The organism is Bradyrhizobium sp. Ken01 (genome assembly GCF_055807355.1).
The window spans coordinates 1-111148 of record NZ_JBVVPC010000026.1 but is presented as its reverse complement, the minus strand read 5'-3'; the positions used below and the strand labels follow the sequence as shown (position 1 = coordinate 111148).

The 111148-nt window shown below is 63.9% G+C and carries 108 protein-coding genes and 1 tRNA gene (1 of these 109 cut by a window edge); 50 read left to right on the top strand and 59 right to left on the bottom strand.

The genetic code is table 11. From position 1 onward, the window contains the following. Both sdhD and sdhC read right to left on the bottom strand, forming a co-directional pair. On the bottom strand, positions 1–218 hold the 5' portion of the coding sequence (sdhD, locus tag AC0L3S_RS23790) for a succinate dehydrogenase, hydrophobic membrane anchor protein (protein ID WP_473281638.1). It extends 199 nt beyond the left edge of the window; 218 of the gene's 417 nt are visible here — the first part of the coding sequence; its start codon is at positions 216–218; its stop codon lies off the left edge, out of view. Next, positions 215–613: a succinate dehydrogenase, cytochrome b556 subunit gene (gene sdhC, locus AC0L3S_RS23785; protein ID WP_473281636.1), complete on the bottom strand. Its 399-nt coding sequence runs from the start codon at positions 611–613 to the stop codon at positions 215–217. The genes sdhD and sdhC overlap by 4 nt, the downstream gene beginning before the upstream one ends. A gap of 519 nt (positions 614–1132) precedes the next feature. Between sdhC and AC0L3S_RS23780 the strand changes: the two genes are divergently transcribed. After that, positions 1133–1993, top strand: coding sequence for a sulfite exporter TauE/SafE family protein (locus tag AC0L3S_RS23780; RefSeq protein ID WP_473281634.1), 861 nt, complete (start codon positions 1133–1135; stop codon positions 1991–1993). A 206-nt stretch (positions 1994–2199) separates the two neighbouring features. Here the strand turns inward: AC0L3S_RS23780 and AC0L3S_RS23775 are convergent, their stop codons facing one another. Then, positions 2200–3729 (bottom strand): malonate--CoA ligase, encoded by a 1530-nt coding sequence (locus tag AC0L3S_RS23775; protein WP_473281632.1) that lies wholly within the window; start codon positions 3727–3729, stop codon positions 2200–2202. A gap of 99 nt (positions 3730–3828) precedes the next feature. Between AC0L3S_RS23775 and AC0L3S_RS23770 the strand changes: the two genes are divergently transcribed. The 4 genes from AC0L3S_RS23770 (at position 3829) to AC0L3S_RS23755 (ending at position 7116) form a co-directional block, all read left to right on the top strand. Then, entirely contained in the window at positions 3829–4590 is a 762-nt protein-coding gene (locus AC0L3S_RS23770; protein WP_473264725.1) for an SDR family oxidoreductase, read from the top strand. A 360-nt stretch (positions 4591–4950) separates the two neighbouring features. Further along, positions 4951–5505 (top strand): fasciclin domain-containing protein, encoded by a 555-nt coding sequence (locus AC0L3S_RS23765; RefSeq protein WP_354064749.1) that lies wholly within the window; start codon positions 4951–4953, stop codon positions 5503–5505. 183 nt (positions 5506–5688) lie between these two features. After that, entirely contained in the window at positions 5689–6318 is a 630-nt protein-coding gene (locus AC0L3S_RS23760) for a cytochrome b/b6 domain-containing protein (RefSeq protein ID WP_473281630.1), read from the top strand. A 15-nt stretch (positions 6319–6333) separates the two neighbouring features. Then, the gene (locus AC0L3S_RS23755; protein WP_473281628.1) at positions 6334–7116 is read left to right on the top strand and encodes a molybdopterin-dependent oxidoreductase; all 783 of its coding nucleotides are present in this window, start codon (positions 6334–6336) and stop codon (positions 7114–7116) included. Between the two features lie 157 nt (positions 7117–7273). On the opposite strand, the gene AC0L3S_RS23750 is transcribed toward AC0L3S_RS23755, so the two are convergent. Further along, positions 7274–8458 carry a YbfB/YjiJ family MFS transporter gene (locus AC0L3S_RS23750; RefSeq protein ID WP_473281626.1) on the bottom strand — a complete coding sequence of 395 codons (1185 nt, stop codon included), beginning with the start codon at positions 8456–8458 and terminating at the stop codon, positions 7274–7276. Positions 8459–8685: 227 nt separating this feature from the next. Here AC0L3S_RS23750 and leuB point away from each other — a divergent pair, with 227 nt between their 5' ends. Then, positions 8686–9798, top strand: coding sequence for a 3-isopropylmalate dehydrogenase (gene leuB, locus AC0L3S_RS23745; protein WP_473264730.1), 1113 nt, complete (start codon positions 8686–8688; stop codon positions 9796–9798). A 128-nt stretch (positions 9799–9926) separates the two neighbouring features. Here the strand turns inward: leuB and AC0L3S_RS23740 are convergent, their stop codons facing one another. Beyond that, positions 9927–10313: a hypothetical protein gene (locus AC0L3S_RS23740; RefSeq protein ID WP_027514960.1), complete on the bottom strand. Its 387-nt coding sequence runs from the start codon at positions 10311–10313 to the stop codon at positions 9927–9929. Between the two features lie 156 nt (positions 10314–10469). Next, positions 10470–11258, bottom strand: a complete 789-nt coding sequence (locus AC0L3S_RS23735; protein WP_473281624.1) for a hypothetical protein — start codon at positions 11256–11258, stop codon at positions 10470–10472. Positions 11259–11374: 116 nt separating this feature from the next. Between AC0L3S_RS23735 and AC0L3S_RS23730 the strand changes: the two genes are divergently transcribed. After that, positions 11375–12409, top strand: coding sequence for an aspartate-semialdehyde dehydrogenase (locus AC0L3S_RS23730; protein ID WP_007598796.1), 1035 nt, complete (start codon positions 11375–11377; stop codon positions 12407–12409). 9 nt (positions 12410–12418) lie between these two features. On the opposite strand, the gene AC0L3S_RS23725 is transcribed toward AC0L3S_RS23730, so the two are convergent. Next, positions 12419–13594: a zinc ribbon domain-containing protein gene (locus tag AC0L3S_RS23725; RefSeq protein WP_473264732.1), complete on the bottom strand. Its 1176-nt coding sequence runs from the start codon at positions 13592–13594 to the stop codon at positions 12419–12421. Positions 13595–13894: 300 nt separating this feature from the next. Between AC0L3S_RS23725 and AC0L3S_RS23720 the strand changes: the two genes are divergently transcribed. Further along, entirely contained in the window at positions 13895–16036 is a 2142-nt protein-coding gene (locus AC0L3S_RS23720; protein ID WP_473281622.1) for a C1 family peptidase, read from the top strand. A 112-nt stretch (positions 16037–16148) separates the two neighbouring features. Here the strand turns inward: AC0L3S_RS23720 and AC0L3S_RS23715 are convergent, their stop codons facing one another. Next, the gene (locus AC0L3S_RS23715; protein ID WP_473264734.1) at positions 16149–16790 is read right to left on the bottom strand and encodes a carbonic anhydrase; all 642 of its coding nucleotides are present in this window, start codon (positions 16788–16790) and stop codon (positions 16149–16151) included. Between the two features lie 111 nt (positions 16791–16901). Here AC0L3S_RS23715 and AC0L3S_RS23710 point away from each other — a divergent pair, with 111 nt between their 5' ends. Continuing rightward, the gene (locus AC0L3S_RS23710) at positions 16902–17783 is read left to right on the top strand and encodes an HpcH/HpaI aldolase/citrate lyase family protein (protein ID WP_473281620.1); all 882 of its coding nucleotides are present in this window, start codon (positions 16902–16904) and stop codon (positions 17781–17783) included. Positions 17784–17892: 109 nt separating this feature from the next. Next, complete coding sequence (locus AC0L3S_RS23705) at positions 17893–19593, top strand: caspase family protein (RefSeq protein WP_473281618.1); 1701 nt, start codon at positions 17893–17895, stop codon at positions 19591–19593. 51 nt (positions 19594–19644) lie between these two features. On the opposite strand, the gene AC0L3S_RS23700 is transcribed toward AC0L3S_RS23705, so the two are convergent. From AC0L3S_RS23700 to AC0L3S_RS23685, 4 genes are all read right to left on the bottom strand, one after another. Further along, positions 19645–20064 carry a hypothetical protein gene (locus AC0L3S_RS23700; protein WP_473264737.1) on the bottom strand — a complete coding sequence of 140 codons (420 nt, stop codon included), beginning with the start codon at positions 20062–20064 and terminating at the stop codon, positions 19645–19647. A gap of 271 nt (positions 20065–20335) precedes the next feature. Continuing rightward, entirely contained in the window at positions 20336–21121 is a 786-nt protein-coding gene (locus AC0L3S_RS23695; protein ID WP_473281616.1) for a glycosyltransferase family 32 protein, read from the bottom strand. An 81-nt stretch (positions 21122–21202) separates the two neighbouring features. After that, positions 21203–21808 (bottom strand): 3-isopropylmalate dehydratase small subunit, encoded by a 606-nt coding sequence (gene leuD, locus AC0L3S_RS23690; RefSeq protein WP_018459795.1) that lies wholly within the window; start codon positions 21806–21808, stop codon positions 21203–21205. 89 nt (positions 21809–21897) lie between these two features. Then, complete coding sequence (locus tag AC0L3S_RS23685; RefSeq protein WP_473281614.1) at positions 21898–22299, bottom strand: metallopeptidase family protein; 402 nt, start codon at positions 22297–22299, stop codon at positions 21898–21900. A gap of 154 nt (positions 22300–22453) precedes the next feature. Between AC0L3S_RS23685 and AC0L3S_RS23680 the strand changes: the two genes are divergently transcribed. From AC0L3S_RS23680 to AC0L3S_RS23670, 3 genes are all read left to right on the top strand, one after another. Beyond that, entirely contained in the window at positions 22454–22735 is a 282-nt protein-coding gene (locus AC0L3S_RS23680) for a hypothetical protein (protein WP_035973483.1), read from the top strand. Between the two features lie 41 nt (positions 22736–22776). After that, positions 22777–23034 (top strand): hypothetical protein, encoded by a 258-nt coding sequence (locus tag AC0L3S_RS23675; protein WP_456766811.1) that lies wholly within the window; start codon positions 22777–22779, stop codon positions 23032–23034. Between the two features lie 155 nt (positions 23035–23189). Next, the gene (locus AC0L3S_RS23670) at positions 23190–23750 is read left to right on the top strand and encodes a hypothetical protein (protein WP_473281612.1); all 561 of its coding nucleotides are present in this window, start codon (positions 23190–23192) and stop codon (positions 23748–23750) included. A 110-nt stretch (positions 23751–23860) separates the two neighbouring features. Here the strand turns inward: AC0L3S_RS23670 and AC0L3S_RS23665 are convergent, their stop codons facing one another. The 7 genes from AC0L3S_RS23665 to ffh all read right to left on the bottom strand — a co-directional run bounded on the left by AC0L3S_RS23665 (position 23861) and on the right by ffh (position 29822). Continuing rightward, positions 23861–24070, bottom strand: a complete 210-nt coding sequence (locus AC0L3S_RS23665) for a hypothetical protein (RefSeq protein WP_473281610.1) — start codon at positions 24068–24070, stop codon at positions 23861–23863. A gap of 95 nt (positions 24071–24165) precedes the next feature. Continuing rightward, positions 24166–25572: a 3-isopropylmalate dehydratase large subunit gene (gene leuC / locus AC0L3S_RS23660; RefSeq protein ID WP_473264743.1), complete on the bottom strand. Its 1407-nt coding sequence runs from the start codon at positions 25570–25572 to the stop codon at positions 24166–24168. 325 nt (positions 25573–25897) lie between these two features. After that, complete coding sequence (rplS, locus tag AC0L3S_RS23655; RefSeq protein WP_007604265.1) at positions 25898–26284, bottom strand: 50S ribosomal protein L19; 387 nt, start codon at positions 26282–26284, stop codon at positions 25898–25900. A gap of 110 nt (positions 26285–26394) precedes the next feature. Then, positions 26395–27150 carry a tRNA (guanosine(37)-N1)-methyltransferase TrmD gene (gene trmD, locus AC0L3S_RS23650; RefSeq protein ID WP_473281608.1) on the bottom strand — a complete coding sequence of 252 codons (756 nt, stop codon included), beginning with the start codon at positions 27148–27150 and terminating at the stop codon, positions 26395–26397. A 117-nt stretch (positions 27151–27267) separates the two neighbouring features. Further along, positions 27268–27846: a ribosome maturation factor RimM gene (gene rimM, locus AC0L3S_RS23645; RefSeq protein WP_473281606.1), complete on the bottom strand. Its 579-nt coding sequence runs from the start codon at positions 27844–27846 to the stop codon at positions 27268–27270. A 9-nt stretch (positions 27847–27855) separates the two neighbouring features. Continuing rightward, complete coding sequence (gene rpsP / locus AC0L3S_RS23640; protein WP_007598827.1) at positions 27856–28188, bottom strand: 30S ribosomal protein S16; 333 nt, start codon at positions 28186–28188, stop codon at positions 27856–27858. Positions 28189–28274: 86 nt separating this feature from the next. Further along, positions 28275–29822: a signal recognition particle protein gene (ffh, locus tag AC0L3S_RS23635; RefSeq protein ID WP_473281604.1), complete on the bottom strand. Its 1548-nt coding sequence runs from the start codon at positions 29820–29822 to the stop codon at positions 28275–28277. Between the two features lie 330 nt (positions 29823–30152). Between ffh and AC0L3S_RS23630 the strand changes: the two genes are divergently transcribed. Continuing rightward, positions 30153–31217: an MBL fold metallo-hydrolase gene (locus tag AC0L3S_RS23630; protein ID WP_473281602.1), complete on the top strand. Its 1065-nt coding sequence runs from the start codon at positions 30153–30155 to the stop codon at positions 31215–31217. A 193-nt stretch (positions 31218–31410) separates the two neighbouring features. Here AC0L3S_RS23630 and AC0L3S_RS23625 read toward each other — a convergent pair whose 3' ends face one another. Together AC0L3S_RS23625 and AC0L3S_RS23620 are read right to left on the bottom strand one after the other, a co-directional pair. Continuing rightward, positions 31411–32124 (bottom strand): SIMPL domain-containing protein, encoded by a 714-nt coding sequence (locus AC0L3S_RS23625; protein WP_473281600.1) that lies wholly within the window; start codon positions 32122–32124, stop codon positions 31411–31413. A 5-nt stretch (positions 32125–32129) separates the two neighbouring features. Next, on the bottom strand, positions 32130–32891 hold the full coding sequence (locus AC0L3S_RS23620; RefSeq protein ID WP_473281598.1) for a GyrI-like domain-containing protein: 762 nt from the start codon (positions 32889–32891) through the stop codon (positions 32130–32132). Between the two features lie 219 nt (positions 32892–33110). Here AC0L3S_RS23620 and dapF point away from each other — a divergent pair, with 219 nt between their 5' ends. Together dapF and mtaB are read left to right on the top strand one after the other, a co-directional pair. Then, positions 33111–33986, top strand: coding sequence for a diaminopimelate epimerase (dapF, locus tag AC0L3S_RS23615; protein WP_473281596.1), 876 nt, complete (start codon positions 33111–33113; stop codon positions 33984–33986). Then, entirely contained in the window at positions 33986–35239 is a 1254-nt protein-coding gene (gene mtaB, locus AC0L3S_RS23610) for a tRNA (N(6)-L-threonylcarbamoyladenosine(37)-C(2))-methylthiotransferase MtaB (protein WP_473281594.1), read from the top strand. Before dapF ends, mtaB begins: the two co-directional genes overlap by 1 nt. Positions 35240–35426: 187 nt before the next feature. Here mtaB and AC0L3S_RS23605 read toward each other — a convergent pair whose 3' ends face one another. Next, positions 35427–36536, bottom strand: a complete 1110-nt coding sequence (locus AC0L3S_RS23605) for a DUF2336 domain-containing protein (protein ID WP_473281592.1) — start codon at positions 36534–36536, stop codon at positions 35427–35429. Between the two features lie 283 nt (positions 36537–36819). Beyond that, positions 36820–37521, bottom strand: coding sequence for an RluA family pseudouridine synthase (locus tag AC0L3S_RS23600; protein ID WP_473264752.1), 702 nt, complete (start codon positions 37519–37521; stop codon positions 36820–36822). Positions 37522–37581: 60 nt separating this feature from the next. Here AC0L3S_RS23600 and ftsY point away from each other — a divergent pair, with 60 nt between their 5' ends. Together ftsY and AC0L3S_RS23590 are read left to right on the top strand one after the other, a co-directional pair. Beyond that, on the top strand, positions 37582–38529 hold the full coding sequence (ftsY, locus tag AC0L3S_RS23595; RefSeq protein ID WP_473281590.1) for a signal recognition particle-docking protein FtsY: 948 nt from the start codon (positions 37582–37584) through the stop codon (positions 38527–38529). Positions 38530–38532: 3 nt separating this feature from the next. Further along, a complete protein-coding gene (locus AC0L3S_RS23590; protein WP_007598838.1) occupies positions 38533–39135 on the top strand; it encodes a septation protein A in 603 nt (200 codons plus the stop codon). Between the two features lie 179 nt (positions 39136–39314). On the opposite strand, the gene AC0L3S_RS23585 is transcribed toward AC0L3S_RS23590, so the two are convergent. The 5 genes from AC0L3S_RS23585 to ccmA form a co-directional block, all read right to left on the bottom strand. Further along, on the bottom strand, positions 39315–39908 hold the full coding sequence (locus AC0L3S_RS23585) for a DsbE family thiol:disulfide interchange protein (protein ID WP_473281588.1): 594 nt from the start codon (positions 39906–39908) through the stop codon (positions 39315–39317). A gap of 10 nt (positions 39909–39918) precedes the next feature. Then, positions 39919–40104, bottom strand: coding sequence for a heme exporter protein CcmD (ccmD, locus tag AC0L3S_RS23580; RefSeq protein WP_106945552.1), 186 nt, complete (start codon positions 40102–40104; stop codon positions 39919–39921). After that, a complete protein-coding gene (locus AC0L3S_RS23575; protein WP_473281586.1) occupies positions 40101–40889 on the bottom strand; it encodes a heme ABC transporter permease in 789 nt (262 codons plus the stop codon). Before AC0L3S_RS23575 ends, ccmD begins: the two co-directional genes overlap by 4 nt. 91 nt (positions 40890–40980) lie before the next feature. Then, a complete protein-coding gene (gene ccmB / locus AC0L3S_RS23570) occupies positions 40981–41649 on the bottom strand; it encodes a heme exporter protein CcmB (RefSeq protein ID WP_007598845.1) in 669 nt (222 codons plus the stop codon). Positions 41650–41929: 280 nt separating this feature from the next. Beyond that, positions 41930–42532, bottom strand: a complete 603-nt coding sequence (ccmA, locus tag AC0L3S_RS23565; RefSeq protein ID WP_473281584.1) for a heme ABC exporter ATP-binding protein CcmA — start codon at positions 42530–42532, stop codon at positions 41930–41932. A 242-nt stretch (positions 42533–42774) separates the two neighbouring features. Between ccmA and acnA the strand changes: the two genes are divergently transcribed. From acnA to AC0L3S_RS23550, 3 genes are all read left to right on the top strand, one after another. After that, entirely contained in the window at positions 42775–45495 is a 2721-nt protein-coding gene (acnA, locus tag AC0L3S_RS23560) for an aconitate hydratase AcnA (protein WP_473281582.1), read from the top strand. Positions 45496–45728: 233 nt separating this feature from the next. Continuing rightward, positions 45729–46505 (top strand): DUF1223 domain-containing protein, encoded by a 777-nt coding sequence (locus tag AC0L3S_RS23555; protein WP_473264758.1) that lies wholly within the window; start codon positions 45729–45731, stop codon positions 46503–46505. Between the two features lie 543 nt (positions 46506–47048). Then, positions 47049–47417, top strand: a complete 369-nt coding sequence (locus tag AC0L3S_RS23550; protein WP_007598853.1) for a DUF2794 domain-containing protein — start codon at positions 47049–47051, stop codon at positions 47415–47417. Positions 47418–47424: 7 nt separating this feature from the next. Here AC0L3S_RS23550 and AC0L3S_RS23545 read toward each other — a convergent pair whose 3' ends face one another. The 4 genes from AC0L3S_RS23545 to AC0L3S_RS23530 form a co-directional block, all read right to left on the bottom strand. Further along, on the bottom strand, positions 47425–47955 hold the full coding sequence (locus AC0L3S_RS23545; protein ID WP_247461358.1) for a GNAT family N-acetyltransferase: 531 nt from the start codon (positions 47953–47955) through the stop codon (positions 47425–47427). Positions 47956–48180: 225 nt separating this feature from the next. Further along, positions 48181–48972: a Bax inhibitor-1/YccA family protein gene (locus AC0L3S_RS23540; RefSeq protein WP_007598855.1), complete on the bottom strand. Its 792-nt coding sequence runs from the start codon at positions 48970–48972 to the stop codon at positions 48181–48183. 270 nt (positions 48973–49242) lie between these two features. Beyond that, positions 49243–51813, bottom strand: a complete 2571-nt coding sequence (locus tag AC0L3S_RS23535; protein ID WP_473281580.1) for an ABC transporter permease — start codon at positions 51811–51813, stop codon at positions 49243–49245. Further along, entirely contained in the window at positions 51810–52532 is a 723-nt protein-coding gene (locus AC0L3S_RS23530) for an ABC transporter ATP-binding protein (RefSeq protein WP_473264761.1), read from the bottom strand. Before AC0L3S_RS23530 ends, AC0L3S_RS23535 begins: the two co-directional genes overlap by 4 nt. Positions 52533–52587: 55 nt before the next feature. On the opposite strand from AC0L3S_RS23530, the gene AC0L3S_RS23525 reads away from it, so the two are divergent. Both AC0L3S_RS23525 and thpR read left to right on the top strand, forming a co-directional pair. After that, the gene (locus AC0L3S_RS23525; protein ID WP_473264804.1) at positions 52588–53235 is read left to right on the top strand and encodes an arylesterase; all 648 of its coding nucleotides are present in this window, start codon (positions 52588–52590) and stop codon (positions 53233–53235) included. Positions 53236–53410: 175 nt separating this feature from the next. Further along, positions 53411–53947, top strand: a complete 537-nt coding sequence (gene thpR, locus AC0L3S_RS23520) for an RNA 2',3'-cyclic phosphodiesterase (RefSeq protein ID WP_007598862.1) — start codon at positions 53411–53413, stop codon at positions 53945–53947. Positions 53948–53964: 17 nt separating this feature from the next. Here thpR and AC0L3S_RS23515 read toward each other — a convergent pair whose 3' ends face one another. Together AC0L3S_RS23515 and AC0L3S_RS23510 are read right to left on the bottom strand one after the other, a co-directional pair. After that, positions 53965–54369, bottom strand: coding sequence for a type II toxin-antitoxin system VapC family toxin (locus AC0L3S_RS23515; protein ID WP_473264763.1), 405 nt, complete (start codon positions 54367–54369; stop codon positions 53965–53967). Next, positions 54369–54623 (bottom strand): type II toxin-antitoxin system VapB family antitoxin, encoded by a 255-nt coding sequence (locus AC0L3S_RS23510; RefSeq protein WP_473281578.1) that lies wholly within the window; start codon positions 54621–54623, stop codon positions 54369–54371. The genes AC0L3S_RS23515 and AC0L3S_RS23510 overlap by 1 nt, the downstream gene beginning before the upstream one ends. Before the next feature lie 192 nt (positions 54624–54815). Here AC0L3S_RS23510 and zapE point away from each other — a divergent pair, with 192 nt between their 5' ends. From zapE to AC0L3S_RS23460, 10 genes are all read left to right on the top strand, one after another. After that, the gene (gene zapE, locus AC0L3S_RS23505; RefSeq protein WP_473264764.1) at positions 54816–56000 is read left to right on the top strand and encodes a cell division protein ZapE; all 1185 of its coding nucleotides are present in this window, start codon (positions 54816–54818) and stop codon (positions 55998–56000) included. Positions 56001–56202: 202 nt separating this feature from the next. After that, on the top strand, positions 56203–57171 hold the full coding sequence (mdh, locus tag AC0L3S_RS23500; RefSeq protein WP_007598869.1) for a malate dehydrogenase: 969 nt from the start codon (positions 56203–56205) through the stop codon (positions 57169–57171). Positions 57172–57387: 216 nt separating this feature from the next. Then, positions 57388–58584, top strand: coding sequence for an ADP-forming succinate--CoA ligase subunit beta (gene sucC / locus AC0L3S_RS23495; protein WP_473281576.1), 1197 nt, complete (start codon positions 57388–57390; stop codon positions 58582–58584). Between the two features lie 4 nt (positions 58585–58588). After that, positions 58589–59068: a DUF1579 family protein gene (locus AC0L3S_RS23490; RefSeq protein WP_473281574.1), complete on the top strand. Its 480-nt coding sequence runs from the start codon at positions 58589–58591 to the stop codon at positions 59066–59068. Between the two features lie 34 nt (positions 59069–59102). Beyond that, complete coding sequence (gene sucD, locus AC0L3S_RS23485) at positions 59103–59987, top strand: succinate--CoA ligase subunit alpha (protein WP_007598874.1); 885 nt, start codon at positions 59103–59105, stop codon at positions 59985–59987. 137 nt (positions 59988–60124) lie between these two features. Further along, positions 60125–63094: a 2-oxoglutarate dehydrogenase E1 component gene (locus tag AC0L3S_RS23480; RefSeq protein ID WP_473281572.1), complete on the top strand. Its 2970-nt coding sequence runs from the start codon at positions 60125–60127 to the stop codon at positions 63092–63094. A 183-nt stretch (positions 63095–63277) separates the two neighbouring features. Next, positions 63278–64522 (top strand): 2-oxoglutarate dehydrogenase complex dihydrolipoyllysine-residue succinyltransferase, encoded by a 1245-nt coding sequence (gene odhB, locus AC0L3S_RS23475; RefSeq protein WP_473264766.1) that lies wholly within the window; start codon positions 63278–63280, stop codon positions 64520–64522. A 52-nt stretch (positions 64523–64574) separates the two neighbouring features. Then, entirely contained in the window at positions 64575–65336 is a 762-nt protein-coding gene (locus AC0L3S_RS23470) for an SDR family oxidoreductase (protein WP_473281570.1), read from the top strand. Positions 65337–65392: 56 nt separating this feature from the next. After that, a complete protein-coding gene (lpdA, locus tag AC0L3S_RS23465; RefSeq protein WP_473281568.1) occupies positions 65393–66790 on the top strand; it encodes a dihydrolipoyl dehydrogenase in 1398 nt (465 codons plus the stop codon). 33 nt (positions 66791–66823) lie between these two features. After that, a complete protein-coding gene (locus AC0L3S_RS23460; protein ID WP_247461343.1) occupies positions 66824–67354 on the top strand; it encodes a hypothetical protein in 531 nt (176 codons plus the stop codon). A gap of 159 nt (positions 67355–67513) precedes the next feature. On the opposite strand, the gene AC0L3S_RS23455 is transcribed toward AC0L3S_RS23460, so the two are convergent. Further along, entirely contained in the window at positions 67514–68104 is a 591-nt protein-coding gene (locus tag AC0L3S_RS23455; protein WP_473264770.1) for a DUF4337 domain-containing protein, read from the bottom strand. Positions 68105–68204: 100 nt separating this feature from the next. Next, positions 68205–69170: a tyrosine recombinase XerC gene (locus tag AC0L3S_RS23450; protein ID WP_473264771.1), complete on the bottom strand. Its 966-nt coding sequence runs from the start codon at positions 69168–69170 to the stop codon at positions 68205–68207. A 111-nt stretch (positions 69171–69281) separates the two neighbouring features. Between AC0L3S_RS23450 and AC0L3S_RS23445 the strand changes: the two genes are divergently transcribed. Beyond that, complete coding sequence (locus AC0L3S_RS23445) at positions 69282–71492, top strand: primosomal protein N' (protein ID WP_473281566.1); 2211 nt, start codon at positions 69282–69284, stop codon at positions 71490–71492. Positions 71493–71661: 169 nt separating this feature from the next. Here AC0L3S_RS23445 and AC0L3S_RS23440 read toward each other — a convergent pair whose 3' ends face one another. Continuing rightward, entirely contained in the window at positions 71662–72171 is a 510-nt protein-coding gene (locus AC0L3S_RS23440; protein ID WP_027566411.1) for a septal ring lytic transglycosylase RlpA family protein, read from the bottom strand. A gap of 646 nt (positions 72172–72817) precedes the next feature. Here AC0L3S_RS23440 and AC0L3S_RS23435 point away from each other — a divergent pair. From AC0L3S_RS23435 to AC0L3S_RS23410, 6 genes are all read left to right on the top strand, one after another. After that, positions 72818–73378 carry a F0F1 ATP synthase subunit delta gene (locus AC0L3S_RS23435; protein ID WP_027566412.1) on the top strand — a complete coding sequence of 187 codons (561 nt, stop codon included), beginning with the start codon at positions 72818–72820 and terminating at the stop codon, positions 73376–73378. After that, a complete protein-coding gene (gene atpA, locus AC0L3S_RS23430; RefSeq protein ID WP_007604342.1) occupies positions 73378–74907 on the top strand; it encodes a F0F1 ATP synthase subunit alpha in 1530 nt (509 codons plus the stop codon). The genes AC0L3S_RS23435 and atpA overlap by 1 nt, the downstream gene beginning before the upstream one ends. A gap of 154 nt (positions 74908–75061) precedes the next feature. After that, the gene (locus AC0L3S_RS23425) at positions 75062–75937 is read left to right on the top strand and encodes a F0F1 ATP synthase subunit gamma (protein WP_473264773.1); all 876 of its coding nucleotides are present in this window, start codon (positions 75062–75064) and stop codon (positions 75935–75937) included. A gap of 52 nt (positions 75938–75989) precedes the next feature. Further along, a complete protein-coding gene (gene atpD, locus AC0L3S_RS23420; RefSeq protein ID WP_473264774.1) occupies positions 75990–77432 on the top strand; it encodes a F0F1 ATP synthase subunit beta in 1443 nt (480 codons plus the stop codon). 87 nt (positions 77433–77519) lie between these two features. Next, positions 77520–77927, top strand: a complete 408-nt coding sequence (locus AC0L3S_RS23415) for a F0F1 ATP synthase subunit epsilon (protein ID WP_473281564.1) — start codon at positions 77520–77522, stop codon at positions 77925–77927. 151 nt (positions 77928–78078) lie between these two features. Continuing rightward, a complete protein-coding gene (locus AC0L3S_RS23410) occupies positions 78079–79707 on the top strand; it encodes an adenylate/guanylate cyclase domain-containing protein (protein WP_473281562.1) in 1629 nt (542 codons plus the stop codon). A gap of 34 nt (positions 79708–79741) precedes the next feature. On the opposite strand, the gene AC0L3S_RS23405 is transcribed toward AC0L3S_RS23410, so the two are convergent. From AC0L3S_RS23405 to proB, 10 genes are all read right to left on the bottom strand, one after another. Further along, the gene (locus AC0L3S_RS23405; RefSeq protein ID WP_473264777.1) at positions 79742–80242 is read right to left on the bottom strand and encodes an RNA pyrophosphohydrolase; all 501 of its coding nucleotides are present in this window, start codon (positions 80240–80242) and stop codon (positions 79742–79744) included. 165 nt (positions 80243–80407) lie between these two features. After that, positions 80408–80911: an RNA pyrophosphohydrolase gene (locus AC0L3S_RS23400; protein ID WP_007604352.1), complete on the bottom strand. Its 504-nt coding sequence runs from the start codon at positions 80909–80911 to the stop codon at positions 80408–80410. A gap of 75 nt (positions 80912–80986) precedes the next feature. Next, the gene (locus AC0L3S_RS23395; RefSeq protein WP_473264778.1) at positions 80987–82219 is read right to left on the bottom strand and encodes a divergent polysaccharide deacetylase family protein; all 1233 of its coding nucleotides are present in this window, start codon (positions 82217–82219) and stop codon (positions 80987–80989) included. A 143-nt stretch (positions 82220–82362) separates the two neighbouring features. Next, positions 82363–83718: a S41 family peptidase gene (locus AC0L3S_RS23390; protein ID WP_007598902.1), complete on the bottom strand. Its 1356-nt coding sequence runs from the start codon at positions 83716–83718 to the stop codon at positions 82363–82365. Beyond that, a complete protein-coding gene (locus AC0L3S_RS23385; protein WP_473281560.1) occupies positions 83715–85061 on the bottom strand; it encodes a murein hydrolase activator EnvC family protein in 1347 nt (448 codons plus the stop codon). The genes AC0L3S_RS23390 and AC0L3S_RS23385 overlap by 4 nt, the downstream gene beginning before the upstream one ends. A 33-nt stretch (positions 85062–85094) precedes the next feature. After that, on the bottom strand, positions 85095–85577 hold the full coding sequence (gene rlmH, locus AC0L3S_RS23380) for a 23S rRNA (pseudouridine(1915)-N(3))-methyltransferase RlmH (protein WP_473264780.1): 483 nt from the start codon (positions 85575–85577) through the stop codon (positions 85095–85097). 95 nt (positions 85578–85672) lie between these two features. Then, positions 85673–86029: a ribosome silencing factor gene (gene rsfS, locus AC0L3S_RS23375; RefSeq protein WP_007604366.1), complete on the bottom strand. Its 357-nt coding sequence runs from the start codon at positions 86027–86029 to the stop codon at positions 85673–85675. A 238-nt stretch (positions 86030–86267) separates the two neighbouring features. Beyond that, the gene (locus AC0L3S_RS23370) at positions 86268–86912 is read right to left on the bottom strand and encodes a nicotinate-nucleotide adenylyltransferase (RefSeq protein WP_473281558.1); all 645 of its coding nucleotides are present in this window, start codon (positions 86910–86912) and stop codon (positions 86268–86270) included. 20 nt (positions 86913–86932) lie between these two features. Then, positions 86933–88228: a glutamate-5-semialdehyde dehydrogenase gene (locus tag AC0L3S_RS23365; RefSeq protein WP_473281556.1), complete on the bottom strand. Its 1296-nt coding sequence runs from the start codon at positions 88226–88228 to the stop codon at positions 86933–86935. Between the two features lie 266 nt (positions 88229–88494). After that, entirely contained in the window at positions 88495–89616 is a 1122-nt protein-coding gene (gene proB, locus AC0L3S_RS23360) for a glutamate 5-kinase (protein ID WP_279668884.1), read from the bottom strand. 166 nt (positions 89617–89782) lie between these two features. Here proB and AC0L3S_RS23355 point away from each other — a divergent pair, with 166 nt between their 5' ends. Then, positions 89783–90748 carry a Bug family tripartite tricarboxylate transporter substrate binding protein gene (locus tag AC0L3S_RS23355; protein ID WP_473281554.1) on the top strand — a complete coding sequence of 322 codons (966 nt, stop codon included), beginning with the start codon at positions 89783–89785 and terminating at the stop codon, positions 90746–90748. A 132-nt stretch (positions 90749–90880) separates the two neighbouring features. Here the strand turns inward: AC0L3S_RS23355 and AC0L3S_RS23350 are convergent, their stop codons facing one another. The 3 genes from AC0L3S_RS23350 to AC0L3S_RS23340 all read right to left on the bottom strand — a co-directional run bounded on the left by AC0L3S_RS23350 (position 90881) and on the right by AC0L3S_RS23340 (position 94366). After that, positions 90881–92515 carry an alkaline phosphatase family protein gene (locus tag AC0L3S_RS23350; protein WP_473281552.1) on the bottom strand — a complete coding sequence of 545 codons (1635 nt, stop codon included), beginning with the start codon at positions 92513–92515 and terminating at the stop codon, positions 90881–90883. A 229-nt stretch (positions 92516–92744) separates the two neighbouring features. After that, entirely contained in the window at positions 92745–93785 is a 1041-nt protein-coding gene (gene obgE, locus AC0L3S_RS23345; protein WP_473281550.1) for a GTPase ObgE, read from the bottom strand. A gap of 101 nt (positions 93786–93886) precedes the next feature. Further along, positions 93887–94366: a MaoC family dehydratase gene (locus AC0L3S_RS23340; protein WP_473264786.1), complete on the bottom strand. Its 480-nt coding sequence runs from the start codon at positions 94364–94366 to the stop codon at positions 93887–93889. A 127-nt stretch (positions 94367–94493) separates the two neighbouring features. Between AC0L3S_RS23340 and AC0L3S_RS23335 the strand changes: the two genes are divergently transcribed. Further along, positions 94494–95408, top strand: coding sequence for a DMT family transporter (locus AC0L3S_RS23335; RefSeq protein WP_473281547.1), 915 nt, complete (start codon positions 94494–94496; stop codon positions 95406–95408). 178 nt (positions 95409–95586) lie between these two features. Here the strand turns inward: AC0L3S_RS23335 and AC0L3S_RS23330 are convergent, their stop codons facing one another. The 3 genes from AC0L3S_RS23330 to rplU form a co-directional block, all read right to left on the bottom strand. Next, positions 95587–96180: a GNAT family N-acetyltransferase gene (locus AC0L3S_RS23330; RefSeq protein WP_473281545.1), complete on the bottom strand. Its 594-nt coding sequence runs from the start codon at positions 96178–96180 to the stop codon at positions 95587–95589. Positions 96181–96334: 154 nt separating this feature from the next. Then, positions 96335–96604 (bottom strand): 50S ribosomal protein L27, encoded by a 270-nt coding sequence (gene rpmA, locus AC0L3S_RS23325; protein ID WP_007598923.1) that lies wholly within the window; start codon positions 96602–96604, stop codon positions 96335–96337. A gap of 97 nt (positions 96605–96701) precedes the next feature. Then, on the bottom strand, positions 96702–97094 hold the full coding sequence (gene rplU, locus AC0L3S_RS23320; protein ID WP_007604396.1) for a 50S ribosomal protein L21: 393 nt from the start codon (positions 97092–97094) through the stop codon (positions 96702–96704). Positions 97095–97427: 333 nt separating this feature from the next. On the opposite strand from rplU, the gene AC0L3S_RS23315 reads away from it, so the two are divergent. Both AC0L3S_RS23315 and AC0L3S_RS23310 read left to right on the top strand, forming a co-directional pair. After that, on the top strand, positions 97428–98573 hold the full coding sequence (locus AC0L3S_RS23315) for an ROK family protein (RefSeq protein ID WP_473264791.1): 1146 nt from the start codon (positions 97428–97430) through the stop codon (positions 98571–98573). Positions 98574–99025: 452 nt separating this feature from the next. Continuing rightward, positions 99026–99115: transfer RNA gene (locus AC0L3S_RS23310), tRNA-Ser, on the top strand. A 152-nt stretch (positions 99116–99267) separates the two neighbouring features. On the opposite strand, the gene AC0L3S_RS23305 is transcribed toward AC0L3S_RS23310, so the two are convergent. After that, positions 99268–99447: a hypothetical protein gene (locus AC0L3S_RS23305; RefSeq protein ID WP_473281543.1), complete on the bottom strand. Its 180-nt coding sequence runs from the start codon at positions 99445–99447 to the stop codon at positions 99268–99270. A 75-nt stretch (positions 99448–99522) separates the two neighbouring features. Between AC0L3S_RS23305 and AC0L3S_RS23300 the strand changes: the two genes are divergently transcribed. The 4 genes from AC0L3S_RS23300 (at position 99523) to AC0L3S_RS23285 (ending at position 103874) form a co-directional block, all read left to right on the top strand. Continuing rightward, a complete protein-coding gene (locus tag AC0L3S_RS23300; protein WP_473281541.1) occupies positions 99523–101136 on the top strand; it encodes an anti-phage dCTP deaminase in 1614 nt (537 codons plus the stop codon). A 345-nt stretch (positions 101137–101481) separates the two neighbouring features. Continuing rightward, positions 101482–101832: a hypothetical protein gene (locus AC0L3S_RS23295; protein WP_473281539.1), complete on the top strand. Its 351-nt coding sequence runs from the start codon at positions 101482–101484 to the stop codon at positions 101830–101832. Between the two features lie 45 nt (positions 101833–101877). Continuing rightward, the gene (locus tag AC0L3S_RS23290; protein ID WP_473281537.1) at positions 101878–102360 is read left to right on the top strand and encodes a hypothetical protein; all 483 of its coding nucleotides are present in this window, start codon (positions 101878–101880) and stop codon (positions 102358–102360) included. Between the two features lie 653 nt (positions 102361–103013). Beyond that, entirely contained in the window at positions 103014–103874 is an 861-nt protein-coding gene (locus AC0L3S_RS23285; protein ID WP_473281535.1) for a DMT family transporter, read from the top strand. A 13-nt stretch (positions 103875–103887) separates the two neighbouring features. On the opposite strand, the gene AC0L3S_RS23280 is transcribed toward AC0L3S_RS23285, so the two are convergent. Together AC0L3S_RS23280 and AC0L3S_RS23275 are read right to left on the bottom strand one after the other, a co-directional pair. Further along, a complete protein-coding gene (locus tag AC0L3S_RS23280) occupies positions 103888–105096 on the bottom strand; it encodes an EAL domain-containing protein (RefSeq protein ID WP_473281533.1) in 1209 nt (402 codons plus the stop codon). 545 nt (positions 105097–105641) lie between these two features. Continuing rightward, positions 105642–106805: a hypothetical protein gene (locus AC0L3S_RS23275; protein ID WP_473281531.1), complete on the bottom strand. Its 1164-nt coding sequence runs from the start codon at positions 106803–106805 to the stop codon at positions 105642–105644. A 338-nt stretch (positions 106806–107143) separates the two neighbouring features. Here AC0L3S_RS23275 and AC0L3S_RS23270 point away from each other — a divergent pair, with 338 nt between their 5' ends. Beyond that, positions 107144–107767, top strand: a complete 624-nt coding sequence (locus AC0L3S_RS23270) for a helix-turn-helix transcriptional regulator (protein WP_473281529.1) — start codon at positions 107144–107146, stop codon at positions 107765–107767. A gap of 75 nt (positions 107768–107842) precedes the next feature. On the opposite strand, the gene AC0L3S_RS23265 is transcribed toward AC0L3S_RS23270, so the two are convergent. The 3 genes from AC0L3S_RS23265 to AC0L3S_RS23255 all read right to left on the bottom strand — a co-directional run bounded on the left by AC0L3S_RS23265 (position 107843) and on the right by AC0L3S_RS23255 (position 109486). Next, positions 107843–108091 carry a hypothetical protein gene (locus AC0L3S_RS23265; RefSeq protein ID WP_007604412.1) on the bottom strand — a complete coding sequence of 83 codons (249 nt, stop codon included), beginning with the start codon at positions 108089–108091 and terminating at the stop codon, positions 107843–107845. A gap of 161 nt (positions 108092–108252) precedes the next feature. Beyond that, the gene (locus AC0L3S_RS23260; RefSeq protein ID WP_473281527.1) at positions 108253–108630 is read right to left on the bottom strand and encodes an Hpt domain-containing protein; all 378 of its coding nucleotides are present in this window, start codon (positions 108628–108630) and stop codon (positions 108253–108255) included. Positions 108631–108787: 157 nt separating this feature from the next. Continuing rightward, positions 108788–109486, bottom strand: coding sequence for a Crp/Fnr family transcriptional regulator (locus tag AC0L3S_RS23255; protein WP_473264801.1), 699 nt, complete (start codon positions 109484–109486; stop codon positions 108788–108790). A 697-nt stretch (positions 109487–110183) separates the two neighbouring features. On the opposite strand from AC0L3S_RS23255, the gene AC0L3S_RS23250 reads away from it, so the two are divergent. After that, complete coding sequence (locus tag AC0L3S_RS23250; protein WP_473281644.1) at positions 110184–110648, top strand: response regulator; 465 nt, start codon at positions 110184–110186, stop codon at positions 110646–110648. Positions 110649–111148: the final 500 nt, after the last annotated feature.

Sequence of the window (111148 nt, the reverse complement as noted above, 5' to 3'; positions counted from 1 at the left end):
GAGCCGAGAATCTGTGCGGCACCGGCCTGGTTGCGGCCGAGCAGCATCATCACGATCACGATCACGGGAATCATCAGCAGCGTCATGGCGACGCCGGTGATGCGCTGGCGCCAGAAATCGGAGGTGCCCGAATGCGCCGCGCCGAGATTGCGCACGCGGCCGAGCGGGGTGCGCATGGAGGAGCCCTTCGGAGAGCCGTGGGATTCGTCGAAACTCATCGTCCCCCTCCGATCGCGTAGGCGATGATCCAGACCAGGACCGTGAGCACGATGCCACCGATCAACGCGCCCCAGGTCAACGCTTCGCGCTCATTGGCCTTGAAGCCGTAGCCGAGGTCCCAGACGAAATGCCGGATACCGCTGAGCATGTGGTGCATCAGCGCCCAGGTGAAGCCGAACACGATCAGCCGGCCGATCATGCTGCCGGTGAAGGCCTGGACGTGGCTATAGGCGGCGGGGCCCGAGGCCGCCGCAATCAGCCACCAGGCCAGCAGCAGCGTTCCGGCGTAGAGGGCAATTCCGGTGGCGCGATGGACGATGGAGAGCGCCATCGTCAGGGTCCAGCGGTAGGTCTGTATGTGCGGTGAAAGCGGTCGTTCGATCCGTGCGGTCATGGGCTTCAATTGCTTTATTGCGGCCCAGCATGGGGCGCGCGGGGATCGCGAAAGGTCGGCTCTATTTACGGAGTCGATTTCACCTGCGCAATCACCAAATCGCCATAAATCGAACTTGGGTTCAGCTCTAGGCCCTTGATGTAACAAGGCCAATCGGGCGCTTGGTATACCAGAGCAATGGTGCACCGAGGAAAGACAGAACATCAATTCATCGCTTGCCGGGAGAGCTGGGGCGCATTGAAATTACTATTGGAACGGCTCTAAGCCGGGGCAGACCAGCGAGGGTTCGAACCAGTCAGTTCATGACGTTCGAACCGCCAGGATGATCGGGGAGCAATTATCAATTTCCGCCAAGCGTGCCGATTTTTCGCGAGACGGGCGGATATGCGCAGCCCGCACCCCACCCCAGACCGGCGATGCGGCGGTCGACCCGCCAAATCAGATCGCCTAGAGCATTGCGGGCAGCTGTCCGAGTGATGCATCGGAGAAGTTGCGAGCCATCGCCGGGGCAGGTCAGGGGTGATTGCAGGACTTGATATCAAGGAGATCGCCGAGCTCGCGCTGCTGCTGATCGCAACGGGCGCGCTCTCCGGATTCCTGGCCGGCGTGTTCGGCATCGGCGGCGGCGCGATTCTGGTGCCGGTATTCTACGAGTGCTTCCGCATCGCGGGTGTGCCGCTGGAGGTGCGGATGCCGCTCTGCATCGGTACCTCGCTTGCTGTCATTATTCCGACCTCGATCCGTTCGTTCCAGGCGCACTACAGGCGCGGCGCCGTCGATCTTGCGATCCTTCGGGTCTGGTGGCTGCCGATCCTGATCGGCGTCATCGTCGGCAGCGTGGTCGCGCGCTACGCACCGGAGCGGCTGTTCAAGATCGTGTTCGTCGCCGTCGCCTGGTCGGCCGCGGTACGGCTGATCTTCGCGCGCGAGAGCTGGAAGCTCGGCGATGATCTGCCGAAGGGGCCGCTGATGCGAATCTACGGCTTCTGCGTCGGCATTTTGTCGACCTTGATGGGCATCGGTGGTGGATTGTTTTCGAATCTGCTGATGACGTTCTACGGCCGTCCGATCCATCAGGCCGTGGCGACATCGTCGGCCCTCGCGGTGCTGATCTCGATCCCCGGCGCGCTCGGCTACATCTATGCCGGCTGGCCTGCGGCCGCGCACTATCCCGGCGTTGCAGCCCTGCAAGTCCCGTTCGCGCTCGGCTACGTCTCGCTGATCGGCGCCGTGCTGGTGATGCCGATGAGCCTTGTGACGGCGCCGCTTGGCGTCAGAGCCGCGCATGCGATGTCCAAGCGGAGGCTGGAAGTCGCGTTCGGGTGTTATCTGTTTATCGTCGGCAGCCGGTTTGTGCTGAGTTTGCTGGGCGGGCTCTGACGGAGCTTATCGCGCACTGTCTCTTCATAGTCGTCCTGGACAAGCTCGCGGAGCGAGCGCCGATCCAGGACCCATTGCCCCAGCCAGAAGTGTGACTCGAGACTGACAACCACGAGTCTTCGCCAAACCACCCCTCGGGGTAAGGGGTCCTGGCTTTCGCCAGGACGACAGCGAAATTGGCGCTGTCATACTGTTACAGCACGCCCCTATTTCTTCGCGTAAAGATCCTTGTACGTATCGCGCAGCACGTTCTTCTGCACCTTGCCCATGGTGTTGCGCGGCAGCTCGTCGACGACGAACACCCGCTTGGGCATCTTGAACTTTGCCAAGCGCCCGTCGAGTGCCTTCAACACCGCGGCCTCGGTCACATCGGCGCCCTTGTTGCAGACCAGCACCGCCGTAACGCCCTCGCCGAAATCGGCGTGGGGCACGCCGATCACGGCGGATTCGATCACGCCTGGCATGGCGTCGATCTCGCTCTCGATTTCTTTTGGGTAGACGTTGAAGCCGCCGGATATGACGAGATCCTTGCCGCGGCCGAGAATGTGGACGTAACCCTTGGCGTCGATCTTGCCGAGGTCGCCGGTGATGAAGAAACCGTCGTCGCGGAATTCCGCCTTCGTCTTCTCCGGCATGCGCCAATAGCCCTTGAACACGTTCGGGCCCTTGACCTCGATCATGCCGATCTCGTCGCGCGGCAGCTCCTTGCCGGTCTCGGGATCGGTGACGCGAATGGAGACGCCGGGGAGCGGAAAGCCGACTGCGCCGGGCACGCGCTCCCCGTCATAGGGATTCGAGGTGTTCATGTTGGTCTCGGTCATGCCGTAGCGCTCGAGCACCGCATGCCCCGTGCGGGCCGACCATTCGCGGTGGGTCTCCGCCAGCAGCGGCGCCGAGCCCGAGATGAACAGCCGCATTTGCTTTGTGGTTTCGCGCGACAGTGCAGCGTTCTGGAGCAGACGGGTATAGAACGTCGGCACCCCCATCAGCACCGTGGCACGCGCCATCAGCTTGATGATCAGATCCGGATCGAGCTTCGGCAGGAAGATCATCGACGCCCGCGCGAACAGCGTCACGTTGGTCGCCACGAACAGGCCGTGGGTGTGGTAGATCGGCAGCGCGTGGATCAGCACGTCCTTGTCGGTGAAGCGCCAGAAGCCGACCAGCGAGAGCGAGTTCGACGCCAGATTGTCGTGGGTCAACATCGCGCCCTTGGAGCGGCCGGTGGTGCCCGACGTGTAGAGGATCGCGGCGAGATCGTCGCTTGCGCGCGGGACCGTAGTGAATTCGCTGCTCGCCTTGTCAGCGGCGTCCGTCAGCGAGCCCTTGCCGTCAGCCCCGAGCGTCTCGACTTTCGCTTTCACCTTGGCGGCGATGAGGGCAAGCCCTTCCGCCTTGGCGGGATCGCAGACCACCAGCGAGGGCTCCGCGTCGCCGATGAAGTAATCGAGCTCGTTCAGCGTATAGGCGGTGTTGAGCGGCAGGTAGACCGCGCCGGCCCGCACGGTGGCCAAATACAGCACGATGTTGGCCACGGATTTCTCGACCTGAACCGCAACGCGGTCGCCGGGCTTCACGCCGCGCGCGACCAGTACATTGGCCATCTGTCCGGCCCGGGCGATCAGATCACCATAGCTGATGCGCCCGCCGTCATGCGTCTCGATCGCGAGGCGCTTCGGATCGTCGATGCCGTCGAACAGGCGGGAAAACAAATTGGCGTTGGCAGCTTGGTTCATGCAAGATTTCCTCGACCGCAAGGCTTGACCACAATGCCGGTCAAAACCGAGGGCTGGATTAGCAAAAACCGCCCCGATGAAGCAACGGAGACAGTTTGCATGACCAAAAACGGGAAACGCGTGGCCTGGGTGACAGGCGGCGGCAGCGGGATCGGGGAGGCCGGCGCCGAGGCGCTGGCGGCTGACGGCTGGACGGTGGTGGTCTCGGGCCGGCGCAAGGACGCCCTGGATACCGTGGTTGCGAAGATCACTGGGGCGGGCGGGGCCGCCGAGGCCATTGCGCTGGACGTGTCCGTCTCCGCCGCGGCCCAGAAGGCGGCCGATCAGATCGTCGCGAAGCACGGCCGGATCGACCTGCTGGTGAACAATGCCGGCATCAATGTCCCCAAGCGCAGCTGGAAGGACATGGAACTGGAGGGCTGGGATAAGCTGGTCCAGGTCAATCTCAACGGCGTGCTCTACTGCATGCGCGCGGTGTTGCCGACGATGCGCAAGCAACAGGACGGCTCCATCATCAACGTCTCGTCCTGGGCCGGCCGCCACGTCTCGAAAATGCCGGGCCCGGCCTACACCACAACCAAGCATGCGGTGCTGGCGCTGACCCATTCCTTCAACATGGACGAATGCGTCAATGGCCTGCGCGCCTGCTGCCTGATGCCGGGCGAGGTGGCGACCCCGATCCTGAAGCTGCGCCCGGTGGTGCCGAGCGAAGAGGAGCAGGCCAGGATGCTGCAATCGGAAGATCTCGGCCGCACCATCGCCTTCATCGCAAGCATGCCGGCGCGAGTGTGCATCAACGAGCTCTTGATCAGCCCGACGCATAATCGCGGGTTCATTCAGACGCCGCACAACAGGGATTGAGGTGTAGCGCGAGTCTCATCGCCATCGTCGTCCTGGACAAGCGCAGCGCAGATCCAGGACCCATTCCCCGGGCAGTCGTTTGGCGAAGACTCGGAGTAGCCAGCGTCGCACCGCAACTCCTCCCTGAGGTAATGGGTCCTGGCTTTCGCCAGGACGACGACGGGGAGTGCGCCCCCACGAACACACCCGCACTTAGTTTCACCCATCACAAAGAAGTTTTGTTCGAAACCGCTTCGCAAACCCTCCCGTAATTCGAGCCAACGACGGCGCTGCTGCTTCACGTTCACAGGTCGCAGCCACCGTTGTTGCCCAACTCGAACGCCGGCAATCGCCGGTCACAATCCAATCGGGAGACCCTCCATGTCGAAGCGTATTGCCTATCTCACCGCTGCGGCCTTCAGCGCGCTGGCCATCACCGCGACCGTCGTCGCGCCCGCCCGCGCCGAGGAAAAGACCGTCATGGTCGGCGGCGCCGCGATGTTCCCGTCCAAGAACATCGTCCAGAATGCCGTCAACTCGAAGGACCACACCACGCTGGTGGCGGCGGTGAAGGCGGCCGGCCTGGTGCCGACGCTGGAAGGCAAGGGCCCGTTCACGGTGTTCGCGCCGACCAACGCCGCCTTCGGCAAGCTGCCGGCCGGCACCGTCGACACCCTGGTCAAGCCCGAGAACAAGGCGACGCTGACCAAGATCCTCACCTATCATGTCGTGCCCGGCAAGCTCGAGGCGTCCGACCTCACCGACGGCAAGAAGATGAAGACCGCCGAAGGCGAGGAGCTGACGGTGAAGAAGATGGACGGCAAGGTCTGGATCGTCGATGCCAAGGGCGGCACCTCGATGGTGACGATCTCCAACGTCAACCAGTCGAACGGTGTGATCCATGTGGTCGACACCGTGCTGATGCCGGCGACGTAAATACCGCGCGGTCCGGCTTCACCCCCGAACCGGATGCGACGAAATGGCGAGCCGGGGGTCCCCGGCTCGCTTTATTGTGACCACGATAGCCCGCCGGTATCGATTCGATGCCGGGCAGGGCGTAACGAAAGCGGAAGCATCGGCGTATAATTGCTGTCAGACGATGTTCAGGACGGAACCGCCATGTCGAGCCTCACAGTCACCGACGAGCAGGTCAGCACCACCCCGGCCAAAGTGATCCAGCCGGCCTGGGTCCGGGTCATGCACTGGATCAACGCGCTCGCCATGATCCTGATGATCCTGTCGGGTTGGCAGATCTACAACGCCTCGCCGCTGTTCGGTTTCAGCTTTCCGCGCGACTACAGGCTCGGCGGCTGGCTCGGCGGCGGCCTGCTCTGGCACTTTGCGGCGATGTGGCTGTTGATGATCAACGGCCTTGCCTATCTCCTCACGGGTTTCGCCACCGGCCGCTTCCGCAAGAAACTGCTGCCGATCACCCCGTCCGGCGTGCTCCACGATGTCAGGGCTGCGCTGACCTTCAAGCTCGGCCATGCCGATCTCACCGTCTACAATTACGTCCAGCGCGTGCTCTATGCCGGCATCATCCTGGTCGGCGTGATCATCGTGCTGTCGGGGTTGGGAATGTGGAAGCCAGTGCAGCTGCACTGGCTCGTGAGCCTGTTCGGCGACTATCCGACCGCGCGCTACATCCATTTCTTCTGCATGGCCGCGATCTGCGCCTTCCTCGTCATTCACGTTTTACTCGCGCTGCTGGTGCCGAAGAGCCTGCGCGCGATGATCATCGGCCGCTAGAGCGGAGAGAGAGTCATGGCCAAGCGCTCATTCCTGATCCCCGGCGTCGACAAGCGGCTGCTGATCAAGGATTCCATCAAGACGATGCCAGAGGTCAGCCGCCGCCGCTTCATCGCGGGCGGCGCCAGCCTCGGCGCGCTGACGCTGCTCACCGGCTGCGACGTGATCGACTCGTCCTCTGCCGAGGAGATGCTGAAGTCGGTTTCGAAATTCAACGATGCCGTGCAGGATTTCATCTTCAATCCCGATGCGCTGGCGCCGACGTTTCCGGAGAGCGCGATCACCAAACCGTTTCCGTTCAACGCCTATTACGATCTCGACGACGCGCCCGATGTCGACGGCGAATCCTGGAAGCTCGAAGTCCGCGGCCTCGTCGACAACAAGAAGTCGTGGACGCTTCCGGAATTGTACAAGCTGCCGCAGGTCACGCAGATCACCCGTCACATCTGCGTCGAGGGCTGGAGCGCGATCGGCAGCTGGACCGGCACGCCGATGCGCGACTTCCTCAAGCTGATCGGCGCCGACACGCGTGCGAAGTATGTCTGGTTCCAGTGCGCCGACAAGGACGGCTACAATTCACCGCTCGACATGCGCACCGCGCTGCATCCGCAGACCCAGATGACGTTCAAATACGCCGGCGAAATCCTGCCGCGCGCCTACGGCTTCCCGATGAAAATCCGCGTGCCGACCAAGCTCGGCTTCAAGAATCCGAAATACGTGGTGTCGATGGAAGTCACCAACGACTACAAGGGCGGCTATTGGGAAGACCAGGGATATAATTCGTTCAGCGGGAGCTAGCTCCGCGGACCTGGCCTTACCGTCGTCCTGGACAAGCGAAGCGCAGATCCAGGACCCATTACCCCAGGGTTCAGTTTGACGAAGACCAGCAACCACGAATCTTCGCCAAACTCCTCTGTGCGGTAATGGGTCCTGGCTTTCGCCAGGACGACACCGGTCAAGGCCCCACTTTGCGCTGGCACAGCGCCGCAACCGCGCCCAGCGCCAGCAGCGCTGCCGACACATTCAGCGCGTAACTCAAGCTCCCCAGTGCGTCCGTGATGGCGCCGACCACAATCGGCCCCAGTGTCTGGCCGACGCCGAACGAGATCGTCATCGCCGCGATCGCGGTCGGCCACACCTCGGGCGGATAGTTGAAGCGCACGAAGGCGGTGGTCGAGCCGACCACGGCGAAGAAGGCGACGCCGAACACAATCGCGGAGACCGCGAGCCATGCCGGCGAATGCCCGAGCATCGGCAGGGCGGCGCCGAGCGCGTTGGTGCCGAGGATGATGGCGGTCGCCAGTCCGCCGCGATCGAGCGCGAGCACGCGGCGCCAGGCCCATGGCGTGACGAAGGCGCTCAGGCCAATCAGGCTCCAGAACGCGGCCTGCGCCGCGGCCCCGCCGCCGCCGTCGCGTACATAGGCGATCATGAAGGTCATGTAGGCGATGTAGCCCGCGCCAAACAGGAAGTAGCCGGCGAGATAGACCAGCACGGGAAGAATCGCGAAGGCGCCGTGGCTGCCTTGCGAGAACCGCACGCCGCTCTCGATGCGGACCAGGAACAGCGGCACGGTCATGACGACGGACAGCAATGTCATCGCCCACCACACTATCCACCACGAGCCCGGCCCGAAATATTGCAGCGTGAACGGGGCGATCAGGCCCGAGGCGAGAATGCCGATGCCGGGTCCGGCATAGAACAGGCTGAGCAGGAAATTGGCCCGCTCCGGGCGCGACTGCGCGATGGAAGCGGCCAGCGCGCCGCCGGCGACGAAGCCGGCCGCCGCGCCAACGCCCAGCACGAGACGGGCCAGGCTCAGCGCAACGAAATTCCCGGTCAGCGCGCAAGTCGCGAGCGCCGCGACGCAGGCCAGGGTTCCGCCGCGGATCGCGGCCGACCAGCCCACGCGCTCGATCAGCCGGGACGCCACAAGCGCGCCCGCGAGGTAGCCGACGGCGTTGATGGTGTTCATGAAACCGGCCGCCGAGTAGGACCAGCCGAGGTCTTCCCGCATGTCCGGCAGCACCAGCGAATAGGCGAAGCGGCCGATACCCAGCCCAACTGTCGCGGCCAGCGACAGGGTCAGGATCAACCGTGCGGGGTGGGCATCGGGTGGAGGGCGGTCAGGCGCGTGCAAGGGGTACTCCGGCATGCGCAGTGTGGCAGGCCCTGCCCGCCTTGCACAGCCGCGAGGCGGCAATGGTGTCTTGCCAAGCACGCAACGCCGCTCTAGCACTCCGGCCGAAATTCACGAGATGCCGTCATGCCCGGCCTTGTGCCGGGCATCCACGTTCTTCTGCACCCGAGGCAAGACGTGGATGGCCGGGTCAAGCCCGGCCATGACGAAACGGAGGAAGAACGACCATGGCGACCCACAAACTGCTGCTGCTTCCCGGCGACGGTATCGGCCCCGAGGTGATGGGCGAGGTGAAGCGGCTGATCGACTGGCTCAATTCGGCGGGGATCGCCAAGTTCGAGACCGACACCGGCCTCGTCGGCGGTTCGGCCTATGACGCGCACAAGGTGTCGATCTCGGAAGGCGACATGGCCAAGGCCAGGGACGCCGACGCGATCATCTTCGGTGCGGTCGGCGGCCCGAAATGGGACGCAGTGCCCTACGAGGTACGCCCCGAGGCCGGCCTGCTGCGTCTGCGCAAGGATCTCGGTCTGTTCGCCAACCTGCGTCCCGCCGTGTGCTACCCCGCGCTGGCGGAGGCCTCCAGCCTGAAGCGCGAGGCGGTCGAGGGCCTCGACATCATGATCGTGCGCGAGCTCACCGGCGGCGTCTATTTCGGCGAGCCCAAGACCATCACCGATCTCGGCAACGGCCAGAAGCGCGCCATCGATACCCAGGTCTACGACACCTATGAGATCGAGCGCATCGGCCGCGTCGCCTTCGAACTTGCCAAGAAGCGCAAGAACAAGGTGACGTCGATGGAGAAGCGCAACGTCATGAAGTCGGGCGTGCTCTGGAACGAGGTCATGACCCAGGTCCACAAGCGCGAATATCCCGATGTCACGCTCGAGCACCAGCTCGCCGATTCCGGCGGCATGATGCTGGTGAAATGGCCGAAGCAGTTCGACGTCATCGTCACCGACAATCTGTTCGGCGACATGCTGTCCGACATCGCGGCGATGCTGACGGGATCGCTCGGCATGCTGCCCTCGGCCTCGCTCGGCGAGGTCGACGTCAAGAGCAAGAAGCGCAAGGCGCTGTACGAGCCCGTGCACGGCTCGGCGCCTGATATCGCAGGCCAGGGCCTCGCCAATCCGATCGCGATGATCTCGTCCTTCGGGATGGCGCTGCGTTACTCCTTCGACATGGGCGCGCTCGCCGACAAGGTCGACGCCGCGATCGCCGCGGTGCTGGCCAGCGGCCTGCGCACCGCCGACATCAAGTCGGAAGGCACCATTGCCGCCTCGACCACGCAGATGGGCGAAGCGATCCTGAAGGAATTGCAGAAGCTGCACGCCTAGATTGGTAGCCCGGGGTTCTTGCGGCGCGTCGAAAATCCCGGATTGCGCTTCGCTCCATCCGGGCTACACGACAAACAAAAATGGCCGGGCGCGAGCCCGGCCATTTTGATTCGGTCGATATGTCCGCCTCAGTACAGCGGGAAATTCTGCGGATAGCCGCCAACATCCTGCGGCGTGCTGAGCGGCTGGCGATCGATCGGGCGGTTGAGATTTTCGCGGGCGAAGGTCGGATAGCCCACTGCCGGCGGGAAGGCGTAGTCGGAGAACTTGCGGTCGCCCGGATTGACCTCGGTGCCGCCGTCGAGCCAGGAGCGCTTGCTCACATAGATGCGGGTGCGGCCCTGCTGATAGCTCGAATTGGGGCCGCTCGGGCCGTAATAGTGACGGCCGCTGTCATAGCGCTGCTTCTTGGTGTCGGCCGAGGCGGGTGTCGCGAAGGCTGAGGACATGGCAATCACGGCGCCGGCCGCAAGCCACATCGCCAGTTTGTTCGCGGCAGAGAAATTCGAGCTCATCACGTCCCCTTCAGGCGGCAAGCCGCCAATCAATTTCGTCCTCATACTAACCCGGCCGGGGCGGCTGCAACTAGGTCTATTGGGTCACACCAGCGCTGAATAATCGTGCGCGCCGGCAAAAGTTGCATGGATACAGCCACTTGAGCTTAATGCCGGTCAAAGCGCGCCGCGCAATTGCGCATTGGCGGCGCCGAGCAGCCAGTCCGACGAGCCCGGCGGCGTGCAGGGGCGGCGCTTCAGCTCTGCATGGGCGAACAATTCGGCCAGCTTCGGCTCGTTGCCCGAGGTCAGCAGCGTCAGCCGGTTCAGCGTGCAGGCGATCGCTGCGCGCCGGGCGGGCAGGCTGTCGCCCTGGCAGGAGAATCCGGAGATCTGGAGCGCCGGCTCCTCGCTGCGCTTGAGGTAGCCGAGGCAGGCCCGCGCGCCCTCCGCAGTGCCGGTCGGCTGGAATAGGGCGACGGGGCCGAACTTGGTGTCGATCAGGCCGGCTTGCTCCAGTGGGGTCGTGGTGCCCAGTCCCATCCGGGCGGCCAGATCCAGAGTTGCCGGGCGCGCCACGTCGAATTCGCCGCCTTCCCGGTAAATCTCGAGCTCGGCCACGGGCCTGTCCGCCTCGTTGGCCCAGCGCATCACGTCCCTGCGGCCGCCTTCGGGATGCCTGAAGATGGTGTAAGAAGCTGTTTTGTCTGACGATTCGACCCGGCTGAGGGCGAACCCCGGAGGCGGGCGGTCGGCCACGGCCCAACCCGGCTTCAGCGCCGCATCATCGTCGCCCAAGTTTGGCAGCTGGCCGAGTGCCGCAAGGCCGAGGATGGCAAACAGCACCAAAGCCCCCACATAGGCGAACAGGCGTGCCATCGTGCCGACGACCTCGTCGGCGAAGGCTGCAAGCGCCAGATGGATCTGGGTGGGGTTTGCGGCCGTGCTGGCCTCGGGCGACTGCATCCACGTCCCTAAGGCATGGTCCAACGTTGTCTTGAGGCCGGTTCTCGCATAGAAGCGCTGCTCTTCCTGTTTAAGCCTCAGCTTCAGGAAAGAGCTTTTTCGTCGGAGAGTGAACGATGGGTTACAAAGTCGCAGTCGTCGGCGCGACCGGCAATGTCGGACGGGAAATGCTCAACATCCTCGATGAGCGCAAATTCCCCGCGGACGAGGTGGTGGCCCTGGCCTCACGCCGCAGCATGGGCGTCGAGGTCTCCTACGGCGACCGCACGTTGAAGGTCAAAGCGCTCGAGCATTACGACTTCTCCGACGTCGACATCTGCCTGATGTCGGCCGGCGGCGAGGTGTCGAAGGAATGGTCGCCGAAGATCGGCGCCGCCGGCACCGTCGTGATCGACAATTCCTCGGCCTGGCGCATGGATCCGGACGTGCCGCTGATCGTGCCGGAAGTGAATGCGGACGCGACAGCGGGCTTCAAGAAGAAGAACATCATCGCCAACCCGAACTGCTCGACCGCGCAGCTCGTGGTCGCGCTCAAGCCGCTGCACGACAAGGCGACGATCAAGCGCGTCGTGGTCTCGACCTATCAATCGGTGTCGGGCGCCGGCAAGGATGCGATGGACGAACTGTTCTCGCAGACCAAGGCCGTCTACACCAACCAGGAGCTGGTCAATAACAAGTTTCCCGCGCGCATCGCCTTCAACGTCATCCCCCAAATCGATGTCTTCATGGAGGACGGCTACACCAAGGAAGAGTGGAAGATGATGGCGGAGACCAAGAAGATTCTTGATCCCAAGATCAAGCTCTCCGCGACCTGCGTGCGCGTGCCTGTCTTCGTCGGCCATTCCGAGGCCGTCAACATCGAGTTCGAGAATCCGATCAGCGCGGACGAAGCGCGCGACATCCTGCGCAAGGCGCCGGGCTGTCTCGTCATCGACAAGCATGAGCCCGGCGGCTACGCCACGCCGTATGAAGCGGCCGGCGAGGACGCCACCTATATCAGCCGTATCCGCGAGGACGCGACGGTGGAGAACGGTCTCGTGCTGTGGTGCGTATCGGACAATCTACGCAAGGGCGCCGCGCTCAACGCGATCCAGATCGCCGAAGTCCTGATCAATCGCAAGCTGATCAGCGCGAAGAAGAAGGCGGCGTAGAGGCTCAATTCACAGTGGAAGTCCGCGCCGGGTAAAAACCGCGCGGATTTCGTCCTGGTGCGCCGGATCAAGCTCGATGAGCTTGCGGACGAAACTGGCGCCGCCGCCCGTCTTCACGTCGTCGGGCTGGATCTTGAACCAGGCGTCGAAGAGAAGCTTGTCGGCTTTGGCTTGCTGTAGCAGGCTGCGCAGCTCCCAAAAGGCGCTCCCCCATATCTCGGTGCCGTCGAGTGTGGCGGAGCCCAAGGTGAGCTGCATCTCGCTGAAGCGCCTCCTCTTCGTTAAATCCCAATCGGCGGCTGTCGGGCTGGGATTCGGATTGTTGGCGAAGCTGCACGGAAAGTACCAGGCGAGACCGGATTCGATGGCGAGATAGACGGCGAGCGGGCCGTCGACGACGTCGGGCAGCCGACTCGGATACAGGGCGTGATGCATGTATTCCCTGTTCACGACCGCCGGTTCCATCGCGTATTTGCTGTCGATGACCATCATGCGCTTGGCTCCGTCGTAATAGGCGATCATTCCAAGATCCATGCGCTCGCGGATGTCGATGTTGAGGGATGCGCCGGAAGCCCGGTAGCCGAGCCCTTTCAGGTAGTCCTGGAATTTCTTGAACGCCTCTTCCAGCCGCGCCTTGGCGGCGGCCGATATCTTCGATGTCGGCGTGAAGCCGAGTTTCTCTCCGATGACGTCGACCTTTGTGGAGAGGGTCTTGATCTGTTCGCGCAAGGCATCGAAATCCGCGAAATCGTCGCGCAATTTCTTGTAGTCCCCCGCCAGCACATCACCATCGGCCTTCAGCTTTTCGGCCGTTGCTCGACCGTCTTTCAGCTTGTCCGCAACTTCTTGCTTGACGTTCTCCACTTGCTTGGAGAAGTCGCTGTATTGCTTGATCCCCAGGGCGCCCAAGATCAGGACGAGCAATCCAATTGGTATGCCGACAAAGAAACCGAACAGTTTGGCCCAATCGGTCAAACGGCTTGCAATGGCTTCGGCTGTCTCGACTTCGACGACCTTTTGATCCTTGTAGCGTTTGTCGAAGACCTCCTGGATCCGCTCCTGAACCGTGGACTCGACCAGCTCCTTCAACGCATCGGGGTAAGCATGAAGCGATTTGCCGCATTCATTGCAGAACCTGGCGCCGTCGGAGTTCGGCGTCCTGCAGGAGGCGCATTCGACGGCCATCGCCATCCTCCTCGCATGCCATGAAACAACCTGAAGAAACGATCTTTGGTAAGCTCAACCGGGAAAGAATGCAGCAACCGGTCTGGATTGTCACCAGCCGTTCGCCGGAGCGGCGAATTCAGGGGCGCCGGCCGCAGGTGGTCATGGAGCTGCGCCCACTTGTCGCGTTACGCCGCCCAAAAGTCCTTGCACACTGAAGTTGTTGAAATATCATACATCTACCAAAAATAGGGCATGCGAAGTGCTTGGTGCCGAGCAAAGGTGCGCGAGCCTTGCGCATGACGACAGGGGGGATGCCGCATGCCGACCAGATTTTTGCTCGACCGCAAATTGGACGCGCGTCCGGATCGTTTCGATTTCCGTGACCTGCCCTATCGTTCGAGGCTGGTGAGCCTGCCGCAGGTCTATCCGTCCGACGAGTTGATCGAGCGCTGGTTCTTGGTCTATCGCAACGCAGACATGGTTCTCGATCAGGGCCAGGAAGGGTCCTGCACCGGGTTCGGCCTCGCCGGCGTCGTGAACTATCTCCAGTGGGAGCTCGCAAACGCAAATCCGATCGCAGCCGGCGACCCGAAAGCCGCCCAGCCGGTCGCCCGGCGAAGTGCGCGGATGTTGTACCAGAACGCGCGTCTCTATGACGAATGGAAGGGAGAGGATTACGAAGGATCGAGCTGTCGCGGAGCCATGAAGGGATTTCACAAGCACGGCGTTTGTGGCGAGAAATTCTGGCCGAACTTCGAGAGGCGGCAGAGGCCCGGGACGCCCCGGAGTGGATGGGATACGGATGCACCGCTGACGCCTCTCGGAGCCTATTATCGCGTCGACGGCAAATCCATCGTCGACATGCAGTCAGCGATCTACGAAACGCACGCGATCTACGTATCCGCCGACGTCCACGACGGCTGGGACCGCGTTCGCAACAACTGCAAGACGCTCGAGGCGGCGCTCATTCTCCCGCCAAAAAAGCCGAATGACGTCGGCGGCCACGCCTTCGCGCTGGTCGGTTATACGCCTGACGGCTTCATCGTGCAGAACTCGTGGGGCCCCCATTGGGGATTTCATGGATTTGGCCTGCTGACTTACGAGGACTGGACCCGCTACGGGACCGACGCCTGGGCACTGACGCTCGGCGCACCCATGCGCGTGACACTGCCGCCGATCAAAGGCAAGCAAAGCGGAGCGAATCTTGCGCATCAACCGCATCACTTCGTGAGCCCGTCGATGCGAACCGACCTTTCGCTGGACGAGCGGCTTCGCGAACGGGCGATGCTTCGTTCCGACGTGGCAGGCGATACGAGTGCCGTTTCTCCCTGGATCAACGGCGAAGAGGCCAAGCACATCATCTTCATCGGCCACAATGGCAGCGCCGAACGCGAGCTCGTCGAGGCGAACTCCGGCGACGACGCCGTCGCGGTGGTGGTCCAGCAATGCCTCGACCGGGCGGCCCAGCAGGGATTTTCCGAGCTGGCGATCATTCTTCACGGCGGGCTCAACAGCCGCGACGAAGGTATCGCCAGGGCGCGCGTGCTCGGGCCGTGGTTCGAGGCCAATCGCATCATGCCGATCTTCGTGGTCTGGCAGACGGGTCTTCTGGAATCGGCCGCAGATATTCTGAAGAGCGCCGCGGAGAAGCTGGTTTTGCCGGCGGGAGCGGACAAGGGCTGGCTGAGAAGCAAGATCGACGAGATCAAGGATCGTGCCTTCGAGGTATTCGCGCGCGATGCCGGCGTCAAGGCGATCTGGGAGAACATGAAATTCAGAGCCGCCGGCGCAAGTCGTGCGGGCGGGGGGCTTGCCGTCGCGGCACGAGAGCTTGAGCGCGGGCTCGGCCAGATGAGCAAGAGTCAGCGGCCGCAGATTCATCTGGTCGGACATTCCGCCGGGGCCATCATGCACGGGTATTTTCTAGGCCCCATGAAAGCCCGCGGCCTGAAGGCCAGCTCCATCCATCTTTGGGCGCCGGCCTGCACGGTCGCGTTTGCGTCCGACAAATACGGCAGTGCCTTCGCGGATAAGGTCGCTGATCCCGAGACGACGTTTGTCGACGTGCTCAGCGATGCCAACGAAACGCGCGATCCCTGCGTTCCTGCCCTCTACTCCAAATCGCTGTTGTATCTGGTCTCCCGGGCCCTGGAGCCTGACCACAAGACCCCTGTCCTGGGATTGCAGAAAGTCTGGCGGAAATGGCGGGTGGACGACGATACTTTCATGGCAGGTTCGCAGAAGATCCTGGAGGCGTGGGCGAGTGCGAGCGATGATGTCGTCCTCGACCCGCCAATCAGCGAAACGGAGGTTCCGACGCGTCACGAGCCGGACAAGGACGAAACGATCCCTGCCAATCATGGATCTTTCGACAATAATCTGGACGTCGTGAACCGTACCATCCGCCGCATCATCGGCAAGACGCCTTCGAAGCCCGTCACCGACCTGCGAGGTTTCTAGAGCGTTTTCGAACGAAGTGGATAACGGTTCGCGAAATGAAACGCGTCGTAAGGAGAACTTTGAGCCTCACTCCGATTGCATCAGAACGGAAATGGCTCCAGAGGCGCCTTGGTCAAGCGTCCCTGACGCTCCTGAATTCCTTCGCCGCCTTGTCCAGCACGAACAGCGATCCCTCCGCGACGCCGAAATAGGCGCCGTGGGTCTGCATCTGGCCGCTCTCGACCGCCTTCTGCACGAACGGGAAGGTCATCAGGTTTTCCAGGCTGCGGAAGACCGCGGCCTTCTCGATGCGCTCGACGAATTGCGCCATGGTCTCGTGGTCGCGCTGCTCCACGACCTCGCCCGGCTTGATGAACATCTGCATCCATTTGCCAATGAAGTCGCCGGGCGTGAGCGGCTCGATCTTGTCGACAAAGGCGCGGATGCCGCCGCACTGCGCGTGCCCGAGCACCACGATGTGTTTCACCTTCAGCACCGTCACGGCATATTCCAGCGCCGCCGAGACGCCATGCGCGTTGCCGTCGGGCTGATACACCGGCACCAGATTGGCGATGTTGCGGACCACGAAGAGTTCGCCCGGCCCGACGTCGAAGATCACTTCGGGCGAGACGCGACTATCGCAGCAGCCGATCACCATCACTTCAGGGAACTGCCCCTTCACCGACAGCTCGCGGTAGCGGGTCTGCTCGGTCGGCAGCCGCTGGGTGGCGAAGGCCTTGTAGCCTTCCAGCAAATGCTCTGGGAATGTGTTCATGGCCTATGCCTAATCATATACCGCAGGAGCGAACAAGCCTTTCGAATAGGCAGGCCAGATGCTATCGGCTTCGTTCAGAATACAGATGAGGAAACCGGAAGGAACGCTTGCATGACCCGCCCGCGCCGCAGCCATCTGTTCATGCCCGGCTCCAACCCCCGCGCGCTGGAAAAGGCGCGTAATCTCGCCGCCGACGGCCTGATCCTCGATCTTGAAGACTCCGTCGCGCCCGACGCCAAGGCGGTGGCGCGCGACGGCATTGCCGCCGCGATTGCGGCCAAAGGGTTCGGCAAGCGCGAGATCCTGATCCGGACCAACGGCCTCGACACGCCCTGGTGGGCCGACGACGTCGCGATGGCGGCGAAGGCCTCGCCGGACGGCATCCTGGTTCCAAAGGTTTCAAGCGTCGAGGACCTCGATACGATCGGCCGCCGTCTCGCCGAGCTCGGCGCAGCGCCGACCGTAAAAGTCTGGGCCATGATCGAGACGGCGCGCGCGGTGCTGCATGCCGAGGAACTCGCTGCCGCCGGACGCGATCCAGCGCGGCGCTTGTCAGGCTTCGTGTTCGGCCCCAACGACATCTCGCGCGAGACGCGCATCAAGATGCTGCCGGGCCGCGCGGCGATGATCCCGATGATCACCCATTGCATCCTGGCAACGCGCGCCCATGGCCTCGAAATCCTCGATGGTCCCTACAGCGACATCGCCAATTCCGACGGCTTTGCCACCGAATGCGCGCAAGGCCGCGATCTCGGTTTTGACGGCAAGACGCTGATTCACCCCTCGCAGATCGAAGCCTGCAACGCGATCTTCACCCCGCCCGAAGAGGACGTCGCGCGCGCGCGAAAGATCATCGCCGCGTTCGAATTGCCGGAGAACGTCTCGCGCGGCGCGATCCGTCTCGACGGCGCCATGGTGGAGCGGCTGCACGCCGACATGGCGCGTCGCACGATCGAGATCGCGGATGCGATTGCGGCGATGGGGAAGGGCTAGGCGCAGGCGGTTGCGCCCAAGCCGAACGAGCATTGATGCGGTTATCCGGTCTGCTCGGGGAGCGGCGGTTCTCTGAACGACCACGATCCCGGCTTTTCCCGTTGCGGTGGTGAAAGACAATGCTACGCTCACGCTCGATATTGATCCGGGCAAGCATTTGATGCGCATTTTTTTCCTGGCAGTCCTTCTCGTTACGTCATTTTCATTCGCCACGCCGGCGCTTGCGCAGCAGGCCCGGGTGGCGCTCGTCATCGGAAACGGTGCCTATGAGAAGGTGCCCGAATTGCCGAACCCGACGCGCGATGCGGCAGACGTTGGTCGCGCGCTGGAGCGGCTTGATTTCAAAGTCACCCAGGTCAAGAACGCCACGGCGCAGGAGATGAGGAAAGCTGTCGTCGAGTTCGGCCGCTCTGCCGAGGGAGCAGACCTTGCGGTCGTTTTCTATGCCGGACACGGCATGGAGGTCAGCGGCGAGAACTGGCTGATTCCGGTCGGCGCAGAGCTGCGCAGCGATACCGACATCGAAAGCGAGGCCATCAGCCTGCGCTCGGTGAGCCTTCAGGTTTCGAAGGCACGAAAGTTGGGCCTTGTGATACTGGACGCATGCCGCAACAATCCTTTTGCCGCAAAGATGAGGCGCTCGCTGAGCACCCGGGCCGTGGCTCGCGGACTCGCTCCGACGGAGCCATCCGATAACGTTCTGATTGCGTACGCCGCGCGGGACGGTACGACGGCAAGTGACGGGGACGGCCGGAACAGCCCATTCACGGCATCGCTCCTTCGCCACATTGAAACGCCGGGGCTGGAGATATCGTTTCTGTTTCGTCGTGTTCGTGACGACGTGATGGCGGCCACCAGACGCGAGCAGCAGCCTTTCGTATACGGCTCTTTGTCGAAGGAAGAGATTTACCTGAGAGCTCCTGTGGCGAGCGCTCAAACGCCAGTCGCGTCGGCTCCCGCGCCCGCAGATGCCGCGGAAGACGAGAAGTTTTGGCTGGCTATCCAGACCTCCACGGTGGCAGGCCTCTACGAGGAGTTTCTGGCCAGGTATCCCCGCAGCAGCCACGCCGCAGAAGCGCGCCAGCGGGTCAAGAATTTCAAGGCCAACGAACTTGCGGTGCTCTCATCTCCAGCTGCCCCTCCGAAACCGGACGCAAAAACCGTCGTCCGAAATCCATTTGCGCCCGAAGATAACCAGAAAGTGGCAGCCATCGCGGCCGCTCAGCAACTCAAACTGCCAAGCTTCGCTATCTCGCCTGATCAGAATGATCCACTCAATGCCAACTCCAGATTTGTCGGCGTGTGGTCCAACAAGCGTGGATGGACGAATGGCAAGGGGCGGTATGCCATGCTGATCGTTACGGAGGTCTCTGCCACCGGCTTAGCCAAGGGACACTACCTCTGGGGGCCGCCGACAAAGGCATCGTGGGTGAAGGATGAGGCGGGGTACCGATCGTTTGCCGAATACATTGTGAGCGACAAATTCTCCATCAGCGGAACACCCGTCACCGTCAGGATGGACAAGAACGTCCTTGCGCTGTCGTCCGTCAACAAGGAAAATCCAACTGAGAAGGCGAACATAGAGCTCCGCCCTGTCTGGAAGCTCGTGCCGGTGCCGGAGGATGTTGATCCTTCAAGCAAGCGCGAGAAAACCTCGCAGCCTCATGCTGCCAAAAAGGAAAGCGCGGCCGAACCGAGCCCGCCAGGCAATGTCAGTGGGACGAGCATGGAAGAGCGCTATCGTGCTTGCAGAAAACTCGTCAAAGGATTTGCCCGGCGCGAGGCTTGTGCCCGAACGGGCGTGATCTAGCACCGGCGGGACATCCGGCCGCTAAACCAATCCCTTGATGAGGGCAATGCCTCAGCGATGTGCGTGATCCGCGCGATCGAGCGACTCCAGCGTCGAGGCATTTGCGCAGAAGCCGTGGTAGTTCTCCGCGGCGGTGCCGTCGGCCAGCTCGCGATCGCACCGGCCTTTGTGGCTGCAAAGCGCGCACACCCGCTCCATGTCGCGCAGCAGTAGGGGCTGCGCGCGGCCGAGCCCTTCGGCGCTGATGCCGAGCTGCTCCAGCATCTTCGGCAGCTCGTCGGCGGAGTGCTTGCCGTGGCGGACCAGCTCCTCCAGATCGTCAGGCGCGATCCGCAGATCTTGCGCGATCCGATCGAAATCGGCGCGGTCGAGCTGCCGGATCTCGTTCAGCTCGCGGCGATGCTTCAGCCAGCTTGCAAAGGACTCGATGAGGTCCTGGACAATGGGATAAGGCCTGGTGGCGGTGCTCATGCGAAGCTCCATTCGAACGGCGGAATTGGAGCGAGACTAGGCACAATGGTGCAGGTGCGCGTTGCGCTGGATCAAACAGCGATGATGGGACCGCGGCCTCCGGTGCACCTCTCCCGCTTGCGGGAGAGGTCGGCGCGTCCGGGCGATGCGAAGCATCGTCCCGCGCGCCGGGTGAGGGTTCTCTCCTCTAGGGGATTATCCCGTTGTGGAGACACCCTCTCCCCAGCCCTCTCCCGCAAGCGGGAGAGGGAGCGCACCTCTTGCGCGGCAGCTAGCCGAACCGCTCCGCCGCCCACGCATACAGGCTGCCCGGGATCGGTTTCTCACTACCCCTTCCCTTGGGCGAGATGTGCAGGCCGATGATCTCGCGGTCGGTGACGAGGCCAAGATAGCTCGAGGGATCGAAGAACAGTTTTGGCTCGGCATGCACGGCGTAGAACGATTGCTTCGGCAGTGCGTTTTGCAGCTCGCCGGTGCGACGCGCGAGCGCGGTGAGTGCCGCCGGCCCGAAGATCGCGACGCGGATGTCGGAGAGGCGGTTCGAGCCGCCGCGCAGGCGGCGCATCGCAAACGTGACGCGATGGCGCAGCGACAGCCAGTTCGGCGTCAGCTCCTCCTGCTCCATCAGCTCTTCGAAGGCGGCAACGATGCCGTGCTGGGGCGGAAGGTAAATCACGGAGTTGCCGAGCTGGCGTGGCCGCTCCCACGCGAAATAGGGCTTTGCCGGATCGATCTCGACCGGCCTGAGCAGCAGCACGTCTGCGTCGAGCCAGAGGCCGAGGCCCTTCGCCATCAGCTTCATGCGGAAGAAGTCGCTGAACTGAAGCGTGGTCCAGTCGCGCCAGCTGCCGTCCGGCTGCGGCGGCCGCAATCGTTCCGAGAACGCATGCGGCAGGATCGCCTCGGCATCCGCGTTGCCGATGCCCGCGGGCAGGCCGGGAATGGTGTCAAAACTGTAGACCGTGACCTTGTGGCCGGCAGCCAGCTGCGAGCGCAGACAGGTCTGGCGCAGGGCGTCCATCGGGCCATGCCAAAAGGTGACGATGTCAGGCAACATGGGCGCAAGCTATAGAGGACAACACTGGCAAAGAAAAAGCCCCGGCGCTGTCAGCACCGGGGCTCGAAACTCAGATCAATTTCAGGCCCAGGCGCGTTCGCGCTTGAGCTTGTCCTCATAGGTGTCGATCGAGGCCTTCTTCTCCATCGTCAGGCCGATGTCGTCGAGGCCGTTGATCAGGCAGTGCTTGCGGAACGGGTCGATCTCGAACTTGACCTTGCCGCCGTCGGGGCCGCGGATCTCCTGGTTCGGCAGGTCGATCGTCAGCGTCGCGTTGGCGCCGCGCTCGGCGTCGTCGAACAGCTTGTCGAGGTCTTCCTGGGCAACGCGGATCGGCAGAATGCCGTTCTTGAAGCAGTTGTTGTAGAAGATATCGCCGAACGAGGTCGAGATCACGCAGCGGATGCCGAAGTCGAGCAGCGCCCAGGGCGCATGCTCGCGGCTCGAGCCGCAGCCGAAATTGTCGCCGGCGACCAGCACCTTCGCATTGCGATAGGCGGGCTGGTTGAGGACGAAATCCGGATTCTCGCTGCCGTCGTCCTTGTAGCGCTGCTCGGAGAAGAGCCCCTTGCCAAGGCCGGTGCGCTTGATGGTCTTGAGGTACTGCTTCGGAATGATCATGTCGGTGTCGACATTGATGATCTTCAGCGGCGCCGCGACGCCTTCCAGCGTGGTGAACTTGTCCATGGTTGCGCTTTCCCGGGATGGTCTAGGGAACCGGTATTTATCGCGATCGGGGCGGAAATCCTAGGCCGAATTCGGCAGATCTCGTCTGCCTAACCGGGCTCTTGAGCCTCGATCGTGGCCATGTCGTCGTCCGACAGGCCGAAATGATGGCCGACCTCGTGGATCAGGACGTGGCGGACGATATGGCCGAGGCTTTCGTCGTGCTCGGCCCAATAATCCAGGATCGGCCGGCGGTAGAGCCAGACCATGTTGGGCAGCCGCGCCACGTCGCCAAAACTCTGCTGCGGCAGGCCGACGCCCTGGAACAGGCCGAGCAGGTCGAACTCGCTCTCGCATGCCATTTCGTCCAGGACTTCCTCGGTCGGGAAGTCGTCGACGCGGATGATCACGCCCTCGCACAGCCTACGAAACTCCGCCGGCAGGCGTTCGAACACTTCGTGCGCCATCGCTTCCATTTCGGCCAGCGAAGGCGCTTTCAATTCCGTCCACATGGGCCTCTCATAGCGTGGGTTTCGCGGCGATGCATCCGGCTTTATAAGCGCGGCGAGGTTGACGGGCGCCGTCAAAACGGGGAGCGTAGGCCTCGAAGTGGACGTTTAAATGGGCGGAAAAATGCGAGCGAAAACAGCGCTGACGCTACTGTGCATGGGGTTGTTTTCGCAGTTTTGCGTTGGGGCGGAGGCCCAGACCGCGGCTCCCGGGATCAGGCTGGCCCAGGCGGCCTCGCGAGACGATCTCCCGCCGCCGCGCAAGCGGCCCCCGGCGCGCCTGCGCGTCACGCCCTATTACAGTCCGGATGGCGTCTATCCCCGTTACAATCCCGGTCCCGATGCGGTCCGCGAGTGCAACGCCACCTATGTGCAGGAATATCGCCCCAGCGGCACGGTGATCGTGCCGCATATGAGCTGTTACTGGCGCCGGGGCTGATACGAGCGCGATGCCGTCGCGCGCCTGAGGTGGAGGTCGTCATGACGAGATGGTTCGCATTGGCGGTTGGCGTCGGGCTTGCCGCAGGCCTGTCTCACGCGTCCGCTGCGCACAGGGTGACGAAGCTGCCCGATGCGTCGGCCGGGCGCGCGGTGTTCGACGGGCGCCGACATGTGCGGTCCGATGTCGTGCGATACGCCCCGCGTCCTGATCCGCATTACTACGCGCGGCCGGTCTACTACCGTCCTTATCCCTACGGCGTGCCGGCACCGTTCGTGCTCGGCTTCGGGCCGTGGTGACGACGTCGCGGCGCGGCGCAGTGCACGTCGTTCATTCATGAGGCATTCACGTCGCTGTCCCTAATTTAATCTTGGGAGCGATTGCCAATGAACAGGGATGACGCGAGCCGGGAGCGAGCGTCGCAACTCCGCTGTCCAGATTCAGGGAGAAGTCCATGCTGAGAATATTGGGTCTCAGGGCAAGCCCGATGCGCTTGCTCGGGATTGCGGCCGCCGCGACGCTGATGCTGTCGGCCGGAACGACGCGTCGTGCTGAAGCGATGACTCCAATCAATCCGACCGCGTTGCCTGCGGCGAAGGCCGCAAGTGACGACATGATCCAGGTTCGCCACGGCGGCGGTGGCGGCGGTGGGCATGGTGGCGGCGGCTTCCATGGCGGCGGTGGTTTCCACGGTGGAGGCGGCTTCCACGGTGGCGGAGGACATATCGGTGGCTTCCGCGGCGGTGGTTTCCACGCGGGTGGCTTCCGCGCCGCGCCGGCCTTTCATGGCGGCGGCTATCGCTACGGCGGAATTCGCCACTATGGTGGGGGCGGATTCCATCGCTACGGCGTCTATCGCCCGCACTACGGCTATCGTCATTTCCACCGGCGCTATTACGGCGGCTACTATCCCTATTATCACCATCCGCGCCGCTGCCGGGTCATCTGGACCTATTACGGCCCGCGCCGCGTCTGCCGCTGGCATCGCTGGCACCATCCGTACCGCTATTGGTAATGTGAGTTGTGTCGTCATGCCCGGGCTTGTCGCGGGCATCCACGATCTTTCTGTGCAAGTCTAAGAACGTGGATGGCCGGGACGAGCCCGGCCATGACGGAGAACGTCGGTTAAACCCAATCCTTCAGTTTCCACGTCGCCGACGTCCATCGCGTCAGGTTCTCGATCTTCCACTGCTTGAACATTGCCGGCGGCCAGCGGCTGAGCTTCGAGGTCTCCTCGGCCTCGGGCTTGGCGACCATGCGCAGCGGTGCCGCGCGCCGCCGATGCTGGGGCGTCGCCGCGCTGATCAGATCGACATATTCAGGCTTGCTGGCCATGAGCTCGTGTCCTCGCGAAACCCTCGCGAGGACGCAGTGTCGGCGCTGCGGATTAACGGCGGTTTGCCGCAATCGCTCAAATTAAAGCGAGCGGCTTACCGCCACTCCCTGATGTCGACGAAGTGACCCGCGATCGCCGCGGCCGCCGCCATCGCCGGCGACACCAGATGCGTGCGGCCCTTGAAGCCCTGGCGGCCCTCGAAGTTGCGGTTCGACGTCGAGGCGCAGCGCTCTTCGGGAGCCAGCTTGTCGGGGTTCATCGCGAGGCACATCGAGCAACCGGGCTCGCGCCATTCGAAGCCGGCCTTGATGAAGATCTTGTCCAGACCTTCAGCCTCGGCCTGCTCCTTCACGAGGCCGGAGCCCGGCACGACCATGGCGTTGACGCCGCCTGCGACCTGCTTGCCTTCCGCGATCTTGGCGGCGGCGCGCAGATCCTCGATCCGGCCGTTGGTGCAGGAGCCGATGAAGATGCGGTCGAGCTTGATGTCGGTGATCTTCGTCCCCGCGGTCAGGCCCATATATTTCAGCGCGCGGTGCTTCGACAGGCGCTTGGCCTCGTCCGCGATCTTGTCGGGATCTGGCACGCTGCCGGTGACCGAGATCACGTCTTCAGGGCTCGTGCCCCAGGTCACGATCGGCGGCAGCTTCGCTGCATCGAGCCGCAGCTCGTGGTCGAAATGCGCGCCCTCGTCCGAGCGCAACTTCTCCCAGTAGCGCATCGCCGCGTCCCAATCCGCGCCCTTCGGTGCCTTCGGACGGCCGCGCAGAAAGTCGAACGCCTTCTGGTCCGGCGCGACCAGGCCGGCGCGCGCGCCGCCTTCGATCGACATGTTGCAGACCGTCATGCGGCCTTCCATGCTGAGCGCGCGGATCGCGTCGCCGGCGTATTCGAGCACGTAGCCGGTGCCGCCCGCGGTGCCGATCTCGCCGATGATCGCGAGGATGATGTCCTTGCCCGTCACGCCGTCAGGCAATTTGCCGTCGACGGTGACGCGCATGTTCTTCGCCTTCTTCTGGATCAGCGTCTGCGTCGCCAGCACATGCTCGACTTCCGACGTGCCGATGCCGTGCGCGAGCGCGCCGAACGCACCATGCGTCGAGGTGTGGCTGTCACCGCAGACGATGGTGGTGCCGGGCAGCGTGAACCCCTGCTCGGGGCCGATGACGTGGACGACGCCCTGACGCTTGTCGAACTCGTCATAATATTCGATGCCGAATTCCCTGGCGTTGTCGGCCAGCGCCTTGATCTGCTCGATACTTTCAGGGTCCGGGTTCGGCTTGGTGCGGTCGGTGGTCGGCACGTTGTGATCGACGACGGCCAGCGTCTTCTCGGGTGCGTGGACCTTGCGCCCGGTGGCGCGCAGGCCTTCGAACGCCTGCGGTGAAGTGACCTCGTGCACGAGATGGCGATCGATATAGAGCAGGCAGGTGCCGTCCTCGGCTTCGTGCACCAGATGGTCGTTCCAGATCTTGTCGTACAATGTGGTCGGCTTGGACATGAGCGTCAGCTCCAGGAATGTTGTGTCGAGCGGGTTGCGCGGCTGGCGCGCGGGGCAACAAAATCGTCAGCGCAGCTTTTAGGCTGCGCGCGTAAGCTCTGACGTTGCCGAGGTCGCGAAGCGTCCGAAGAACCGGCCGGGCAGCCGCGAGCGATCGTCGATCACGACGCGCTTGACGGGCGAGAGGCTGGTCAAATCTGGAAACATTCCAAGAATATATAGCAGGCCGAACCGGAATCGCGAGGGCTTTGACGCGCACGGCTGACGCAACAAAAAAGCGCGGGGTTTAGCCCCGCGCTCTCGATAACTCGCCTGTAAGCGGAGCTTACTCGTTGACGGCAGCAGCCGGGCGGTCCTGCTTCTTCTCGACGATGCGGGCCGACTTGCCGCGAAGGTTGCGGAGATAATAGAGCTTGGCGCGACGCACCTTGCCGCGGCGCACCACCTTGATCGAGTCGATCATCGGCGACATCACCGGGAACACGCGCTCCACGCCTTCGCCGTACGAAATCTTGCGCACCGTGAAGCTCTCGTTGAGACCACCGCCGGAACGGCCGATGCAAACGCCTTCATAGGCCTGCACGCGGGTGCGGTCGCCTTCGACGACCTTCACGTTGACGATCACGGTATCGCCGGGGCCGAACTCCGGGATCTCCTTGCTGGCGGAGAGCTTGTCGAATTGCTCTTTTTCGAGCTGTTGGATCAGGTTCATGGGTAAATCTCCATCGGCGCGCCCAGCCTTGGAAAACGGGGGCTGCGCGAAATTCGTTTATCCAGCCATTGCGGATGTGGCCGCTGCTATAAGGCAAGCCGGAGCGTTTGTCACCCGTCTGTCTTGTTTTTTGGCGTTTTTTGGCGTCCGGCCCGATTCGGGACTTTGCTCGGGATCTGGGCCCACAAATCCGGTCGCCGGGCCGCCGTCAGGGCCTCGGATTCCGCCCGCCGCCAGCTGGCGACCTTGGCATGGTCACCGGAGGTCAGGACATCAGGGATCGGTGCCCCCTCGAACAGCTGCGGGCGGGTGTACTGGGGGTATTCGAGCAATCCGTCCGAAAAGCTTTCCTCGGTTCCCGAGGCTTCCTTGCCCATCACGCCCGGTAGCAGCCGGACGCAGGCGTCAATCAGGGCCAGGGCTGCGATTTCACCGCCGGAGAGCACGTAATCGCCGATCGAGACCTCCTCCAGGCCTCGCCCGTCGATCACGCGCTGGTCCACCCCCTCGAACCGCCCGCAGACGATCAGGGGACCCGGGCCCTTGGCCAGTTCCAGGACACGGGCCTGGGTCAATGGCCGACCCCTCGGGCTCATCAGCAGTTTCGGCCGGTCCGGGCCGATCGCGGCGGCATCGATGGCGGCCGCCAGAACATCGGCCCGAAGCACCATGCCCGGTCCACCGCCGGCCGGGGTGTCATCGACACTGCGATGGCGGTCGGTGGCCGAGGCCCGGATGTCCCGCGCCTCCAGTTCCCAGAGCCCGCCAGCGAGCGCCCGGCCAGCCAGGCTCACGCCGAGCGGCCCCGGAAACATCTCCGGAAACAGCGTCAGCACCGTCGCGCGCCAGGGTGAGGAGGTGGTCATCGGATCTCAGTTATTGTCGTCCCGGACAAGCGGAGCGCAGATCCGGGACCCATAACCACCGCACTTCGTTTTGCGACGGCTGGAGCGATCAGCTTAGCCAAAAATTCTGGCCTGTGGTCATGGGTCCCGGCCCCCCGTGCGCAAGTTGCGCACTAGGCCGGGACGACTCGGGGAGGAATCCTCCTCCGTGTCCTCTGCCTCGATCTCCTGCGGCAGCGCGATCACGACGCGGCCGCCTGCGATGTCGACCTCCGGCACCACCGCGTCCGTGAACGGCAGCAGCATTGTGGTGCCTGTGGGCGGCGCGATCTCGATGATGTCGCCGGCGCCGAAATTGTGGATCGCGAGCACGCGGCCGAGCGCATCGCCGGCCGTGGTGACGGCGGCGAGCCCGATCAGATCGGTGTGGTAATATTCGCCCTCGTCCGTCGCGGGCAGCTTTTCGCGCGCGACATAGAGCTCGATGCCGTTGAGGCGCTCGGCGTCATCGCGGGTCGTGACGCCCTTGAACGTCGCAACCAGATGATCCTTGGCCGCGCGTGCCGTTGCGACCTCGAACTGGCGCTTGCCGTCCTTGGACGAGAGCAGGCCATAGCTCCGCACGGCAAATGGATCTTCCGTGAAGGTCCACAGTTTGACCGCGCCGCGCACGCCATGCGCGGCGCCGATCCGCGCGACGCAGACCAGCGCCGGCATGATCTCGCCTTAACCCTTCGCGGCGGCTTCGGCCTGCGCCTTGCGCTCCTTGCGCGGCACGGCCTTCTCGGGGTTGTTGCGCACTTCGCGCTTCTTGACGCCGGCGGCGTCGAGGAAGCGGGACACGCGGTCCGACGGCTGCGCACCCTTGGCGAGCCAGGCCTTCACCTTGTCCATGTCGAGCTTCAGCCGGGTCTCGTTGTCCTTCGGCAGCAGCGGGTTGAAATAGCCGAGACGCTCGATGAAGCGGCCATCGCGGGGAAAACGCGAATCGGCGACGACGACGTGATAGACGGGACGCTTCTTGGTGCCTGCACGAGCGAGACGGATAACGACGGACATCTAAGTTCTCCTTCAAAGTACGTTTTGTTCGGTTGATTGGTATTCCGCGTTGCACGAGACCGTTGCGATCTCCCGCGACGAATTCCTCATTTCTTCTTGCCGGGGAAACCGCCGAGGCCCGGCAGCATCGGCTTGCCGCTCAGTCCGGTCAGGCCCGGAACGTTCGGCAGACCCTGGCGCAGCCCGGGAGGCAAATCCTTCGGCAGGCTGGGCAGACCCTGTCCGCCGCCACCCTGCATCTTCTCCTGCAGCGCCTTCATCTCTTCCGGCGACGGCGGCTTCATGCCACCGCCAAAACCCATGGCCTGCGCGATGCCGGCGAGCGGACCGCGCTTGCCGGAGCCCATGGCCTTCATCATGTCGGCCATGTTCCGGTGCATCTTGAGCAGCTTGTTGACCTGCTCGACGCTCTGGCCGGAACCTGCGGCGATGCGCTTCTTGCGGCTGGCCTTGAGCAGATCTGGATGACGGCGCTCGTCGCGCGTCATGGAATCGATCACCGCGACCTGGCGCTTCAAGATCTTGTCGTCGATGCCGGCGGCCGCGATCTGGTTCTTCATCTTGGCGATGCCGGGCATCATGCCCATCAGGCCGCTGATGCCGCCCATATTGGCCATCTGCGACAGCTGCTCGCGCATGTCGTTGAGGTCGAACTGACCCTTGCGCATCCGCTCTGCGGTGCGCGCGGCCTTTTCGGCATCGATGTTGGCGGCAGCGCGTTCGACCAGCGAGACGACGTCGCCCATGCCGAGGATGCGGCCGGCGATACGGTCGGGGTGGAAGTCCTCCAGCGCGTCGGTCTTTTCACCGGTGCCGAGCAGCTTGATCGGCTTGCCGGTGACCGCGCGCATCGACAGCGCGGCGCCGCCGCGGCCGTCGCCGTCGACTCGTGTCAGCACGATGCCGGTGAGGCCGACGCGCTCGTCGAAGGCGCGGGCGAGATTGACGGCGTCCTGGCCGGTGAGGCTGTCTGCCACCAGCAGCACTTCATGCGGATTGGCAGCGGCTTTGATGGCTGCCGCTTCCGCCATCATCTCTTCGTCGAGCGTGGTGCGGCCGGCGGTATCGAGCAGCACAACGTCGTAGCCGCCGAGCTTGCCGGCCTCGAGCGCGCGCTTTGCGATCCGCGCCGGCTGCTGGCCGGCAACGATCGGCAGCGTCGGAATGTCGAGGTCGCGGCCCAGTACGGCCAGCTGCTCCATCGCCGCGGGACGGTAGATGTCGAGCGAGGCCATCAGCACCTTGCGCTTGTCGCGCTGGACCATGCGACGGGCGAGCTTTGCGGTGGTGGTGGTCTTGCCGGAGCCTTGCAGGCCGACCATCATGATCGGCACCGGCGGCACGGAATTGATGTCGATGGTCTGGCTTTCGGCGCCGAGCGTGTTGATCAGTTCGTCATGGACGATCTTGACCACCATCTGGCCTGGTGTCACCGACTTGACGACGGTGGCGCCGATCGCCTGCTCGCGGACCCGCTCGGTGAAGCTGCGCACCACTTCGAGCGCGACGTCGGCTTCCAGCAGCGCACGGCGCACCTCGCGCATGGCGGCGTCGACGTCCTTTTCGGTCAGCGCACCGCGCCCCGTCAGACGATCGAGAATGCCGCCAAGCCGTTCCGACAGATTGTCGAACAATGCCGTTGTCCCTTTTCCACCTCCCCCGCAAGCGCGGAGAAGGGAGCAGAAAATCCAAACACCTTCACGCCCGAGGGCGCACAGCGCTGTCGGGCGTTGGCCTCTGGCCTCTGGGGCCAGTCGGCGGGTCGAAAAGAAAGCCTTTCCGAGAAAGTGGCCGGGTTAAACGCCGCGGCTGCCCGAAAGTCAAGGAAAGTTAGGGTGGCCGGGGCCGCTTTGGAAGGCAAAGCCTTGAAAAGATGAACTTTCTTGCGGCGGGTTCCTTTTCCGCAGACCCCGCCCATATAGCGGTGATGTCTTGCCCCTCCGACCATCCCTGAAGCCAGACCCGTGCCGATCACCCGCCGCCGCCTTTTCGGACTGCTCGCCGGGGCTGGCGCATTGGTCGGCGTGCCCTCCCTTTGGATGTCTCGCATGAAAACCTACGACGGCCCGGTCTCCGACCATTTCGACGGACTGACCTTCTTCGATCCGGACGGCGCGCCGCCGAAATCGCTTCGTGAGGTCCTGCGCTGGCAACTCGGCTGCAAGCGGCAGCGCGCGACCTGGCCGGATTGGGCGCCGAGCCCCCACGCCGACACCCCGCCGGACCGCGTCGACGGCGATAAGGTGCGGCTCTCTTTCGTCGGCCACGCCAGCTGGCTCATCCAGACCGGCGGCCTCAACATTCTCGTCGATCCCGTCTGGTCGACGCGGGTCTCGCCCGTCAGCTTCGCCGGGCCGAAGCGGCACAACGATCCCGGCATTGCGTTCGATCATTTGCCGAAGATCGATGTCGTGCTGGTCTCGCACGGCCATTACGACCATCTCGACATCGCGACGTTGTCGCGGCTCGCCAAGAATTTTGCCCCGCGTGTGGTGACCCCGCTCGGCAATGACGTCACGATGCGCAGCACCGATGCGACGATCAAGGTGGACGCGTTCGACTGGCATGATCGCGTCGAACTCGGTGGCGGCATCGCCATGACGCTGGTGCCGACCCGGCACTGGTCGGCGCGCGGGATGTTCGATCGCAACAAGGCGCTGTGGGCGAGTTTCGTGCTGGAGACGCCGGCGGGGAAAATCTACGTCGTCTGCGATTCCGGCTATGGCGATGGCGGGCATTTCCGCCGCGTCGCCGAGAAGCACGGCCCGTTACGCCTGGCGATCCTCCCGATCGGCGCCTACGAGCCGCGCTGGTTCATGCGCGATCAGCACATGAACCCGGAAGACGCGGTGAAGGCGCTCGCGGATTGCGGCGCGCAAGCCGCACTCGGGCATCACCACGGCACGTTCCAGCTGACCGATGAAGCAATCGATGCGCCGGCGAAGGCGCTGGTCGAGGCACTCGACGCCGCGAAGGTTCCGCAGGAAAGATTTGTGGCGATGAAGCCCGGGCAGGTGGTGGAGATCTGACTCCCTCGTGCGATTTATCTCCGCTGTCGTCCCGGACAAGCGGAGCGCAGATCCGGGACCCATAGCCACAGGGAGAAGTTTGGCGAAGATTCGGAGTTACCTGTGTCGCGTCACAACCACTCCCTGTGGTTATGGGTCTCGGCCTGCGCCGGGACGACACCGTTGTTGTGGCCGGCAGTGTGCCTCTTAGGGCCTACGGCCCCGTCTTGATCGCCCAGCTCACATTCACCGTCACCGCCAGCGTTTCCTCGCCCGGCGCGACCGCGGCCTGCGGTGCGGCCATCGGAGCTGCGGCCATGCGTCCCTTGAACAGCGGCATCGGGGCGCCGCCTTCGGACACGCTGAGCGGCGCGCCGAGCGTGACGCCGGTGGCTCTGGCGTAGATCTCCGCTTTGCGGCGAGCGTCTGCGACAGCCTTCTCGCGGGCATCGTCGAGCAATTTCGGGGCCTGCGTCACCTCGAAGGAGATGTTGCCGATATCGTTGGCGCCGGCGCCGACCAGCGTGTCGATGATGGCGGCGACCTTGGTCACGTCGCGGATCTTCACGGTGACGCGGTTGGAGGCGCGGAAGCCGACCACGGGCGAGGCGCCGGTGGATTTGTTCTGACCGTATTGCGGCTGCAGCGACAGCCGCGAGGTCTGGTAATCCTTCTCGTCAATGCCTGCGCCCTTCAGCGCCAGCAGCACCTTGCCCATCGCGGCGTTGTTGGCGTCGGACGCTTCCTTGGCCGATTTGGCGTCGTTGGCGACGCCGGCGTCGATCTGCGCGAGATCAGGCGCGGCGGAGATCGTAGCTTCGCCGCTCACCGAAATCGCTGCCGGAAAATCATCGGCGAGCGCGGGCGCTGCCAGCAGTGCGGCGGCAGACGTAACGAGGGAGGTCAAAAGGATGGCAGGCTTTTTCATCGGTCTCACTTCAGCGGCACGAAAACATTGATCACGAGCTTGTCCTCGGCCGTCTTCAGGGGATCGGTGAGGTATTCCTCGATGAAGGTGTCCTTGGCTTCCAGCTTCTTGTCGTCGAGATGATTGGTGATCGCCTCGTAGGTGTTGTCCATGTTGTCGTAGGAGCCGCGGTGGACGAATTTCAGCGCCTTGCCCTCCGGCGATTTACCGATGCTCATGTCCTTGGGCAGGTTCTTCGGATCCTGCTCGACCGGGATCTCGGCAAGGAAGGTGAAGCCGGTGTCGTCGGTCGAGGTGTAGACGATCATCGAATTGCCGGCGTGCTTGATACCCTGCTTGTCCAGCAGCGTGTTCAGCGCCTTGAAGGCGTCGATCAGCGTGTCGAAGGCCGAGTCCCAATTGGCAGTGCCCTTGACCATCACGACCTTCCTGGACTCGAGCGTGGTCTCCTGGCCGAAGGGATCGGCCGTCTGCACGGGAGCCGGCGTCGCGGCCGCGGCGGGCGGCGGGGCGGCGGGGCTCGGTGAGGCGCTGGCGGCGGGCGAGGGCGAGGTTGCAAGGGAGGTTGCAGGGGAGGTTGCAGGGCTTGGCGAGGCGCTGGCCGCCGGCGAGGGCGTGGCCACGGGTGCAGCGCTCGCGGCCGGGGCGGGCGAAGCCGACGGGGCCGGCGAGGGGCTCGGCGTTTGGGCCAGCGTGGCGGACAGACCAAACGACAAGGCGGCTGCCGGGATCAGCGCGGCCAAAGCGAGACGACGAAACCTGAACATTTTTATTCTCCCCAATAGCTTATCCGCCAAGGCCTTGCGTCCCCGAGGCCTTAACCCGGCCGCATGTCCCGGATCGCGCGAATTTCGCCGTTCTAACACGCGAGCGCCGAATTCGTCCCATGACAGATGCGTCATGGCAGCGTCCTGGCTCTTGTCGGCAAATCACTGGCCAAGCCGCCAAGGATCGCCATATAAGGCAGGCGAAATTCGGGAATTTTCATGAGCGCGCTGGCCAACCACGCATTTGCCAAGATGAACGGCATCGGCAACGAGATCGTCGTTGTCGACATGCGCGATTCCACCTCAAAGATCACCCCCGACGATGCCCGCGCAGTGGCATCGGCCCGAGGCGGCGTGCCCTACGACCAGCTTATGGTGCTGCAGAAGCCGCGCTTCGACGGCACCGAAGCTTTCATCAGCATCTACAACTGTGACGGCTCCGAGGCCGGCGCCTGCGGCAACGGCATGCGCTGCGTGGTGCGCCGCGTCTTCGAGAAGACCGGCCAGACCAATGCAACGTTCGAGACGGCCGCGGGCCTGCTCAACGCGTGGCAGGGTCCGGCGCCGGATCTTTATACGGTGGACATGGGCGCGCCGAAGTTCGGCTGGCAGGACATTCCGCTCGACCAGGAATTCCGCGACACCCGCTACATCGAATTGCAGATCGGCCCGATCGACAATCCGATCCTGCATTCGCCGTCGGTGGTCAGTATGGGCAATCCGCATGCGATTTTCTGGGTCGATGACGTCAGCGCCTACGATCTCGAGCGTTTCGGTCCGCTGCTGGAGAATCATCCGATCTTCCCCGAGCGCGCCAACATCACGCTCGCCTATATCGTCGATTCTCAGCACATCACGATCCGCACCTGGGAGCGCGGCGCCGGCTTGACCAAGGCCTGCGGCTCGGCCGCTTGTGCCACGGCGGTTGCGGCGGCGCGGCTGAAGCGCGCCGAGCGCAATGTCGAGATCACGCTGCCCGGCGGCAAGCTCGGGATCGAATGGCGCGAGCGCGACGATCACGTGCTGATGACGGGCACGGCGACCTTCGAATATGAAGGCAATTTCGATCCCGCGCTGTTCGCGCCGGTCGGGTGATGAGCGTCGACATCGTCACCTTCGGCTGCCGCCTCAACGCCTTCGAGGCCGAGGTGATCCGCCGCGAGGCCGAGGGCGCGGGACTCGCCGATACCATCGTCATCAACAGCTGCGCCGTGACCAACGAGGCGGTGGCGCAGGCGCGGCAGTCGATCCGCAAGCTGAAGCGCGAGCGGCCGGGTTCGCGCATCGTCGTCACCGGTTGCGCGGCGCAGACGCAAAGCGGCATGTTTGCCGAGATGGCCGAGGTCGACCGCGTCGTCGGCAATGACGACAAGATGCGATCGTCCGCATGGCGCGCGGCGCGGGCGGCGTTCGATCTCGGTGCGAGCGAAAAAATCGCCGTCAGCGACATCATGGCGGTGAAGGCGATGGCGCCGCATCTCGTCGACGGATTTGCGCGGGGCCTGCCGCGCGTGTTCGTGCAGGTGCAGAACGGCTGCGACCATCGCTGCACCTTCTGCATCATTCCGTTCGGCCGCGGCAATTCGCGCTCGGTGCCGATGGGCCTGGTGGTCGATCAGGTCCGGGCATTGGCCGAGCGCGGCCATGCCGAGATCGTGTTGACCGGCGTCGATCTCACCAGCTACGGCGCCGACCTGCCGGGCGCGCCCAAGCTTGGCATGCTGACGAAGCAGATCTTGCGGCATGTGCCGGAGTTGAGGCGCCTGCGCATCTCCTCGATCGATTCGATCGAGGCGGACAGCGATCTGCTCGATGCCATCGCCGGCGATGCGCGGCTGATGCCGCATCTGCACCTGTCGCTGCAGTCCGGCGACGACATGATCTTGAAGCGCATGAAGCGGCGGCATACGCGCGGCGACGCCATCGCGTTCTGCGACCAGGTCCGCCGCCTGCGCCCGGATATCGCGCTGGGTGCCGACATCATTGCGGGCTTTCCGACCGAGACCGAGGAGATGTTCTCGCGCTCGATCGACCTGGTCGAGGAATGCGGCCTGGCCTTCCTCCACGTTTTCCCCTATTCGCCGCGTCCCGGCACGCCAGCCGCGCGAATGCCGCAGGTGGCGGGCGGCGCAATCAAGCAGCGTGCGAAACGGCTACGTGCGACGGGCGAAGCGGCATTGCGCCAGCGGCTGCAAGCCGAGATCGGCGCCACGCGTGAGGTGCTGATCGAGAGCGACGGGCAGGGACGGACGGAGCACTATCTGCCGGTGGCGATTGCGGGCGAGCGTATCGGCAGTGTCGTGCCGCTGCGGATCGCCGGTCGTGATGGCGTGCGGCTGACGACGTAATTTGCCGTCATTCCACAACTGCATCCCCAACGTCGTCCTGGCGAAAGCCAGGATCCATTACCCCAAGGAGAGGTTGTTGCACGCAATTGCCAACTACAAGTCTTCGCCAAACTGAATTCGGTGGTTATGGGTCCTGGCTTTCGCCAGGACGACGGCGGAGGGCGCAGCGCGGCCCAAAACGCATACCTTAAGACGCGCGTACCTGCCAGAACCGCAGCGTCCGCCGCGCATTCTCCGGGGTCATGCGTGCGTAATGGCTTTGAGCCCTTGCGATATCGGGCGGCTTCATCGCGCCGCTCGCAAAGCGGCTCTGAAGCACGGCCGCGGTTGTTTCCCAGCTGAGTTGCGCCGCCTTGCACGGCACCAGCAGGCCGTCCTCGCGCAGGCTTTGCATCAGCGGGCGAATCACTTCCACGGTCGATCCCGACAATGCGGCCAATGCGGCCACCGCTTCTTCGTAGCGCCGTTGCGTGGCGAAGCCGAGCAGCGTCGCTTCGCTGAGCTGGCCGGCCGCCTTGAGGCCTGCGACGGCGCGCTTGGCACCTTCGAAATCGCGGACGCCCGACATCTCGCGCTCGACACCGGCGGTGACGGCGGCGATCGCGGTCTGGATCTCCTCGAACAGATGCGGCGGCGCGCGTGACAACAGGCGGGTCCGCACGGCATCGCTCGCCGAGCGCAGCAATTGACGACGCAGGTCCGTCGGCAGATCGACGCGGACGCCAACGCTGACAGCGAGCTCGGGGTCGGCCTCGGCCTGTCCGACGATGACGGCAAATCCGTTTCCGGACACGCGCGCGCCGGGATTGGCGGCGAGCCGGCGGCTGACGCTGGGATAACGCCGCGCCAGCAATGCATCGGTGACGATCTCTTTCAGCCACCAGCGCCCGGCGACCGCGAGCAGATGCGGCTCGCCCTTGGATGATGCGATCTGCACCAGCGCGCCGTCGTCGAGGCGCGCGGATTCCTGCAGCACGGGGCCGGCAATGCGGATTTCGTCATTGTTGGCGAGGCGGCGAATGACCGATGGCGGCGCCTGCGCGATCGGCGCGAGCTGCGCGCTGATCTCGGCGAGCGCAACGCGTGCGCCCATGTCGGCGATGGCGCGGAGCTCGATGGTGCCGATCAGGCGATCCAGCACGTCGTCGAACAGCGCGATCTGCTCGTCGTCGAAACTGCCGGCGGAGGACAGGAACAGGTCGGTGACGCGGCGGGCTGTTGCCAGGCCCTTTTCCGCGGAGCCAGTCCGAAGCGCGGACTCGACCTCGTCGATGATCGATAACTCGGCCGTGGACATGACGCGCAGCTCGTCCTGAGCAGATTGACGGAAGCTTGTTCTAAGCAACCGTTATCATTAGCGACGAGCACTGAACGTTTCGTAAACTATAGGGAGAGCTGGTGGCTTCGAGCTGCATCTCGCTTTCGCCGCGGAGGTACTGCGCTCCCTCCCCCCGCTTGCGGGGGAGGGTCGGGGAGAGGGTGCTTCCTCTAACGAGAAACCCGAAGAGGAGAGAGCCCTCACCCGCCGCGCTTCGCGCGACGACCTCTCCCGCAAGCGGGAGAGGTGAACGACAGTGCCACTATTCTCCGTTCCACCCGCAGGCGCGGAGCCGCTCGTGCATGTGGGGAGGGGCCGGCGCCACCACGCGGACCGGCTCCTTGTTCCGGGAGATCGGCACCACGATCTCGCGGGAATGCAGGTGCAGCTTCGGCTCGCCGAAGCGCGGGCCGTTGCCGTAAATGTTATCGCCGAAGATCGGCCAGCCGGTCGCCGACGAATGCACCCGCAATTGATGAGTCCGCCCGGTCACCGGTTCCATGGCGAGCCAGGTCAGGCCGTCGCCCCGGCCCATCACCTTCCAGTTGGTGATGGCCTTTTGGCCCTCGGGATCGGGCTTCTGCCACCAGCCGCGTTCGGCGTTCAGCCGCCCGAGGGGCATGTCGATGGTGCCTTCGTCCTCAGTGGGGCCGCCCTCGACGATGGTCCAGTAGGTCTTGCCGATCTTGCCATGCTTGAACAGCAGGCCGAGCGACGCCGTCGCCTTGCGATGGCGGCCGAGCACGAGGCAACCCGAGGTGTCCTTGTCCAGCCGGTGGGCCAGCACCGGCGGCCGCGGCAGGCCGAAACGAAGCGCGTCGAAGGAGGTTTCCAGATTGGCCCCGCCCTTGGGTCCGCGATGCACCGGCAGGCCGGCCGGCTTGTCGATGACCAGCATCAATCCGTCGCGATGGAGCACGCGCGCCAGGATTTCGTCAGCGGTCAATTCGGGAACATCGAGCAATTGCAGCACTTTCGGTCAAGACTTTCGTTTGCGAGCCGGAACGGCTAACACACCGCCACCATGAACGATACCACCCCCGAGACCCCCAAGCTGAGCTGGTGGCGCCGCCTGTCCGACGGGCTGAAGCGCACCTCGTCCTCGCTCGGGACCGCTGTCGCCGACCTCGTCACCAAGCGGAAGCTCGACCGCGCCATGCTCGATGACATCGAGGACGTGCTGCTGCGCGCCGACCTCGGCACCTCGGTCGCGGTGCGGATCGCGGATGCCGTCGGCACCGGGCGCTACGACAAGGCGATCTCGGCGGACGAGGTCAAGGACGTCGTCGCGACCGAGGTCGAGAAGGTGCTGGCGGCGGTGGCCAAGCCGCTCGAGATCGACGCCGGCAAGAAGCCGTTCGTCATCCTCGTGGTCGGCGTCAACGGCTCCGGCAAGACCACCACCATCGGGAAACTCTCGCAGAAATTCGCGTCCGAAGGCCGCAAGGTGATGCTGGCCGCCGGCGACACGTTTCGCGCAGCGGCGATCGAGCAGCTCAAGGTCTGGGGCGAACGCACCAGGACGCCCGTCATATCAGGTGCGCAAGGCTCGGATTCGGCGAGCCTCGCCTTCAACGCGCTGACGGCGGCGAAGGAGCAGGGCATCGACGTGCTCCTGATCGACACCGCCGGCCGGCTGCAGAACAAGGCCGAGCTGATGAACGAGCTCGAAAAGGTCGTGCGCGTCATCCGCAAGGTGGACGCGACTGCGCCGCATGCGGTGCTGCTTGTGCTGGACGCCACTGTCGGCCAGAACGCGCTATCGCAGGTCGAGGCCTTCCATCGCACCGCCGGGGTCACCGGTCTCGTGATGACGAAGCTCGACGGCACCGCCCGCGGCGGCATTCTGGTGGCGCTCGCGGAGAAATTCAAACTGCCGGTGCATTTCATCGGCGTCGGCGAAGGCGTCGACGATCTCGCGCCGTTCACCGCGCGCGATTTCGCCCGCGCGATAGCTGGAATCGAAAGCTGAAGAATGGACAAGACCCAGCCGCATCCGCTGTTCAAGCTTGCGACCGAGCTCGGCCCGCTGCTCGTGTTCTTCTTCGTGAATGCGAAGTTCAACCTGTTCGCGGCAACCGGCGCCTTCATGGTCGCGATCGTCGCGGCGATGATCGCCTCCTATGTTGTGACGCGCCACATCCCGATCATGGCGATCGTGACAGGCGTCATCGTGCTGGTGTTCGGCACGCTGACCCTGGTGCTGCACGACGAGACCTTCATCAAGCTCAAGCCGACCATCATCTACGCTTTGTTCGCCGCGATCCTCGGCGGCGGCCTGTTGTTCGGCCGCTCCTTCATCGCCGTGATGTTCGACCAGATGTTCAATCTGACGCCGCAGGGCTGGCGCATCCTGACGCTGCGCTGGGCGCTGTTCTTCGCCGGCATGGCGGTGTTGAACGAGATCGTCTGGCGCACCCAGAGCACCGACTTCTGGGTCAACTTCAAGGTGTTCGGCGTCACGCCGATCACCATGATCTTCGCCATCGCCCAGATGCCGCTGACCAAGCGTTATCACCTCGAGCCGGCGTCGCTGGAAGCGAGCGAGGCCGAGGCGGGCGATGTGCGGAAGGGGTGACGGTCTTTCGGCTCGCTACACACTCAACTGTCATCGCCCGCGAAGGCGGGCGATCCAGTATTCCAGAGACGGCAGTGAGATGCGGAGAGGCCGCGGCGTACTGGATGCCCCGCCTTCGCGGGGCATGAGAGCGGTGTGCGAGGCTGACTCCTTTGCTCCGCTCGCAATGACGGTCTTGGCTACGACCCCGCTCTCAACGCCTTCTCCATCTGCGGCAACAACACCGTCCGCAGATTGTCCGGCGTGATCGGCCCGACCAGCTTGTAGACGATGGTGCCTTCGCGACCGACGACGAAAGTCTCGGGCACGCCATAGACGCCCCATTCGATCGAGGCGCGGCCGTTGGCATCGACGCCGACGTGGCCGAACGGGTTGCCGTAGCGCCCGAGGAAGCGCCGCGCATTGTCGGCGGCATCCTTGTAGTTGATGCCGACGAGCTGGAAGCGCTTGTCTTTTGCCAGTTCGGTCAGGAGCGGCGCCTCGTCGTGGCACGGCACGCACCAGGACGCCCAGACATTGACGAGGCTGACCTTGCCCTTGAATGCAGTGGGATCGAGGCCGGGGATCTGCGCGTTGTCGGCCTGCAATCCCTCGAGCGGCGGCAGCGTGGTTTGCGGCGCGGGGCGTCCGATCAGCGCGGAAGGGATCCGCGAGGGATCGCCGCTGCCGAGCCGGAACCAGAACAACAGCGCCAGGCCGATGAACGCGATCAGCGGCAGCACCATCAGGAAGGTGCGGCGCTGCGGCGGAGCTGACGTCGATTGCTCGCTCATGCTCGATCTCTCATGGCCGATCCGTCGCGCTACGGCCGGAGCGGCGGGTGACGCCGCTGCGCTCGAGCTCGCGCAGGCGCTGTGTCTGGCTCCGATAATCGAGCACGATCCAGCCGATCAGGATCACGACCACGAGGGCGGCCGCGGCATAGGACGTCACGATGAAGGACGCGTAGGGACCGAGCGACATGATCATGCAGCCCCGACTTCTTTTGACGTGCTGCCTTCACGCGAGCCGGTGCCGACTTCCGAAAACGCCACACGGCTCGCCTGCATCATCTGCAGGGACCGTACGCGCCGGCGCAATATCTCGTTGCGCATCGCAGCCAGATGCAGCGTGACGAACAGCAGGGTGAACGCGATGGCCATCACCAGCAGCGGAATCAGGAATGATTTGTCGAGCGACGAGCCGCCCATCCGCATCACCGAGGCCGGCTGGTGCAGCGTGTTCCACCAGTCGACCGAGAACTTGATGATCGGCAGGTTGAGCGCGCCGACCAGGGTCAGCACGGCGGCGGCGCGCGCCGCGCGGGAGGGATCGTCGACCGCGCGCCACAGCGCCATCAGGCCGAGATACATCAGGAACAGGATCAGCACCGAGGTCAGCCGCGCGTCCCACTCCCAATAGGTGCCCCACATCGGCCGGCCCCACAGCGAGCCCGTCAGCAGCGCGAGGAAGGTGAAGCTGGCGCCGATCGGGGCGGCCGCTTTGGCGGCGACGTCGGCGAGCGGATGCCGCCACACCAGCGTGCCCAGCGAGGCGATGCTCATCACGCCCCATACGAACATCGACAGCCAGGCATTGGGCACGTGGATGAACATGATCTTCACCGTCGCGCCCTGCTGATAGTCGTCGGGCGCGGTGGCGGACTGATAGAGCCCGATCGCGAGCAGGATGATTGTCGCAGCCGCAAGCCACGGCAGTAGCCGCGCCGTCAGCGCGAGGAACCGTGTGGGGTTGGCGAGGTCGATCAGCGTCATGGTATCCTGATAATCACCGGTAAGCGCTCACGCAATCAGCACGAAAGTCCGCAGCGAAAGTTGATCGGGGTCAAGGTCAGCCCAGTCCCTCTCAATCCAGTCCATGCTTCAGGCTCGCCGCAGCCGCGAAGGGGCCGATCACGAGGCTGACCAGCGACAGCGCGCACAGGATCGAGAACGGAGCGCCGAACGTCATGGGGCCGACGATCACCGCCTGCGAGGCCGCGACGCCGAAAATCAGGACGGGTATCGACAGGGGCAGCACCAGGACGGCCATCAATAATCCGCCACGATGCAGCGTCACCGCCAGCGCCGCGCCGATCATGCCGGTAAACGTCAATGCCGGGGTGCCGGCGAGCAGCGTCAGCGCCACCGCGCCGGTCGCGACCATGTCGAGGTTGAGCAGCAGGCCGAGCACGGGGGTTGCGACGATCAGCGGCAGGCCCGCCGCGAGCCAATGCGCCAGCGCCTTCGCCGCGCAGGCGAGTTCCAGCGGAGTCCGGCTCATCGTGATCAGGTCGAGCGAGCCGTCCTCGTGGTCGGCCATGAACAGCCGGTCCAGGGTGAGCAGGCTCGCCAGCAACGCCCCCAGCCACAGGATCGCCGGCCCGAGCCGCGACAGCAGCGCCAGATCCGGCCCCACCGCAAACGGCATCAGCACCACCACGGTCAGAAAGAACAGCACGCCAATCAATGCCCCGCCGCCAACACGGAGCGCGATCCTGATGTCCCGGCGAATCAGGGCGGACAGGGCGGTCATGGGGTGACTCTTTCCTCGGCGAGACGGCCGTAAGAGCCCGGCTCGTGCCCAGGGCAAACTGCGCTCCCTCCCCCCTTGTGGGGGAGGGCGGGGGAGAGGGGTAGCCGCGGGAGAGATGGTTGTTGGGTCCGTGGCGCCAGCAACAGAGCGCCCGCCTGCCGACCGCTAGAACCGAGAGAGTGCGCCGCGTGGCACCCCCCTCCCTGACCCTCCCCCACAAGGGGGGAGGGAACGGAGAGGGCGGAGCCAAGCCGCTTGGAAAACTGAGGGTCAACGGGAATCATGCCGTCCCCCCGATCCGCAGCTCCCGCGAATCGATGCCGAGCGGGGCGTGGGTGGCGGCGATGATCAGGCCGCCGCGGCTGAGGTGCTCGCGCATCAATCCGGAGAACATGTCCTGTCCCGCGACATCCAGCGCCGTGGTCGGCTCATCCAATAGCCAGACCGGTCGGCGGACGGTCAGCAGGCGGGCCAGCGAGAGCCGGCGGCGCTGGCCGGCGGACAGGAAGGCGGCGGGCAGATCGGCGGCGTGGTCGAGCCCGACGGTGGCGAGGCTTTCGCCGGCGTCGAAACGCTCTCCGCCGAGGAAATCGGCCCAGAATGTCAGATTCTCGGCCACGCTCAGGGCCGGCTTCAGGGCGTCGCGATGGCCGAGATAGTGGCACTGCTCCGGCAATGTCAGCTCGGCGTCGCCTCCGGCCAGCGCGATCGTGCCGCCCGCCGGAATGAGCAGGCCCGCGATCAGCCGCAGCAGCGAGGTCTTGCCCGATCCGTTGCGGCCGACGACCGCCACGGCTTCGCCGGAGCCGGCCCCGAAATCGAGCCCGGAAAACACCTCGCGGCCGCCCCGCACGCATGTGACCCCATGTCCGGAAAGCTGCATCTCGCCTCGTACCAACCCGCTCAACGTCAGGCCTCAGGAAAACTTGCGGTAGCGCATGGGAATTTTTGGCTCGCGGATTGCTGCGGCACGTTTGTGGCTGTGGCGGCCCGGTTAGAAAGCTTCTATAAGCCCGGAACTACTTGATGCAGCAACTCAACCTGCCCCTGCAAGCGACTCAGCCTGCCTACGCTGACGGTGTTAAAATACCCTGCCGGGTATAACTAACAATTGGGATTTCCTACATGACCTCGCTCGACAGCTTCAAATGCAAAAAGACCCTCAAGGTCGGCGCCAAGACCTATGTCTATTACAGCCTGCCCACGGCCGAGAAGAATGGTCTGAAGGGAATTTCGAAACTCCCCTACTCGATGAAGGTTTTGCTCGAGAACCTGCTCCGCAACGAGGACGGCCGCTCGGTCAAGAAGGAAGACATCGTTGCGGTGTCGAAGTGGCTGCGCAAGAAGTCGCTGGAGCATGAGATCGCCTTCCGCCCGGCGCGCGTGCTGATGCAGGACTTCACCGGCGTTCCCGCCGTGGTCGACCTCGCCGCGATGCGCAACGCGATGCAGAAGCTCGGCGGCGATGCCGAGAAGATCAATCCGCTGGTGCCGGTCGACCTCGTCATCGACCACTCCGTGATCGTGAACTTCTTCGGTGACAACAAGGCCTTCGGCAAGAACGTCACGGAGGAATACAAGCAGAACCAGGAGCGCTACGAGTTCCTGAAATGGGGCCAGAAGGCGTTCTCGAACTTCTCCGTCGTGCCGCCCGGCACCGGCATCTGCCACCAGGTCAATCTCGAATATCTCTCCCAGACGGTCTGGACCAAGAAGGAGAAGATGACGGTCGGCAAGAAGACCGGCACCTTCGAGGTCGCCTATCCCGACTCGCTGGTCGGCACCGATTCCCACACCACCATGGTCAACGGTCTCGCCGTGCTCGGCTGGGGCGTCGGCGGCATCGAGGCGGAAGCCTGCATGCTCGGCCAGCCGCTGTCGATGCTGCTGCCCAACGTCGTCGGCTTCAAGCTGAAGGGCGCGATGAAGGAAGGCGTCACCGCGACCGACCTCGTGCTGACCGTGACGCAGATGCTGCGCAAGCTCGGCGTCGTCGGCAAGTTCGTCGAGTTCTTCGGCCCCGGCCTCGACCATCTCTCGGTCGCCGACAAGGCGACCATCGCCAACATGGCGCCCGAATATGGCGCGACCTGCGGCTTCTTCCCGGTCGATGCCGCTGCACTCGATTATCTCAAGACCTCCGGCCGCGCCTCGGCGCGCGTCGCGCTGGTGCAGGCCTATGCGAAGGCGCAAGGGCTGTTCCGCACCGCCAAGTCGGCCGATCCGGTGTTCACGGAGACGCTGACGCTCGACCTCGGTGACGTCGTGCCGTCGATGGCCGGTCCGAAGCGCCCCGAGGGCCGGATTGCGCTGCCGTCGGTGGCCGAGGGCTTCTCGCTCGCGCTCGCCAGCGAATACAAGAAGGCCGAGGAGCCGGCGAAGCGCTTTGCCGTCGACGGCAAGAAGTTCGACATCGGCCATGGCGACGTCGTGATCGCCGCGATCACCTCTTGCACCAACACCTCGAACCCGAGCGTGCTGATCGGCGCCGGTCTGCTGGCGCGCAACGCCGCCGCGAAGGGCCTCAAGGCAAAGCCGTGGGTGAAGACCTCGCTCGCCCCGGGCAGCCAGGTGGTGGCGGCCTATCTCGCCGATTCCGGTCTCCAGGCCGATCTCGACAAGGTCGGCTTCAACCTGGTCGGCTTCGGCTGCACCACCTGCATCGGCAATTCCGGTCCGCTGCCCGAGGAGATCTCGAAGTCGATCAACGACAACGGCATCGTCGCGGCTGCCGTGCTCTCCGGCAACCGCAACTTCGAAGGCCGCGTCTCGCCGGACGTGCAGGCGAACTATCTGGCCTCGCCGCCGCTCGTGGTCGCCCACGCGCTCGCGGGCACCGTCACCAAGAATCTCGCTGTTGAGCCCCTCGGTGAAGGCAAGGACGGCAAGCCGGTGTACCTCAAGGACATCTGGCCGACGACCAAGGAGATCAACGCCTTCATGAAGAAGTTCGTGACCGCGTCGATCTTCAAGAAAAAGTATGCCGACGTGTTCAAGGGCGACACCAACTGGCGCAAGATCAAGACCGTCGAGAGCGAGACCTATCGCTGGAACATGAGTTCGACCTATGTGCAGAACCCGCCCTATTTCGAAGGCATGAAGAAGGAGCCGGAGCCGGTCACCGACATCGTCGAGGCCCGCATCCTCGCCATGTTCGGCGACAAGATCACCACCGACCACATCTCGCCGGCCGGTTCGATCAAGCTCACCTCGCCCGCGGGCAAATATCTCAGCGAGCACCAGGTGCGTCCGGCCGACTTCAATCAGTACGGCACGCGCCGCGGCAACCACGAAGTCATGATGCGCGGCACCTTCGCCAACATCCGCATCAAGAACTTCATGCTGAAGGGCGCCGACGGCAATATTCCGGAAGGCGGTCTCACCAAGCACTGGCCCGACGGCGAGCAGATGTCGATCTACGACGCCGCGATGAAATATCAGCAGGAGCAGGTGCCATTGGTGGTGTTCGCCGGCGCCGAATACGGCAATGGCTCCTCGCGCGACTGGGCCGCCAAGGGCACGCGTCTGCTCGGCGTCCGCGCCGTGATCTGCCAGAGCTTCGAGCGCATCCACCGCTCCAACCTGGTCGGCATGGGCGTGCTGCCGCTGACCTTCGAGGACGGCACCTCCTGGTCGTCGCTCGGCCTGAAGGGCGACGAGAAGGTCACGCTGCGCGGCCTCGTCGGAGAGCTCAAGCCGCGCCAGAAGCTGACCGCGGAGATCGTCTCCGGCGACGGTTCGCTGCAGCGCGTTTCGCTGCTCTGCCGCATCGATACGCTGGACGAACTCGAATACTACCGCAACGGCGGCATCCTGCACTACGTGCTGCGCAAGCTCGCGGCGTAAGCGCGGACTTGTGAACGGTGGCTCACTGCGAAGTGAGTAGTAGGTTACACGAAGGCGGCCTATCACAAGGCCGCCTTCACGCGTTTGCGGCAGGCTTCAGATGGGCCCGCCCGGCGGAGAACCTCACGCTTTGGACGGTTACTTTGGCGGACGAAAGTGCGAGGCCGTAAGACTACGGTGACCATCCGGCGGTAAGATTTCCCTCTCACGAGCAATGGTGTGCGGCGTTCGACATGACAATAATGACGGCTTCTCATCTGGTTTCACGCTGGTCCGGCGCCCTCTGGTCGGGAGCCCTTGGTCTCTGTGCGATCGTCGCCGTCATTCGCCCTGCCGAAGCTGATCCCCGCGCCGTTGTCGAATTGTTTACCTCGCAGGGCTGCTCCTCCTGCCCGCCGGCCGACAAGATCATCGGCGACCTCTCCCGCGATCCCTCGATCATCGCGCTGAGCATGCCGATCGACTATTGGGACTATCTCGGCTGGAAGGACACATTGGCCGATTCGCGCTTCTCTGCACGGCAGCGTGCCTATTCACGCATGCGCGGCGACCGCGAAGTCTACACGCCGCAGGTCGTGGTGAACGGCTCCACGCATGTCGTCGGCAGCGACCGCACCGGCATCGAAAGCGCCATCGGCAAAACCGACAAGGGCACGGGCGTGATGAGCGTGCCGGTGACGATGTCGCTCGCGGGCAAGCAGATCAACGTCTCGGTGGCCGCGAGCAACGAGCCGACGGCGTCCCACGGCGAGGTCTGGATCTGCTCGATTGCGAAGTCGGTGCCGATCGCGATCAGCCGCGGCGAAAATCGCGGACAGCAGGTGATCTATCACAACGTGGTGCGCAACCTGCTGAAGGTCGGCGACTGGACCGGCCGCCCGGAAAGCTGGACGGTGCCGATCGAGAACCTCACGCGCGACGGCGTCGACGGTGCCGTGGTCTATGTCCAGGACGGCAGCCGGGAAAAGCCGGGGCCGATGCTGGGCGCGGCGTATACGTCGCTGCACTGACGCGCAGCGCACTCAAGATCATCTCAAGACAACTTGTCTCTCGTCATTCCGGGGCGCGCGAAGCGCGAACCCGGAATCCATCGATCCACCATCCGAGCTGAGAAATGGATTCCGGGCTCGCGCCAAGAGGAGCGCCCGGAATGACAGCGAGTGAGAAACATCCCGACACAAACAAAAAAGGACCAACTCGCGTTGGCCCTCCTTGTCGTGCGAACAGACCCGATCCTGACGGCCCCGGGGGGCTGGGGGCTGAGGAATCCGGAACCGAAAGGACCGGGTCAACGCACATAGGTCTTTTCGCAATGCAGGGCGGCAGTCGCTTGGCGGAAAAGCGGCGACACTATGATTCCTGCTAACGATCCCGTGACGGTTTGCCGCGACAGAGTTCCACCGCTGCGTGTATGCGGATTGCTCCGGATTCCAGAGCCCTTTCGAGGGCCTTGCGGTGGGGAACAGTTGGCGCGATCATGCAACTGTCATGATCCGCGGTTCCGGGGACGGTCTTCGCGGACGCGGTCATGCTGATGCGACAGGAGGCGGCCTATGAGTCTGTCGGAGGATGCCGATCCGAGCGAACAGCGCGCGGCGGCGCGCCCCGCCGCTTCGAATGCGCAACTGAGCCGGGTGACGTTCAACCGGCTCGAGCTGCATCGTATTCTCAATCTGTACGGCCGGATGGTCGCGGACGGCGAGTGGCGCGACTACGCCATCGACTTCCTCAGGGATCGCGCCGTGTTCTCGGTCTTTCGCCGCGCCTCGGAAGTGCCGATCTATCGTATCGAAAAGGATCCGCGCCTTGCGCGCAAGCAGGGCATGTACAGCGTGATCTCGGCGACGGGCTTGATCCTGCGCCGCGGCCACGAGCTGGAGCGCGTGCTCCTGGTGATCGATCGCAAATTGGCGGTGGTTTGAGGAAGCTTTACTTCTCCGGCACCGTAGTCGCGCCCTCACCAAGATCGCGCTGCATCATCACCGTGTCCAGCCAGCGGCCGAATTTCAGCCCGACGCTCGGATGCGTGCCGATCATCCTGAAGCCGCCCTTGGTGTGCACGCCGATCGAGCCGGCATTGGCGGAATCGCCGATCACCGCGATCATCTGGCGGAAGCCGCGCGCTTCGCATTCGACGATCAGCCGCTCCAGCAGGAGCGCGCCGATGCCGCGGCGGTGGAAGGACGGATCGAGATAGATCGAGTTCTCGACCGTGAAGCGGTAGGCCGGCCGTGGCCGGTAGGCACCGGCATAGGCGTAGCCGGCGACGCGCCCGTCGAGGATGGCGACGAAATAGGGATAGCCGCCGTCGATCAGCGTGCGGTAGCGGCGCGTCATCTCGGTAAGGTCAGGCGGCTCCAGCTCGAACGTCGCGGTGCCCTCGCGGACGGCTTGCTGGTAGATGGCGGTGATGGCGGGGAGGTCGGCCTCAAGGGTGGGCCTGATTTCGGGTGCGGACATGGGGCAAGATTAAAGCCTTCCCGGGACCGCTGGAAGAGGCGAAACGGCCTCTCCACGTGGTCATTGCGAGCGAAGCGAAGCAATCCAGGAATGCGTCCGTGGAGGGACTCTGGATTGCTTCGGCGCAAGAGCTCCTCGCAATGACGGTGGTTGAGGGAACATCACGCCCAAACAAAAACCCCGGCCTTTCGGCCGGGGCTGGTGTCGTTCGCTCTGGTCTGACGCTTAGTCGCGCTGGCCGAGCAGCTGCAGGAGCAGCGTGAACAGGTTGATGAAGTTCAGGTACAGCGACAGCGCGCCGGTGATGGCCGCACGCTCTGCGATGTCACCGCCGGCCGAGGCGTAGCCGTAGATGTAGTCGTTCTTCAGCCGCTGGGTATCCCACGCGGTGAGGCCCGCGAACACCAGCACGCCGACCACCGACACGACGAACTGCAGCACCGAGCTCGCCAGGAACAGGTTCACCAGGCTCGCGATGACGATGCCGATCAGGCCCATGAACAGGAACGAACCCATTCCGCTCATGTCACGCTTGGTGGTGTAGCCGTAGAGGCTGAGCGCGCCGAAGGTCGCCGCGGTGATGAAGAACACCCGCACGATCGAGGTGTGCGTGAACACCAGGAAGATCGAGGACAGCGAGACGCCCATCAGCGCCGCGAACACCCAGAACAGGATCTGGGCGGTCGAGGGAGCGAGACGGTTGATGCCCGCCGAGATCACGAACACCATGGCGAGCGGCGCGAGCATGAACAGCCACTTCAGGGGGCTGACGAACATCGCGTAGCCGAACGGCGTCAGGAACAGCTTGCCGACGCGGACGGCTTCCGGGGTCGGAACGTCCGTCACGGCGGCCATGTAGACGCCGAGCGCGGCAAGGCCGGTGATGGCCAGGCCGATGCTCATGTAGTTGTAGATGCGCAGCATGTAGGCGCGCAGGCCGGCATCGACCGTCGCGGCGTCAACACGCCCGGCGGCCCTGCCGAAAGGAGAAGCGTAATTGCGGTCTAGGTCCGACATGGTCGAATTCCCGTTGGTTGGTCCGGTCCGGCATGAGGGTCGCCATGCCGCCGGTTCGTCAAACTCTATCTCGGATACCGATGTCTGCCGACTAAATTTTGGCTAACAATCGGGGCTCCGAACCCACTCGATATGTGGGAAACTAACACATCCGCCGCAACCTTCCACGCGCGGCTGAATGTCGCCCTCGCCCGCAATCCTGGCGAGCAGACGTGGTTAATCGCCGGAATCGTGCGATTCCGCTCCCGCGCAGCCGCCCGCTACCATTTGTCACAAATTCCGCAACACCGTGGCGGGCTTTTTGTTCAATGCCAGCAGCGTGCCGGCGAGCCCGAGGCCGACCGTGACGACCAAGGCAGCCGCGACCACGCCGGCGGCGCTGCCGCCCTGCCAGACGAAAGTGAGGGTCATCAGCCGGGTCACGATCATCCAGGCCGCGACGCTGCCGGCTAGGACGCCGAACACCGCGGTGGCAAGCCCGATCAGAAGGTATTCGAGCGCATAGGCGCCGAGCAGCCGCAGCCGGGTCGCGCCCAGGGTCTTGAGGATCACCGCATCGTAGACCCTGTGACGATGGCCGGCGGCGAGCGCGCCGCCTAACACCAGGATCGCCGAGATCAGGGTCACCGCGCTGGCGCCGCGGATCGCCAGCGCAAGGTTGGTCACGACCGAGCCGACCGTCTCCATCACCTCGCGCACGCGCACGCTCGTCACCATCGGATAGGCGTCAGCGACCTCTCTGATGATCTTGCCGTCGCCGGCCGCATCGCCGCCGGTTTCCGTCAGCGTCGCGATGTGGGTGTGCGGGGCGCCCTTGAATGCGTTCGGCGAAAACACGAGGACGAAATTGATGCCGAGGCCCTGCCAGTCGATGGTGCGCAGATTGCTGATCTTCGCGGGGATGTCGCGGCCGAGGATATTGACCACGACCTCGTCGCCGAGCTTCAGGCCCAGGCCGTCCGCGATCTTCTTCTCCATCGAAACCAGCGGCGGGCCGGCATAATCGGCGCTCCACCACTCGCCCTCGACTACCTTGGAGCCTTTCGGCAGCTCGGCGGTATAGGTCAGGCCACGGTCGCTCTGCAGCACCCACTCGGAATCGGTGCTGGGCTTGAGTTCCTCGGCGCGGACGCCGCGGGCTCCGACGATGCGCCCGCGCAGCATCGGCACGTCATCGACCTTCGCGCCGGGGGCGATCTGGCGCAGATACGTGTCGAACTGCTCGGCCTGCGTGCTCGGAATGTCGATGAAGAAGAACGACGGTGCGTGCTCGGGCAGTGCCGCCAGGAACTGCCGGCGCAGATTGCCGTCGATCTGGGTGATGGTGACGAGCACGGCCAGTCCGAGCCCCAGCGACAGCACGACCGAGGGCGTCAGCGCGCCCGGCCGGTGGATGTTGGCGATCGCAAGTCGCAGCATCGGCCAGCGCGTGCGCGGCAGCCGCCGGGCGATCGTCATCAACAGCGCGGCAATGCCGCGCAGCAGCGCGAACACGACCACGGAGGAGGCCACGAACACCGCGGCGATGCGCTTGTCGAAGGACAGCCCGATCACGACCGCGATGAGCAGCGCGATCACGACAGCCATGAAGACGAGATAACTCCAGCGTGGCCGATGCCATTCGGAGCTGATGGTGTCGCGGAACAGGGCGGCCACCGGCACGTCGTGCACGCGGCCGAGCGGCCACAGGCCGAAGGCAAGCGCCGTGAGCAGCCCGTAGACGAACGACAGCGCGAGCTCGTCGGCATGCACCGCCGGCACCACCGGCAGCGGCAGCAGCTTGCCGAACAGGCCGACGATCGCGAACGGCATGGCGGCGCCGAGCGCGAGGCCGATCAGCGACCCGATCGCGGCGAGCAGGAGAACCTGGGCGAGATAGATGCCGAACACGTCGCGCCCCGTGGCGCCGACGGCCTTGAAGGCCGCGATCACCTCGAGCTTGTGGTCGATATGGGCCTTGACGGCATTGGCGACGCCGACGCCGCCGACCAGCAGCGCGGCGAGGCCGACCAGCGTCAGGAACTGCGTGAAGCGGTTGATGTTGCGCTCGAGCTGCGGCGAGGCATTGGAGCGGCTGCGGACCTCCCAGCCGGCCTGCGGCGCGGCGTTGCGCGCGTCCGCGATGAAGGCATCGGTGGCGCGCTCGCTATTGGCGATCTCCGGCAGCTTCACACGGTAGACCCAGCGCACCAGGCTGCCGGGCTGGACCAGCCCTGTGGCGCGAAGGCCCGCTTCGCTGATCAGGAAGCGCGGGCCGAAGCCGATGCCGCCGGCGAGCTTGTCGGGCTCGGCTTCAACGGCGCTGCGGATCTGGAACGTGGCAGACCCCACGGTGACGTGATCGCCGGTCTTGAGCGACAGCCGCGCCAGCAGCGTCGGATCGGCGGCCGCGCCGAACGCGCCGTCGCGCTCCGCGAGCAGGTCGGACATCGGCAGCGGTGGCGCCAGCGTCAACTGGCCCAACATCGGATAGGTGTCGTCGACCGCCTTCATCTCGACCAGCGCCAGCTTGCCCTCGGCCGAGCGCGCCATGCCGCGCAGAGTGGCGGCGCTCGAGACGGTGCCGCGCGAACGCAGGAAGGCGACTTCCTCCGGCTTTGCTTCACGCTGAAACAGGACGAACGACACGTCGCCGCCGAGCAGCGTACGGCCCTCGCGGGCGAGGCCGTCGCTCAGGCTGGCGGAGACCGAGCCGACGCCCGCGATGGCCATGACGCCGAGCGCGATGCAGGCAATGAAGACGTAGAAGCCGCGCAGGCCGCCGCGCAATTCGCGCAGCGCGTAGCGCAGCGACAGCGCGATGCCGTTGGGCTTCGCGAACGGTTCGGCAGCGATGCTCATGCCGGCGCCGACTGCGTGTCGATGCGGCCGGAGCGCAGGCGGATCACGCGATCGCAGCGATGCGCGAGCGAGGAATCGTGCGTGACCAGCACCAGCGTCATGCCGCGCTCGGCATGCTTGCTGAACAGGAGGTCGACGATCTGTTGTCCCGTGGCTTCGTCGAGATTGCCGGTCGGCTCGTCGGCCACGAGGATAGCGGGATCGGGTGCCAGCGCGCGGGCCAGCGCGACGCGCTGCTGCTCGCCGCCGGAGAGCTGCGTCGGATAATGATGCAGACGGTCGCCGAGCCCGACCGATTGCAGCTCCTGCGCCGCGCGCCTTGCGGCGTCGGGATTGCCCGCAAGCTCGAGCGGCACCGCGACGTTCTCCAGCGCGGTCATGGTCGGGATCAGATGGAAGGACTGGAAGACGATGCCGACCTGGCGGCCGCGGAAGCGGGCCAGCGCGTCCTCGTCGAGGGCATTGAAAGGCGTGCCGCTGACCACCACCTCTCCACTATCAGGACGTTCCAGCCCCGCCATCACCATCAGCAGCGTGGATTTGCCCGAGCCTGACGGGCCGATCAGGCCGATCGTCTCGCTCCGGCCCACGCGCAGGCTGATATCCTTGAGAATGTGAACGCGTGCCGCGCCCGTACCCAATGACAGATTGACGTTGGAGATGGCGATGGTGTCCGCCGAAACGTCGGCGAGCGAAGAGGAAGAGATGCGAGTGTCCATGGTCCGGTCATATGGCAACTCCGCACGCGCGGTCGAGAGGCGTTACGGATTGTTCATGCACATAGCCGTGTTGATGTTCGCTTTGATGACGGTCGCAAATCCGGCGTGGGCTCCCGCATGGGCCGAGGCGGCGAAACCGATCAAGCTGGTGGTTCTCGGCGATTCCTTGAGCGCCGGCCTCGGCCTCCAGGCCCCGGAAGCGTTCCCCACAAAACTTCAAAAATCTTTGCAAGACAAAGGCATAGCGGTCGACATGACCAATGCCGGGGTATCCGGCGACACCTCCTCGGGTGGCCGTGACCGGCTCGACTGGTCGGTCCCCGAGGGAACCGACGGTGTGATCATCGAGCTCGGCGCCAACGATGCGCTGCGCGGCATCGATCCCGGTTTGACCCGCGCCGCGCTCACCGAGATCGTCCAGCGCCTCAAGGCGCGCAAGATCGCGGTGATGCTGTGCGGCATGCTGGCGCCGCCGAATTACGGCGCGGATTATGCCGCGCGCTTCAATTCGATTTATCCGGATCTGGCGAAGAAATTCGGCGTGCCGCTCTATCCGTTTTTTCTCGACGGTGTCGCGGCCGATGCCAAACTCAACCAGGCCGACGGCATTCATCCGACCGCGCCCGGCGTCGATATCATCGTCAGGAATATCTTGCCCACGGTTGAGGCATTTCTTGGCACCATAGCTGAGCAACGGCGTTGAAAAGCAGGCAACGCCGACCGTAATTCCCAGGGTTTTACCGGGGTGAGGCGCGCGATGCTTCGCAGAGTCACACAACTGCGATAGGAATTGAGGTACCGGTGATTCGTCGCCGGCTCTAAAATTTGGATATGATCTTTCCCATGGGATCATGCCCAAGCATCGGGAGTGCGAAACGATGCCGCGTTTGTTCACGGGTCTGGAAATTCCGGCCGAGATTGGCCAGTCGCTTTCCAATTTGCGGGGCGGCCTTCCCGGCGCCCGCTGGATCGATCCCGAAAATTACCACGTCACACTGCGCTTCATCGGCAATATCGATGGCATGTCCGCCAACGAAATCGCCTCGATGCTGTTTCGCGTCGACCGCAAGCCGTTCGAGGTGAAGGTGCAGGGTTTGCAGAGTTTCGGCGGACGCAAGCCGCGCGCGGTGGTCGCCACCATCGTGCCGAGCAAGCCGCTGATGGAATTGCAGGCCGAGCTCGAGCGCCTGATGCAGCGGATCGGCCTCGACCCGGAAGGCCGCAAGTTCATCCCGCATGTCACGCTGGCCCGTCTGCACGACGCCACCGACCGTGACGTCGCCGACTATCTCTCGCTGCGCGGCTATTTTCCCAGCAAGGCGTTCACGGCCGAACGGTTCGTGCTGTTCTCGTCCCGCGCCTCCACCGGCGGCGGCCCGTATGTGGTCGAAGACGCGTACGAGCTGTGTGAGTGAGTCTTCGTTGCGTCGCGCTATCGCGGCGGGGCCACGCCGGGTCGGGCGACGTCGGTCTTCGCGAAGTCCGCGCCCTTGAACAGCAGGGGCTCACTGCGAGTCGTCGCTAGCGCGTAGGAAAAGCAGTCGCCATAGTTCAGCGACGCGGCGTGACGTCCCTTGCCGTAGCGACGCCAGGCGCGCCGTGCCGCATCGGCTTGTCGTGCATCGACCGGCACGATCTCGGCGCCGATCTTGACGAGCCAGAGATCGAACTCGCGCCCGCCCCCGTCACCTAGCCGTGTCTCGATCACCATCGTCGCTTCAAGCACCGTTGCCGCGGAGATCAGGCGGATCGGATCGTTCACGATCAGTCGCTCGATGTCCGCTGCATCGTCTTCGTTGAGCGCAATTGCAACGATCGCCGATGTGTCGATCACCATCAGCGCGGCAATCCATGCGCGTCGTATCCGAGAATTTCCTCAGGCGTGCGGTTATCCAAGACGCGCATTTCGCTCCAGCGCCGCCTGATCTCGGCCATGTCTTGAAGCAGCGCGTGTTTGTGAGCTTGACCGCCGAGCCGGCGTAATCGCTCTTCGATGGCGCGCTTGGTCGCCGTCGTGATGTTCTCGCCGGTCAATTGCGCCAGACTCCGCGCCAATTGCTCCGTTTCGGGGTCTTTGATGCTAAGGGCCATGCCGAGGTTCCTGGGTGCCTTAATAGGTATATTCTAGCCCGGCCGAGCGCAACAATAGATACTGGTGGCGACCTAGCGCCCATACTTCGCGCTTCGACGCATGCAGGCGACCCTGTCCGCGAAAGGCCGGGCGCATAAGCCTTTGCGCCAATACGGAGTTGCAATTTCCACTCATCTCTGGCGGTAAAGAGCATGCTCTCGACCCCCAGTTCCTCATTTCGCGAGGCCTATCAGGCCCAGATCGCGTCCGGCGCGATCGAGCCCGATGCCGCCCAGGCCGAAATTGCCGACGCCTATGCGGCGCTCGATCAGCGGCTCGCCGACTACAAGCCGGCGCGCAAGCAGGGCCTGCTCAGCCGCCTGTTCAGCAGCGACAAGGACGAGGCGCCGCACGGGCTCTACGTCCATGGCGAGGTCGGTCGCGGCAAGACCATGCTGATGGATCTGTTCTTCCAGCACTCGACCGTCGAGCACAAGCGGCGCGCGCATTTCCACGAATTCATGGCCGAGGTGCACGAGCGCATCTACGATTTTCGCCAGGGCATCGCGCGCGGCGAGATCGCCGACGGCGACGTCATCGCGCTGACCGCGCATGCGATCTTCGAGGAGAGCTGGCTGCTCTGTTTCGACGAATTCCACGTCACCGACATCGCGGACGCGATGATCCTCGGCCGCCTGTTCGCAAAGCTGCTGGAGCTCGGCACCGTGGTGGTCGCGACCTCCAACGTCGCGCCTGACGACCTCTACAAGGGTGGTCTGAACCGTTCGCTGTTCCTTCCCTTCATCAGGCAGATCACCGACCACATGGACGTGCTGCGGCTCGACGCGCGCACCGACTTCCGGCTGGAAAAGCTTCAGGGCGTGCCGATGTGGCTGACGCCGGCAGACACTGAGGCGGACGCCGCGCTCGACCGCGCCTGGTCGAAGATGTCAGGCGGCGCCAAATGCAAGTCGCGGGATATTTCGATCAAGGGCCGCATCCTGCACGTGCCGTGCTCGGCCCACGGCGTGGCGCGCTTCGCGTTCGCCGATCTCTGCGAGAAGCCGCTCGGGGCATCGGACTATCTCTGGCTGGCGCACGATTATCACACCATCCTGGTCGACCATATTCCAGTGATGGACATCTCCCAGCGCAACGCCGCCAAGCGCTTCATCACGCTGATCGACACGCTCTATGACAATGCCGTGAAGCTGATGGCCTCGGCCGATGCCAACCCGATCTCGCTCTATCTTGCCAACGAGGGCAACGAGGCCAACGAGTTCAAGCGCACCGCCTCGCGCCTGATCGAAATGAGCTCGGAATCCTATTTGGCGCTGCCCCACGGCCGCAAGGATTCCACCGCCAGCGGCTCGACCAAAGGTTTGGTTGAGACTTAAAGGGTCTGGTCGAGACTTAAGTCCTATTTGCCAGCGCTGTCATTCCGGGCTCGGCGCTTCCCAAGCCCCGGAATGACGGGGATCCGCTTGAATACGCGGCAAGCCCGACAATTGGGCAACCCGTGACTTGAACGGGGGAGGCGAAAGGGATAACCACCCGTCTCAGTTTTCCCCTCCTTACGTGTCTAAAGGACAGGCTCACATGGCGCGCGACAAAATTGCTTTGATTGGCTCCGGTCAGATCGGCGGAACGCTGGCTCATCTCATCGGCCTGAAAGAGCTGGGCGACGTGGTGATGTTCGACATCGCCGAGGGCGTGCCGCAGGGCAAGGCGCTCGACATCGCGCAGTCCTCGCCGGTCGACGGCTTTGACGCGCACTACACCGGCGCCAACTCCTACGAGGCGCTCGACAACGCAAAGGTCTGCATCGTCACCGCCGGCGTGCCGCGCAAACCCGGCATGAGCCGCGACGACCTCCTCTCCATCAACCTCAAGGTCATGGAACAGGTCGGCGCCGGCATCAAGAAGTACGCCCCCGACGCCTTCGTCATCTGCATCACCAACCCGCTCGACGCGATGGTCTGGGCGCTGCAGAAGGCTAGCGGCCTCCCGCACAAGAAGGTCGTCGGCATGGCCGGCGTGCTGGATTCGTCGCGCTTCCGCTACTTCCTGGCCGACGAATTCAACGTTTCGGTCGAAGACGTCACCGCCTTCGTGCTGGGCGGCCATGGCGACACCATGGTGCCGCTGGTAAAATACTCCACCGTCGCCGGCATCCCGCTGCCCGATCTCGTCAAGATGGGCTGGACCTCGCAGGCGCGCCTCGACGAGATCGTCGACCGCACCCGCAACGGCGGCGCCGAGATCGTCAACCTGCTCAAGACCGGCTCGGCCTTCTACGCGCCGGCGGCCTCCGCGATCGCGATGGCCGAGAGCTATCTGCGTGACAAGAAGCGCGTACTGGCCTCGGCCGCCTACCTGAACGGCGAATACGGCGTGAAGGACATGTATGTCGGCGTGCCCGTCGTGATCGGCTCCAAGGGTGTCGAGCGCGTCGTCGAGATCGAGCTCGTGGGCAAAGACCGCGAGGCCTTCGACAAGTCGGTCGGCGCGGTGCAGGGTCTGGTTGACGCCTGCAAGAAGATCGCACCGGATCTTCTGGGCCGTTAAGGTCGAACATTCCGCCGAAGACCGAAACCCGGTCTTCGGCGGTTTCATTTCCGGGGTCCGGCAAACCTTGTTTAAGGTTGGGGCGGGTTCTGGTCCGCAAGTCCAGAGATCGATGTCAGAGAATCCGGGTTGCAGTTCCTGTGGTATATGGTATGCCAGCCACAAGACTGAGGTGGGCCTACGAGGTCACCGCCCGCGGGTTCAGGGAGCGACCATATGAATATCCATGAATATCAGGCCAAAGCGCTGCTGAACGAGTTCGGCGTCGCGATCTCCAAGGGCGTTCCGGTCCTGAAGGCGGCCGATGCGGACGCGGCGGCAAAGGCCCTCCCGGGCCCGGTCTGGGTGGTGAAGAGCCAGATCCACGCCGGCGGCCGCGGCAAGGGCAAGTTCAAGGAAGCATCCGCCGGCGACAAGGGCGGCGTGCGCATCGCCAAGTCGGCCGTGGAGGTTTCCGAATTCGCCAAGCAGATGCTCGGCGCCACGCTCGTCACCATCCAGACCGGCCCCGCCGGCAAGCAGGTCAACCGCCTCTACATTGAGGACGGCTCCGACATCGACAAGGAATTCTACCTCTCGATCCTGGTCGACCGCGAGACCTCCCGCGTCTCCTTCGTGGTGTCGACCGAGGGCGGCGTCAACATCGAGGACGTCGCGCACAATACGCCTGAGAAGATCGTGACCTTCTCGATCGATCCCGCGACCGGCATCATGGGCCATCACGGCCGCACCGTTGCTAACGCGCTGAAACTCTCCGGCGATCTCGCCAAGCAGGCCGAGAAGCTCACCGCACAGCTTTACGCTGCGTTCGTCGCCAAGGACATGTCGATGCTGGAGATCAACCCGCTGGTCGTGACCAAGCAGGGTCAGCTCCGCGTGCTCGACGCCAAGGTGTCGTTCGACGACAACGCTCTGTTCCGTCACCCCGAGGTGCTCGCGCTGCGCGACGAGACCGAGGAGGACGCCAAGGAAATCGAGGCGTCGAAATACGACCTCAACTACGTCACCCTCGACGGCAATATCGGCTGCATGGTCAACGGCGCCGGCCTCGCGATGGCGACGATGGACATCATCAAGCTTTACGGCATGGCGCCGGCGAACTTCCTCGACGTCGGCGGCAGCGCCAGCAAGGAAAAGGTCGCGGCCGCCTTCAAGATCATCACTGCGGATCCCAACGTGAAGGGCATCCTGGTCAACATCTTCGGCGGCATCATGAAGTGCGACGTGATCGCCGAGGGCGTCACGGCCGCCGTGCGCGAGGTCGGCCTCAGCGTGCCGCTGGTGGTTCGCCTCGAAGGCACCAATGTCGAGGTGGGCAAGAAGATCATCCGTGAATCCGGCCTGAACGTGGTGCCGGCCGACAATCTCGACGACGCCGCGCAGAAGATCGTGAAGGCCGTCAAGGGAGGCTGAGGCCATGACCCAGGACCATCTCGCTGCATCATCCCCGCTGCCGGAGCACGCGCGCCTTGCCGCGTTCGCCGGTGAATGGAATGGCGAAGAGGTGGTCTTTCCGTCGCGATGGACGGAGGGCGGGACAGCGACCTCTCACGTCGTGGCCCACATGGATCTCAAGGGCTTCTATCTGATCCAGGACTCGGTCCAGACCCGCGACGGCAAGCAGAGCTTCGCCACCCACGGCATCTTCACCTTCGACCGCGAAGACCGGACCTATAAATTGTTCTGGTACGATTCGCTCGGCTACACGCCGCCCTCGCCCGCCTCCGGCGGGTGGGTCGGCAAGACCCTGACGCTGGTGCGCGGCTCGCTGCGAGGCAATGCGCGCCACGTCTATGAAATCATCGACGACGATTCCTATTCGTTGAAGATCCAGTTCTCGCCGGACGCGGAAGGCTGGGCCGACGTGCTCACCGGCGTCTACCGCCGCATCCACTGACCTCTCACTCGTTAGTTTCGCGAAAGCAGACCTCATGTCCATCCTGATCGACAAGAACACCAAGGTCATCTGCCAGGGCTTTACCGGCAAGAACGGCACCTTCCACTCGGAGGCCGCGATTGCCTATGGCACTAAGATGGTCGGCGGCACTTCGCCGGGCAAAGGCGGCGCGACGCATCTGGGCCTGCCGGTGTTCGACACCGTGCGCGAGGCGCGTGAGAAGACCGGCGCCGATGCATCGGTGATCTACGTGCCGCCGCCGGGCGCGGCCGATGCGATCTGCGAAGCCATCGATGCCGAGATCCCGCTGATCGTCTGCATCACGGAAGGTATCCCGGTCATCGACATGGTCAGGGTGAAGCGTTCGCTGGCCGGTTCCAAGTCGCGCCTGATCGGGCCGAACTGCCCGGGCGTCATGACCGCCGGCGAGTGCAAGATCGGCATCATGCCGGCCAACATCTTCAAGACCGGCAGCGTCGGCATCGTCTCGCGCTCGGGGACCCTGACCTACGAAGCCGTGTTCCAGACCACCCAGGAAGGCCTCGGCCAGACCACCGCGGTCGGCATCGGCGGCGATCCGGTCAAGGGAACCGAGTTCATTGACGTGCTGGAAATGCTGCTCGGCGACCCCAAGACCGAGTCGATCATCATGATCGGCGAGATCGGCGGTTCCGCCGAGGAGGACGCCGCCCAGTTCCTTAAGGACGAAGCCAAGCGCGGCCGCCAGAAGCCGATGGTCGGTTTCATCGCCGGTGTCACGGCCCCTCCCGGCCGCCGCATGGGCCACGCCGGCGCGATCATTTCGGGCGGAAAGGGTGACGCCGGTTCCAAGACCGACGCGATGAAATCGGCAGGAATTACAGTGTCCCCGTCTCCCGCTCGCCTTGGGCACACGCTTGCCGAAAAATTGAAAGCTTGATTCACCCCTTCGTAATTTTCCGGGCGAAGTTTCGCAGCAAATAGGGTAAATGGTGCCTGTCGCGCTGGTCCTCTGCCGGGGAGCCCAGCGCCAGCGCCGTTTGTTATGCGCGAACCGAAATCGCCAGGAACTCAAGCATGTCTCGCCAAGACGCGAACGCAGCCTTTGCCCTCTCTTCCTTTTTGCAGGGCACCAACGCCACCTACATCGACGAAATCTACGCCCGCTACGAGAAGGACCCGTCCTCAGTCGACACTGAGTGGCAGGAATTCTTCAAGAGCCTCAACGACCAGCCGGGCGACATCAGCAAGAACGCCCAGGGCCCGTCCTGGGAGCGCGCCAACTGGCCGCTGATCCCGCAGGACGATCTGACCTCCGCGCTCGACGGCAATTGGGCGGAAGTCGAGAAGACGGTCGGCGCCAAGATCGCCGCCAAGGCCCAGGCCAAGGGTGGCGACAAGGCCGGCGGCCTCTCCTCCGCCGACCTGCTCCAGGCCACCCGCGACTCGGTCCGGGCGCTGATGCTGATCCGCTCCTACCGCATGCGCGGCCACTTCCACGCCAAGCTCGATCCGCTCGGCATCGAAGCCCAGCGCAATCGCGAAGAGCTCGATCCGCGGACCTACGGCTTCAGCGAAGCCGATTTCGACCGCAAGATCTTCCTCGACCATGTGCTCGGTCTCGAATACGCCAACTTGCGCGAAATCACCGCGATCTGCGAGCGCACCTACTGCCAGACGCTCGGCGTCGAGTTCATGCACATCACCAACGCGGCGCAGAAGGCCTGGATCCAGGAGCGCATCGAGGGGCCGGACAAGGAAATCTCCTTCACCCGCGAAGGCCGCCGCGCCATCCTGATGAAGCTGGTCGAAGCCGAAGGCTTCGAGAAATTCTGCGACACCAAATTCACCGGCACCAAGCGCTTCGGCCTGGACGGTGCTGAATCGCTGATCCCCGCGCTCGAGCAGATCATCAAGCGTGGCGGCAATCTCGGCGTGAAAGAAGTCGTGCTGGGCATGCCGCATCGTGGCCGCCTCAACGTGCTGACCCAGGTGATGGGCAAGCCGCACCGCGCGCTGTTCCACGAGTTCAAGGGCGGTTCGGCCAATCCTGATGCGGTCGAAGGCTCGGGCGACGTCAAATATCATCTCGGCGCGTCCTCGGATCGCGAGTTCGACGGCAACCGCATCCATCTGTCGCTGACCGCCAACCCCTCGCATCTCGAGATCGTCGATCCCGTGGTGCTCGGAAAAGTCCGCGCCAAGCAGGATCAGCACGGCGATCCGCCGGATATGCGCATCTCGGTGATGCCGCTCCTGATGCACGGCGACGCAGCCTTTGCGGGCCAAGGCGTGGTCGCGGAATGTTTCGGCCTGTCGGACCTGAAGGGCTACCGCACCGGCGGGTCCGTGCACTTCATCGTCAACAACCAGATCGGCTTCACCACCTATCCACGTTATTCCCGTTCGTCGCCTTACCCGTCCGACGTGGCGAAGATGATCGACGCGCCGATCTTCCACGTCAACGGCGACGACCCGGAAGCCGTCGTGTTCGCGGCCAAGGTCGCGACCGAGTTCCGGCAGAAATTCCACAAGCCCGTCGTCATCGACATGTTCTGCTACCGCAGGCATGGCCATAACGAGGGCGACGAGCCGGCTTTCACCCAGCCGGTGATGTACAAGAAGATCGCGGCCCATCCGTCGACGCTCGAGCTCTACGCCCGCCGTCTCATCAGCGAAGGCGTGCTGACCGAGGGCGAGGTCGAGAAGGCCAAGGCCGACTGGCGCGCGCGGCTCGATGCCGAGCTCGAAGCCGGCTCCGGCTACAAGCCCAACAAGGCCGACTGGCTCGACGGCAAATGGGCCGGCTTCAAGATCGCGGATCAGGAAGAAGACGCGCGGCGTGGCGTCACCGGCGTCGACATCGCCGCACTGAAGGACATCGGTCGCAAGATCACCAAGGTGCCCGATGGCTTCCGCGTCCACCGCACCATCCAGCGCTTCCTCGAAAACCGCGCCAAAGCGATCGACGGCGGCACGGGCATCGACTGGGCGACCGGCGAGGCGCTGGCGTTCTGCACGCTGCTCAACGAGAACCACCATGTCCGCCTGTCCGGGCAGGATTCGGAGCGCGGCACTTTCTCGCAGCGCCACTCGGTCCTGATCGACCAGGAAGACGAGAGCCGCTACACGCCGTTCAACCATCTCGGTCACGAGCAGGGCCATTACGAGGTCATCAACTCGCTGCTGTCGGAAGAAGCCGTGCTCGGCTTCGAGTACGGCTACTCGCTCGCCGAGCCGAACACGTTGACCCTGTGGGAAGCGCAGTTCGGCGATTTCGCCAACGGCGCGCAGGTCGTGTTCGACCAGTTCATCTCCTCGGGTGAGCGCAAATGGCTGCGCATGTCCGGCCTCGTCTGCCTCCTGCCGCACGGCTATGAGGGCCAGGGACCGGAGCACTCCTCGGCGCGTCTGGAGCGTTATCTCCAGATGTGCGCAGAAGACAACATGCAGGTGGTGTATCCGACCACGCCGGCGAACTACTTCCACGTGCTGCGTAGGCAGCTCCATCGCGAGATCCGCAAGCCGCTGATCGTGATGACGCCGAAGTCGCTGCTGCGTCACAAGCGGGCGGTCTCGCGTCTCGAGGAGCTCGCGAAGGGGACCACCTTCCACCGCATCCTCTATGACGACGCCCAGATGCTGCCGGGCGAAGCGATCAAGCTCGTTCCCGACGAGAAGATCCGCCGCATCGTGCTCTGCTCGGGCAAGGTCTATTACGACCTCTACGAGGAGCGCGAGAAGCGCGGGATGGACGACATCTACCTGATGCGCATCGAGCAGCTCTATCCGGTGCCGCTCAAGGCGCTGGTGGCCGAGCTGTCGCGCTTCAAGAAGGCTGAAGTGGTGTGGTGCCAGGAAGAGCCCCGCAACATGGGGGCCTGGCACTTCATCGAGCCCTATCTGGAATGGGTGCTGAACCAGGTGAACGGTGTGAGCCGGCGTCCGCGTTATGTCGGCCGCGCCGCCTCCGCTGCGACCGCCACGGGTCTGATGTCCAAGCATCAGGCGCAGTTGAAGGCGTTCCTGGACGAAGCATTGAGCTGAGAAGTTTTTAGGACGCTGTCATCGCCCGCCTTGTGCGCAATTGCGCACTGGGGCGGGCGATCCAGTACGCCGTGACGGCCGTGATGACCACGAACGCCGCGGAGTACTGGATGCCCCGCCTTCGCGGGGCATGACACCTGTGAAATTCACGACCGCATTGGCGATCTCCTTAAGGAAAAGACCATGACTGAAATTCGTGTGCCGACCCTCGGCGAATCCGTCACCGAGGCCACCATCGGCCGCTGGTTCAAGAAGGCCGGCGATCCCGTCGCCGTCGACGAGCCCTTGGTGGAGCTCGAGACCGACAAGGTCACCATCGAAGTCCCGGCGCCTTCCGCCGGCACGCTGAGCGAGATCATCGCCGCAGATGGCACGACCGTTGCGGTCGGTGCGCTGCTCGGGCAGATCACCGAGGGCACGGCTGGCGTCGCAAAGACGCCCGCCAAGCCGGCTGCCGCGCCCGCGCCTGCTCCCGCCGCGGCGGCCCCAGCCGCCGCCCCCGCTGCCGCGAAAGCACCGCCGGCCGACTCTCCCCTCGCTCCCTCCGTGCGAAAGCTCTCGGCCGAGACCGGCATCGACGCCTCGACCGTTCCGGGCTCCGGCAAGGACGGTCGCGTCACCAAGGGCGACATGCTCGCCGCAATCGAGCGTGCGGCCTCGGCGCCGACCCCGGTCAACCAGCCGGCCGCCGCGGTTCAGGTCCGCGCACCCTCGCCGGCCGATGACGCCGCCCGCGAAGAGCGCGTCAAGATGACCCGGTTGCGCCAGACCATCGCGCGCCGGCTCAAGGACGTGCAGAACACCGCCGCGATGCTCACGACCTTCAACGAGGTCGACATGACCAACGTCATGGCGCTGCGTGCGCACTACAAGGATGCGTTCGAGAAGAAGCATGGCTCGAAGCTCGGCTTCATGGGCTTCTTCACCAAGGCCGTCGTGCAGGGGCTGAAGGACATCCCGGCCGTCAACGCCGAGATCGACGGCACCGATCTGATCTACAAGAACTACTATCACATCGGCGTCGCCGTCGGCACCGACAAGGGCCTCGTCGTGCCCGTGGTGCGCGACTGCGACAACAAGTCGATCGCCGACATCGAGAAGGGCATCGCCGATTTCGGCCGCCGCGCCCGTGACGGCCAGCTCAAGATCGACGAGATGCAGGGCGGCACCTTCACCATCACCAACGGCGGCATCTACGGCTCGCTGATGTCGACCCCGATCCTGAACGCGCCGCAGTCCGGCATTCTCGGCATGCACAAGATCCAGGAGCGGCCGATGGTCGTCGGCGGCAAGATCGAGGTCCGCCCGATGATGTATCTCGCGCTGTCCTACGATCATCGCGTCATCGACGGCAAGGAAGCCGTGACCTTCCTCGTTCGCGTCAAGGAGAGCCTGGAAGATCCGGCGCGCCTGGTGCTCGATCTCTGATCCCTGATGCTCTGCGAGCGCCGTCGCCTTTCGCGACGGCGCGTGTCGAACCATGGAGGCGCGCGTGACCGATAAAGTCGTTGTCATCACCGGCGGCAGCCGCGGCATTGGCCGCGCGACCGCGATTGCGGCGGCCGCGCGCGGCTTCCGTGTCGTGGTCGGCTATGCCAGCAACAAGACGGCCGCCGACGAGGTGCTCGCCGAGATCGCGGCCAGCAACGGCAAGGCCATCGCGGTGAAATGCGACGTCGCCGAGGAAAGCGACATCCTGGCGCTGTTCAAGGCCGCAGACGCATTCGGCACGCTCGGCGCGCTCGTCAACAATGGCGGTATCGTCGGGACCAGCGGCGTGCGCGTCGACGAGATGTCGGCCGAGCGCATCCAGCGCGTGATGGCGGTCAACGTCACCGGCTCCATCCTCTGCGCGCGCGAAGCCGTGAAGCGAATGTCGACCAGGCATGGCGGCCAGGGCGGCGTCATCGTCAATCTGTCATCGGTTGCCGCCAAGCTCGGCGCGCCGAACACCTATGTCGACTATGCCGCGTCCAAGGGCGCGATCGATTCCTTCACCGTCGGCCTCGGCCATGAGGTTGCCGGCGAAGGCATTCGCGTCGCGGGCATCCGCCCCGGCCTGATCGATACCGAAATCCACGCTGCCGGCGGCGAGCCCGACCGCGCCCATCGTCTGGCCCATATGGTGCCGATGAAGCGTGTCGGTACTGCCGATGAAGTCGCCAATGCCATCGTCTGGTTGATGTCGGACGATGCCTCCTACGTCACCTCAGCCATTCTCGATGTGTCCGGCGGACGCTGACGCGCCGCGCGGACGCTGACACATCCCTCAACGCTAAACTTACGGGACTTTCTCTCATGGCATACGATCTCGTCGTCATCGGCACCGGACCGGGCGGTTATGTCTGCGCGGTCCGTGCAGCGCAGCTCGGCATGAAAGTCGCCGTGGTCGAAAAGAACGCGACGCTCGGCGGCACCTGCCTCAATGTCGGCTGCATGCCGTCGAAGGCGCTGCTGCACGCCTCCGAAATGTTCGAGGAGGCCGGGCATTCCTTCGCCAAGATGGGCGTCAGCGTTTCCGCGCCGAAGCTCGATTTGCCTGCGATGATGAATTTCAAGCAGCAGGGCATCGACGGCAACGTCAAGGGTGTCGAGTTCCTGATGAAGAAGAACAAGATCGACGTGCTCAAGGGCGCCGGCAAGATTCTCGGCACCGGCAAAGTTGAAGTCTCCGCCGACGGCAAGTCGCAAATCATCGAAACCAAGAGCATCGTGATCGCCACCGGCTCGGACATCGCGCGTCTCAAGGGCATCGAGATCGACGAGACGCGCATCGTATCGTCGACCGGCGCGCTGTCGCTGGACAAGGTCCCCGGCAAGCTCTTGATCGTCGGCGCCGGCGTGATCGGCCTCGAGCTCGGCTCGGTCTGGCACCGTCTCGGCGCCGAAGTCGTCGTCGTCGAATTCCTCGACCGCATTCTGCCCGGCATGGACGGCGAGATCGCCAAGCAATTCCAGCGCATCCTGGAGAAGCAGGGCTTTGCGTTCAAGCTCGGTGCCAAGGTCACGGGCGTGGACGCCTCCGGCAAGACGCTGAAGGCGACGGTCGAGCCCGCCGCCGGCGGCGCTGCCGAGACGCTGGAAGCCGACGTCGTTCTCGTCTGTATCGGCCGTGTGCCGTATACGGAGGGGCTCGGCCTGAAGGAAGCCGGCGTTGCGCTCGACAATCGCGGCCGCGTGCAGATCGATCCGCACTTCGCCACCAGCGTGAAGGGCGTCTATGCGATCGGCGACGTCGTCGCGGGTCCGATGCTCGCGCACAAGGCCGAGGATGAAGGCGTCGCGGTTGCCGAGATCATCGCCGGGCAGGCCGGCCACGTGAACTACGATGTTATCCCCGGCGTCGTGTATACCACGCCGGAAGTATCCTCCGTCGGTAAAACCGAGGAGGAGCTGAAGCAGGCGGGCGTGGCTTATACCGTCGGGAAGTTTCCCTTTACCGCCAACGGCCGCTCCAAGGTCAACCAGACCACCGACGGCTTTGTGAAGATTCTCGCAGATGCGAAGACCGATCGCGTGCTCGGCGTGCACATAATCGGCCGCGAAGCCGGGGAAATGATCCACGAGGCGGCTGTTCTCATGGAGTTTGGCGGCAGCGCGGAGGATCTCGCGCGCACCTGCCACGCGCACCCGACCCGCTCGGAGGCCATCAAGGAGGCCGCGCTTGCAGTCGGCAAGCGGGCCATCCATATGTAGGTGGCGCCCAGCGCCGAATCGGGCGGGAAACACATGCTACGCCGCCTGCTTCAACCGGTCTGGGTCCTGCTCGCGATCATCTTCCTGATCGAAGCCTGGCTGTGGGACCATCTCGAACCGATCGTTGCGCGGGTTGTCGCAATTGTCCCGCTCGCGCGGTTCAAGCAATGGCTGTCGGACCGCGTCGATGCGCTGTCGCCGGCGATGACGCTGATCGTGTTCGCCGTGCCCATCATTCCGCTGTTTCCGCTCAAGCTGGTCGGCCTGTGGCTGCTCACGCACGAATACTGGACCAGCGCGGTCTTCACCATCGTGTTCGCAAAGCTGCTCGGGGTCGGCGTCACCGCCTTCGTGTTCGATGTGACGCGCGACAAGCTGATGGAGATGGCGTGGTTCGAGCGGCTCTATGATCTGGTGCTGAAGCTGCGTGCCAAGGCCGCCGAGCTGGTCGATCCGATCAAGCGGCGCATCCGCGAGCTGATCGCCGGCAACGGCGAAGGCTGGTCCTCCCGCACGCTCCGCCTGATCCAGCGCTTTCGCAAGAGCGTGCACGAAGCGCGTTGAAGGTTCGCCGCACACTCGCTGTCATCGCCCGGCTTGACCGGGCGATCCAGTATTCCAGAGAGGGCAATGGATACGGAGAAGCCGCGGCATACTGGATGCCCCGGTCAAGCCGGGGCATGACACTGCGTGTGTGGCGTCAAACCACGCGTTTCGTTTTCGCTAATGCAAATGCAGCAGATGCGGCAGCCACAGGCCGAGCCCGGTCATGACGAGCCCAGCGATCGTCAGCAGGCCGGCGACATAAGCGAGCGCGATCATGCCGGTGATGATGGTGGCCGACGCCAGCACGATGCCGATCTGGAAGGCCGCGGATGCCAGTTCGAAGTGATGATATTTCGCAGTCGCCTCGTCGCGCTCATGCTCGGCGTGCTTGGCCTTTTCGGCCAGCTGCTCGGTGCCTTCGCCGGTCTCTGGCTCGGAACGGTAGCGCTGCGCGGTCTTCTGCCAGTCCTCGATCTGCTTCTGCACGGCCACCTTGTTGGCCTCATCGCTCGCCGCGCCGAGGATGAGCTTGCCCTGGTCCGCCATGCTCTGCACCATGGTGCGGCGGATACTCTTGGCCTGGAAGAACGCCCAGAGGTTGGAGGCCTCGACGTTCTTGCTGATCGATTCGGTCTGCGCGCCCTTGCCGAGCGTCTCGGAGATCGCCAGGAACAGCGCCAGAACGGCAATCAGGAGCGCGATCTTCTTGTTCGAGCCGGACGCGTGTTCGGCGTGCTCGGCATGCTCCATGCTTTCATGTGCGCTCATAAGTCCCTCCTGGCTCGGTTCCCCACGATTGACCGAACCGCGGGCGCCGCGCAAGAGGCATGCGCGCCGAGAGGCTTGCTATGACAGCTTCATGTCAGCATCAGCGACGGGGATGCGCGCTGGCATAAACTTCCAGCAGCCGTTCGGCATCGATGCCGGTATAGATCTGCGTGGTCGAGAGCGAGGCATGGCCGAGCAATTCCTGGATCGCGCGCAAATCGCCGCCGCGTGACAACAGGTGCGTGGCGAAGGAATGCCGGAGCGCGTGCGGCGTGGCGCTATCGGGCAGGCCGAGCGCGCCGCGCAGCCGCTCCATCGCGAGCTGGATGATGCGCGGGCTCAAGGGCCCGCCGCGTGCGCCGACGAAGATCGGCCCCTCCGCCGGCAGCGGATACGGGCACATCGCGACGTACTCCTGCACGAGCGCGAGCACGTTCTGCAGCACCGGCACCATGCGGGTCTTGTTGCCTTTGCCGGTTACGATCAGCACGTCGCCTTCACCGGGACGCGGCACCTCGCGGCGCGTCAGCCCCAGCGCTTCGGAGATGCGCAGGCCCGAGCCGTAGAGGAGCGCCATCACCGCGGCATCGCGCGCCAGAATCCAGGTCTCGCGGTCCTCGCCGGCGCGCTCGTCGGCGTCCGCAAGACGCTTGGCCGACGCCATCGGCAACGGCTTTGGCAGGCTCTTTGCGACTTTCGGCGCGCGGATCGCCGAGAGCGCGCCAACCTTGCCCTTGCCTTCGCGCTCAAGGAAGCGGCCGAACGAGCGCAGCCCCGCGAGTGCGCGCATCAGCGAGCGACCGGCAATATCGTCGGCGCGGCGCATCGCCATGAAGGCCCTGATATCGGTGGCCTCCAGCGCGGCGAAACGCTTCAGCGTCACCCGCTCGCCCCAATGGCCGCAGAGGAAATTCAAGCACTGCCGCAAATCGCGGGCATAGGCTTCCAGCGTCTTCGGCGACAGCCGTCGCTCCGCGCCGAGATGCGACAGCCAGCGCGTCATCTCCTGCGCGATATCAGGATCGGCGCTGGCGAGCTCGATCTGTGGGGCGGCCGCTTTGCTCATGCGCTCTGGACGTGGTGATTCCACTCAGTATATCGCATCACACTCGTTTATCGTTCGCTAAGGCCGCCTCAGGGCGCTAGCCTTGAAGCCCCCGGGTTCCGATTCCCCCTCATGGATCACACGTCGCGCAGCAACGCCGTTTCCGCCAACGCGACCCGCATGGTCGACGTGCTGGTGCCGGTCGCGCTCGACCAGACCTATTCCTACAAGGTGCCGCGCGGGATGGAGCTGAAGGCGGGCGATATTATCGGCGTGCCGCTCGGCCCGCGCGAGGTGCTCGCCGTGGTCTGGGCCGAAAACGCCAATCCGGATCCGCGCCTGCACAACCGCCTCAAGGAGGTCAGCGAAAAGCTCGACATCCCGCCGCTGAAGCCCGAGCTGCGTGCGGTCGTGGACTGGATCGCCAATTACACGCTGAGCCCGCGCGGCATGGTGCTGCGCATGTGCCTGCGGATGGGCGAGAACCTCGGCCCCGAGCGGGTGCGCGCTGGCGTGCGCCTGGTCGGCGATCCGCCAAAACGTCTGACGCCGGCGCGGCAGCGCCTGATCCAGGTGCTGTCGGACCGGCTGCTGCACGGCAAGTCGGAAGCCGCCAGGGAGGCCGGCGTTTCGGCTGGCGTGATCGACGGCCTCGTCGACGAAGGCACGCTCACGGTCGAGCCGATGCCGCCGGCTCCGCCGCCGCCGGCCCCAGATCCGGATTTCAGCCGGCCGGATTTTTCGCCGCTCCAGCGCGCCGGGGTCGATGCCATGCGCGCGCTCGCCGCCAACGGCAGCTTTCACGTCGCGCTGCTCGATGGTGTCACCGGCTCGGGCAAGACCGAGGTTTATTTCGAAGCCGTGGCCGAGGCGACCCGACGCGGAAAGCAGTCGCTGATCCTGATGCCGGAGATCGCGCTCACCGGCCAGTTCCTCGATCGCTTCGCGCAACGTTTTGGCGTGCGCCCTCTGGAATGGCATTCCGAGCTGACGCCGCGCACCCGCGCGCGCAATTGGGCGGCGATCTCCGAGGGCAGCGCGCCGGTCGTGGTCGGCGCGCGCTCGGCGCTGTTTCTGCCTTACGCCAATCTCGGCCTCATTGTGGTCGATGAAGAGCACGACCAGGCCTACAAGCAGGACGAGGGCGTGCATTATCACGCCCGCGACATGGCGGTGGTGCGCGCGCACATCGCAAAGGTCCCGATCGTGCTGGCGTCGGCGACGCCGTCGGTCGAGTCCGAGGTCAATGCGCGCAAGAACCGCTATCAGCGCATCGCGCTGCCGTCGCGCTTCGGCGGCCAGCACATGCCGCATATCGAGGCCATCGACATGCGCCGCGAGCCGCCGGCGCGCGGCCGCTTCATCTCGCCGCGGCTGGCGTCCGAGATCAGGTCCGCGATCGAGCGGCGCGAGCAGGCGCTCTTGTTCCTCAATCGCCGCGGCTATGCGCCGTTGACGTTGTGCCGCGCCTGCGGCCATCGCTTCGCCTGCACCATCTGCGATGCCTGGCTGGTCGATCATCGCTTCCGCCAGCGCCTCGTCTGTCACCATTGCGGCTTCTCGATGCCGCGCCCGCAGACCTGTCCGCATTGTGCGGCGGAGGAATCGCTGGTCGCGGTCGGGCCCGGTGTCGAGCGCTTGCAGGAAGAGGCGGCCGCGCTGTTCCCGGAGGCGCGCACCATGGTGCTGTCGAGCGATCTCATCACCTCGATCGAGACGATGCGCTCCGAGCTGAATGACATCGCGGAGGGTCGCGTCGACGTCATCATCGGCACGCAGCTCGTGGCCAAGGGCCACAATTTCCCGCGGCTCAATCTGGTCGGCGTGGTCGATGCGGATCTCGGCCTGTCCAATGGCGATCCGCGCGCCTCCGAGCGCACCTGGCAATTGCTCAACCAGGTGATCGGCCGCGCCGGGCGCGAGCAGGGCCGTGGCATCGGCTATCTCCAGACCCACCAGCCCGATCATCCCGTGATGAAGGCGCTGATCGCCTGCGACCGCGAAGCCTTCTACGACAGCGAGATCGATTTGCGTGAACGCACGCTCTATCCGCCGTTCGGGCGGCTCGCGAGCCTGATCATTTCCGCCGGCGACCGGCCGAGCGCCGAGGGCTTTGGCCGCCACCTCGTCGCGCTCGCGCCGCGCGACGAGCGCGTGGTGGTGCTGGGCCCGGCGGAAGCCCCGCTCGCGGTCATCAAGGGCCGCTACCGCTTCCGCATTCTGGTGAAATCCGCGCGCGGCTTCGACCTGTCGGATTATCTGCGCAACTGGCTTGCCGTATGCCCGAAGCCGAAGGGCAATCAAAAGCTTGAAGTCGACGTCGATCCGCAGAGCTTTTTGTAGGCCGGTTGTCATTCCGGGGCGCGCATAGCGCGAGCCGGAATCCATCGGGCGGCAGAGTTGGTGGGGGAATGGATTCCGGGTTCGCGACTTCGTCGCGCCCCGGAATGACAGCACGTAAAAAAGCCCGCCGTCCCCCAAGACGGCGGGCTTGTTTCAGGCGTCGCGCGCCTTAGGAGACGACTTCCGCGGTGACGCGGCCGACGCCGGCGCCGGTGAGGCCGATGGCGCGGGCAGCGCCCGTGGAGAGGTCGAGGACACGGCCGCGAATGAACGGGCCACGGTCGTTGATGGTGACGATGACGCTCGAGCCGCCATGGGTGACGCGCAGCTTGGTGCCGAACGGCAGCGAACGGTGCGCCGCGGTCATGGCGTTCTGGTTGAAGCGCTGGCCCGAGGCGGTCCTGCTGCCGGACTCATTCCCGTAAAAGGAAGCCATGCCGGAGAAGGAACGTCCGGTGCCCTGCGACGGCGTCATCGACGCATTGGCGTTACGCCAATCGGAGGTCGTGTTGGCATCGTTCTGGGCGTGGTGGCGGTGATGATGGTGGGAATACCGATGGTGATGGCGGGATTTGGCGGAAGCTTCGGTGGCAGTTCCACCGATGAGAAGAGTTGCGGCAACAAAGGCGATCGCCGTACGCGGCCGGGTCACAGAGCCCAGCGTCTTCAAACAAAGCATATATTGGTCCCTAAGCTAGTATTGCCACATATGTGGCAAGTGGAGCCCCCGTAAGTTTGCGAGCGGGACCGCGTTTCGATTCCTAATGAGGCGTGAATTGGGCAGTAAATCCGTTCTGTGTCTTCATGTAATATCTTGTTACCGGCGGGGATATTCGGCCGATATTCCGTACTCTTGGATTTTAACGATTCATTAACCTCTGTATTACTTACAAATACTGTAAAACGAAGTCATCGCTTCCCGCATTTAGAATTGGGTAAGTATTCGGCGAGTGAAGCGGATGCGCCCGGAATCACGCCTCAGCGATCCGTGTTCATGGCCGCTATGCGCTGAGGGCAGGAACAAATCGCCGGCGTCGGCTCACGGGCTGGCTTAAGCGCTGTGGCAATTCCGCGGCGTGGCAGGTCATCGTCGCGTCGTCGTGGAGTGCGACGAACTGGCGACATAACGTCATGCCTTTAATTTGGCGTCATGTTGCACGTGCGCGCCTGCTATGTTAGCAAAGCCGCGATTTTAACGAGCCCGGCACTTCCGTGCGGGGTCGAAAATCGAAGTCCCGCTTGAATTCCAAGGGCTTGGATCGCTAGGCGCCGCTTTGTGGCGACGGTTTTTCCCTTGCGAGTTTGACAGCAAAAAGAGCACGTCTGTGGCTGCAGAAGATACGTCCGTTTCCGGTGTGTCGGGCCGTTATGCAACGGCCTTGTTTGAACTGGCCCGCGACCAGAAAGTGGTCGACGAGGTCAAAGCCGATCTCGAGAAATTCGAGGGCATGCTCAACGAAAGCGCCGATCTGAAGCGCCTCGTTCGCAGCCCGGTTTTCGCGGCCGACGCCCAGTCCAGGGCCCTCTCGGCCGTTTTGGACAAGGCGGGCATCGCCGGCATCTCCGCCAATTTCCTGAAAGTGCTGACCGCCAACCGCCGCCTGTTCGCGGTGGCTGACGTCATCCGCGCCTATCGCGCCCTGGTCGCCAAGTTCAAGGGCGAGGCCACGGCCGACGTCACCGTGGCGGAGGCGCTATCGGACAAGAATCTCGACGCCCTCAAGGTTGCCCTGAAGTCGGTGACCGGCAAGGACGTCGCGCTCAACGTGAAGGTCGATCCCTCGATCATCGGTGGCCTCGTGGTCAAGCTTGGCAGCCGGATGATCGATAGCTCGCTTCGCACCAAACTCAATTCGATCAAGCACGCGATGAAAGAGGCAGGCTGATGGACATCCGCGCCGCGGAAATTTCCGCGATCCTCAAGGACCAGATCAAGAATTTCGGCCAGGAAGCTGAAGTCTCCGAAGTCGGACAGGTGCTGTCCGTCGGCGACGGCATCGCCCGCGTTTACGGCCTGGATAACGTCCAGGCCGGTGAAATGGTCGAGTTCGAGAACGGCACCCGCGGCATGGCGCTGAACCTCGAAACCGACAACGTCGGTATCGTCATTTTCGGCGCCGACCGTGAGATCAAGGAAGGTCAGACCGTCAAGCGGACCCGCGCCATCGTGGACGCGCCGGTCGGCAAGGGCCTGCTCGGCCGCGTCGTCGACGCGCTCGGCAATCCCATCGACGGCAAGGGCCCGATCCAGGCCGACAAGCGCATGCGCGTCGACGTCAAGGCGCCCGGCATCATTCCGCGCAAGTCCGTGAACGAACCGATGGCGACCGGCCTCAAGGCGATCGACGCCCTGATCCCGATCGGCCGCGGCCAGCGCGAGCTGATCATCGGCGACCGTCAGACCGGCAAGACCGCGATCGCGCTCGACACCATCCTCAACCAGAAGCCGCTCAACGCGCAGCCGGACGAGAACATCAAGCTGTATTGCGTCTACGTCGCGATCGGCCAGAAGCGCTCGACCGTTGCCCAGTTCGTGAAGGTGCTGGAAGAGCAGGGCGCGCTGGAATATTCGATCATCGTCGCCGCCACCGCGTCCGATCCGGCGCCGATGCAGTACATCGCGCCGTTCACCGGCTGCACCATGGGCGAGTACTTCCGCGACAACGGCATGCACGCCGTCATCATCTATGACGATTTGTCCAAGCAGGCCGTCGCCTACCGCCAGATGTCGCTCCTGCTGCGCCGCCCGCCGGGCCGCGAAGCCTATCCGGGCGACGTGTTCTATCTGCATTCCCGCCTGCTCGAGCGCGCGGCGAAGCTGAACAAGGACCAGGGCTCGGGCTCGCTGACGGCGCTGCCGGTCATCGAAACCCAGGCCAACGACGTGTCGGCCTACATTCCGACCAACGTCATCTCGATCACCGACGGCCAGATCTTCCTCGAAACCGACCTGTTCTTCCAGGGCATCCGCCCCGCGGTGAACGTCGGTCTGTCGGTGTCGCGCGTCGGCTCCTCGGCGCAGACCAAGGCCACCAAGAAGGTCGCCGGCAAGATCAAGGGCGAGCTCGCGCAGTACCGCGAAATGGCGGCGTTCGCGCAGTTCGGCTCCGACCTCGACGCCTCGACCCAGCGCCTGCTCAACCGCGGCTCGCGTCTGACCGAGCTCCTGAAGCAGCCGCAGTTCGCGCCGCTGAAGATGGAAGAGCAGGTCTGCGTGATCTGGGCCGGCACCAACGGCTATCTCGATCCGCTTCCGGTCAACAAGGTGCGTGCGTTCGAGGACGGTCTGCTGTCGCTGCTGCGCGGCAAGAATGTCGAGATCCTCAACGCGATCCGCGACAGCCGCGATCTGTCCGACGACACCGCCGCCAAGCTGAAGTCGGTGGTCGAAGGTTTCGCCAAGAGCTTCGCATAAGAGAGCGGTCGCAAAGGCCGGGCTTCTTGTCCCGGCCTTCCGTGCCTCACCGCATGGAGACGAAGACGTGGATGCCCGGGACACGCCCGGGCATGACGACTGGGATAGGCTAGCGGCTTGATCCAGGGGATCGAACCGCCGGGGTGAACGAAGAATGGCGTCACTTAAAGACATGCGCGTCCGCATCGCCTCCACCAAGGCGACGCAGAAGATCACCAAGGCCATGCAGATGGTCGCAGCGTCCCGATTGCGCCGCGCCCAGCAAGCGGCCGAGGCGGCGCGGCCCTATGCCGACAAGATGAGCGCGGTGATCTCCAACATCGCCAGCGCTGCCGCCGGTTCGCCCGGCGCGCCGGTGCTGCTGGGCGGCACCGGCAAGGATCAGGTTCACCTGCTGCTGGTCTGCACCGGCGAGCGCGGCCTGTCCGGCGCGTTCAACTCCTCGATCGTGCGCCTCGCGCGCGAGCGCGCCCAGACGCTGATGGCGCAGGGCAAGGAAGTCAAATTTTTCTGCGTCGGCCGCAAGGGCTACGAGCAGCTCCGTCGCCTCTACGACAAGCAGATCGTCGAGCACCTCGACCTGCGCGGCGTTCGTCAGCTCGGCTTCCTCAACGCCGAGGACATCGCCAAGAAGGTTCTGGCCCGCTTCGACAACGGCGAATTCGACGTCTGCACGTTGTTCTACGCGCAGTTCAAGTCGGTCATCGCCCAGGTCCCGACCGCGCAGCAGATCATTCCGCTGACCGTGGAAGAAAAGGCGGCGAATGCGCCGTCGACGTCCTACGATTACGAGCCGGAGGAAGACGAGCTCCTCTCCGGCCTGTTGCCGCGGAATATCGCGGTACAGATTTTCCGCGCGCTGCTGGAAAACAACGCCTCGTTCTATGGCGCCCAGATGAGCTCGATGGACAACGCCACCCGCAACGCGGGCGAAATGATCCGCAAGCAAACCCAGATCTACAACCGAACCCGTCAAGCCCAGATCACCAAGGAGCTGATCGAGATCATCTCCGGCGCCGAGGCGGTCTGACGCACGAACCAAACGACGGTCGTTCAAGTAAAGAATTTCGAAGGAGAGCTTCATGGCTACAGCAGCTACCCAGGTCGGTCGTGTCACCCAGGTCATGGGCGCCGTCGTCGACGTTCAGTTCGAAGGCCATCTGCCGGCCATTCTGAATTCGTTGGAAACCAAGAACGGCAACATCCGCCTCGTGCTGGAAGTTGCGCAGCATCTCGGTGAGTCCACCGTGCGCACGATCGCGATGGACGTGACAGAAGGTCTGGTCCGCGGCCAGGAAGTGACCGACACCGGTCAGCCGATCTCGGTGCCGGTGGGTGCGGGCACGCTCGGCCGCATCATGAACGTGATCGGTGAGCCGATCGACGAAGCCGGTCCGATCCAGTCCGAAGGCAAGCGCGCCATCCACCAGGAAGCGCCGACCTACACCGATCAGTCGACCGAAGCGGAAATTCTCGTCACCGGCATCAAGGTCGTCGACTTGCTCGCGCCCTACGCCAAGGGCGGCAAGATCGGCCTGTTCGGCGGCGCCGGCGTCGGCAAGACCGTGCTGATTCAGGAGCTGATCAACAACGTTGCGAAGGCGCACGGTGGCTACTCCGTGTTCGCCGGCGTCGGCGAGCGTACCCGCGAGGGCAACGACCTCTATCACGAGTTCATCGAGTCCAAGGTCAACGCCGATCCGCACAATCCGGATCCGAGCGTCAAGTCGAAGTGCGCGCTGGTGTTCGGCCAGATGAACGAGCCGCCCGGCGCCCGCGCCCGTGTCGGCCTCACCGGTCTGACCGTCGCCGAGCATTTCCGTGACCAGGGCCAGGACGTGCTGTTCTTCGTCGACAACATCTTCCGCTTCACCCAGGCCGGTTCTGAAGTGTCGGCGCTGCTCGGTCGTATTCCGAGCGCCGTGGGTTACCAGCCGACGCTCGCCACCGACATGGGCGCGCTGCAGGAGCGCATCACCACCACGCAGAAGGGTTCGATCACCTCGGTGCAGGCCATTTACGTTCCGGCCGACGACTTGACCGACCCGGCGCCCGCGACCTCGTTCGCGCATTTGGACGCCACCACGGTGTTGAACCGCGCGATCTCGGAAAAGGGCATCTATCCGGCGGTGGATCCGCTCGACTCGACCTCGCGCATGCTCTCGCCGCTCGTCGTCGGCCAGGAGCACTATGACACCGCGCGTCAGGTCCAGCAGGTGCTGCAGCGCTACAAGTCGCTGCAGGACATCATCGCCATTCTCGGCATGGACGAGCTTTCGGAAGAGGACAAGCTGACGGTGGCCCGCGCCCGCAAGATCGAGCGCTTCCTGTCGCAGCCGTTCCACGTCGCCGAAATCTTCACCGGCTCGCCCGGCAAGTTCGTCGACCTCGCGGACACCATCAAGGGCTTCCGCGGCCTCTGCGAAGGCAAGTATGACCACCTGCCGGAAGCCGCCTTCTACATGGTCGGCACCATCGAAGAGGCGATCGAGAAGGGCAAGAAGCTCGCCGCTGAAGCGGCCTAAGAAGCGAATGGCGAATAAGGAGTAGCGAATAGTACGCTGCTCCTGTTCGTCACTCGCTATTCGCCACTCGCTATTCGCAGGTTTATCATGGCCACCTTCCACTTCGATCTCGTCTCGCCGGAAAAGCTCGCCTTCTCGGGCGAGGTCGACCAGGTCGATATCCCCGGCGTCGAGGGTGACTTCGGCGTGCTGGCGGGACATGCGCCGGTCGTGGCCGCGATCCGGCCCGGCATTCTCACCGTGACCATCGGCGGCAGGCACGAGAAGATTATCGTGCTCGGCGGTATCGCTGAAGTTTCCGACAAGGGCCTGACCGTGCTCGCCGACGTCGCGACCTCGCTGGCCGAGCTCGACCGCGCCCAGTTCGCCGCGACCGTCTCGGAGATGGAAGAGGGCTTGAAGGAGCACGAAGGCAGCGAGCTCGATCAAGCCATCGCGCGGCTCGACCACTTCAAGAGCATCCAGCACGAGCTCAACACCACGGCTATGCACTAAGCCCCGGTGCACCGCGCCGGGGCTCAAGCTACAAATCCCTGAATAAGTTCAGCGCTCGTCACGGAAGTGGCGGGCGCTGAAACTTTGTTGCACCGCGCCGCCGATAGCGCCATTCTGCGCCCGCGAACTTTGTTCCGGGGGCCGGCCGCAGATGAAACGCAAGATCGCAGCGATTTTCGCAGCCGATATTGCCGGTTATTCACGACTGGTCGCGGAAGACGAAGAGGAGACGCTGCGGCGTCTCGCCTCCTATCGCGAGGTCGTCGACGATTTCATTGCCAGGGCGGGCGGACGCATCTTCAACACTGCCGGCGACGCCGTGCTCGCGGAATTTCCAAGCGCCGTCGATGCGGTGCGTTGCGCCATCGACATCCAGGAATCCCTGCGAACCCGCAACATGGCCTATCCGCCAAGCCGGCAGATGTCGTTCCGCATTGGTATCACCATCGGCGACGTGGTCGAGCGAGACGGTGATCTGCTCGGTGACGGTGTCAATATCGCCGCCCGGCTCGAGGGCCTCGCCGAGATCGGCGGCATCTGCGTCTCCCGCGCGGTGCACGAGCAGGTCGCCAACAAGCTGTCGGTGCAGTTCGCCGATATCGGCGCGCAGGAGGTCAAGAACATCCCGACGCCGGTGCATGCCTACATGGTGGCGATGCGGCGCGGGGACGGCAGCTACGCAACGCCGCAGATCAAGAGGGTGGCGAAGGCTGCGGCCGCGCCGAACTGGATGTGGCCGTTGGTGGTCGGTGTCGTCTCCGTCGTCGCCATCGGCGTCGGCGGCTTCCTCTATTTCACCAAGTTGGAGACGACCAGGGCGCCGTCAATCGCAGCGATCACGCCAAGCCCTGTATCAAGCCCTGTATCAAGCCCCGCATCAACAGCGCCAGGCTCGTCATCCACAATGGCGGCGAAAGCGCCGATGCCCATGCCGGCACCATCGGCTTCGCCGATGGCGGGCAAGTTTCCCGCCGACAACGTCCCCTTCATCAACGAGCGCATCCGCAACTACCTGGCGGGCGACTATTCCGCGGCCGGCGACTACAAGGCGTTCGCGCTCAATGTCGGCGGGTTCACCGGCGCGTCATTGAATCAGCCGAACGAGGAAGCCGCGCGCAACGCCGCACTCGATCAGTGCCAGAAGCGCGCCGATGCCGCGCAATCGCCGCGGCGCTGCGAGCTCTATGCTGTCGGCAACAACGTGGTCTACACGCACGGCAAGCCCCCGATGCCGCCGCAACCCTTCGTCCGGCATGACGCCATGACCGAGCGCGCCTTCGCCTCGAAAGATTTTCCGATGGTGCGCGATCCCGCCAAGGTCCGGCTCGAGAACATGTTCGTGCCCGCGGCAAAATCCCGCGCGGTCGCGCTCGGCCCGGGCGGTCAATATTTCATGGTGATGGGCGCGTCATCCGCAGACGATGCCGCGCGGCGCTCGCTGGAATCGTGCGGCGCGATCGCCGGCGTCGCCTGCCTGGTCGTTGCGGTCGACGAGAATTTCGTCGTGCCGATCCCGACCCTGCTCAGGATCACCGGCTTCTTCCACGCGGCGTCTAACGCCTCGATCGTCGCCGATGCGCGCGACGAGGTCGTGCGTAAGCTCGCCGACGGCATGGGCTGGAATGCCGTCGCGGTCGGCACCGCGGGCCGGCCGGGCTTCGGTCTGAGGGCCGCCGACGAGCAGACAGCCGTCAATTCCGCGCTCGCCGACTGCGCCAAGAGCGACCGCGATTGCCACGTCATCGCAATCGGCCCATTCACGGTCGGGCCGATCAATTAGGGCTGAAAACTGGCTCTCGGGTGGTTTTCGCGTTTTAGTTTGCGAACGGCGCAAACTGCTGTGCCACGGCGCTGTAGACGTGGCGGCGGAACGGCACCACGACATCGGGGACACGATCGAGCCGCTCCCAGCGCCAGGCGTCGAACTCGGCGGGCTGCCCGTTGCGCGGCGTCAGCGGATCGATCTCGTCATCCTTGCCGGTGAAGCGCAGCGCGAACCATTTCTGGCGCTGGCCGCGGAATTTCGCCAGCCGGTGCGTCTGCGGCCCGTCATAGGGCGGGAATTCGTAAGTCAGCCAGTCGGTCTCGCCGAGATAGGTTGCGCTCTTGACGCTGGTCTCTTCCCAGAGTTCGCGCAGCGCGGCATCGCGCAAATCCTCGCCGTCGTCGACGCCGCCCTGCGGCATCTGCCAGTCGAGGCCCGGCAGGATGATCTCGGGTCCGTCGCCCTTGAAGCGGTGCCCGATCAGCACGCGGCCGTCGGCATTGAACAGCGCGATTCCGACATTGGGACGGTAGGGTTTTTCAGTGCTCACGCGTGGATCTCTCGTCGTCATTTCAGGCGATGCATTAAAGCGTTTTCGAGCGAAGTGGATACCGGTTCGCGTCAAGAAAACGCGTCAAAATAAAAAACTAGAGCCCCGTTCCGATTCCATCGGAACGGAACTGGCTCTAGCATCAACCTGGAATGGCGACCTGAACTAATCCTGCGCCAGCGCGGAAAATTCCTTGACCACACGCTCGTAGACCGGACGCTTGAACGGGATGATCAGTCCGGTCAGGTTCTTCATCGGTTCCCAGCGCCAGCTCACGAACTCGGCCTTGTGGCCGCCGCCGGGCTTTTCGACGTTGATCTCGCTGTCCTTCCCGGTGAAGCGGACCGCGAACCATTTCTGGCGCTGACCGCGGTAGCGGCCCTTCCAGGCGCGCCCGGCGACCGTGCGTGGAATGTCGTAAGTGAGCCAGTCCGGAACCTCGCCGAGCCGCTCGACCGAACGCACGCTGGTCTCCTCATAGAGCTCGCGCTTGGCAGCCTCCCAATTGTCCTCGCCGGGATCGACGCCGCCCTGCGGCATCTGCCAGACATGGGTGTCGTCGACATGCTCGATGCCGCCGGCGCGCCGGCCGATGAACACCAGTCCGTCCTTGTTGAGCAACATCACGCCGACGCAGGTCCGGTAGGGCAGATCCTCGTAACGCGCCATTCCGCCAGACCTCTCGCATGCTGTCGGTATGGCTGAAGCAGGCCCCGCGGGCCTGTGCCGTACCAATCCGTTGATTTAGCTGGATTTTGATTTCAGCATCGCGGTTGTCAATGGCACCAAAAGGATACCTCGGTCGCCCAACGTCTTGGTCCAGACGCCAATGCGCTCGATCGAGACCGGGAGGGCGGAGGCGGTGCCCACGGCCACGCCGCGCTCGCGTGCCGCGGCTTCGAGCTTGGTCAGGGCGCGGTCGATCTCGGCCGGGGTCGGCACTGCGTCGATCGCGATATCGCCCTTGCCGAACGGCATCGCCAGGCTGCCGGCGGCCTGGGGCGCGATGCTGCGGGGCGAGGAGCCGTCGTCGAAGAAGCCGAGGCCGCGCTTGGCCGCCTCGCGAATGATCGGCTGCATCGCCGGCTCCGTGGCGATGAAGCGGGCGCCCATGAAATTGGTGAGGCCGGCATAGCCCTGCATCCGGCTCAGATGCCAGTACAGGCGGTCCATGTTCTGGTCGGCACTGAGCGACGTCAGCAGCGTCTGCGGTCCCGGATCATTGTCGGGGAAGTCATAGGGCTCCATCGGGATCTGGAGGAAGATCTCGTGGCGCTGGGCGCGGGCGCGCTCGGCGAGTTTTCCTGGATCGGAGCCGTAAGGCGTGAAGGCCAGCGTCACCGCCGGCGGCAGCCGCATGATGGCATCGGTGGTCTTGGCGGCGCCGACGCCCAGGCCGCCGATCAGGATTGCGACCACCGGCATCTTGGCGGCCTTGGCGCGGTCGGCATCCGCCGCATAGACGTTGAACGGCTTCAGATCCCCGGACATCGCGGGGATCATGCCATAGCGCGATTTCTCGAGGAGTTTTGAGTCGATCCCGGCCATGACGGGCGGCGGTGCGGAGGCCGAGGCCGCCTCGCTCTTGCCGGCGGCATCGCCGCCGATCACCACGTCGTGGCGCGTGCCGGTGGAACCGTCGATCATGGTGACGGTCTTCTGCTCGCCCGCCTGCTTCGGTGCGTCCCTGGTCTCTTGCTTGCTGTCCTGCTTGCTTTCTTGGCTGTGGCTGGCGGCGGCCGGCTTGTCGTCGCCGGCCTTGTCTGCGGCATTGGGCTCGCGGATCGCGAGCCGCGTCATCGGCTCGCCGCCGAGCGGATCCTTGTTGAATATGGCGAAGCCGGCAAAGGTGACCAGGAACAGGCCGAGCAGGACTGCGAGCAGCTGCATGGGCGTGAACGGCAGCCGCAGCCGGCGTTTCCGGCGCGGCTTGTCCCGTCCGAGCGGGGCGCTCAGATCATCGGCCGTTTCAGTCATGCGCGATCCCGAATCACTCGAGATGACGATACCACGCCGAGGTCAAGCGGCGGCAGGCCGGGATAGGCCGGGGATAGCAGGAGTTCCAAGCAAAAAGGGCGGCTCCGGGAGCCGCCCTTTTCGTCAGATCGCGATGCGCCGAGTTAGTTCGCCGCTTTGGGCTTGTCGGTCGTGGCCTTGTCGCCGCCCGGTGTGGGCGCCGCGGACGCGCTGTTCTTGATGCCGTGGAGCAAATCGTCGGCGAGCTTGAGCGCCTTGTCGTCCTTGGCGTCCGGCGGGACGTAGGACTGCGAGCCGGTCTTTTCGTCGCCGTCGTTCTTGAGATGGCCGCGCAGCGATGCTTCGCCCTTGGTGTCGGTGCGCGACTTCAGCTCGTCCGGCACGTCCTGCAGCACTTCGATGTCGGGCACGATGCCCTTGGCCTGGATCGACTTGCCCGACGGCGTGTAGTAGCGCGCAGTGGTCAGACGCAGCGCGCCGTTGCCGGAGCCGAGCGGAATGATGGTCTGCACCGAGCCCTTGCCGAACGAACGCGTGCCGACGATGGTCGCGCGCTTGTGGTCCTGCAGCGCGCCGGCGACGATCTCCGACGCCGAAGCCGAGCCGCCGTTGACCAGCACGATGACCGGCTTGCCCTTGGTGAGGTCGCCCGTATGCGCGGTCCGGCGCTGGGTCTCCTCGGCATTGCGGCCGCGGGTCGAGACGATCTCGCCCTTCTCCAGGAAGGAGTCGGAGACGGTGACCGCTTCCTCGAGCAGCCCGCCCGGGTTGTTGCGGAGGTCGATGACGTAGCCCTTCAGCTTGTCGCCGATCTGATTCGAGAGGTTGGCGACCTCGCGCTTCAGGCCTTCGGTGGTCTGCTCGTTGAAGGTGGTGATGCGGATATAGGCGATGTCGTCGGCCTCGATGCGGGCGCGTACCGAACGGACGCGGATGTTGTCGCGCACCAGCGTGACGTCGATCGGATTGTCCTGGCCCTTGCGGATGATCTTGAGCTTGATCTTGGTGTTGACGGGGCCGCGCATCTTCTCGACCGCCTGGTTCAGGGTCAGGCCCTGCACCGCTTCGTCGTCGAGATTGGTGATGATGTCGTTGGCCATGACGCCGGCGCGCGAGGCCGGGGTGTCGTCGATCGGCGAGACCACCTTGATCAGGCCGTCTTCCATCGTGACTTCGATGCCGAGGCCGCCGAACTCACCGCGGGTCTGCACCTGCATGTCGCGGAAGCTCTTGGCATCCATGTAGCTCGAATGCGGATCAAGACCGGTGAGCATGCCGCTGATCGCGGATTCGATCAGCTTGGTGTCGTCGGGCTTCTCGACATAGTCCGAGCGTACGCGCTCGAAGACGTCGCCGAACAAATTGAGCTGGCGATAGGTGTCCGCGGTGGCGGCTCGCGCGCTGGAGCCCATGAAGACCGCGCGCGGTTGCGTCACGAACAGCGTCAGCGCCGCACCGGTGGCCGCGCTGAGGAGGATAACTGAAGTCTTGCGCATCATCCGCGAACCTTCTCGCCTTCATTTGCGGCCCACCATGGGCCTGGATCGATTGGAGTGCCGTCTTTGCGGAACTCGACATAGAGCACAGGTTGACTCGCGTTCGTGGCGAGAATGGAGGCGACTTGAGAAGTCGACCCCATGGTCGCGACAGGCTCCCCCGTGAGCACAAACTGACCGATGTTGACCGAAATGCGCTCCATCCCGGCGATCAGCACATGATACCCGCCCCCGGCATTGAGGATCAAGAGTTGTCCATAGCTGCGGAACGGGCCGGCATAGACAACCCAGCCATCACACGGCGTCGTGACCTGGGAGCCGGGCCTGGTCGCCAGCGAAATGCCCTTCTGGACCCCGCCGAGCCCGTCCGAACCGCCGAAATCCCTGATCTTGTTACCGTTAACCGGAAGAGGCAGGAGGCCCTTGGCCGCGGCGAAGGCCATCGCAGGGGTGGTCCGGGAACGATCCTTGAAAGCGCCGGGGCCGGTCTTGGCGCTGGCGGCCGCGTTTGCAGCCGCCTTGGCCTCGGCCTGCCTGGCGGCCTCAGCCGCCTTCTCGGCCGCCTTGGCGGCGCTTTGCAGATCCTGCTCCATCTTGGCGATCAGCCCCTGGAGATCGCCGACCTGTCTCGAGAGCGCGACGGCGCGCGCATTCTCGGCGTCGAGGTCCTTTTCGCGCGACGCCTGCTGACGCTGCCGCTCGTCGACCAGAGCCGCGAGCCGGGTCTGGTCGTTGCGCACCTTGTCGCGGTCGGAGGCAAGCTGGTCCCGCTCGGTCGCGATGGTCTTGCGTAAGGCCACGAGTTCGCCGAGCTCGCCTGCGATCTTTTCGGCGCGGCCGCGCAATTCCGGCACCACGGCACCGAGCAGCATCGCCGTGCGCAGCGATTGCAGGGCATCCTCGGGCCGTACCAGAAGTGCCGGCGGCGTCCGCCTTCCGGCGCGCTGCAAGGCCGCCAGCACCTCGACGATGTCGGCGCGGCGTAAATCGAGCGAGCTGCGCATCGCCTGCTCGCGGCCGTTCAGCGATCGCAGCCGCGCTTCGGCCTCGTCGATCTTGGTCTCGACGATGCGCACGTTGGCGGCGGTGTCGATCAATTGTTGATTGAGCTGGGTGCGGTCCTGGCCGAGCGAGGTGATCTCGGCCTTGAGCTTGGCCTGCGCTTCCTCGGCGCTCTTCTTGCTGGCGCGCGCGGCTTCGAGCTCCTGCTCGCGCTGCTTGATCGCATCGGGCGCGACAGCCGCAGTCTGCGGTGCAGGCGTCTGAGCTTGCGCGAGGCTTGCGCCCAAAATACTTGAGCCCATAACGCCGGCGATCAGCAGCAGGTTGAGGACAGGCGCTCGCATCGCTTTAGGCAAAGGTGCTCGTTGTGGCGCGGGTCACGCGCGGTGATAGGGATGGCCGGCCAGAATGGTGGCGGCCCGATAAAGCTGTTCCAGAAGCATGACGCGGACCATTTGATGCGGCCAGGTCGCAGAGCCGAACGCGATCGCGAGCTTGGCCTTACGGCGCAATTCGGGCGAAAGTCCGTCCGCCCCTCCGATCATGAAGATAGTATGACCGGAACCCTCGTCGCGCCAGCGGCCGAGATGCCGTGCGAATACGGTCGAATCCAGATTCTGGCCGCGCTCGTCCAACGCCACCAGCACCGATTTTTCGGGAATATGCGCGGAGATCGCCGCGGCCTCTTCGGCCATCCGCGTCGCCGTATCGCGCGCGCGGCTTTCGGGCAATTCGTGGATGGCGAGCTCGCGGAATCCGAGCTTGCGGCCGGCCTCATCGAACCGCTCGAAATAGCGGTCGGCAAGCTCCCGTTCGGGGCCCTGCTTCAGCCGGCCCACCGCAATGACGGCTATGCGCATGATATGTTCAGGGTCGCGTTTTCTGGACCGCGCGCGATATGCGCGCGCACGACGCTAGCATGCGCGTCAGCCGATTCGAAATCGGCCAGCAGCCTTTAGATCGCCTTCGCCGCCCCTGGGCCCTGCGTGTACAATCTCTCGAGACTGTAGAATTCGCGGACCTCGGGTCTGAACACGTGCACGATCACATCGCCGGAATCGATCAGCACCCAGTCGCAATTGGGCAAGCCCTCGACGTGGATGTTCTTGATGCCGTTTTCCTTGAGGCCTTTGGCGACGTTCTCCGCGATCGCGCCGACGTGCCGGTTGGCCCGGCCGGTCGTGACGATCATGTAGTCGGAGTAGGCCGATTTGCCGCGAAGGTCGATGGTGACCGTCTCTTCCGCCTTCATGTCGTCGAGGCGGGAGAGGATCAGGCTCAGCGTCTTGTCGGCGTCGGGTTGCGCCTTCAAGGCCGCAGCTTTGGTCGATGTTTTACGCGTAGGCTTGGCAACCTTGGGTAAAACAGACTTCGGTGAAGCCGTCTTGGATGAGGCTGTCTTGGACAATACAGATGTGGTCAGGGACCATTCCTTTCACTGTATCGCGAACGCCGAATCCGGCGCCCACTGGTTACACTACATCATGTGGGGTTAAGGGTTTCAATATGCCAGAGAGCCCGAAGGCCGGATGGCGTTCGCACAATCTGACTCACTTCGTACCTTTCCAGCTTCCGTCCGGGTTCCGTAAGCCGGTCGACGAGAGATTCAGCTTCATACCGGTCAGGAACACCCAGGCCGGGGCGGCCCGATCCGCAAGCAATGGCGCCTCATTCTCCGGCAAGCGGTAGCGTCTGAGCGCCTGGGCGGCGGGAGAGGCGAGGGCACGGAAACTCTGTGGCGGGCGATCGATGACCGCAATCGGCACCTGATCGGCGATGCGCCGCCAGTGCTGCCAACGATGGAATTGAGCGAGGTTGTCGGCGCCCATGATCCAGACAAAGCGCAAGCCCGAGAGGCGGCGGCGCAAGGTGTTGATCGTGTCGATGGTATAGCGCGTGCGAATGACGGATTCGAGACAGCTCACCTCGATCCTGGGATCGTCGGCCACGTCGCGCGCTGCCTGCATGCGCGCGCCGAGCTCATGCAGCGCGCCGTTCTCCTTCAGCGGATTGCCTGGTGTCACCAGCCACCACACCCGATCGAGCTGAAGGCGTTTCAGCGCGAACTGGCTGATCGCGCGATGGGCCTGGTGCGGCGGATTGAACGAGCCGCCGAGCAGGCCGATGCGCATGCCCGAAGTGTGGGTCGGTATGGCCTGCGCGAAGAAACGTGGCGCGACGAAATTGTTGCTCAATGCCCCGCGCCCTGCGTGGTCTACGGCCGCGTCTGCCCGGTGCCGTGAACGCGATATTTGAAGCTCGTCAGCTGCTCGGCGCCAACCGGGCCGCGGGCATGGAATCTGCCGGTGGCGATGCCGATCTCGGCGCCGAAGCCGAACTCGCCGCCGTCGGCGAACTGTGTCGAGGCGTTGTGCAGCACGATCGCGGAATCGACTTCGCTGAGGAATCTCTTCGCAGCGGTCTCATCGGCGCTCACGATCGCATCGGTATGGTGCGAGCCGTGGTTCTGGATATGCGCAATCGCGCCGTCGACGCCGTCGACCACCTTCGCTGCGATGATCGCATCGAGATATTCGGTGTCCCAATCGTCCGCGCTCGCGGGTTTGACGCGCGCATCGGTCTTTTGCACAGCCTCGTCGCCACGCACTTCGCAGCCGGCCTCGATCAGCATCTCGATCAGCGGCTTGAGGTTTTTGCCGGCAGCGGCGCGATCGACCAGCAGCGTCTCGGCGGCGCCGCAGACGCCGGTGCGGCGCATCTTGGCATTGAGCACGATCGACTTCGCCATGGCGAGGTCGGCACTGCCGTCGATATAGACGTGATTGACGCCTTCGAGATGGGCGAACACCGGCACGCGTGCTTCCTGCTCGACGCGCGCGACGAGGCTCTTGCCTCCGCGCGGCACGATCACGTCGATGGCGCCGTTCAATCCCGACAACATCTGGCCCACGGCCGCGCGGTCGCGCGTCGGCACCAGCGTGATCGCGGCCTCGGGGAGACCCGCTTCGCGCAGGCCCTGCACCAGGCAGTCATGGATCGCGCGGCAGGAGCGGAAACTGTCGGAGCCGCCGCGCAGGATCACGGCATTGCCCGACTTCAGGCACAGCACGCCGGCGTCCGCCGCAACGTTCGGGCGGCTCTCGAAGATCACGCCGACGACGCCGAGCGGCACGCGCACGCGCTCGATGGTCATGCCGTTCGGCCGTTGCCAGCTCTCGGTGACGATGCCGACCGGATCGGCAATGCCGCGCACGATGCCGATGCCCTCGGCCATGCCCTCGACCCGCGCCGGCGTCAGCGTCAGGCGATCGATGAAGGACGAGGTGGCGTTGCCGGAGGCGCGGGCCTCGGTGACGTCCTCGGCATTGGCGGCAAGGATCGCAGCGGCATTGTTGCGGATCGCCCGTTCCATGGCCTCGAGCGCCCGGTTCTTCTGCTCCGGCGGCGCCAGCGCCAGCACGCGCGCGGCAGCGCGGGCACGGGTACCGAGATCGGTCATCAGCGCCTGAAGATCGGCATTGCCGTCGACGGCTTTGAGGGGGGCGGCCATGGGAGTTTCAACCTTCTGCTAAGGCGGTGTCCTAGCACGGAAATCCCGCTTTTGCGAAGGGCGGGGCGGGTATGGCTGGTCTCCCGGTGCTGTGCCACCTCGGCCACTGGCCCAGCTCCGACGTCATGGCCGGGCTTGTCCCGGCCATCCACGCCTTGCCGCCAGCAAGAAAGAACGTGGATGCCCGGGCCTTCGCCTCGCCGAAGCGGCTTCGGCCGCGCAGGCGGGACAAGCCCGGGCATGACGGTTTGGGCGTCTGCCGGCCCTTACCCGCCCATCACCAGATCATCGCGGTGGATCATCTCGGACCTCCCGCTGATGCCGAGGATGGCCATCACATCGGGGGAGGAGCGGCCCTTGATCCGCTCGGCATCGTCGGCGTCATAGGCGATCAGGCCGCGGCCGACCTCGCTGGTGTCGGGGCCGCGCACGATCACGGCGTCGCCGCGGGCGAACTGGCCCTCGACCTTGATCACGCCGGCTGGCAGCAGGCTGGCGCCCGCGCGCAGCGCTGCGACCGCGCCGGCGTCGATGGTCAGCGTGCCCTTCGGCTCCAGCGAGCCTGCGATCCAGCGCTTTCGCGAGGTGATGGGATTGGCAGGCGTCAGGAACCAGGTGCAGCGGCCGCCATCGGCGATCGCCTGCAACGGATGCTCGATCTTGCCCGAGGCAATCAGCATATGCGTGCCGCCGGTGGTCGCGATTTTTGCGGCTTCGACCTTGGTGCGCATGCCGCCGCGCGATAGCTCGGACTCGGCCTCCCCTGCCACAGCCTCGATCTCGGAGGAGATGCTGTCGACGACGGGAATGAGCTTGGCGTTCGGGTTGTTCTTCGGCGGGGCGTCGTAAAGCCCGTCGATGTCGGACAGCAGCACCAGCAGATCCGCGCTCGCCATGGTGGCGACGCGCGCGGCCAAGCGGTCATTGTCGCCGTAGCGGATCTCGTTGGTGGCGACCGTGTCGTTCTCGTTGATCACGGGGATTGCGCGCCATTCCAGCAACTTGCCGATGGTGGAGCGCGCGTTGAGGTAGCGGCGGCGCTCCTCGGTGTCCTGCAGCGTCACCAGGATCTGGCCGGCGCCGATGCCGTGGGCGCCAAGGACCTCCGACCAGATCCGCGCCAGCGCGATCTGACCGACGGCGGCGGCTGCCTGGCTCTCCTCCAGCTTCAGCGGGCCGCGCGGCAATTTCAGGCGGCTGCGGCCGAGCGCGATCGAGCCGGAGGAGACGACGAGAACGTCACGCCCCTCGCGATGCAGCTTGGCCATGTCGTCGGCGAGCGCGGCAAGCCAGGACGCCCGCACCTCGCCCTTGTCGGAATCGACCAGCAGCGCGGAGCCGACCTTGACGACGATGCGGCGGAATTGACTGAGTTCGGGACTGGCCATCTGTGTATGTGGTGTGTGTATGCGCTGGAGAGCGGCGCCGGTAGGGCCTGCTTTTGCAGCAGGACGATGGCCGGCGCAAGGCGGCCGGCCCGGTAAACGGCGCTTGTTCGGAACGCCCTTCTGGCTCTAACTGTCGCCAACCATCATGGGCTCAAAGAGGAAACCAATGGATCGCCGCAACTTCATCGCCGGATGCCTCGGGTTGCCGTTCTTGGCGCAGGCCGGCGAGGCGCAAGCTCAGGCCGGGCTGACAAAAATGATCTTCCCGTTCGCGGCGGGAGCGGGCGGCGACACGCTGTGCCGGCTGATCGCGCAGGAGATGGCGCCGGCACTGCAGCGGACCATGGTGGTCGAGAACCGCACCGGCGGTGACGGCCTGATCGGCATCAAGGCGGTGAAAGGGGGCAGCCCCGACGGCAGCATGGTGCTGGTGACGACCGGGCCCACGATGTACCTGCTGCCGATGGTGGAGACGACCCCGAGCTTCGATACCGCAAAGGATTTCGTCCCGGTCTCGCTGCTGGCGCGGTTTGAGTTCGCCGTCGTGATCAGTCCGACGATCGATGCCGCGGATTTCAAGGGATTCGTCGCCTGGCTGAACGCGCATCCGGACAAGGCGTCGTTCGGCGTGCCGAGCAACGGCACCATCCCTCATTTCATGGGCTCCAAGCTCGAGAAGGATCTCGGCATTGCCATGACGCGCGTGCCCTATCGGGGCAGCGCGCCCATCCTCAACGACATCATCGGCGGTCACATCTCCTTCGGCATCGTCACATTGGCGGATGCGCTGCCGCAGCATCGTGCCAAGGGCGTGAAGATCATTGCGGTCGCGAGCGCCGAACGTTCGCCGTTTGCTTTGGAGGTGCCGACCTTGAAGGAGAGCGGCATCGATCTCGTCGCCGACGCCTGGTACGGCATGTGGCTTCCCGCCGGCAGCTCGCCGGAATTCGCGAGCAAGCTCGGCGCGGCCGCAAGCGCCGCGCTCGCCAAGCCCGAGGTGAAGGAAAAGCTCACCGCGATCGGGCTGATCCCGGTCGGCAGCAGCGCGGAAGCTCTGACGAAGGAGCTCGCCGCGAACACCGCGTTGTGGCAGCCGATCGTGAAGGCGACAGGGTACAAGATCGAGAATTAGTTTCTGTTTCCGCTCTCCGCCGTCATGGCCGGGCTTGTCCCGGCCATCCACGTGCACCGCCACTTGACGCAAGACGTGGATGCCCGGGTCAAGCCCGGGCATGACGAGCTGAGAGAGCCTCGTTCCGCTCACCTACAGCTTCGCGCGTTGCGCGATGCCGTCCTTGATCGACGCCAGCTCGGCTTCGTCCCAGATGCCGATCAGGATGCCACCCTTCACCTGGAGCTGGTTGTCGGCATAGGCCGCGATCTTCTCGCGGGACGTTGTGATGTGGTCGTTGGGATGCAGCGCCCAGTCGAACAGCTCCGCCTGCAACCGCGCGATGATGCCGGCGCAATCGGGATCGTCCCCGCGATCCAGAAACTCCTCCGGATCGGTTTCGAGGTCATACAGCATCGGGCGGAAGCCCGAGGCGTGGATGTATTTCCAGCGGCCGTCGAACACCATGAACAGGCGGCAGCGCTCGATCGGCTGGTTCAGCTTCAGCCGCACGTCCTGCATGACATAGTCGTATTCGGAGAACGCCACCTTGCGCCAATCCGGCGGGCTCTCGCCACGGAGCAGCGGCAGCAGCGAGCGTCCTTCGAGGATGTGGCCCGGCACCTTGCCGCCGAAATAATCCACGAAGGTCGGCGCGAGATCGATGGCTTCGACCAGCGCATCGTTGCGCGTGCCGCGCGTCGCATCCGCCTCCTTCGAGGGATCGATGATAACAAGCGGGATCTTCGCCGACTGCTCGTGGAACAGATCCTTCTCGCCCATCCAGTGATCGCCGAGATAATCGCCGTGATCGGAGGTGAACACGATCATGGTGGTGTCCAGCAGGCCGCGCTCCTCGAGAAACTTCATCAGCACGCCCATCTGGTCGTCGATCTGGGTGATCAGGCCCATATAGGTCGGGATCACCTTCTCACGGGCATCATTGCGCGCCATGTTGCGGGAGTAGCGCATGTCCATATAGGCGCCGAACACCGGATGCGGATTCTGCCGCTCGCGCTCGGAGCGGATCACCGGGATCATGTCCGATGTCGAATACATGCTGGCGTAGGGTTCGGGCGCGATATAGGGCCAGTGCGGCTTGATGTAGGACAGATGCAGGCACCACGGCCTGCCGTCGGTCTCGGCCTCGCTGATGAAGTCCATCGCGCGTCGCGTCATGTAGGGCGTCTCGGAATGCTCGTCCGGCACGCGCGCGGCCTTGTCGGCATGCACGAGCAGCCAGCCGTTTTGCAGGGAGCCGTCCTCGGCCGCACCTGAATTGGCCCAATGCTCCCAGGGATTGGGCGCATCGAAACCCTGCTGGCGCAGATATTCGTCGTATTTCGGACGCGGCCGCCCCGTGGGATGCAGGCCATCGTCGCGCTCATAGGGCTCGAACCCGCATTCGGCGACGTGCACACCGATCATCGATTCCGGCGGGATGCCGAGTGCCTTCATCCCTTCGAGGTCGGGCGCCATGTGGGTCTTGCCGACCAGCACGTTGCGCACGCCGAGCTTCTTGAGGTGATCGCCGAGCGTGGGCTCGCCGACGCGCAGCGGCCAGCCGTTCCAGTGCGAGCCGTGCGAGCGCATGTAGCGCCCGGTGTAGAACGACATCCGCGAGGGGCCGCAGATCGGCGACTGCACATAGGCCTTGCTGAACAGCACGCCGCGCTTCGCCATGGCGTCGATGTTCGGCGTCTTCAGCGTGGGATGGCCGGTGCAGCCGAGATAGTCGTAGCGAAGCTGGTCGCACATGATCCAGAGAACGTTCTTCGCGCGCGCCATGCGTGATCCCTGCCGTGTCTTGATTGTGGGATGCTGCGCTATCGAGGGCGCGAAGACAAGAAGTTGGTGATGCGCCTTCTCGCAACTTCACATTCCAACGTCGTCCCGGCGAAGGCCGGGACCCATAACCACCGAATTAGGTTTGGCGAAGACAGGCAATGACCTTCTCGCGCTGCCACCGCTGCCTCGGCGTATGGGTCCCGGCCTTCGCCGGGACGACGGCGTGAGTTTAGGCCGACCACGGCTCCGCTTCGGCCGCGCTCTTCGCTTTCGCGGAGACCGGGCTCTCGCCGATCACATCCGCCAGGGCGCGCAGCGCTTCCTGCACGCCGTCGCCGGTGACGGCGGAGAGCAGCAGCGGCGTCTTCTTGGCGGCGCGCTTCAGCCGGTCCCTCTGCTTCTTCAGCTCGTCCGGCTCGACTGCGTCGATCTTGTTCAGCGCGACGATCTCGATCTTGTCGGTGAGCTGCCCGGCATAGGCGTCCAGCTCCGTTCGCACCGTCTTGTAAGCCTTGCCGGCATGCTCGCAGGTCGCATCGATGAGATGCAGCAGCACGCGGCAGCGCTCGACATGGGCGAGGAAGCGGTCGCCGAGACCGACGCCTTCATGCGCGCCTTCGATCAGGCCGGGGATATCAGCCAGCACGAACTCGCGGCCGTCGGCATTCACGACGCCGAGCTGCGGATGCAGCGTGGTGAAGGGATAGTCGGCGATCTTCGGCTTGGCCGCGCTGACTTTGGCGAGGAAGGTGGACTTGCCGGCATTGGGCAGGCCGACGAGGCCGGCATCCGCGATCAGCTTCAGCCGCAGCCAGATCCAGCGCTCCTCGCCGGTCTGGCCGGGATTGGCATTGCGCGGCGCGCGGTTGGTCGATGTCTTGAAATGGGCGTTGCCGAAGCCGCCATTGCCGCCTTCGGCCAGCACGAATTTTTCGCCCACCGTGGTGAAATCGTGGATCATGGTCTCGCGATCTTCGTCGAAGATCTGCGTGCCCAGCGGGACCTTCAGCACGATCGACTTGCCGTTGGCGCCATGGCGGTCCGAGCCTGAGCCGTTCTCGCCCTTCTGAGCCTTGAAGTGCTGCTGGTAGCGGTAGTCGATCAGCGTGTTCAGCCCGTCGGCGACCTCGATGATGACATTGCCGCCGCGGCCGCCGTTGCCGCCGGAGGGGCCGCCGAATTCGATGAATTTTTCGCGGCGGAACGCCACGCAGCCGTTTCCGCCGTCGCCGGAGCGGATATAGACCTTTGCTTCGTCAAGGAATTTCATGGGCCATAGGTAGGCCAGCCGGTCCCGCGCGGCAACCCGGATAGACCCGCAAATCGGCCGAATTTCCGCGATTTTGGGGCGTGCTTAACCCCGGGACGACGTTAGTTGGGCCGGCGCCGGATCAGGAATTTCTGCGTGCCCTCCAGCACCAGCTCCTTGCGCTGGTTGAACACGGTGCTTTTGAGCGTCACCGCGCCGGTCGAGCGTCCCGGCACCAGCTCGGTGACATCGAGCGCGGGATAGATTGTGTCCTCGGCGAACACCGGTTTGAGGAACCGGCTGGATTGCTCGAGGAAGCCGACCAGGGAGTCCTCGACCATGAACGGAAACAGGCCCGCGCCGGGTGCAGTGTGGATCAGCGTCTGGAAACCGTGGGCGAGCAGATGCGGCATGCCGCGGCTGCGGCAATACTCCACATCGTAATGCACCGGATGGGTATCGCCGCTCGCGGTCTGGAATGCCGCGAACACCGCCGTCGTCTGCGTGCGGCTCGGCAGCACGAAGCGCTCGCCGACCACGAAATCCTCAAACCAGCGTTGCGCCGGGATCATGCGATGCCGGGCCGGGTCGAAGTCGATCATGGCTAAGCTCTTTCCTGGCTCTTTTGTGAGACACCTGTCGCTACCGCGACGCGGAGACTGCGACAATCCGTTCAATTCGTCCAACGCGGGCTTGTCGCGACGGCCTGCGTCATTACAACGGCGCTCGATGCCCCTGTTCAAGAATCTCTCGGCCTATGACGAACGCTCGGCGCGGCTCGCCGGGATTGCGCTCATGGTGCTGTCGATCTTCATGTTCTCGTTCGGCGATGCCATGGGCAAGTTCCTGGTCGGGACTTATTCGGTGGGGCAGCTGCTGTTCCTGCGCGCCTGCGCGGCGCTGCTGCTGCTGTCGCCGCTGGTCTGGCGGCAGCGTCACCAGTTCCTGCAGCTGGAGCGGCCGGGCCTCCAGCTCTTCCGCGTGGTGCTATCGACGCTGGAAGTGGCGGCCTTCTTCCTTGCGACGGTCTATCTGCCGCTCGCCGACGTCATCACCTATTATCTCGCCGGGCCCATTTTCGTCACGGCGATGTCGGCGATTTTCCTGGGCGAGAAGGTCGGCTGGCGGCGCTGGACGGCGATCCTGATCGGCTTCTGTGGCGTGCTGATCGCGCTGCGGCCCTCGGCGCAGACGGTGAGCCTGCCGGCGCTGATCGCGCTTGGCGGCAGTCTTTCCTTTGCAACGCTGATGCTGATCACCCGCAGCCTGCGCAAGACGCCCGACATCGTGATGGCGTCGTCGCAATTCGTCGGCACGTTTGTGCTGGGCGCGGTGCTGTCGGCGTTCCACTGGGTGCCGCCGACATCGGGCAGCCTCGTGATCTTCGCGCTGGCGGGATGCGTCTCGGTCACGGCGCTGTTCTGTGTCAACCGCTCGCTCAAGCTCGCGCCGGCCAGCGTCGTCGTGCCCTATCAATATTCGATGATCGTCTGGGCGGTGATCTTCGGCTTCGTCGTGTTCGGCGACGTGCCCGAAATCGCCACCATCGTCGGCGCCGCGATCATCATCGGCGCCGGGTTCTATATTTACTTGCGTGAGCGCGATCTCGGCCGCGGGGACCTGGATGTGAATCCGCCGGCGTGATCACAGCCCAATAAATTCGAGCGTCGTCCTGGACAAGCGGAGCGCAGATCCAGGACCCATTACCCCAGGGAGGAGTTAGGCGAAGACTCGTGGTTGGCACTTCGCGCCACGACTTCTCGCTGGGGTAATGGGTCCTGGCTTTCGCCAGGACGACAGCTGTGATTGAGGCGCCTCCGGCCTACCTCACCCGCCTCGCACTGCTCCAGCTCTTCAGCGACGCCCACACGCCGCGTGACAGGCGGAAGCAGTCGACGGGCGTGGACGAGCCCAGCGCCAGGAAGCGATGCAACTGGACGCCGCTCCACTGGAAGCCGCACTTCTCCAGCACGTTGCGCGAGGCCGGGTTGGTGACGCGCGCACCTGAATAGAGATGATCGTCCTCGAACTCCTCGAAGAAGAAGTCGATCGCGCCGCGCGCGGCTTCGGTGGCAAAGCCCCGGCCCCAATGCTCGACGCCGAGCCAATAGCCGAGCTCGGCATTGTCGGGCGTCGAGCAGTCGATGCCGACCATGCCGATGGGGCCGCTGTCATGCTCGATCAGGAACACGGTCTCGCTGCCGGGCGCGGCGGTGGCGCGGACGAAGGCGATAGCGTCGTCCTGCGAATAGGGATGCGGGAGGCGCCTTGTGTTGTCGGCGACGCGGCGGTCGTTGGCGAGAAGGGCGATGGTCCTGACGTCGGCGAGGGTCGGCCGCCGCAAGGTCAGCCGTTCGGTGGCGACGACGCTGGGTCTCGCCTCCTGCAAGGTCACGCTTGAAAAGTCCTGCAACATGTCCGGCTCCGTCGAAGTCACTAAGTGAAAACTCAGCACGCAAACGAAAGGGGAGGCCGGTTTCCCGCCTCCCCTGGAGCCTTCGATCTCTGTGATCTCAAGGACTCCGCCGGTTTGGTCTGGGACCCGGCGGACTCCAAATTTGATCCACCGTCTATTCAGCCGCCTCTGCGAGCGGGAGTACCGAGATAAAGGTGCGGCCGTTGGCTTTGGCCTGGAACGTTACGCGGCCCTCGACCTTGGCGAACAAGGTGTGGTCCGTGCCCATGCCGACATTAAGGCCGGGATGCCAGGTGGTGCCGCGCTGACGCGCAATGATGTTGCCGGGAATCACAACTTCCCCGCCGAACGCCTTGATACCGAGGCGCTTGCCCTTGGAATCGCGACCGTTGCGCGATGAACCGCCTGCTTTTTTGTGAGCCATGGCTCGTCTCCGAAATTCTACGTATTTCTAGATCAATTCCTTGACGGAATCATTTCACAATTTCTCACGCATCAATTCGTGATGGCGCGTGATCAAATTATGCGGCGGCCTCTTCGGTCGTGGTCTCTGGCTTGGCGACCTTTTCCCGCTTCGGACGCGGCCCCTTGGTGGGCTTGGCGCCGTCCGTCAGGATCTCCGAGATGCGCAGCACGGTGATCTCGTCGCGATAGCCGCGCTTGCGGCGCGAGTTCTTGCGCCGGCGCTTCTTGAAGGCGATGACCTTGGGACCGCGCTTGTGGTCGAGCACCTCGACCGCAACGGAGGCGCCTGCGACCGTGGGCAGACCCAGGATCGGCGTGTCGCCGCCGACCAGGAGAACTTCATTGAGCTGCACGATCGAGCCGACTTCGCCTTCGATCTTGCCTACTTCCAGGACATCATCCGGAACGACGCGGTACTGCCGGCCGCCGGTTTTGATGACTGCGAACATCGTTGTTTTCCTTCGTGTTCATTCCCGGCCTCGCGACAGAGTGTCGGGGCCGGCTTTTTGTCAGTCGTTATGGGTTTATGCGAGTTTTGTGCGGGCGGAAGTTATCCCTTTGAAAACCCACGCAAAAACAAGCGGCGCGAGAAACGCCCCGCGCCGGTTGCGGGATTTATAGCCGCTGATCCCCTGGAGTCAAGGAAAAGCCGGCGAAAACGGCCCGGATTTGAAGCATTTGGGCCCGATCCGGCCCCGCTGGCGAATTTCCGACGACGTCGCAACCAACGGGTTCCCCCGCCGTTGTCCCGGCGAATTCAGTCACACGGGCAAGGGGCTACCATGGCAACAGACGAGCTGGTCAAGACGACGACGGGCATCGCCCATCACGGCGCCGAGCGGCTGCCGTCGGTGGATATCGACAGCTTCAACATCGAGATGAGGGACGACGAAGGCTTCATCGGCGACCGCGCCAGCAAGGGCGCGTTCCGCGAGATCCTCGAGCGCTGGCGCAAGCCGCTGCGCAAGTCCGGCGAGGACCCGTTCGGCAAGGAACCGTCGGACGAGATCAGCAAGAAGACGCTGGACGCCATCCTGGTCGGCGACGACACCGAGGCCTGGGCGGTGGTGCACAGCGCCATCGAGGATTTTGCCCAGGAGCTCGCTTACGTCACCCGCCGTTTCCTCAAGTCCAAGGCCTGGGCCAAGACGGAGCGCATCGTGGTCGGCGGTGGTTTCCGCGATTCCCGGCTCGGCGAGCTCGCGATCGCGCGCACCGAGATCATCCTCATCGCTGAGGGCTTCAAGATCGACATGGTGCCGATCCGCCATCACCCCGACGAGGCCGGCCTGATCGGCGCGCTGCATCTGGCGCCGTCATGGATCTTCGAAGCTCATGACAGCATCCTCGCCGTCGATATCGGCGGCACCAACATCCGCTGCGGCCTGGTGGAGACCAGCTGGAAAAAGGCGAAAGACCTGTCGAAAGCCAAGGTCGTGAAGTCCGAGCTGTGGCGTCATGCCGACGACGAGCCGACGCGCGAAGGCGCGGTGAAGCGGCTCACCAAGATGCTGAAAGGGCTGATCACCGAGGCCGAGAAGGAAGGCTTCAAGCTGGCGCCGTTCATCGGCATTGCCTGTCCCGGCGTGATCAACGCGGACGGCTCCATTGAGAAAGGCGCGCAGAACCTGCCGGGCAATTGGGAGAGCAGCAAGTTCAACCTGCCGGCGAGCCTGCTCGAGGGCATCCCTTCCATCGGCGAGCACGACACCGCGATCCTGATGCACAATGACGGCGTGGTTCAGGGCCTCTCCGAGGTGCCGTTCATGCAGGACGTCGATCGCTGGGGCGTGCTCACCATCGGCACCGGGCTGGGCAATGCCCGCTTCACCAACCGCCGCAAGGACAACGGCAAGGACAAGGATAACGGCAAAGACCGCGATTCCACGGAGAACGGGAAGAAAAAAGCCAAGACCGACAAGGAGTAACCTTGACTGGTTAGGTTAAGAACCGGATTGCGTTGCGGTGCACTGGCCGCACGCTACGGTCGGAACCGTCGCCTCACCTGGCTGGCGAAGCCGCCCTTCCCAGCCAGTATTTCAATGAGCGGCACCGGGACCGCCAGTGTTTACCGCGTCTGGCGGTCCCACCCCTTTTTCAGCGCATAATGAATGAGACGGGCTCGCGCCTCGATAAAGGTGCGTTCCCTCCCCCGCGATTGTCTCGCCGAAGCCCGCCTTCGGGCGAAGGCGGATGTGGGGGAGGGCCAGGGAGGGGGGTAGCCCAGGAAACGGTGCCGGTTATTGATAGCGCGGCGAGAAACAGAGCGGAAGCGGTGAAACAGGCAGCGGATTTTCCCCTTTCGCGCCTTGTCTGGCCCGCCGTCCTCGCCTATTAACGCCCGAACCACAGGGGCCATGCTCCTTACTTGGCGCCTTCAGGAGAGGTGGCAGAGTGGTCGAATGCACCGCACTCGAAATGCGGCATAGGTGCAAGCCTATCGGGGGTTCGAATCCCTCCCTCTCCGCCAAACATTACGTCTAAGTCATTGACAGAAGAGAAGTTTGAGGAACACTCAGCGCTTGGCCCAGACGGCGGGCCCCCAAAATAGGTCAAAGAAGCGCAACTTGAGTGCAAGAGCCTTGCAATCATCTCAGGGTTGTCGAGAATGACAACTAGGTATCAGGAAAATTTCAAAGCAGCCGATCGATCGTGCGCGTCGGGACGAGTTGTTTCGGACGGCTCTTCTAAATCCACGCGGTCCATCGCGACGACAACCCGCGAATTTGTGCGCCTTGCCGCTCTCTCGGCAACTTCTAAAATCCGCTCGTAATCTTCCTTGCGAATTGAGACTTTTGCCATTTTTCGTTCCCGCCGAATCAATCTGCTGACCCTTGCACCAAACCGGTACAATTCAAACACTAACGTCGAGTTCCTATGTCAAGCGCGGCGCGAAAGAAATTGCTACCTGAGCTTGTATTCGGACTTGTTGGTCCAATGGGCGTCAACGTTGAAGCAATTTGCGAAGCGCTAGCAAGCGCGCTGCGCGCAGTCGGATACGAACCTCACACCGTCCATCTCACGAAGGAGATGTTGAGAGGGGAGCGCTACAAACTCCAGCGGTACCCCGTCCAAGTTCCTATCGACAAAGATTTCTACTCTGATGTGAATTTTAAGATCAACTATGCAAATGCTCTTTGCAAGGAGTTTTCCGACTTTGCGACCATGGGTCGTATCGCATTGCGCGCCATCGGTGATGAAAGAGAAAGGATAACAAGCGATCGGAATACGATCTCTGATCGCGCGATTGCTTATGTCATACGGCAGTTGAAAAGACCTGACGAAGCAAGTCTCCTGCGCCGTGTCTATGGACGCCAGTTCATTCTAGTATCCGCTTATGGCTCTTCTGAGCAGCGTCAAAAGCTGCTGGAGGAGCGTCTCCGGCGCAGCTTGCCCCCCGCCACGCCGCCTCACGAAATCTCGTGCAAAGCACTTGAGCTTATCGAAAAGGATGCAAGAGAGGACGATGAAGAATTCGGGCAAAATGTCCGAGAGACGTTTCATCGAGCCGATGTCTTCATTGACGGACTTTCTCGGCCGGAAATGGAAGAAAAGCTGAACAGATTTATTCAGGCCTTTTTCGGACGTACTGACATTGCGCCCTCCAAGGAAGAATATGGAATGTATGCGGCCAAGTCGGCGTCGCTTCGCTCAAGTGATTTGTCCAGACAAGTAGGTGCAGCAATCTTCTCAGACGACGGCGAGTTAATTACTCAAGGCTGCAATGAGGTTCCGAAAGCATTCGGGGGCACTTACTGGGACTTGGAACAGCCGGATTTTCGCGACGTTCGGTTAGGGTTCGATCCCAACGATCTTGTCAAAACTGAATTGCTGCGCGAGCTTTTCGACAAGATGAGTGGATCGGGATTGCTCTCTGAGAAGGCTAAGGCGGTGGGAAGCCCGGCCGAAATGGTTGAAGAGTTTACGCGGAAAAAACGACCAGGGGTCGATGAAAAGGATGGCCCACTAGCTCGTTGTGCCGTGCTTGATTTAACCGAGTTCGGGCGGGTAGTTCACGCAGAGATGTGCGCGATTTGCGATGCTGCCCGTATTGGTCGCAGCCTAAAGGGCAGCACGTTATTCGTGACTACGTTTCCTTGCCACAACTGCACGAAGCACATTTTGGCGGCCGGGATTAAGTGTGTTGTCTACATGGAGCCCTATCCCAAAAGCCGAGCTAAGGATCTACACACAAACGAAATCGAAATCGAGAAAGTCACTTCCGGCAAAGTGTCATTTTTGCCTTTTCTTGGCATCTCTCCCGTGCGCTATCGAGATATCTTTCAGAAGGGAAGGCGAAAGAACAGCAGCGGCGCGGCGATAAGATATTTAACCGATCCTCCGACGCCCATGTTGGAGCTGGTTTCCACCGCTTACCTTGAAGACGAGAATTTGGAGTGGTTTGAACTGCTAGGATCGTTGGAGCCAAATTCTGGGGCATCTAACCCAGAGGAAGTCGTAACCGCGAGTGACAAGAGCAAAGGTAACTAGCCTGGTTTTGGGAGGAAATTTCGGAGCAGCTTCGAAATATCTCTCTCGCGACTGCGTCTGCCGTACAGTCCGCTGCTTAAGCGTATTCTGATTGCACGGTGCGTAGGTGACGATCCGCCGTGCATCCGCCATCCATCGCTTGCTGTTGCTGGTGAGCGTGGCCTAATCGGGGGAGGAGCAGAGGAAATTGCAAACGCCAATTGCATAAATCTAAGAAAGCTTTGATTAGGTGTTGGGGGTTGATTTATGCGTGTCCTCGGAATCTGCGCGCTTAGTGTTGCGGTGTCGGGTTGTGCAATTCAGCGTTCGCAAGTCGCCCAGGAAGCAAAAGCCTCGATGGTCGGAATGACCAAAGAGCAAGTTTTTACTTGCATGGGGCCAGCTGCATCAAAGGCTGCGGAAGGGGCAACAGAGATTTGGTCTTATCCATCAGGGAACGGTTACCGATCAACGACAGTAGTCGCGGGCACCGACGGTAATTTCAACGCAACGCGTTCCGGCAACAACGTGTCGGGTACGGTCAACACGTTCGGCTCCGCAACCGGCGTTAGCACCGCGCGCTTCTGCACGGTTAATATCGTCATTCAGGGTGGAGTTGTCAGTCAGGTCAACTATTCCGGGCCGACTGGTGGGCTTCTGACCGGTGGCGAGCAATGTGCGTTCGCAGTCGAAGCTTGCGCGAAAAAACAAGGATGACCGGAAAATGCCCGTTGCTTCCATATCCCTCAGGTGAGTTTTTCGATGGTCCTGTTCCACCCGCGTATTCGCATGTTTATTGCAGCTTCTCTCGGCTCAACTTGCCTCCCCCTTTTTTTTGTCGACCACGCCTTAGCCGAAGATACAATCCAGTTGGAGCAGATGCTTTCCGCGGATGAGCAAGCGCAGCTTGGCATTTCTAACATGCCTCTGGCGAAGCGAGACGCCCTGCGAGGGGCGTTGATCCGAATGTACCAGCAGGGCTATCAGACTGCCAAAGGCGCAGGCCGACTAAGTGCCGGCAATGGCAGCGGTGCGATAGAAACCCAGGTCGATGGGGAGTTCAATGGCTGGGAGGGAGAAACTATAGTCAAGCTGCTTAACGGGCAAATCTGGCAGCAAACAGAATATCACTACGAGTACCACTACGCCTACATGCCTAAGGTGTTGGTGTATGCCGCAGGCGGCGGCTATAAAATGAAAGTCGATGGCGCCTCAAAGGCGATTGGTGTCCAACGGCTAAGATAGTATCCGTGGAAGCCTTTAGAGCGCTACTAGTCGATAGCTTTATAAAATCCTTCTTAATTTCAGGCAGCAGCGCTGATACCTCCCGCCTTTCCAAAAGGGCTTCGTTCATTAGCCACTCCAATGTAGGCAATGGAAGTCCGAGACTTCCGAGGCGCGATCCAGAGACGTTCCGACGTGGCATCTTCCTAGCTGCAGGCACCTTCCACCAAGATTGCCCGAAGAAGTCGCGCGAAAACGCTAGCGGCGATCGGCTTGTCGAGATTGAACGTGTGCTGAAGTTGTTGATTGGCGAGGATTTAGCAATTCGCTAGGCGAAGGCGCTCACCATCGAGGACGAGTTCAATGCGCCTTACCAGAAAGCGGGGTGATAGTTCGATCCTCGCTCACGCGCTTTGCAATGATAGCATCATGCTCCTGTTTTGCCCGACGAGTCAAACGACGCGCGACTTCATCCGCATCCGCCGGTGCTACGATGACCGTGTAGCCGTCCGATTCCGCCCCCGCGTAAGTCATTGATCTTGCAGTCCCCGTCTACTGTGCATGGGGTTGTTTTCGCGCTTTTGTTGTTGGGCCTTGGAAAGCTTACAGGTAATCGTCACGCCACCCCGGCTGGCCTCTGCAGTTGGGGTCACCACCGACAAGGCAAAACGGACATGCACTCTTCCGCCACCGGCTGGGGCAACGGGCTTCTTGGTGTCATCATCTTCAGCGGTTCGCTGCCGGCGACGCGCGTGGCGGTCGGCGGGTTCTCCGCGCTGTTCCTGACCTCGGTGCGCGCGGTCATCGCGGCGCTGATCGGCGTGGCCGTGCTCGGCCTGCTCCGTCAGGCCCGGCCGGCGCGCGGGGATCTCGTCTCGCTCACCATCGTCGCGATCGGCGTCGTGGTCGGTTTTCCCTTGCTGACGGCGCTTGCGCTCCAGCACATCACCTCGGCGCATTCGATCGTCTTCATCGGCCTCTTGCCGCTGTCGACCGCGATCTTCGGCGTGCTGCGCGGCGGCGAGCGGCCGCAGCCGATGTTCTGGCTGTTCGCGGTTCTGGGCAGCGCCACCGTCGCGGGCTTTGCGCTGTCCAACGACGGCACCGCATCGCTCACCGGCGATCTGCTGATGGTCGCCGCGATCGTGCTGTGCGGGCTCGGCTATGCCGAAGGCGCCGCGCTGTCGCGCCGGCTCGGCGGCTGGCAGGTGATCTCCTGGGCGCTGCTGCTGTCGCTGCCGCTGATGGTGCCGGTCGCAATTCTCACCTGGCCCCCGACATGGAGCGGCGTCGGTGTGCCCGCCTGGATCGGGCTCGCCTATGTCTCGGTGTTCAGCATGTTCGTCGGCTTCATCTTCTGGTACCGCGGGCTCGCGATCGGCGGCATCGCCCGCATCGGCCAGTTGCAGCAGCTCCAGCCGTTCTTCGGCCTCGCGCTTGCCGGCCTGCTGCTGCACGAACCGGTGGCCTGGAGCATGATCGTCGCAACCGCACTCGTGGTCGCCTGCGTGTTCTTCGCGCGGCGGTTTGCCTGAGGCCGCCTCACTCTCACCCCATCACCGTCCGCGTCAGCGTGCTCCGCGCAAACTTCTTCAGCGGCATCGGCTTGCCGAACAGAAAACCCTGCACGAGGTCGAAGCCGAGCTCGTTGGCGGTGACGAGGTCGGCGCGGCTCTCGACGCCCTCGGCGACGGCGTGCACGCCGTAGCCATGTGAAAGCTCGACGATGTGGCGGCACACCGTGCGCTTGAGCCGATCGGTGCCGCTGCCGGTGACGAAGTGCCGGTCGGCCTTCAGCTTGATGAAGGGAATTTTGCCCAAGTCCATCAGCGACGGCCAGTTGGCGCCGAGATTGTCGACCGACAGGCCGATATTGTGCAGACGCAGTTCGCGGGCGACCTCGACGAGGTGATCGAGGTCGCGGATCGCCTCCTCGCTCTCGATCTCGATCGTCAGCCCGCCGAACGCCGGATGCGTCGGCATGCGGCGGCAGAGATCGCGCACGGCCTGCGGCTCCTTCAGATATGACGCCGGCAAATTGATCGCGAGGTCGACCGGACTCTGCTGCTCCAGCAGATAGTGCCAGTCCTGCATGGCGCGCTCGATCACGAATTCGGAGAGGTCGCGCAGATGCGGGTCGTGCTCTTCGGGGATGAAATAGGCCGGCGGCACCACGCCCCAGGTCGGATGCCGCATCCGCACCAGCGCCTCGGCGCCGTTGCGGATCAGCGTGCGCGCGTCGATCTTGGGCTGGTACCAGAGCTCGAGCCAGCCGGCGTGCAGGGCCTCGCCGACATGCACGGCCGGGCTCGGCGCCGGCTCCTGCGGCAACAGCATCGCGACGCGCTCGCGCAGCGTCTCCGCGGCAAAGGGCGTGGTCAGCGGCGGCAGCATCTTGAGGCCGTATTCCTCGCCGACCTGCTGCACCGCCCTGACGATGATCGACTCGCGGGCGCCGACCGTCAGAACCCTGCCGTCGAAGGCCTCGCGCACCAGCGTCTCCAGAAATGTGCCGGGCTCGATGCCGTCGGCGGCGATGCCGAGCAGGATCAGGTCGGGCAATTCGCTCGTCAGCACGCTCTGCAGCTCCTCGGCGCTGGCGCATTCGGTGGTGACGAAGCCGAGATCCTCCAGCACTTCCGCGAGAAACGCGCGCAGATGGCGCTTGCCGTCGGCCACGCAGGCGCGCGGCTTCATCTTTCGCCGTCCGAAGGTCTTCGGCCTTCGTTCGGCGAGTTCTACAATTTCGTCGTTCATCGCAAGCACTCCCGTTCCGTGCCGGTGTGTTAGCGACGTGAGCAGTTTCAAATATGGAAGGCTTCAGTCGATTGTCGAATTATCTGGGTAACGTTAAAGCACCCATCATATCTAAAATTGTCTGCGTCTTGTTCGAGAAGTTTTTACGTCTGCCCGCGCATCGGGCGCAGGGTTGCGCCAATCACTGGAGATTTCGCGACGTGCCGTGCGGCTGCATGCACGCGCACTGTCCTGCAATTGGACCAAGCCGCGCGCGCCTCGCCCAACTGAATAATGGAGCGCCTCAATTGCGCGTCATGCGCGCATTTTTCCCGGCTCGCTCGTGACGGTTCTGCGACAACGCGCCGGTGCGCGCCGGCGCCAATGTGAAGCACATCACAAGCGGATTGCTGCACGTGCGCTATTGCTGTGGGCAGCCGGTGGTGGGCTGTCGAGGATCGCAGCAATGACGTCGCGGCGAATAATGTATTGGTGGTTCAGGTTCGTGCTGTCAGGGCGATTTCTCGATCGCTTCCTGTGCCTGCCGCGCGCGCATTAGCGCGGGATCAGGTTTGGCCGATCAGCTTGCGCAACGCGGCCGCGCCGTCCTCGATCGCATCGCGTCCCTTCCAGGCCAGATAGGACAGCTTTCCACCGAGCGTGTCGTGGCTGCGCAGCCGGCGCGAACCGAGAATGTGGCCGACATTGGAGGGGAAGCGGCTCACCTCGGCGGACACCAGCGCCGCGATCGCGTCCATCAATTGCTGGAGCCGAATGCCCCATTCGCACTGCTCGATGCCGTCGATCCGAACCTTGAGCGCATATTCGGTCTCATAGATCTCGGCGAGCAGGTCGCGCGCGATCAGCACCCGGTTGTGCCGGAGCGCGATGCGCAAGGCGAGGCGCCTGTCGTCGAGCTGGTCGAGCACCATGTGAACGACGCAGGCATAGGGCGTGGCGGCGACATCGGCAGCGCTCTTGCTCGCGGCGGCCTTGGTGGCAAGGCGCACCAATTGCCAGAACGTCTTCAGCCGCCTCGCCACCAGCGTCAGCGCGAACGGCAGCGCCTCGGGATGGGCCTTCTTGAAGGCGTCCAATCGTGCGGTGATCTGATCAACCTGGCCGTCGTCGAACTTCGCGATCTTCTCGGGCAGCCTTTCGTTGAACTTCGGCAGCGCGGCGCCGGCGCGCAGGACATGTTGCATCTTCTTCACGTCGTCGAAGGCGGTGCGCGATGCCGTGTATTGCGCGAGCTTGCCGCGCGCGAACTCGGTGCTCTCCGCTGATGCGAGGGTGCTTTCGAGAACCTTGACGACCTTGGTCTGGAAGATCGATGCGATCTTTTGCACTTCCTTCTGGTTGTTGGCGGCGACTTGGTCGTTGATCGCCTTGATGTAGTCGCGCGCCATGGTCGGCAGCAGGTCGCGGCAGATCCACTCCCAGATCGGGGTGAGGGTGTTGCGCGAAATCCGCCCCATATTGGCATGCTCGGGCGCGCCGTCGATCAGGAGGAGCTCGAGCGGTGCAAAGAAATGGCGCGAGGGGCTGGTGGCGCGCGCCTGGCTCGATCCGTCCTTGCGAAATTCGGCGCGCAACCGGGACTGGAGGTCGGACGAGCCCGGCATGTCGATGCCGCACAGCTCCAGCCGTTCGAGTTCGCTGAGCAGGCAGCTGCGCGACAGCGGCGTCAGCTTCTGCAAGAAGTTCGATAGCTGGTCGATGTCGTTCATGGCACGCAATCTTCCGCAACGATTCCAGCAGGCCTACCGGCTGCATGCATGGAGGCATTTGCGCGCTCTCAATTGCGACATAGAGAAGCAAGCCGCCGTTAATATATCCGTAAAATCCGGGTCCGCAGGTAATCGGCGCGGATCGGCGTTAAGAAGACTTCGTGTCATCCGCCCATCGGTTGGGCAGATTCAGCAACCTGGGAATGTTGAGAGCCGCTGCTACTCAAGCATAAAGTGTGCCTGTGCCGGGCTTTCAGCACAAAACTGCCAAATTCACCGTAGTCTTACGGAGCAAAAAGTTAACTACAGATCGCGTTGGGTTCCGCTAAACGAGTGACATGGGGTCACAGAATGATACGGCCACTGATTCGCGGCCGTCGGAATGGTACGAAAGCAACGCCGCTCCAACTGAAGAGCTCGATGTCGTCCGCCTGAACGCCGCCCGCGCCAAGGCGGCCGACGAAATGGCCGCCGCCATCGCCCGCGAGCTCAACGGTCCCCTCACGGCGCTCCTGCTCTACATGGGCGAGATCAAGCATCACAGCGATCAGCTCGCGCCGGTGACGGGTGATCGTGCCTATTTGCAGCGCGTCGTGGAGAATGCGCTGGTGCAGACCGAGCGGGTTTGTGGCCTCGTCAAACGGCTGGCCGGTTCTCCCACGGGCGGCCTGCCGATCGCGTCCAGGGCCGAGGACGCCGAACTAAAGCTCGCGCGCGCGCCACAGCCGCAGCGGGTGCCGACCGCCGAAATCGTCGGCCTGTCAGGGCAGAAGCGGCTGACCAAGCGAGAGCGCGAGGTGCTGAGGCTGATCAGCGAGGGATATTCGAACAAGCAGGGTGCGCTTCGGATGCAGATCAGTCCGCGCACCTTCGAGAGCCATCGCGCCGAGGCTATGCGGAAGCTCGGTGCGCGCAACACGGCGGACCTCGTCCGTGCGGCGCTGCTGCATTCGATCGACTGAAGGCTCTTGCCCGGGCCGCCCGCCAGCGACGAGGCCCAAGCGTGAGACGTGGAAGACCCGGGGCTTCGACTACGCTCAGAAATAATCTTCGGCGAAGGGACGCGCGCGCGGCGAGGGTCGCAGCGGCTTGAGCTCCTCCTTCGGCACGTTGGGAATGATCGTGATGGTCCAGCGGGGCGGCATGCTCGATTCCTGCTCCAGCACCGAACGCACGAAGCCGGTCACCGTCGCCTCGCCAGCGGCCACCGTTGCCATCCGGCCGTTGAACTGTGCGATGCGGAAGCGGCGAACTTCTTTCTGGTCCGCGGTCTCGTAGGTGAACATGGAAACCCTCCTGGTTTCCGGCGACTATCGCTGCCTATGATTAGCCATCTGTGAAAATCCCAAGCCGTAGAAGTACGGCGGGCATGCACGCGTGAGTGGTTGGAGCGTTTTCGAGGGAGGTGAATACCGTTTGGCGTGAAGAAAACGCCTCAAATAAGAATCTAGTCCGCCGGCTCCTGCGCGCGTGCGGCGGCGTAGGCCGCGTCCATCAGGTCCAGGAGGTCGCGAAATCCGGCGTCGCCGAGCCTCTCCGCGGTCGTCTCCAGCCGCAGCGCCAGCACCGCGAGCCTGACATAGCCGAACGTTCCGGCCGCGCTCTTCAGCGAATGCGCTTCGCGCGCGATCCTGCCATGGTGCTGCGCGAGCGAGAGCGTGCGGAACAATTGCAGACGCGCGCCGGTCTCGCTCCAGAACACGTCGCGCACTTCGCAAGCACCGTCCTCGCCGATCTCGCGCACCAGCGCCTGATACGCGCCCGTTTCGCGCGCGGGCTCGGCATCGAGCGCTGTCTGCGCAGGCGCGACGGTGACTTCGAACATGGTTTGGCCTGCCTCGATCACGGTTCGTTTGCCGCCGGCCCGTACAGGCGCGCGCGGCACGTCCGTGTCTACGGCATCTGGATTTCAGTTCCGATAGCAGGACAATCCGTGTTTGCGGGCCGGAATTAGCGGCCGGTTTACCACGCCGCAGAACCGGTCAGCGCGGGCCGAGCAGCCGGTCATACTGCGCCTTCACGGTGGCGTAGCATTCGCACGCCGTCTGGCGCAGGCCGTCCAGGTTGAGGATCTGGATGTGTCCGCGGCTGTAGTTGATGAAATTCGCCTGCTGCAAGGTATTGGCGACCAGCGACACGCTGTTGCGCCGAGCGCCGATCATCTGCGCCATCGCCTCCTGGGTCAGCAGCAGCCGGTAGTCGCCGGAGAGGTCATGGGTGTGCAGCAGGCAGCGCGACAGCCGCGACTCCACCGGATGGGCGGCGTTGCAGCCCGCGGTCTGCTGCACCTGCGCGTAGACCGCCAGTCCGTGACGCGTGAGCAGCGTCCGCAGGGTGCCGCTCTGGTCGGCCGCGACGCGCAGCCGGTCGAGGTCCATCATCGAGGCGGAGCCGGGAACCAGCACGATGGCCGTGTTCAGCGCGCAGGCATCCCCCATGGTCGAGAGCGTTCCGAGCAGGCTGTCTCGGCCGATCATGGCGACTTGCACGTGCTCGCCCCTGGCGAGCTCCACCACCAGCGAGATGACGCCGCGATGAGGAAAGTAGGCGCGCTTGAGCGTTTCGCCGGTCTCGACCAGCACCGCGTCATGCGGCAGATCGCCCGTACGCAGGTGCGGGCGGATCAATTCATAATCGTCTGCCGACAGCGCGGACAGGAAGCCGTTGGAGGAACGCACCATCGTTTCCAAAGTAGCCTCCCGTCTCCCGGACCAGTGGGCCGCAGCACCCGAAACTGCTTGCCGTCCGGGTAAGTTCCATCATGTTCCCGTCGGGATATATTGGCAATTGGGACAAGTTGTCCGATCGCAGTCAGCGCCGCTGCACGTCGGCCTCGCCAAGACAGATTCACTGACCATTTCCAAGGTGCCGAGCTGTTGTCCCAGCAGATCCAGATCGGTCGACTGGAGCATCGGTCGGAGGACGGTCGCGGTCATGGTTGATCCGATGCGTTTCGAACTGATCCGCGCCGCGTCCGGTTCGTCATCCGGTTGTGCGGCAGCAAACCTTATTGTAATGGTTGTGTCGCCCTGCGTATACCCGTTGGGGGGCAGACAAGCTGGGCCATTTGCGGCGGAAATGAGAATTGCCCGCTGATTCGCTCATCAGCCGGCGCGCCAGCCCTGCGACGTTGTGCAGGTAAAAGCGGCAAGGGGGCCTTCATGGGCCGGAAGCACTGCATCCGCGCTGTCATCGGACGCCGGTCGATCCGTGCACTCTCTTTGGTCGGACGAGTGGCTGCCGTCGTCAAACGCTGCTTCGGAGTTTGGCGCCGCGTGGCCGCAGATTCCGCGTCAATCTTCTTTCCCGCTCCGCCAAGGACGTTCTCAATAGTCCATTTCTCGAGCAAAGGAGCATGGCGTGCGCCACGGTTCAATTATTGAATCGCCAAATCGGGAAGCTCAAACGGGGACAGAAGATCCGCGCCATATTCTCGTCGTCGACGACGACCCGATGGTCTGCATGGCCATCGAGGTCTATCTCCAGCGCAACGATTTTCGGGTGACGATCGCCGAAGGAGGGGAAGCCGGACTTCGCGCGCTCGAACACCAACAGTTCGATCTGATGATCATCGATATCTTCATGCCGCACATGCGCGGGTTCGAATCGGTCAGGATCTTTCACGAAGGGGCGCCGGCCGTTCCGCTGATCGCGATGTCCGGCTACGCGTTCGCAAATCTGAATTCGCCAGCTCCCGATTTCCTCCGGATGGCGCTGGAGCTCGGTGCGGCGCGGTGTCTGCGCAAGCCGTTCACGCCGCACGCGCTGCTCGCCGCCATCACCGATTGCCTGGCGGAGCACCGTCCCCACGGCGACCTCGCCTCGGCCGCGCGCCTGGGTTAGCGCCGGCACCGGCCGCAGTGGACGCGGGTAACGGTTCGTTTACCGCAAATGCGGGTCTTGCGTATCCCGGCAAAGCACCAAGCGAAAGTGGCGGGACCGCCGCGGATTGCAGGCGGTTCGATCCAATTCCGCGAAGACCGCGCATATCGTCCTTCACAAGCAGGGCTTTCCCGCGCGCCTGGTCCCGCTGTTATCGGCACGTTCACCTCACGCGTCTCGCCGTTGCGGCGTGGGGCCGGTTTTGCCGAAAAACGCTGTCGCATGCGGTCGAACGGCAAACTTGTCTTCAATATCCGTATTAGCACGGAGGATGAAATTAACGGGACCGTGAAAGGGGATGTCTAACGATCCAAGGTGGGGACTTCCGCTCATGCCAGCGCGGCTCGGGTGTCGAGGTCCAGATCCAGGTCAGTAAGGCGTAGCTCATGGATGATCTGTTGCGGGAGTTTTTGACGGAAACCAGTGAGAGCCTGGACACCGTGGACAATCAGCTGGTGAAG

Excerpts from the sequence above, each read along its gene's own strand:
- AC0L3S_RS23545 (WP_247461358.1), bottom strand. The coding sequence starts at position 47,955 with ATGTCCGCACCCGAAATCAGGCCCACCCTTGAGGCCGACCTCCCCGCC.
- AC0L3S_RS23490 (WP_473281574.1), top strand. The coding sequence starts at position 58,589 with ATGACCCAGGACCATCTCGCTGCATCATCCCCGCTGCCGGAGCACGCG.
- AC0L3S_RS23410 (WP_473281562.1), top strand. The coding sequence starts at position 78,079 with ATGAAACGCAAGATCGCAGCGATTTTCGCAGCCGATATTGCCGGTTAT.
- AC0L3S_RS23735 (WP_473281624.1), bottom strand. The coding sequence starts at position 11,258 with ATGCAGTCGCCCGAGGCCAGCACGGCCGCAAACCCCACCCAGATCCAT.
- AC0L3S_RS23670 (WP_473281612.1), top strand. The coding sequence starts at position 23,190 with ATGCTGAGAATATTGGGTCTCAGGGCAAGCCCGATGCGCTTGCTCGGG.
- AC0L3S_RS23315 (WP_473264791.1), top strand. The coding sequence starts at position 97,428 with ATGGCAACAGACGAGCTGGTCAAGACGACGACGGGCATCGCCCATCAC.
- AC0L3S_RS23295 (WP_473281539.1), top strand. The coding sequence starts at position 101,482 with ATGACCAAAGAGCAAGTTTTTACTTGCATGGGGCCAGCTGCATCAAAG.
- AC0L3S_RS23555 (WP_473264758.1), top strand. The coding sequence starts at position 45,729 with ATGACAATAATGACGGCTTCTCATCTGGTTTCACGCTGGTCCGGCGCC.
- AC0L3S_RS23710 (WP_473281620.1), top strand. The coding sequence starts at position 16,902 with ATGACCCGCCCGCGCCGCAGCCATCTGTTCATGCCCGGCTCCAACCCC.
- AC0L3S_RS23275 (WP_473281531.1), bottom strand. The coding sequence starts at position 106,805 with ATGAACGACATCGACCAGCTATCGAACTTCTTGCAGAAGCTGACGCCG.
- AC0L3S_RS23675 (WP_456766811.1), top strand. The coding sequence starts at position 22,777 with ATGACGAGATGGTTCGCATTGGCGGTTGGCGTCGGGCTTGCCGCAGGC.
- trmD (WP_473281608.1), bottom strand. The coding sequence starts at position 27,150 with ATGACCACCTCCTCACCCTGGCGCGCGACGGTGCTGACGCTGTTTCCG.
- AC0L3S_RS23620 (WP_473281598.1), bottom strand. The coding sequence starts at position 32,891 with ATGTTCAGGTTTCGTCGTCTCGCTTTGGCCGCGCTGATCCCGGCAGCC.
- atpA (WP_007604342.1), top strand. The coding sequence starts at position 73,378 with ATGGACATCCGCGCCGCGGAAATTTCCGCGATCCTCAAGGACCAGATC.
- AC0L3S_RS23550 (WP_007598853.1), top strand. The coding sequence starts at position 47,049 with ATGAGTCTGTCGGAGGATGCCGATCCGAGCGAACAGCGCGCGGCGGCG.
- rlmH (WP_473264780.1), bottom strand. The coding sequence starts at position 85,577 with ATGCGCATAGCCGTCATTGCGGTGGGCCGGCTGAAGCAGGGCCCCGAA.
- rimM (WP_473281606.1), bottom strand. The coding sequence starts at position 27,846 with ATGCCGGCGCTGGTCTGCGTCGCGCGGATCGGCGCCGCGCATGGCGTG.
- AC0L3S_RS23350 (WP_473281552.1), bottom strand. The coding sequence starts at position 92,515 with ATGGCGCGCGCGAAGAACGTTCTCTGGATCATGTGCGACCAGCTTCGC.
- thpR (WP_007598862.1), top strand. The coding sequence starts at position 53,411 with ATGCCGCGTTTGTTCACGGGTCTGGAAATTCCGGCCGAGATTGGCCAG.
- AC0L3S_RS23725 (WP_473264732.1), bottom strand. The coding sequence starts at position 13,594 with ATGGCCGTCGAATGCGCCTCCTGCAGGACGCCGAACTCCGACGGCGCC.
- ccmB (WP_007598845.1), bottom strand. The coding sequence starts at position 41,649 with ATGACCGCCCTGTCCGCCCTGATTCGCCGGGACATCAGGATCGCGCTC.
- AC0L3S_RS23300 (WP_473281541.1), top strand. The coding sequence starts at position 99,523 with ATGTCAAGCGCGGCGCGAAAGAAATTGCTACCTGAGCTTGTATTCGGA.
- AC0L3S_RS23695 (WP_473281616.1), bottom strand. The coding sequence starts at position 21,121 with ATGTTGCCTGACATCGTCACCTTTTGGCATGGCCCGATGGACGCCCTG.
- leuB (WP_473264730.1), top strand. The coding sequence starts at position 8,686 with ATGGCGACCCACAAACTGCTGCTGCTTCCCGGCGACGGTATCGGCCCC.
- AC0L3S_RS23440 (WP_027566411.1), bottom strand. The coding sequence starts at position 72,171 with ATGCTTTGTTTGAAGACGCTGGGCTCTGTGACCCGGCCGCGTACGGCG.
- AC0L3S_RS23330 (WP_473281545.1), bottom strand. The coding sequence starts at position 96,180 with ATGTTGCAGGACTTTTCAAGCGTGACCTTGCAGGAGGCGAGACCCAGC.
- AC0L3S_RS23305 (WP_473281543.1), bottom strand. The coding sequence starts at position 99,447 with ATGGCAAAAGTCTCAATTCGCAAGGAAGATTACGAGCGGATTTTAGAA.
- AC0L3S_RS23585 (WP_473281588.1), bottom strand. The coding sequence starts at position 39,908 with ATGAGCGAGCAATCGACGTCAGCTCCGCCGCAGCGCCGCACCTTCCTG.
- odhB (WP_473264766.1), top strand. The coding sequence starts at position 63,278 with ATGACTGAAATTCGTGTGCCGACCCTCGGCGAATCCGTCACCGAGGCC.
- AC0L3S_RS23255 (WP_473264801.1), bottom strand. The coding sequence starts at position 109,486 with ATGGTGCGTTCCTCCAACGGCTTCCTGTCCGCGCTGTCGGCAGACGAT.
- AC0L3S_RS23335 (WP_473281547.1), top strand. The coding sequence starts at position 94,494 with ATGCCCCTGTTCAAGAATCTCTCGGCCTATGACGAACGCTCGGCGCGG.
- AC0L3S_RS23260 (WP_473281527.1), bottom strand. The coding sequence starts at position 108,630 with ATGTTCGAAGTCACCGTCGCGCCTGCGCAGACAGCGCTCGATGCCGAG.
- AC0L3S_RS23400 (WP_007604352.1), bottom strand. The coding sequence starts at position 80,911 with ATGGCGCGTTACGAGGATCTGCCCTACCGGACCTGCGTCGGCGTGATG.
- AC0L3S_RS23715 (WP_473264734.1), bottom strand. The coding sequence starts at position 16,790 with ATGAACACATTCCCAGAGCATTTGCTGGAAGGCTACAAGGCCTTCGCC.
- leuC (WP_473264743.1), bottom strand. The coding sequence starts at position 25,572 with ATGTCCAAGCCGACCACATTGTACGACAAGATCTGGAACGACCATCTG.
- dapF (WP_473281596.1), top strand. The coding sequence starts at position 33,111 with ATGAGCGCGCTGGCCAACCACGCATTTGCCAAGATGAACGGCATCGGC.
- AC0L3S_RS23290 (WP_473281537.1), top strand. The coding sequence starts at position 101,878 with ATGGTCCTGTTCCACCCGCGTATTCGCATGTTTATTGCAGCTTCTCTC.
- AC0L3S_RS23685 (WP_473281614.1), bottom strand. The coding sequence starts at position 22,299 with ATGTGGACGGAATTGAAAGCGCCTTCGCTGGCCGAAATGGAAGCGATG.
- AC0L3S_RS23385 (WP_473281560.1), bottom strand. The coding sequence starts at position 85,061 with ATGCGAGCGCCTGTCCTCAACCTGCTGCTGATCGCCGGCGTTATGGGC.
- AC0L3S_RS23445 (WP_473281566.1), top strand. The coding sequence starts at position 69,282 with ATGGATCACACGTCGCGCAGCAACGCCGTTTCCGCCAACGCGACCCGC.
- AC0L3S_RS23265 (WP_007604412.1), bottom strand. The coding sequence starts at position 108,091 with ATGTTCACCTACGAGACCGCGGACCAGAAAGAAGTTCGCCGCTTCCGC.
- AC0L3S_RS23605 (WP_473281592.1), bottom strand. The coding sequence starts at position 36,536 with ATGTCCACGGCCGAGTTATCGATCATCGACGAGGTCGAGTCCGCGCTT.
- AC0L3S_RS23515 (WP_473264763.1), bottom strand. The coding sequence starts at position 54,369 with ATGGTGATCGACACATCGGCGATCGTTGCAATTGCGCTCAACGAAGAC.
- lpdA (WP_473281568.1), top strand. The coding sequence starts at position 65,393 with ATGGCATACGATCTCGTCGTCATCGGCACCGGACCGGGCGGTTATGTC.
- ccmD (WP_106945552.1), bottom strand. The coding sequence starts at position 40,104 with ATGATCATGTCGCTCGGTCCCTACGCGTCCTTCATCGTGACGTCCTAT.
- proB (WP_279668884.1), bottom strand. The coding sequence starts at position 89,616 with ATGGCCAGTCCCGAACTCAGTCAATTCCGCCGCATCGTCGTCAAGGTC.
- AC0L3S_RS23590 (WP_007598838.1), top strand. The coding sequence starts at position 38,533 with ATGGACAAGACCCAGCCGCATCCGCTGTTCAAGCTTGCGACCGAGCTC.
- sucD (WP_007598874.1), top strand. The coding sequence starts at position 59,103 with ATGTCCATCCTGATCGACAAGAACACCAAGGTCATCTGCCAGGGCTTT.
- AC0L3S_RS23365 (WP_473281556.1), bottom strand. The coding sequence starts at position 88,228 with ATGGCCGCCCCCCTCAAAGCCGTCGACGGCAATGCCGATCTTCAGGCG.
- leuD (WP_018459795.1), bottom strand. The coding sequence starts at position 21,808 with ATGGACAAGTTCACCACGCTGGAAGGCGTCGCGGCGCCGCTGAAGATC.
- sdhC (WP_473281636.1), bottom strand. The coding sequence starts at position 613 with ATGACCGCACGGATCGAACGACCGCTTTCACCGCACATACAGACCTAC.
- AC0L3S_RS23395 (WP_473264778.1), bottom strand. The coding sequence starts at position 82,219 with ATGACTGAAACGGCCGATGATCTGAGCGCCCCGCTCGGACGGGACAAG.
- AC0L3S_RS23340 (WP_473264786.1), bottom strand. The coding sequence starts at position 94,366 with ATGATCGACTTCGACCCGGCCCGGCATCGCATGATCCCGGCGCAACGC.
- AC0L3S_RS23770 (WP_473264725.1), top strand. The coding sequence starts at position 3,829 with ATGACCAAAAACGGGAAACGCGTGGCCTGGGTGACAGGCGGCGGCAGC.
- AC0L3S_RS23665 (WP_473281610.1), bottom strand. The coding sequence starts at position 24,070 with ATGGCCAGCAAGCCTGAATATGTCGATCTGATCAGCGCGGCGACGCCC.
- mdh (WP_007598869.1), top strand. The coding sequence starts at position 56,203 with ATGGCGCGCGACAAAATTGCTTTGATTGGCTCCGGTCAGATCGGCGGA.
- AC0L3S_RS23540 (WP_007598855.1), bottom strand. The coding sequence starts at position 48,972 with ATGTCGGACCTAGACCGCAATTACGCTTCTCCTTTCGGCAGGGCCGCC.
- AC0L3S_RS23720 (WP_473281622.1), top strand. The coding sequence starts at position 13,895 with ATGCCGACCAGATTTTTGCTCGACCGCAAATTGGACGCGCGTCCGGAT.
- AC0L3S_RS23270 (WP_473281529.1), top strand. The coding sequence starts at position 107,144 with ATGGGGTCACAGAATGATACGGCCACTGATTCGCGGCCGTCGGAATGG.
- sucC (WP_473281576.1), top strand. The coding sequence starts at position 57,388 with ATGAATATCCATGAATATCAGGCCAAAGCGCTGCTGAACGAGTTCGGC.
- AC0L3S_RS23575 (WP_473281586.1), bottom strand. The coding sequence starts at position 40,889 with ATGACGCTGATCGACCTCGCCAACCCCACACGGTTCCTCGCGCTGACG.
- rplS (WP_007604265.1), bottom strand. The coding sequence starts at position 26,284 with ATGAACCTGATCCAACAGCTCGAAAAAGAGCAATTCGACAAGCTCTCC.
- AC0L3S_RS23775 (WP_473281632.1), bottom strand. The coding sequence starts at position 3,729 with ATGAACCAAGCTGCCAACGCCAATTTGTTTTCCCGCCTGTTCGACGGC.
- AC0L3S_RS23755 (WP_473281628.1), top strand. The coding sequence starts at position 6,334 with ATGGCCAAGCGCTCATTCCTGATCCCCGGCGTCGACAAGCGGCTGCTG.
- AC0L3S_RS23625 (WP_473281600.1), bottom strand. The coding sequence starts at position 32,124 with ATGAAAAAGCCTGCCATCCTTTTGACCTCCCTCGTTACGTCTGCCGCC.
- rpsP (WP_007598827.1), bottom strand. The coding sequence starts at position 28,188 with ATGTCCGTCGTTATCCGTCTCGCTCGTGCAGGCACCAAGAAGCGTCCC.
- AC0L3S_RS23680 (WP_035973483.1), top strand. The coding sequence starts at position 22,454 with ATGGGGTTGTTTTCGCAGTTTTGCGTTGGGGCGGAGGCCCAGACCGCG.
- rpmA (WP_007598923.1), bottom strand. The coding sequence starts at position 96,604 with ATGGCTCACAAAAAAGCAGGCGGTTCATCGCGCAACGGTCGCGATTCC.
- ccmA (WP_473281584.1), bottom strand. The coding sequence starts at position 42,532 with ATGCAGCTTTCCGGACATGGGGTCACATGCGTGCGGGGCGGCCGCGAG.
- AC0L3S_RS23530 (WP_473264761.1), bottom strand. The coding sequence starts at position 52,532 with ATGGACACTCGCATCTCTTCCTCTTCGCTCGCCGACGTTTCGGCGGAC.
- AC0L3S_RS23480 (WP_473281572.1), top strand. The coding sequence starts at position 60,125 with ATGTCTCGCCAAGACGCGAACGCAGCCTTTGCCCTCTCTTCCTTTTTG.
- AC0L3S_RS23390 (WP_007598902.1), bottom strand. The coding sequence starts at position 83,718 with ATGATGCGCAAGACTTCAGTTATCCTCCTCAGCGCGGCCACCGGTGCG.
- AC0L3S_RS23450 (WP_473264771.1), bottom strand. The coding sequence starts at position 69,170 with ATGAGCAAAGCGGCCGCCCCACAGATCGAGCTCGCCAGCGCCGATCCT.
- AC0L3S_RS23525 (WP_473264804.1), top strand. The coding sequence starts at position 52,588 with ATGCACATAGCCGTGTTGATGTTCGCTTTGATGACGGTCGCAAATCCG.
- AC0L3S_RS23730 (WP_007598796.1), top strand. The coding sequence starts at position 11,375 with ATGGGTTACAAAGTCGCAGTCGTCGGCGCGACCGGCAATGTCGGACGG.
- AC0L3S_RS23415 (WP_473281564.1), top strand. The coding sequence starts at position 77,520 with ATGGCCACCTTCCACTTCGATCTCGTCTCGCCGGAAAAGCTCGCCTTC.
- AC0L3S_RS23765 (WP_354064749.1), top strand. The coding sequence starts at position 4,951 with ATGTCGAAGCGTATTGCCTATCTCACCGCTGCGGCCTTCAGCGCGCTG.
- AC0L3S_RS23455 (WP_473264770.1), bottom strand. The coding sequence starts at position 68,104 with ATGAGCGCACATGAAAGCATGGAGCATGCCGAGCACGCCGAACACGCG.
- rplU (WP_007604396.1), bottom strand. The coding sequence starts at position 97,094 with ATGTTCGCAGTCATCAAAACCGGCGGCCGGCAGTACCGCGTCGTTCCG.
- AC0L3S_RS23470 (WP_473281570.1), top strand. The coding sequence starts at position 64,575 with ATGGAGGCGCGCGTGACCGATAAAGTCGTTGTCATCACCGGCGGCAGC.
- AC0L3S_RS23355 (WP_473281554.1), top strand. The coding sequence starts at position 89,783 with ATGGATCGCCGCAACTTCATCGCCGGATGCCTCGGGTTGCCGTTCTTG.
- ftsY (WP_473281590.1), top strand. The coding sequence starts at position 37,582 with ATGAACGATACCACCCCCGAGACCCCCAAGCTGAGCTGGTGGCGCCGC.
- AC0L3S_RS23460 (WP_247461343.1), top strand. The coding sequence starts at position 66,824 with ATGCTACGCCGCCTGCTTCAACCGGTCTGGGTCCTGCTCGCGATCATC.
- acnA (WP_473281582.1), top strand. The coding sequence starts at position 42,775 with ATGACCTCGCTCGACAGCTTCAAATGCAAAAAGACCCTCAAGGTCGGC.
- AC0L3S_RS23425 (WP_473264773.1), top strand. The coding sequence starts at position 75,062 with ATGGCGTCACTTAAAGACATGCGCGTCCGCATCGCCTCCACCAAGGCG.
- AC0L3S_RS23700 (WP_473264737.1), bottom strand. The coding sequence starts at position 20,064 with ATGAGCACCGCCACCAGGCCTTATCCCATTGTCCAGGACCTCATCGAG.
- atpD (WP_473264774.1), top strand. The coding sequence starts at position 75,990 with ATGGCTACAGCAGCTACCCAGGTCGGTCGTGTCACCCAGGTCATGGGC.
- AC0L3S_RS23535 (WP_473281580.1), bottom strand. The coding sequence starts at position 51,813 with ATGAGCATCGCTGCCGAACCGTTCGCGAAGCCCAACGGCATCGCGCTG.
- AC0L3S_RS23280 (WP_473281533.1), bottom strand. The coding sequence starts at position 105,096 with ATGAACGACGAAATTGTAGAACTCGCCGAACGAAGGCCGAAGACCTTC.
- AC0L3S_RS23740 (WP_027514960.1), bottom strand. The coding sequence starts at position 10,313 with ATGAGCTCGAATTTCTCTGCCGCGAACAAACTGGCGATGTGGCTTGCG.
- zapE (WP_473264764.1), top strand. The coding sequence starts at position 54,816 with ATGCTCTCGACCCCCAGTTCCTCATTTCGCGAGGCCTATCAGGCCCAG.
- AC0L3S_RS23510 (WP_473281578.1), bottom strand. The coding sequence starts at position 54,623 with ATGGCCCTTAGCATCAAAGACCCCGAAACGGAGCAATTGGCGCGGAGT.
- obgE (WP_473281550.1), bottom strand. The coding sequence starts at position 93,785 with ATGAAATTCCTTGACGAAGCAAAGGTCTATATCCGCTCCGGCGACGGC.
- mtaB (WP_473281594.1), top strand. The coding sequence starts at position 33,986 with ATGAGCGTCGACATCGTCACCTTCGGCTGCCGCCTCAACGCCTTCGAG.
- AC0L3S_RS23760 (WP_473281630.1), top strand. The coding sequence starts at position 5,689 with ATGTCGAGCCTCACAGTCACCGACGAGCAGGTCAGCACCACCCCGGCC.
- AC0L3S_RS23285 (WP_473281535.1), top strand. The coding sequence starts at position 103,014 with ATGCACTCTTCCGCCACCGGCTGGGGCAACGGGCTTCTTGGTGTCATC.